General features: G+C 39.6%; 98 protein-coding genes, 6 tRNA genes, 1 other RNA gene and 4 pseudogenes (1 of these 109 only partly in view). 45 read left to right on the forward strand and 64 right to left on the reverse strand.

The features are described from left to right. Nucleotides 1-124: 124 nt before the first annotated feature. The 5 genes from FTU75_RS05325 to tsaA all read right to left on the reverse strand — a co-directional run bounded on the left by FTU75_RS05325 (nucleotide 125) and on the right by tsaA (nucleotide 5,438). Entirely contained in the window at nucleotides 125-1,444 is a 1,320-nt protein-coding gene (locus FTU75_RS05325) for a HAMP domain-containing sensor histidine kinase (RefSeq protein WP_180115333.1), read from the reverse strand. Nucleotides 1,445-1,448: 4 nt separating this feature from the next. Then, entirely contained in the window at nucleotides 1,449-2,117 is a 669-nt protein-coding gene (locus FTU75_RS05330; RefSeq protein ID WP_180115334.1) for a response regulator transcription factor, read from the reverse strand. Nucleotides 2,118-2,249: 132 nt separating this feature from the next. Further along, on the reverse strand, nucleotides 2,250-2,612 hold the full coding sequence (locus FTU75_RS05335; protein WP_180115335.1) for a NirD/YgiW/YdeI family stress tolerance protein: 363 nt from the start codon (nucleotides 2,610-2,612) through the stop codon (nucleotides 2,250-2,252). A gap of 105 nt (nucleotides 2,613-2,717) precedes the next feature. Then, nucleotides 2,718-4,475, reverse strand: coding sequence for a GspE/PulE family protein (locus tag FTU75_RS05340; protein WP_078194425.1), 1,758 nt, complete (start codon nucleotides 4,473-4,475; stop codon nucleotides 2,718-2,720). A gap of 252 nt (nucleotides 4,476-4,727) precedes the next feature. Beyond that, nucleotides 4,728-5,438 carry a tRNA (N6-threonylcarbamoyladenosine(37)-N6)-methyltransferase TrmO gene (gene tsaA / locus FTU75_RS05345; protein ID WP_180115336.1) on the reverse strand — a complete coding sequence of 237 codons (711 nt, stop codon included), beginning with the start codon at nucleotides 5,436-5,438 and terminating at the stop codon, nucleotides 4,728-4,730. A 106-nt stretch (nucleotides 5,439-5,544) separates the two neighbouring features. Here tsaA and FTU75_RS05350 point away from each other — a divergent pair, with 106 nt between their 5' ends. After that, complete coding sequence (locus tag FTU75_RS05350; RefSeq protein WP_111885341.1) at nucleotides 5,545-6,324, forward strand: ferredoxin--NADP reductase; 780 nt, start codon at nucleotides 5,545-5,547, stop codon at nucleotides 6,322-6,324. Between the two features lie 71 nt (nucleotides 6,325-6,395). Here FTU75_RS05350 and FTU75_RS05355 read toward each other — a convergent pair whose 3' ends face one another. The 8 genes and pseudogenes from FTU75_RS05355 to FTU75_RS05390 all read right to left on the reverse strand — a co-directional run. Then, complete coding sequence (locus tag FTU75_RS05355; RefSeq protein ID WP_111885342.1) at nucleotides 6,396-6,836, reverse strand: hypothetical protein; 441 nt, start codon at nucleotides 6,834-6,836, stop codon at nucleotides 6,396-6,398. Nucleotides 6,837-6,999: 163 nt separating this feature from the next. Further along, a complete protein-coding gene (locus FTU75_RS05360) occupies nucleotides 7,000-7,269 on the reverse strand; it encodes a hypothetical protein (protein ID WP_257223714.1) in 270 nt (89 codons plus the stop codon). A gap of 6 nt (nucleotides 7,270-7,275) precedes the next feature. Further along, nucleotides 7,276-8,000 (reverse strand): annotated as a pseudogene (locus FTU75_RS05365) (PoNe immunity protein domain-containing protein); the annotation flags it as partial. A 7-nt stretch (nucleotides 8,001-8,007) separates the two neighbouring features. After that, on the reverse strand, nucleotides 8,008-8,994 hold the full coding sequence (locus FTU75_RS05370) for a PoNe immunity protein domain-containing protein (protein WP_180115338.1): 987 nt from the start codon (nucleotides 8,992-8,994) through the stop codon (nucleotides 8,008-8,010). 39 nt (nucleotides 8,995-9,033) lie between these two features. Further along, entirely contained in the window at nucleotides 9,034-10,017 is a 984-nt protein-coding gene (locus FTU75_RS05375; RefSeq protein ID WP_180115339.1) for a PoNe immunity protein domain-containing protein, read from the reverse strand. Between the two features lie 129 nt (nucleotides 10,018-10,146). Next, nucleotides 10,147-10,752, reverse strand: a complete 606-nt coding sequence (locus FTU75_RS05380; protein ID WP_257223715.1) for a DUF1911 domain-containing protein — start codon at nucleotides 10,750-10,752, stop codon at nucleotides 10,147-10,149. A 376-nt stretch (nucleotides 10,753-11,128) separates the two neighbouring features. After that, on the reverse strand, nucleotides 11,129-12,100 hold the full coding sequence (locus FTU75_RS05385; protein ID WP_180115340.1) for a PoNe immunity protein domain-containing protein: 972 nt from the start codon (nucleotides 12,098-12,100) through the stop codon (nucleotides 11,129-11,131). A 36-nt stretch (nucleotides 12,101-12,136) separates the two neighbouring features. Beyond that, nucleotides 12,137-12,901: pseudogene (locus tag FTU75_RS05390) on the reverse strand (type VI immunity family protein); the annotation flags it as partial. On the opposite strand from FTU75_RS05390, the pseudogene FTU75_RS05395 reads away from it, so the two are divergent. After that, nucleotides 12,892-13,002: pseudogene (locus tag FTU75_RS05395) on the forward strand (ferredoxin--NADP reductase); the annotation flags it as partial. The pseudogenes FTU75_RS05390 and FTU75_RS05395 overlap by 10 nt on opposite strands. Nucleotides 13,003-13,073: 71 nt before the next feature. Here the strand turns inward: FTU75_RS05395 and FTU75_RS05400 are convergent. From FTU75_RS05400 to FTU75_RS05425, 6 genes are all read right to left on the reverse strand, one after another. Beyond that, entirely contained in the window at nucleotides 13,074-14,792 is a 1,719-nt protein-coding gene (locus FTU75_RS05400; protein ID WP_180115341.1) for a DUF2235 domain-containing protein, read from the reverse strand. Nucleotides 14,793-14,801: 9 nt separating this feature from the next. Continuing rightward, nucleotides 14,802-15,242, reverse strand: coding sequence for a hypothetical protein (locus FTU75_RS05405; RefSeq protein ID WP_078194429.1), 441 nt, complete (start codon nucleotides 15,240-15,242; stop codon nucleotides 14,802-14,804). Between the two features lie 82 nt (nucleotides 15,243-15,324). Next, a complete protein-coding gene (locus FTU75_RS05410) occupies nucleotides 15,325-16,230 on the reverse strand; it encodes a DUF4123 domain-containing protein (protein WP_078194430.1) in 906 nt (301 codons plus the stop codon). Continuing rightward, on the reverse strand, nucleotides 16,231-18,867 hold the full coding sequence (locus FTU75_RS05415; RefSeq protein WP_180115342.1) for a type VI secretion system Vgr family protein: 2,637 nt from the start codon (nucleotides 18,865-18,867) through the stop codon (nucleotides 16,231-16,233). A 689-nt stretch (nucleotides 18,868-19,556) separates the two neighbouring features. Then, a complete protein-coding gene (locus FTU75_RS05420) occupies nucleotides 19,557-20,120 on the reverse strand; it encodes a TetR/AcrR family transcriptional regulator (RefSeq protein ID WP_180077519.1) in 564 nt (187 codons plus the stop codon). A 302-nt stretch (nucleotides 20,121-20,422) separates the two neighbouring features. Then, the gene (locus tag FTU75_RS05425) at nucleotides 20,423-21,058 is read right to left on the reverse strand and encodes a cation transporter (protein WP_180077517.1); all 636 of its coding nucleotides are present in this window, start codon (nucleotides 21,056-21,058) and stop codon (nucleotides 20,423-20,425) included. A gap of 76 nt (nucleotides 21,059-21,134) precedes the next feature. Here FTU75_RS05425 and FTU75_RS05430 point away from each other — a divergent pair, with 76 nt between their 5' ends. From FTU75_RS05430 to FTU75_RS05440, 3 genes are all read left to right on the forward strand, one after another. Then, nucleotides 21,135-21,551: a Cd(II)/Pb(II)-responsive transcriptional regulator gene (locus FTU75_RS05430; protein WP_180077515.1), complete on the forward strand. Its 417-nt coding sequence runs from the start codon at nucleotides 21,135-21,137 to the stop codon at nucleotides 21,549-21,551. 80 nt (nucleotides 21,552-21,631) lie between these two features. Beyond that, a complete protein-coding gene (gene yegQ / locus FTU75_RS05435; protein ID WP_078194532.1) occupies nucleotides 21,632-23,026 on the forward strand; it encodes a tRNA 5-hydroxyuridine modification protein YegQ in 1,395 nt (464 codons plus the stop codon). Nucleotides 23,027-23,035: 9 nt separating this feature from the next. Further along, nucleotides 23,036-23,290 carry a YfhL family 4Fe-4S dicluster ferredoxin gene (locus tag FTU75_RS05440; protein ID WP_078194533.1) on the forward strand — a complete coding sequence of 85 codons (255 nt, stop codon included), beginning with the start codon at nucleotides 23,036-23,038 and terminating at the stop codon, nucleotides 23,288-23,290. A gap of 283 nt (nucleotides 23,291-23,573) precedes the next feature. On the opposite strand, the gene ahpF is transcribed toward FTU75_RS05440, so the two are convergent. Beyond that, entirely contained in the window at nucleotides 23,574-25,139 is a 1,566-nt protein-coding gene (gene ahpF, locus FTU75_RS05445; RefSeq protein WP_180115343.1) for an alkyl hydroperoxide reductase subunit F, read from the reverse strand. Between the two features lie 433 nt (nucleotides 25,140-25,572). Here ahpF and FTU75_RS05450 point away from each other — a divergent pair, with 433 nt between their 5' ends. Further along, nucleotides 25,573-26,181: a DsbA family protein gene (locus FTU75_RS05450; RefSeq protein WP_180035993.1), complete on the forward strand. Its 609-nt coding sequence runs from the start codon at nucleotides 25,573-25,575 to the stop codon at nucleotides 26,179-26,181. Between the two features lie 85 nt (nucleotides 26,182-26,266). Here FTU75_RS05450 and FTU75_RS05455 read toward each other — a convergent pair whose 3' ends face one another. Genes FTU75_RS05455 through FTU75_RS05465 form a run of 3 tightly spaced genes read right to left on the reverse strand, consistent with a single transcriptional unit; the run spans nucleotide 26,267 to nucleotide 29,167 of the window. Continuing rightward, a complete protein-coding gene (locus FTU75_RS05455) occupies nucleotides 26,267-27,187 on the reverse strand; it encodes a hypothetical protein (RefSeq protein ID WP_180115450.1) in 921 nt (306 codons plus the stop codon). 41 nt (nucleotides 27,188-27,228) lie between these two features. Further along, entirely contained in the window at nucleotides 27,229-28,359 is a 1,131-nt protein-coding gene (locus tag FTU75_RS05460; RefSeq protein WP_111885756.1) for a toxic anion resistance protein, read from the reverse strand. Nucleotides 28,360-28,375: 16 nt separating this feature from the next. Further along, nucleotides 28,376-29,167 carry a tellurium resistance protein gene (locus FTU75_RS05465; protein WP_180085848.1) on the reverse strand — a complete coding sequence of 264 codons (792 nt, stop codon included), beginning with the start codon at nucleotides 29,165-29,167 and terminating at the stop codon, nucleotides 28,376-28,378. A gap of 327 nt (nucleotides 29,168-29,494) precedes the next feature. Here FTU75_RS05465 and FTU75_RS05470 point away from each other — a divergent pair, with 327 nt between their 5' ends. Next, entirely contained in the window at nucleotides 29,495-29,983 is a 489-nt protein-coding gene (locus FTU75_RS05470) for a TIGR00645 family protein (RefSeq protein ID WP_078189122.1), read from the forward strand. Nucleotides 29,984-30,043: 60 nt separating this feature from the next. On the opposite strand, the gene FTU75_RS05475 is transcribed toward FTU75_RS05470, so the two are convergent. From FTU75_RS05475 to FTU75_RS05495, 5 genes and pseudogenes are all read right to left on the reverse strand, one after another. Then, a complete protein-coding gene (locus FTU75_RS05475) occupies nucleotides 30,044-30,748 on the reverse strand; it encodes a Crp/Fnr family transcriptional regulator (protein WP_180115344.1) in 705 nt (234 codons plus the stop codon). A gap of 117 nt (nucleotides 30,749-30,865) precedes the next feature. Next, a complete protein-coding gene (locus FTU75_RS05480; RefSeq protein WP_180094805.1) occupies nucleotides 30,866-31,828 on the reverse strand; it encodes a TauD/TfdA family dioxygenase in 963 nt (320 codons plus the stop codon). Between the two features lie 247 nt (nucleotides 31,829-32,075). After that, the gene (gene rnk / locus FTU75_RS05485) at nucleotides 32,076-32,480 is read right to left on the reverse strand and encodes a nucleoside diphosphate kinase regulator (RefSeq protein ID WP_078192900.1); all 405 of its coding nucleotides are present in this window, start codon (nucleotides 32,478-32,480) and stop codon (nucleotides 32,076-32,078) included. 161 nt (nucleotides 32,481-32,641) lie between these two features. Continuing rightward, nucleotides 32,642-33,895 (reverse strand): serine hydroxymethyltransferase, encoded by a 1,254-nt coding sequence (gene glyA / locus FTU75_RS05490; protein WP_111885761.1) that lies wholly within the window; start codon nucleotides 33,893-33,895, stop codon nucleotides 32,642-32,644. A gap of 156 nt (nucleotides 33,896-34,051) precedes the next feature. Further along, nucleotides 34,052-35,273, reverse strand: a pseudogene (locus tag FTU75_RS05495) (alpha/beta fold hydrolase). Between the two features lie 624 nt (nucleotides 35,274-35,897). Between FTU75_RS05495 and FTU75_RS05500 the strand changes: the two are divergent. From FTU75_RS05500 to FTU75_RS05515, 4 genes are all read left to right on the forward strand, one after another. Then, on the forward strand, nucleotides 35,898-36,596 hold the full coding sequence (locus tag FTU75_RS05500; RefSeq protein WP_180004204.1) for a 3'-5' exonuclease: 699 nt from the start codon (nucleotides 35,898-35,900) through the stop codon (nucleotides 36,594-36,596). Nucleotides 36,597-36,684: 88 nt separating this feature from the next. Continuing rightward, nucleotides 36,685-37,431 (forward strand): hypothetical protein, encoded by a 747-nt coding sequence (locus FTU75_RS05505; protein WP_180115345.1) that lies wholly within the window; start codon nucleotides 36,685-36,687, stop codon nucleotides 37,429-37,431. Nucleotides 37,432-37,648: 217 nt separating this feature from the next. Further along, entirely contained in the window at nucleotides 37,649-38,005 is a 357-nt protein-coding gene (locus FTU75_RS05510) for a hypothetical protein (protein WP_180115346.1), read from the forward strand. 166 nt (nucleotides 38,006-38,171) lie between these two features. Beyond that, nucleotides 38,172-38,465: a hypothetical protein gene (locus tag FTU75_RS05515; RefSeq protein WP_111885765.1), complete on the forward strand. Its 294-nt coding sequence runs from the start codon at nucleotides 38,172-38,174 to the stop codon at nucleotides 38,463-38,465. A 59-nt stretch (nucleotides 38,466-38,524) separates the two neighbouring features. Here the strand turns inward: FTU75_RS05515 and FTU75_RS05520 are convergent, their stop codons facing one another. The 7 genes from FTU75_RS05520 to lldP all read right to left on the reverse strand — a co-directional run bounded on the left by FTU75_RS05520 (nucleotide 38,525) and on the right by lldP (nucleotide 47,447). Beyond that, the gene (locus tag FTU75_RS05520) at nucleotides 38,525-38,737 is read right to left on the reverse strand and encodes a hypothetical protein (protein WP_111885766.1); all 213 of its coding nucleotides are present in this window, start codon (nucleotides 38,735-38,737) and stop codon (nucleotides 38,525-38,527) included. Between the two features lie 701 nt (nucleotides 38,738-39,438). Beyond that, nucleotides 39,439-39,528, reverse strand: a tRNA-Ser gene (locus FTU75_RS05525). An 87-nt stretch (nucleotides 39,529-39,615) separates the two neighbouring features. Next, a complete protein-coding gene (locus FTU75_RS05530; RefSeq protein WP_180115347.1) occupies nucleotides 39,616-41,652 on the reverse strand; it encodes an NADPH-dependent 2,4-dienoyl-CoA reductase in 2,037 nt (678 codons plus the stop codon). Between the two features lie 182 nt (nucleotides 41,653-41,834). Then, on the reverse strand, nucleotides 41,835-43,526 hold the full coding sequence (dld, locus tag FTU75_RS05535; protein WP_180115451.1) for a D-lactate dehydrogenase: 1,692 nt from the start codon (nucleotides 43,524-43,526) through the stop codon (nucleotides 41,835-41,837). A 320-nt stretch (nucleotides 43,527-43,846) separates the two neighbouring features. Beyond that, nucleotides 43,847-45,001 (reverse strand): FMN-dependent L-lactate dehydrogenase LldD, encoded by a 1,155-nt coding sequence (lldD, locus tag FTU75_RS05540; RefSeq protein WP_078192909.1) that lies wholly within the window; start codon nucleotides 44,999-45,001, stop codon nucleotides 43,847-43,849. A 2-nt stretch (nucleotides 45,002-45,003) separates the two neighbouring features. Further along, nucleotides 45,004-45,747, reverse strand: a complete 744-nt coding sequence (gene lldR / locus FTU75_RS05545) for a transcriptional regulator LldR (RefSeq protein ID WP_078189144.1) — start codon at nucleotides 45,745-45,747, stop codon at nucleotides 45,004-45,006. Between the two features lie 32 nt (nucleotides 45,748-45,779). Continuing rightward, nucleotides 45,780-47,447: an L-lactate permease gene (gene lldP, locus FTU75_RS05550; protein WP_171319310.1), complete on the reverse strand. Its 1,668-nt coding sequence runs from the start codon at nucleotides 47,445-47,447 to the stop codon at nucleotides 45,780-45,782. Nucleotides 47,448-48,065: 618 nt separating this feature from the next. Between lldP and argG the strand changes: the two genes are divergently transcribed. After that, nucleotides 48,066-49,409 carry an argininosuccinate synthase gene (gene argG, locus FTU75_RS05555; protein WP_078192912.1) on the forward strand — a complete coding sequence of 448 codons (1,344 nt, stop codon included), beginning with the start codon at nucleotides 48,066-48,068 and terminating at the stop codon, nucleotides 49,407-49,409. 82 nt (nucleotides 49,410-49,491) lie between these two features. Here the strand turns inward: argG and FTU75_RS05560 are convergent, their stop codons facing one another. After that, nucleotides 49,492-50,748, reverse strand: a complete 1,257-nt coding sequence (locus FTU75_RS05560) for a diguanylate cyclase (RefSeq protein WP_180085828.1) — start codon at nucleotides 50,746-50,748, stop codon at nucleotides 49,492-49,494. A 151-nt stretch (nucleotides 50,749-50,899) separates the two neighbouring features. Here FTU75_RS05560 and pyrC point away from each other — a divergent pair, with 151 nt between their 5' ends. From pyrC to FTU75_RS05600, 8 genes are all read left to right on the forward strand, one after another. Continuing rightward, nucleotides 50,900-51,934 carry a dihydroorotase gene (pyrC, locus tag FTU75_RS05565; protein WP_078192914.1) on the forward strand — a complete coding sequence of 345 codons (1,035 nt, stop codon included), beginning with the start codon at nucleotides 50,900-50,902 and terminating at the stop codon, nucleotides 51,932-51,934. Beyond that, nucleotides 51,919-52,578, forward strand: a complete 660-nt coding sequence (gene rnt / locus FTU75_RS05570; protein ID WP_078192915.1) for a ribonuclease T — start codon at nucleotides 51,919-51,921, stop codon at nucleotides 52,576-52,578. Before pyrC ends, rnt begins: the two co-directional genes overlap by 16 nt. 20 nt (nucleotides 52,579-52,598) lie before the next feature. Continuing rightward, nucleotides 52,599-52,674 (forward strand) — tRNA-Glu (locus tag FTU75_RS05575). A 201-nt stretch (nucleotides 52,675-52,875) separates the two neighbouring features. Continuing rightward, nucleotides 52,876-55,413 carry a TonB-dependent receptor plug domain-containing protein gene (locus FTU75_RS05580; RefSeq protein WP_180115348.1) on the forward strand — a complete coding sequence of 846 codons (2,538 nt, stop codon included), beginning with the start codon at nucleotides 52,876-52,878 and terminating at the stop codon, nucleotides 55,411-55,413. 59 nt (nucleotides 55,414-55,472) lie between these two features. Next, nucleotides 55,473-56,309 (forward strand): hypothetical protein, encoded by an 837-nt coding sequence (locus tag FTU75_RS05585; protein ID WP_180115349.1) that lies wholly within the window; start codon nucleotides 55,473-55,475, stop codon nucleotides 56,307-56,309. After that, nucleotides 56,306-57,073, forward strand: a complete 768-nt coding sequence (locus FTU75_RS05590; RefSeq protein WP_180115350.1) for a hypothetical protein — start codon at nucleotides 56,306-56,308, stop codon at nucleotides 57,071-57,073. Before FTU75_RS05585 ends, FTU75_RS05590 begins: the two co-directional genes overlap by 4 nt. 65 nt (nucleotides 57,074-57,138) lie before the next feature. After that, nucleotides 57,139-57,291, forward strand: a complete 153-nt coding sequence (locus tag FTU75_RS05595) for a hypothetical protein (RefSeq protein WP_180115351.1) — start codon at nucleotides 57,139-57,141, stop codon at nucleotides 57,289-57,291. A gap of 128 nt (nucleotides 57,292-57,419) precedes the next feature. Continuing rightward, nucleotides 57,420-58,847 carry an amino acid permease gene (locus FTU75_RS05600; RefSeq protein ID WP_078192919.1) on the forward strand — a complete coding sequence of 476 codons (1,428 nt, stop codon included), beginning with the start codon at nucleotides 57,420-57,422 and terminating at the stop codon, nucleotides 58,845-58,847. Between the two features lie 156 nt (nucleotides 58,848-59,003). Here FTU75_RS05600 and FTU75_RS05605 read toward each other — a convergent pair whose 3' ends face one another. Continuing rightward, nucleotides 59,004-59,696 (reverse strand): hypothetical protein, encoded by a 693-nt coding sequence (locus tag FTU75_RS05605; protein ID WP_111885774.1) that lies wholly within the window; start codon nucleotides 59,694-59,696, stop codon nucleotides 59,004-59,006. Nucleotides 59,697-59,802: 106 nt separating this feature from the next. On the opposite strand from FTU75_RS05605, the gene FTU75_RS05610 reads away from it, so the two are divergent. The 6 genes from FTU75_RS05610 (at nucleotide 59,803) to FTU75_RS05635 (ending at nucleotide 62,877) form a co-directional block, all read left to right on the forward strand. Then, nucleotides 59,803-59,878: transfer RNA gene (locus FTU75_RS05610), tRNA-Glu, on the forward strand. 123 nt (nucleotides 59,879-60,001) lie between these two features. Further along, entirely contained in the window at nucleotides 60,002-61,420 is a 1,419-nt protein-coding gene (locus tag FTU75_RS05615) for an amino acid permease (RefSeq protein WP_180094773.1), read from the forward strand. A 109-nt stretch (nucleotides 61,421-61,529) separates the two neighbouring features. After that, nucleotides 61,530-62,435 (forward strand): alpha/beta fold hydrolase, encoded by a 906-nt coding sequence (locus FTU75_RS05620; RefSeq protein WP_180115352.1) that lies wholly within the window; start codon nucleotides 61,530-61,532, stop codon nucleotides 62,433-62,435. 132 nt (nucleotides 62,436-62,567) lie between these two features. Continuing rightward, a tRNA-Glu gene (locus FTU75_RS05625) sits at nucleotides 62,568-62,643 on the forward strand. A 24-nt stretch (nucleotides 62,644-62,667) separates the two neighbouring features. Beyond that, nucleotides 62,668-62,743 (forward strand) — tRNA-Glu (locus FTU75_RS05630). A gap of 58 nt (nucleotides 62,744-62,801) precedes the next feature. After that, a tRNA-Glu gene (locus FTU75_RS05635) sits at nucleotides 62,802-62,877 on the forward strand. A gap of 66 nt (nucleotides 62,878-62,943) precedes the next feature. Here FTU75_RS05635 and FTU75_RS05640 read toward each other — a convergent pair. The 7 genes from FTU75_RS05640 to FTU75_RS05670 all read right to left on the reverse strand — a co-directional run bounded on the left by FTU75_RS05640 (nucleotide 62,944) and on the right by FTU75_RS05670 (nucleotide 73,876). Then, nucleotides 62,944-63,588 (reverse strand): YiiX family permuted papain-like enzyme, encoded by a 645-nt coding sequence (locus tag FTU75_RS05640; protein WP_306669981.1) that lies wholly within the window; start codon nucleotides 63,586-63,588, stop codon nucleotides 62,944-62,946. Nucleotides 63,589-63,631: 43 nt separating this feature from the next. Continuing rightward, nucleotides 63,632-64,876: an NADH:flavin oxidoreductase/NADH oxidase family protein gene (locus tag FTU75_RS05645; RefSeq protein WP_111885862.1), complete on the reverse strand. Its 1,245-nt coding sequence runs from the start codon at nucleotides 64,874-64,876 to the stop codon at nucleotides 63,632-63,634. Between the two features lie 112 nt (nucleotides 64,877-64,988). Further along, nucleotides 64,989-66,590, reverse strand: a complete 1,602-nt coding sequence (locus tag FTU75_RS05650) for an ABC transporter ATP-binding protein (protein WP_180115452.1) — start codon at nucleotides 66,588-66,590, stop codon at nucleotides 64,989-64,991. Continuing rightward, nucleotides 66,565-67,578 (reverse strand): ABC transporter permease, encoded by a 1,014-nt coding sequence (locus tag FTU75_RS05655; RefSeq protein ID WP_180115354.1) that lies wholly within the window; start codon nucleotides 67,576-67,578, stop codon nucleotides 66,565-66,567. Before FTU75_RS05655 ends, FTU75_RS05650 begins: the two co-directional genes overlap by 26 nt. Next, nucleotides 67,578-68,645, reverse strand: coding sequence for a microcin C ABC transporter permease YejB (locus tag FTU75_RS05660; RefSeq protein WP_078192926.1), 1,068 nt, complete (start codon nucleotides 68,643-68,645; stop codon nucleotides 67,578-67,580). Before FTU75_RS05660 ends, FTU75_RS05655 begins: the two co-directional genes overlap by 1 nt. A 33-nt stretch (nucleotides 68,646-68,678) precedes the next feature. Continuing rightward, on the reverse strand, nucleotides 68,679-70,523 hold the full coding sequence (locus tag FTU75_RS05665) for an extracellular solute-binding protein (RefSeq protein ID WP_180115355.1): 1,845 nt from the start codon (nucleotides 70,521-70,523) through the stop codon (nucleotides 68,679-68,681). A gap of 26 nt (nucleotides 70,524-70,549) precedes the next feature. Continuing rightward, nucleotides 70,550-73,876: a LysM peptidoglycan-binding domain-containing protein gene (locus FTU75_RS05670; protein ID WP_180115356.1), complete on the reverse strand. Its 3,327-nt coding sequence runs from the start codon at nucleotides 73,874-73,876 to the stop codon at nucleotides 70,550-70,552. A 206-nt stretch (nucleotides 73,877-74,082) separates the two neighbouring features. On the opposite strand from FTU75_RS05670, the gene dnaQ reads away from it, so the two are divergent. The 3 genes from dnaQ to nudC all read left to right on the forward strand — a co-directional run bounded on the left by dnaQ (nucleotide 74,083) and on the right by nudC (nucleotide 78,130). Next, a complete protein-coding gene (dnaQ, locus tag FTU75_RS05675) occupies nucleotides 74,083-75,582 on the forward strand; it encodes a DNA polymerase III subunit epsilon (RefSeq protein ID WP_180115357.1) in 1,500 nt (499 codons plus the stop codon). A gap of 128 nt (nucleotides 75,583-75,710) precedes the next feature. Further along, nucleotides 75,711-77,357: a chemotaxis protein gene (locus FTU75_RS05680; protein ID WP_180115358.1), complete on the forward strand. Its 1,647-nt coding sequence runs from the start codon at nucleotides 75,711-75,713 to the stop codon at nucleotides 77,355-77,357. Beyond that, complete coding sequence (gene nudC, locus FTU75_RS05685) at nucleotides 77,357-78,130, forward strand: NAD(+) diphosphatase (protein WP_180115359.1); 774 nt, start codon at nucleotides 77,357-77,359, stop codon at nucleotides 78,128-78,130. Before FTU75_RS05680 ends, nudC begins: the two co-directional genes overlap by 1 nt. An 83-nt stretch (nucleotides 78,131-78,213) precedes the next feature. Here nudC and FTU75_RS05690 read toward each other — a convergent pair whose 3' ends face one another. From FTU75_RS05690 to FTU75_RS05705, 4 genes are read right to left on the reverse strand one after another with little or no spacing between them, the layout of a single operon-like run. Then, a complete protein-coding gene (locus tag FTU75_RS05690) occupies nucleotides 78,214-79,086 on the reverse strand; it encodes an alpha/beta hydrolase (RefSeq protein ID WP_180024161.1) in 873 nt (290 codons plus the stop codon). A 25-nt stretch (nucleotides 79,087-79,111) separates the two neighbouring features. After that, entirely contained in the window at nucleotides 79,112-79,810 is a 699-nt protein-coding gene (locus FTU75_RS05695) for a BON domain-containing protein (protein WP_180115360.1), read from the reverse strand. A 60-nt stretch (nucleotides 79,811-79,870) separates the two neighbouring features. Beyond that, entirely contained in the window at nucleotides 79,871-80,278 is a 408-nt protein-coding gene (locus FTU75_RS05700; protein WP_180115453.1) for a YraN family protein, read from the reverse strand. 46 nt (nucleotides 80,279-80,324) lie between these two features. Next, nucleotides 80,325-81,269 carry a penicillin-binding protein activator gene (locus tag FTU75_RS05705; protein WP_180115361.1) on the reverse strand — a complete coding sequence of 315 codons (945 nt, stop codon included), beginning with the start codon at nucleotides 81,267-81,269 and terminating at the stop codon, nucleotides 80,325-80,327. A 10-nt stretch (nucleotides 81,270-81,279) separates the two neighbouring features. Here FTU75_RS05705 and rsmI point away from each other — a divergent pair, with 10 nt between their 5' ends. Both rsmI and FTU75_RS05715 read left to right on the forward strand, forming a co-directional pair. Beyond that, complete coding sequence (gene rsmI / locus FTU75_RS05710) at nucleotides 81,280-82,122, forward strand: 16S rRNA (cytidine(1402)-2'-O)-methyltransferase (protein ID WP_078189168.1); 843 nt, start codon at nucleotides 81,280-81,282, stop codon at nucleotides 82,120-82,122. A gap of 103 nt (nucleotides 82,123-82,225) precedes the next feature. Next, entirely contained in the window at nucleotides 82,226-82,648 is a 423-nt protein-coding gene (locus FTU75_RS05715) for a hypothetical protein (protein WP_180115362.1), read from the forward strand. 115 nt (nucleotides 82,649-82,763) lie between these two features. Here the strand turns inward: FTU75_RS05715 and FTU75_RS05720 are convergent, their stop codons facing one another. From FTU75_RS05720 to FTU75_RS05730, 3 genes are all read right to left on the reverse strand, one after another. After that, on the reverse strand, nucleotides 82,764-83,012 hold the full coding sequence (locus tag FTU75_RS05720; RefSeq protein WP_078189169.1) for a hypothetical protein: 249 nt from the start codon (nucleotides 83,010-83,012) through the stop codon (nucleotides 82,764-82,766). Between the two features lie 174 nt (nucleotides 83,013-83,186). Continuing rightward, on the reverse strand, nucleotides 83,187-84,431 hold the full coding sequence (locus FTU75_RS05725; protein WP_180115363.1) for an FAD-dependent monooxygenase: 1,245 nt from the start codon (nucleotides 84,429-84,431) through the stop codon (nucleotides 83,187-83,189). Beyond that, nucleotides 84,428-85,636 (reverse strand): FAD-dependent monooxygenase, encoded by a 1,209-nt coding sequence (locus tag FTU75_RS05730; protein WP_180115364.1) that lies wholly within the window; start codon nucleotides 85,634-85,636, stop codon nucleotides 84,428-84,430. Before FTU75_RS05730 ends, FTU75_RS05725 begins: the two co-directional genes overlap by 4 nt. Before the next feature lie 773 nt (nucleotides 85,637-86,409). Here FTU75_RS05730 and FTU75_RS18385 point away from each other — a divergent pair. Continuing rightward, nucleotides 86,410-86,538, forward strand: coding sequence for a hypothetical protein (locus FTU75_RS18385; protein WP_257223716.1), 129 nt, complete (start codon nucleotides 86,410-86,412; stop codon nucleotides 86,536-86,538). Nucleotides 86,539-86,722: 184 nt separating this feature from the next. On the opposite strand, the gene FTU75_RS05735 is transcribed toward FTU75_RS18385, so the two are convergent. The 3 genes from FTU75_RS05735 to FTU75_RS05745 all read right to left on the reverse strand — a co-directional run bounded on the left by FTU75_RS05735 (nucleotide 86,723) and on the right by FTU75_RS05745 (nucleotide 90,170). Continuing rightward, nucleotides 86,723-87,898 carry a tetratricopeptide repeat protein gene (locus FTU75_RS05735; protein WP_180115365.1) on the reverse strand — a complete coding sequence of 392 codons (1,176 nt, stop codon included), beginning with the start codon at nucleotides 87,896-87,898 and terminating at the stop codon, nucleotides 86,723-86,725. A 188-nt stretch (nucleotides 87,899-88,086) separates the two neighbouring features. Continuing rightward, entirely contained in the window at nucleotides 88,087-89,421 is a 1,335-nt protein-coding gene (gene pepP / locus FTU75_RS05740; protein ID WP_180115366.1) for a Xaa-Pro aminopeptidase, read from the reverse strand. A gap of 131 nt (nucleotides 89,422-89,552) precedes the next feature. Then, nucleotides 89,553-90,170: a UPF0149 family protein gene (locus tag FTU75_RS05745; RefSeq protein ID WP_111885849.1), complete on the reverse strand. Its 618-nt coding sequence runs from the start codon at nucleotides 90,168-90,170 to the stop codon at nucleotides 89,553-89,555. Between the two features lie 64 nt (nucleotides 90,171-90,234). On the opposite strand from FTU75_RS05745, the gene FTU75_RS05750 reads away from it, so the two are divergent. From FTU75_RS05750 to ssrS, 3 genes are all read left to right on the forward strand, one after another. Then, a complete protein-coding gene (locus tag FTU75_RS05750; protein ID WP_180107603.1) occupies nucleotides 90,235-90,786 on the forward strand; it encodes a hypothetical protein in 552 nt (183 codons plus the stop codon). Between the two features lie 2 nt (nucleotides 90,787-90,788). Beyond that, nucleotides 90,789-91,076 (forward strand): cell division protein ZapA, encoded by a 288-nt coding sequence (locus tag FTU75_RS05755; RefSeq protein ID WP_168378082.1) that lies wholly within the window; start codon nucleotides 90,789-90,791, stop codon nucleotides 91,074-91,076. A gap of 99 nt (nucleotides 91,077-91,175) precedes the next feature. Next, nucleotides 91,176-91,358, forward strand: a non-coding RNA gene (ssrS, locus tag FTU75_RS05760) — 6S RNA. A 152-nt stretch (nucleotides 91,359-91,510) separates the two neighbouring features. Here ssrS and FTU75_RS05765 read toward each other — a convergent pair. The 3 genes from FTU75_RS05765 to FTU75_RS05775 all read right to left on the reverse strand — a co-directional run bounded on the left by FTU75_RS05765 (nucleotide 91,511) and on the right by FTU75_RS05775 (nucleotide 97,154). Next, nucleotides 91,511-91,975, reverse strand: a complete 465-nt coding sequence (locus tag FTU75_RS05765) for a hypothetical protein (protein ID WP_180115367.1) — start codon at nucleotides 91,973-91,975, stop codon at nucleotides 91,511-91,513. A gap of 85 nt (nucleotides 91,976-92,060) precedes the next feature. Then, nucleotides 92,061-93,260 carry a YncE family protein gene (locus FTU75_RS05770; RefSeq protein ID WP_257223726.1) on the reverse strand — a complete coding sequence of 400 codons (1,200 nt, stop codon included), beginning with the start codon at nucleotides 93,258-93,260 and terminating at the stop codon, nucleotides 92,061-92,063. Between the two features lie 261 nt (nucleotides 93,261-93,521). Then, complete coding sequence (locus tag FTU75_RS05775; RefSeq protein ID WP_180115369.1) at nucleotides 93,522-97,154, reverse strand: cadherin-like domain-containing protein; 3,633 nt, start codon at nucleotides 97,152-97,154, stop codon at nucleotides 93,522-93,524. On the opposite strand from FTU75_RS05775, the gene FTU75_RS05780 reads away from it, so the two are divergent. The 3 genes from FTU75_RS05780 to lon all read left to right on the forward strand — a co-directional run bounded on the left by FTU75_RS05780 (nucleotide 97,135) and on the right by lon (nucleotide 101,316). Next, the gene (locus tag FTU75_RS05780) at nucleotides 97,135-98,019 is read left to right on the forward strand and encodes an OmpA family protein (protein ID WP_257223717.1); all 885 of its coding nucleotides are present in this window, start codon (nucleotides 97,135-97,137) and stop codon (nucleotides 98,017-98,019) included. The genes FTU75_RS05775 and FTU75_RS05780 overlap by 20 nt on opposite strands. Nucleotides 98,020-98,154: 135 nt before the next feature. Next, nucleotides 98,155-98,742 carry a 5-formyltetrahydrofolate cyclo-ligase gene (locus FTU75_RS05785; RefSeq protein WP_180079045.1) on the forward strand — a complete coding sequence of 196 codons (588 nt, stop codon included), beginning with the start codon at nucleotides 98,155-98,157 and terminating at the stop codon, nucleotides 98,740-98,742. Nucleotides 98,743-98,889: 147 nt separating this feature from the next. Next, nucleotides 98,890-101,316, forward strand: a complete 2,427-nt coding sequence (gene lon, locus FTU75_RS05790; RefSeq protein ID WP_180115370.1) for an endopeptidase La — start codon at nucleotides 98,890-98,892, stop codon at nucleotides 101,314-101,316. 417 nt (nucleotides 101,317-101,733) lie between these two features. Here the strand turns inward: lon and FTU75_RS05795 are convergent, their stop codons facing one another. Continuing rightward, nucleotides 101,734-102,696, reverse strand: a complete 963-nt coding sequence (locus tag FTU75_RS05795; RefSeq protein ID WP_373685846.1) for a M20/M25/M40 family metallo-hydrolase — start codon at nucleotides 102,694-102,696, stop codon at nucleotides 101,734-101,736. A 152-nt stretch (nucleotides 102,697-102,848) separates the two neighbouring features. Here FTU75_RS05795 and rlmH point away from each other — a divergent pair, with 152 nt between their 5' ends. The 3 genes from rlmH (at nucleotide 102,849) to FTU75_RS05810 (ending at nucleotide 105,189) form a co-directional block, all read left to right on the forward strand. After that, nucleotides 102,849-103,331 carry a 23S rRNA (pseudouridine(1915)-N(3))-methyltransferase RlmH gene (rlmH, locus tag FTU75_RS05800; RefSeq protein WP_078189858.1) on the forward strand — a complete coding sequence of 161 codons (483 nt, stop codon included), beginning with the start codon at nucleotides 102,849-102,851 and terminating at the stop codon, nucleotides 103,329-103,331. A 137-nt stretch (nucleotides 103,332-103,468) separates the two neighbouring features. Then, complete coding sequence (locus tag FTU75_RS05805) at nucleotides 103,469-104,245, forward strand: dioxygenase (RefSeq protein ID WP_180115371.1); 777 nt, start codon at nucleotides 103,469-103,471, stop codon at nucleotides 104,243-104,245. 167 nt (nucleotides 104,246-104,412) lie between these two features. Continuing rightward, the gene (locus tag FTU75_RS05810) at nucleotides 104,413-105,189 is read left to right on the forward strand and encodes an META and DUF4377 domain-containing protein (protein WP_180035383.1); all 777 of its coding nucleotides are present in this window, start codon (nucleotides 104,413-104,415) and stop codon (nucleotides 105,187-105,189) included. Between the two features lie 617 nt (nucleotides 105,190-105,806). Here FTU75_RS05810 and gdhA read toward each other — a convergent pair. Continuing rightward, nucleotides 105,807-107,153, reverse strand: coding sequence for an NADP-specific glutamate dehydrogenase (gene gdhA / locus FTU75_RS05820; protein ID WP_227591817.1), 1,347 nt, complete (start codon nucleotides 107,151-107,153; stop codon nucleotides 105,807-105,809). 330 nt (nucleotides 107,154-107,483) lie between these two features. Here gdhA and FTU75_RS05825 point away from each other — a divergent pair, with 330 nt between their 5' ends. Together FTU75_RS05825 and nth are read left to right on the forward strand one after the other, a co-directional pair. Next, on the forward strand, nucleotides 107,484-108,278 hold the full coding sequence (locus FTU75_RS05825; RefSeq protein WP_180107594.1) for an RnfABCDGE type electron transport complex subunit B: 795 nt from the start codon (nucleotides 107,484-107,486) through the stop codon (nucleotides 108,276-108,278). A 2-nt stretch (nucleotides 108,279-108,280) separates the two neighbouring features. Next, the gene (gene nth, locus FTU75_RS05830) at nucleotides 108,281-108,964 is read left to right on the forward strand and encodes an endonuclease III (protein WP_180011839.1); all 684 of its coding nucleotides are present in this window, start codon (nucleotides 108,281-108,283) and stop codon (nucleotides 108,962-108,964) included. A gap of 142 nt (nucleotides 108,965-109,106) precedes the next feature. On the opposite strand, the gene FTU75_RS05835 is transcribed toward nth, so the two are convergent. The 5 genes from FTU75_RS05835 to FTU75_RS05855 all read right to left on the reverse strand — a co-directional run bounded on the left by FTU75_RS05835 (nucleotide 109,107) and on the right by FTU75_RS05855 (nucleotide 112,855). After that, entirely contained in the window at nucleotides 109,107-109,844 is a 738-nt protein-coding gene (locus FTU75_RS05835; RefSeq protein WP_180011841.1) for a tetratricopeptide repeat protein, read from the reverse strand. A gap of 46 nt (nucleotides 109,845-109,890) precedes the next feature. After that, nucleotides 109,891-110,124 carry a hypothetical protein gene (locus tag FTU75_RS05840; protein WP_180115372.1) on the reverse strand — a complete coding sequence of 78 codons (234 nt, stop codon included), beginning with the start codon at nucleotides 110,122-110,124 and terminating at the stop codon, nucleotides 109,891-109,893. Between the two features lie 87 nt (nucleotides 110,125-110,211). After that, a complete protein-coding gene (gene adk / locus FTU75_RS05845; protein WP_078189866.1) occupies nucleotides 110,212-110,871 on the reverse strand; it encodes an adenylate kinase in 660 nt (219 codons plus the stop codon). A gap of 84 nt (nucleotides 110,872-110,955) precedes the next feature. After that, complete coding sequence (locus FTU75_RS05850) at nucleotides 110,956-112,272, reverse strand: hypothetical protein (protein ID WP_218948322.1); 1,317 nt, start codon at nucleotides 112,270-112,272, stop codon at nucleotides 110,956-110,958. A gap of 64 nt (nucleotides 112,273-112,336) precedes the next feature. Beyond that, nucleotides 112,337-112,855 (reverse strand): hypothetical protein, encoded by a 519-nt coding sequence (locus FTU75_RS05855; RefSeq protein ID WP_078192958.1) that lies wholly within the window; start codon nucleotides 112,853-112,855, stop codon nucleotides 112,337-112,339. A 234-nt stretch (nucleotides 112,856-113,089) separates the two neighbouring features. Between FTU75_RS05855 and mrdA the strand changes: the two genes are divergently transcribed. Both mrdA and rsmD read left to right on the forward strand, forming a co-directional pair. Beyond that, a complete protein-coding gene (gene mrdA, locus FTU75_RS05860) occupies nucleotides 113,090-115,132 on the forward strand; it encodes a penicillin-binding protein 2 (protein WP_180115373.1) in 2,043 nt (680 codons plus the stop codon). Nucleotides 115,133-115,135: 3 nt separating this feature from the next. Next, on the forward strand, nucleotides 115,136-115,343 hold the beginning of the coding sequence (rsmD, locus tag FTU75_RS05865; RefSeq protein ID WP_168378319.1) for a 16S rRNA (guanine(966)-N(2))-methyltransferase RsmD. Its footprint extends 344 nt past the window's final position; only the first 208 of its 552 coding nucleotides appear in the window; the start codon lies at nucleotides 115,136-115,138; its stop codon lies beyond the right edge, outside the window.

Raw genomic sequence — 115,343 nt, forward strand, 5'->3', positions numbered from 1 at the left:
AGCAGTAAGCCATCCGCTTACTGCTTTTTAAGTTTTATAGCTACTCAAACTTAATTTAAATCGCAACACTCATCTTCCTCTCACAACACTCTTTCGCTCAAATTCAATAGAGCAAATCGTGTTTTTAGCGGATTGGAAAAGTGAGTTGTACCTTTAAGCCGCCCAGTTCAGAGGCATCCACACTTAAATGACCTTGATGTAACTGTACAATTTTTTGTGCAATTGAAATGCCTAAACCTGAACCTTGTGTCTTTGTTCCTAATACGCGGTAAAACCGTTCGCCAATGCGTTGCAATTCTGCGGCTGTCAGTCCTGCACCTTGATTTTCGATCGTCCAAGTCGCTTGCTGCGCTGAAGCCGTTAAATCAATCTTGACCTGTCCTTGCTCAGGACTGTAGCGAATAGCGTTATCAACTAAATTGCGCAGACAGCTAAACATTAACTCTGCGTTCATCGCAAACTGTACAGACTGGGTCTGTAGATTCAATTCGATCTGCTTTTCTTCAATAAAAGGCTGTAAAGCATCAAGGACTTGTAAACTCAGCTGTTCTAAGTCGTTCTGTTTTTTATCTAATTGCTCCGATTGCGTCGGGTCGAGCCGTGCCAAAATCAGTAGATTTTCCAACACGCGCGTTCCTCGATTAACATCGTGCTGTATGCTCAATAAATCCTGCTGAATGTCGGGATATTTTCGTTTTAATACCTGAAGTCGCATTTGAATCGCAGACAGCGGTGAGCGCAATTCATGTGAGGCATCGGAGGTAAAGCGCTGTTCCGCCACTAAGGCTTGATCTAATCGGTTTAATAAAAAATTCAGCTGTGTTTGGATCGGCTCTAATTCCTGTAATACAGGTTCAGGTAAAACAATGGCTTGTAAGTCGTCTACATTTTTTTCAGCAATTTGTTTTGAAAAGAGCTTTAGAACTTTCAATTGACGTTTAATCAAAATATGCAGTAATAGCCATTGGATTAACCAGACAATCAACAGAATCCCTGCATAACCCAATACGCTTTGCAGCGTTTCTCTGAGCCGTGTTTTCATCGGTTGAATGATTTGTACGGTTAATCCATCGTCCTGAAGTGCATAACTACGCCAAAGCGCGCCGTCTCTCCATTGATAATGTAATCCTTGTTTTAAATTGGGCAGATGTTCAAATGCTGTGTGTTGTTCCGATGTGGTTAAGACTTGCGACCCTTGCATGAGTTGATATTGCATTTCAAACTCTTCACTCAGCTCATCTATTTGTTCATCTTGCTTCAGCGTTAGATCAGTAGCAGTAAGCATATCTGCCACTTCGTCCATCAGGGCATCGTGTACACTCATGATGTGATACAGACCAAATCCCAACATCAGACACAGAGAGATTGCTCCCGCCCAAATTGCACTGAGCAGTGAAGTTTTAATCAGTTGCGACTGCAAGGAAATGCTTTTTTTATCACTCATAGACTTAACTTTGTTGAGGAAGATTCATGCGATAACCCAAGCCCCTTAAGGTTTTAATGTAATCACTGCCAATCTTCTTACGCAATTGGTAAATAAAAACTTCGATCGCATTACTTTCCACTTCATCGCCCCATGCATAGAGCGATTCTTCGAGTTGGCTACGCGTCATAATATGCTCAGGATTCAACATCATCTTATGCAAGATTTGATATTCACGCGATGTCAGCGTAATCAATTCCGCATTTTTACGCAGCGTTTTGGCTAGTACATCTAAACTTAATTCCCCGAAAGTCAGAGAATTATCACGCTGCTGATGATGCAAACGTAATTGGGCACGTACCCTTGCTGACAACTCTTCCAAGTTAAAGGGTTTCACCAAATAATCATGGGCTCCCAGATCTAAACCTTCAACACGATCTGCAATACTGTCACGAGCAGTAATGAATAAAACTGGTGTAAGCGGATGCAACTGTACGATACGTTTTAAAATTTCATCACCAGTTACTTTTGGTAAGCCACGATCTAAAAGTATGCAATCATATTGATGTTGTTCTAAAGCCAAAATAGCGTGATCGCCTCGCTCAACCCAATCGACACTGTAGCCATCCATTTCAAGCCATGTTTTTATACTGTCTGCTTGGGATGCATCATCTTCTGCCAATAAAATTCGCATCTTACCTACCCTATTTCTATGGTTCCGACTTCAGTGTATCGAACTTTTGCTCATATCTACTCATATCATAAAAAAACCACAGCAAGCCGTGGTTTTTTTATGGAGCAGCACTGAAATGAATAACAGGCTAAATTAAAATTTTACTTGATCGACATCAACTTCAACGCGTTTCGTCGGTGTGTAATCAATGTCGATTTCTCCAATGAGCGTTACCGGTGTTTTAGCTGAAATCGCTTTGCCTTGCCAAAGTTCATCATCAATATCCACTGTAATGCTGCCTGTGCTATCGCGGAACTGATATTTTTCATCGCCCATCGATTTCACAACATAACCTTTCAATTGAACTTTACTATCATCTTTTAAGCCTAAGGCATGTTTCACAGATGTGGTTTTCATCGGTGCAACTGCTGTTTGATTAACGGCTGTATTCGCGACTGCAACCGATGCCACACCTGCAAATGCTAAACCACATACCAATTGAGTGAATGTTTTCATCTTCGGTCTCTCTTACTGTGTCTATTTCGATAGCGCTATTTAAACAAAGCAAGATGAGTCGAATCTTAAGCTGCAAAGACGTTTTTATTTACTTTGATCGAACCATTAGTTGAGCGGCACGACACGCAGGACTTCTTCTAAAGTGGTTACCCCTGCAAGTACTTTACGCGCACCGGCAATTCGTAATGGCTCGACATGCTCTTTACGTGCCTGTGTACGTAATTGGGTTAAATCTGCATTAGCACCAATCAATTGCTTGGTTTCAATACTGAGTGGCATAAATTCATAAATTCCCACACGGCCTTTATAACCCGTTTGACGGCATTCATCACAGCCCACCGCCTCGTAGACAAAATCAGGCATTTGAATCGCATATTCAAAGGTCAGATGTTTCCACTCTTGTTCATTGATAAAAGTCTCACGCTTACAATGTGGACAGAGTTGACGAACCAAACGTTGTGCCAAAACCCCTAAAATGGTCGCTGCGGTTAAAAAAGGCTGGATACCTAGGTCATGTAATCGCGTCAAACTCGATGGTGCATCATTGGTATGTAAAGTTGAAAGCACCAAATGACCTGTTAATGCAGCTTGGATCGCCATATTTGCCGTATCATGATCTCGTATCTCCCCGACCATGATAATGTCAGGGTCTTGACGCATTAAAGCCCGTACACCATCAGCAAAGCCCAGATCAATCCCTGTATTCACCTGCATTTGGTTAAAGCTTGGCTCTAACATCTCAATCGGGTCTTCAATGGTGCAGACATTCACTTCTTCAGTTGCTAATTGTTTGAGTGATGAATAAAGCGTGGTGGTCTTACCTGAACCTGTCGGACCGGTCACTAAAATAATACCGTGACTATGACTGGTTAAGGCCTTCCAATCATCCAGCAGACGCCCTTCAAAACCGAGCTGTTGGAAACTACGTACCAAGACTTCAGGGTCAAAAATACGCATGACTAACTTTTCACCAAAGGCTGTTGGCAGCGTCGATAAACGTAGCTCTGTTTCTTGGCCTTTGGGTGTACGGGTTTTTAAACGTCCATCTTGCGGTTTACGTTTTTCAGCCACATTCATCCGACCTAAGATCTTAATTCGCGAGACCACGGCTGTCAGGGTATTTGCGGGCATGTTGTAGATGGTATGCAATACGCCATCGATACGAAAACGCACCTTTCCTGTATCTTTACGCGGCTCGAGGTGAATATCACTTGCACCTTGTTCGAAGGCAAACTGTAAGACCCAATCCACAAGCTTCACAATATGCTGATCATTGGCATCTGGATTTTGTGTATCACCTAATTGTAATAGCGCTTCAACGCCTTTATTTTCACGGTCATAACTCGATGATTTTTGCGAATTACTGACCGCACGACTCACTTGGTAATATTCAACCAAATATCGCTGTAGTTGATCTGGACTGAGTAATACACGCTGAATCTTGCGTGGTAATACCGTTCTTTCTAAATTGGCAATCCATTCATTTTTATAAGGTTGATCCGTTGCAATCAACACATGCTCATTTTGTAATTCCACCGCTAAAATGCGATTTCGTACTGCAAATTCCTGCGACATAATGGCTGTCAGTGCAGGCACATCAGCTTTTAAAGGATCGATAATATAAAACGGTACACCTGACTTTTCTGCCAACCATTGACAGAGTCTATTAAGTGTTAAGGTAGACTGCGGATGACTCTGATCGACTAAATTAAAATTGGCAATCCATTGTAAAGGATGCCATTTCAACTGCTCACGCTGACGGTGCGTGGTTTGAATCAGCATTTTGTCGCGTTCAGTAATACGTCCATCTTTTTGTAATTGGTCTAAACACCAAGAAGTGTCAATTTCAAAATTAAAAGTCATTGTTCTATGTTCCCCAAACATAAAACTACTATAGCAAGTTTTTGACATCACATTAGATAAATTGGGCGCAGCAGGTGTGTAATTACCTAGAACGTAAATAAGATGTAACGCTCGGCTATGCTGAATTAAAAGGACAATATTACGAAGTTGAACGCCATCTGAAAGACCTAGAATACAGCATGGCTGATGAAATCCAAGATGAAGCCCTAAAAAATGCAAAAGGCAATTGAAAGGAGCTAAAAGCTCCTTTTTTTATTGAGATATATCAATAATCAGAATTTGTAGATCACAGACCTGAAATTTTACATTCAATCCACCAAATAACATGCCATACACACGTTCATCATCATGCTGATAAGCAGGACGTGGATCTAAACTCAATACTTGTTCCAGTTCTGCTGTTAATTGTTCGGTTAAATTGCCATTATTCAAAAATACCTGTTTTTGTTGCTCAGCGTGCTCTGACCAAATCACAGATTTTCTTTCTGGCTCATCCTGCGCATAACCGCTTTGCGCATCCATCACTGCATCTGAATATTGAATATACGGTTTGATATCTAAAATTGGTGTTCCATCCAACAAATCACTACCGACAACATAGACACGTACCGATTTACCGACTTTTTTCACCCCTTTGAGCTGCACAACCGACAAGCCCATAGGTGACGGCCGGTACATACTTCGTGTCGCAAATACCCCGATTTTTTGATTACCACCTAAACGCGGAGGACGAACTTGCGGACGAAATTTTGTCGAATCTGCATTTTTATTTTCATGAAACTGCCAAATCAGCCAAAGATGACTAAAATCTTCAATCCCTTCAAAAGCCAATAAATCGTTATAAGGTTCCACCATTTCAATATAAGATTCGACTTGCACCAAATTCGGCTGACGTGGAATACCAAATTTTTCTCGGTAGGGAGATTTCATATACCCGATAATTGGCATTTTAAGCTCAGACATAATCACTTTTTCTGATAAGTTCAATTAAATATATTCAGTTTATCGAGAATGATTTTAGATTAGAATAGTAAGCTGTTCTAATTTGATAATTTTATTGAGACCTTTAATGGCTGCTTTTAACGTCGAAAAGATTACTCACGTCCACCATTGGAATGACACTTTATTCTCTTTTAAAACCACTCGCGATACTGCACTGCGTTTTAAAAACGGTCAATTTGTGATGATCGGCCTTGAAGTAAATGGTAAGCCTTTAATGCGCGCTTATTCTATTGCAAGCGCAAACTATGAAGAAGAATTAGAGTTTTTCTCTATTAAGGTTCCAGATGGTCCTTTAACGTCTATTTTACAAAAAGTAAAAGTTGGCGATGAAATTTTAGTGTCTAAAAAACCTACAGGTACTTTGGTTCTAGATGACTTAAACCCTGGTAAAAACTTATACCTACTTTCTTCAGGTACAGGTCTTGCACCGTTCCTTTCTGTAATTCGTGACCCTGAAACTTACGAACGTTTTGAAAAAATCATCGTTGTACATGGTACTCGTTTCATTTCGGAATTGGCTTATCAAGATTTAATCTTAGATGAAATTCCTAACCACGAATTCTTTGGTGAATTAGGCGCGAAAGAAAAATTGGTTTACTACCCTACTGTAACTCGTGAAGAATTCCATACTCAAGGCCGTGTAACTACTGCCATTGAAACTGGTCAACTTTTCGAAAAAATTGGTCTTCCACGTTTCAACCCTGAAACTGACCGCGCAATGCTTTGCGGTTCACCTGCATTCCTAGACGACGTTGCTGCGCTACTTGACCAGCACGGTCTGAAAGAATCTCCTAAGATGGGCGTTCTAGGCGACTACGTGATTGAACGTGCATTCGTTGAAAAATAATTAGATGTAAATTAAAAAGCGCATGTCATCATGCGCTTTTTTTATCTATACACCACTAATGACTGATACAGTTATTTTTCTTCTTTTACCTTCAATTCATCAATAATTTTTGCTCTCCACTCTAAACCTTTCTCAGTAGCATCAGGTAATTCATTCGATAAATTAATTTCCACACTGTCATCTGGATATATATGTACAGCTAAATATTTTTTATCTTTTAAATTTTCATTCGTCAATGTGGGGACATTGGTTGCAATATGCTTTTTAGAGCTATTACCTTCTCCCCATTTAATATATTGAGCTCCTGTTATCACTGCTGATCTTTTCGTTCCACTACCTAGCCCTCCACCTAACTCCTCTCCATTTAATTCAACAATATATGGAATATAACTTGCATCATAACCATAAGATGTTGTCGTCAACACATAAGTTTTTGTTGAATGTGTATTACACCCTATTAAACTCATTGCTGAAAGCATAATAAGCATTAAATTCGTTTTTAAAACTTTCATCATTATCCTTTTAAAAATATTGGGTTTTAATTTATTTAATTAAAAATTAATAATATTATCCATTAGAAACGAATATCAAAAGGAAAATTTATCCTATTTATCACCAGCAAACTGCCAATATATATTCGCATCCATTTCAAAATGCCCCCCGGATGGCATCTACTTATTCAGTCAGATACCAAATCGTTAGACCCCAAGGATTATCTTTAATCTCAGGCATACCTTCTCCTTGATTAAAATGACGTTTTTCCATGTTATTCGCAGGACTATACCATTCACCTGTTTTAGGGCAAATTTGTCCTGCTTCGCATCTTAGTGTTTTTGTACTAGGATTACTTATATCCTTCTCGCAAGGTACAAATTCTCGGGCAAATTTAACCAAATCTTTTGGATAAATCATATGTGTTATTTCGCTATCATCTAAATCTAGCAAATAAACGTAAGCAGCAGCTTCTATAGCCCAATAGCCAAAATAACCTCCATTTTATGTAAGTCATACCATGGAGCACTTTCAAATGCGGGATACCATAATTTCAAATATTCCTGTATATCTTGAATACTCTCTTTTTTAGTATCTCTATATTTACTAAAAATTAATGAGCGATATGGATTATCAAAAAACCATTGATCTACATCATATCTATCCATCAACTCAAATGATAAAAAGTCCTCATACAGCGTATCTAATTGTTCTGTTTGCTCATGGTAAATTTTGTCTTGCATCGCTGCAATACGTGGTAATAGGTCTCTTCTATGTAATAGATAACACAGTCCTATCAACTGCATACATCTTTCGTACTCATCTATTGCGGTGAAATAAAATGGTGCCCAATCATTATCTTTTTCTGCAGCTCTAAATGCGATTGTATATTTTTCATAAGCAATTATTACATCTTCAAAAATTAATCTTAAATCTAAAATCTTATATCCTGACGTCAATAATAGCGAAAATAAATTATATGAGTACTCAGCATGAGTGCTCATTGCTAACTTCTTTTTTTGTTCATGGTTATCGCCACTTCCCCCTACATTATTAAACCAATAATCAATATATTCTCTATAATGATCAGCAAACGTGATAAAATTATCCTCAGTTAAATAAAACTGTCTTTTCTTTTTATCAAAACCCATTCTGATTCCCAAAAATAATGCCCCGAAGGGCATGTTTTATTTATTCCTCACCATTAAAATACCAGTACACTTCACCCCAATCTGTTTCAGAAAGTGTTGGTAACATTTCACCTCTTAACACATGAACACGTGAATCCTCTTGTGCAGGGGTTGTCCAATAGCCCGTTTTTGGGGATTTTTCGCCAGCTTTGACTTTTATTACAGTTAGATTCTCTTGGGTTACTTCAGATTGAGTATTATTTTTACGAGCCCATGCAACTATATCTTTAGGATAAAACAAATGTTTATGTAAAGAACTTTCATCCAAATCTAGTAAATAAACAAGAGCTGCTGCTTCAAAAGCCCAGTAACCAACATATGAATAATTATCTAAATTTAAATGACTATTGTACCAAAGTGTATTTTTATGCATTTGATACCAATCAGCCAAATATTCATCCAACAGATCAATCGCATGATTTTTGTTATTTTTAATTATTACATTATCAATCACATCGCATAATATTGAAAAATTATAACTATATATCCCATCTCTTTCAGTATCTGGATGATTAGAATCCGTTAGTTTTAAAAACTTATTAATCACTTCATCTTCACTAAAAGTTCCTCCATCCTCGCCATTGATTAATTGTTTAATTGTAGATAATAAATTATTTTTATTTAGCAATACTGCTAAGCTAATTGTACTTAATGCAATAAAACCACCTTCACCACCAATAACAACTGGCTTTTTACTTGCTTTAAAAACTCCTAATGCTTCTGCTTGTTTTTCATAACCTTCTATTACTTTTTCAAATAATGGAGATATTTCTTCTATTGGCTTTCCTGCAGTATAATGAAGATATAATAAAGAATGATAGATCCATGTAATAGATTGCCATCTTGAAGCTTCTCCACAATTATATTGATCACCTTCAAATGCATCACTTTCTAAATATAAGGGTATTCCTTCTTCATTGTATTCTTTAGTCTTTAAATAATAATCTTCAGTTAAAAAAATCTGTCTTTTATATTTATTGAAATTCATATTAATCCTAAAATTAATGCCCCGAAGGGCATGTTTTATTTATTCCTCACCATTAAAATACCAGTACACTTCACCCCAATCTGTTTCAGAAAGTGTTGGTAACATTTCACCTCTTAACACATGAACGCGTGAATCCACTTGTACTGGGGTTGTCCAATAGCCCGTTTTTGGGGATTTTTCGCCAGCTTTGACTTTTATTACAGTTAGATTCTCTTGGGTTACTTCAGATTGAGTATTATTTTTACGAGCCCATGCAACTATATCTTTAGGATAGAATAAATGCTTGTGTAGAGGAGTGTCATCCAAATCTAGTAAATAAACAAGAGCTGCTGCTTCAAAAGACCAATAACCACAATATTTTAGTTCTTCTGCAGGCTCTAGATGACTATTAAACCAAAGTGCATTTTTATTCATTTGATACCAATCAGCTAAGTATTCATCTAAATATTTAACAGCAGTTTCTTTATTATTTTTAACTAGCACATTATCAATCACATCACATAATTTTGAATAACCTAATGCAAATAAATTTCCTTCGTTAAATGTTGGATGTGAAGGATCATTAAGTTTAAAAAATTTATTAATAACCTCATCTTCACACGTATGACTTTCACCCTCACCATTGACTAATGAATGTATACCATCAAACAAATCATTTCGATTAAATAAAAAAGCCAGACCAAGTATATTTAACGTTTCATTTTGAGTTGGAATGACAGAAGGTTTTTTTGACTTATGGAAGATAGCTAAGGCTTCAGATTGTTTTTCAAAGCCTTCTATAACTTTTTCAAATAAGGGGATAACTTCCCCTATAGATTTTCCTGCTGTGTATACAAGGTAAAGTAGAAAAGAATAATCATGTGTTATTAAATTCCATCTTCTTTTTTCGCCGCAATTATACTCATCATCCTCAAATGCATCACTTTCTTTCCAAAAATCAACGTCTTCTATATAAAAATCATAGGCACTTTTATAATAGTCTTCAGTTAAAAAAATCTGTCTTTTATATTTATAGAAACTCATATTAATCCTAAAATTAATGCCACGAAGGGCATGTTTTATTTATTCTTCACCATCAAACTGCCAGTACATATCCCCACCCATTCCAAAATGCCCGAATGGCATCTACTTATTCAGTCAGATACCAAATCGTTAATCCCCAAGGGTTATCTTTAATCTCAGGCATAACATCACCCTGTCTAAAATGACGTTTTCCATGTTATTCGCAGGACTATACCATTCACCTGTTTTAGGGCAAATTTGGCCTGCTTCGCTTCTTAGCGTTTTTGCACATGGGTTACTTATATCATTTTCGAAAGGTACAAATTCTCGGGCAAATTTAACCAAATCTTTTGGATAAATCATATGTGTTATTTCGCTATCATCTAAATCTAACAGATAAACGTAAGCAGCAGCTTCTATAGCCCAATAGCCAAAATAAAAACTTTCATCCAATTTATGAATATCATGCCATGGAGCACTTTCAAATGCGGGATACCATAATTTCAAATATTCCTGTATATCTTGAATACTCTCTTTTTTAGTATCTCTATATTTACTAAAAATTAATGGGCGATATGGATTATCAAAAAACCATTGATCTACATCATATCTATCCATCAACTCAAATGATAAAAAGTCCTCATACAGCGTATCTAATTGTTCTGTTTGCTCATGGTAAATTTTGTCCTGCATCGCTGCAATACGTGGTAATAAGTCTCTTCTATGTAATAGATAACACAGTCCTATCAACTGCATACATCTTTCGTACTCATCTATAGCTGTAAAGTAAAATGGTGCCCAATCTTCATCCTTCTCGTCTTTGCGTAAAGCTATTGTATATTCTTCATATTTCGTAATTATATTTTCTAATTCTATTCTGAGAGGTTGAATCGACTTACCAATTGTATAATGTAAACTAAATAATTGATAAGCTTCTTCAGCGATATAATAATTTAACCGTCTTAAATCATTTATGGATCCATTATACTCAATTTTTTTTGAACCAATCTATGATAAGAGTTTAATAAGTACTTCGTGATTTCAATATAAGTATTTTCAGTTAGAAAAATTTGTCGAATTTGTTTTTTATAGATATCCATATCTATTCCAAAATGCCCCGAATGGCATCTACTTATTCGGTCAGATACCAAATCGTTAAACCCCAAGGGTTATCTTTAATCTCAGGCATAACATCACCCTGTTTAAAATGACGTTTTTCCATGTTATTCGCAGGACTATACCATTCACCTGTTTGAGGGCAAATTTGGCCTGCTTCGCATCTTAGAGTTTTTGTACTAGGATTACTTATATCCTTCTCGCAAGGTACAAATTCTCGGGCAAATTTAACCAAATCTTTTGGATAAATCATATGTGTTATTTCGCTATCATCTAAATCTAACAGATAAACGTAAGCAGCAGCTTCTATAGCCCAATAGCCAAAATAAAAACTTTCATCCAATTTATGAATATCATGCCATGGAGCACTTTCAAATGCGGGATACCATAATTTCAAATATTCCTGTATATCTTGAATACTCTCTTTTTTAGTATCTCTATATTTACTAAAAATTAATGGGCGATATGGATTATCAAAAAACCATTGATCTACATCATATCTATCCATCAACTCAAATGATAAAAAGTCCTCATACAGCGTATCTAATTGTTCTGTTTGCTCATGGTAAATTTTGTCCTGCATCGCTGCAATACGTGGTAATAAGTCTCTTCTATGTAATAGATAACACAGTCCTATCAACTGCATACATCTTTCGTACTCATCTATAGCTGTAAAGTAAAATGGTGCCCAATCATTATCATTTTCATACTCTCTTAAAGCAAAAGTATATGCTTCATATCTCTCAATTATTATTTCTAGAAAATACCTCATTTTAGAAATATCATGACCTGCTGTATATTCTAATGAAAAAAATTGATATGTTTCGCTTGCCAAGAATAGTGAAAGACGACTTTGATCTTCTAAAATACCACTATATTCTTGTTTTTTATTTTCAATTTTTTTAGAAATTTCAAAAAAATACCCATACAAACGATCATAAATATTTTCTGTTAAGAAAACTTGCCTAATCTTCTTATTAAATTCCATATTTATTCCAAAAAATAATGCCCCGAAGGGCATAAATCATTCCTCACCATCAAACTGCCAGTACACATCACCCCAATCACTTTCAAAATCAGGGAATATATCACCTTGTTTAAAATATTGACGTGAGTTTTCTTTAGCAAAAGTATACCAATATCCTGCGTGAGGACATGGGCTACCGGCAATAACAATATCTATTCTTTCTGGTTCTTGAACTTCAACTTTCACTCGTTTTAATTCAGGCCAAGTGCTGTCTTCATCAAATCGTGCAATCCATTGCTTTGAACTTACGGCATCAAAACGTGGATTTGGATCATCTGACCACGCATCCAAAGTGGTCAGTTTTAAGTTATCACAACGTATCGGTTTAATTAGTTCATTTGCAATCACCAATAAATCTGGTACACCTTCTTCAACAGGATAAAGTGAAAGCTCTCCCAAACATATCCATAAGCTGTATTTTGTTGAATCTTCTAGGTCTATAATTTTAGTAATTTCAATTTGTGGATCATCCAGTTTTTCACGAATTTGTTCTTCACTCAAGCCTAGTTTCTCTAGCCAGTAGGGAGAAAGTAAAAAGCACCATGTTGGGGTACGAATACCACCACCTAAACCATCCCGATCTTCTGCAATAAACATATTTTCATCAGAAAACTCCATACCAGGATGATCAATATCGAGCCCGTAAAAATACTCCGTGAAAGTCCGTTCAACTGTTTCAAACTCTGGAGATACAAATGCAAATTGACTTGTGTTTCCAATTTCATATCCACTATATGCTTGAATTGGGTTAAGCATTTCTAGACGACGTTGCTGCACTACTTGACCAGCACGGCCTGAAAGAATCTCCTAAGATGGGAGTTCTAGGCGACTACGTGATCGAGCGTGCATTCGTTGAAAAATAATTAGTTTGAATCAGATAAAACGAGGCTTTTGCCTCGTTTTTTATTACTGCTAATTCATCCCACTTGGTATTTTAAATTTGGCATATAGAATCGCTTTCTAAGGGTTTCTCTTCAGGTTCATTTTGTATCTGTTCATATATAGGTCCAAGTTTTTTATCAGTTCTACGTCCTTTCCAACTACGATTAGACTCATATACAGTTCTCTGTCTAAAATAACTAAACGGCTCTACATTTGCCACAAACCCATATTTAGAGTCATGTATATAATTTGAATAAAAATCTACAGCTTCTTGAGAGACGTCTTTTTCCCAACTTTCCAACTCCCACTCATCAATATGCACAAGCATTTCATACAGTTTAAATGCAGGATAAAAAATTCTAAAAAGGTGTTTTACACCCGTAATATTTGACTGATTAAATGTAGTATAGTTCTTTGTCCACTTAATACGTTCAACTTCAGTTGCCATATCAGCAGGTCCGGTTGGAAACTCAAAACCATCCTCCTCCCTAGAAATTTGGCTAACTGAACGCGAAGCATTTGCTTGCTCAATATCACCATTAATTAAATGTTTTTGTCTTCTTCGGTGTAACGTTCCATAAGAACCATAATATAATTTCATGTAATTTTGGATATCATGTTCTGTAACACCAGTAGAAGCACCTACTTCTTTTTTAACTGAATTAAATAATTGTTGTGTTTCTTCATTAATCTTGAATTCTTTTTCAAATAGTTCTTTATGTTCGCTTTCTAATTTTAAATAGTCAAAAATTTTTACATTCGCTGATACTGCAGCATCCATCATATGTTTTAAAGGTATTCTTGCGAAATTATTATCTACATTTTGTGAATTTGGCTGATAACCTCCTCCAACATCTGAGTGCATACCAGGATAAACTATTTCTTTCCACGTTTTTGGATTGGCTAATTTGCCATCTTTACGTATTAAATCAACAGGAAAAGAAAATCTTAATTCATTACCAGCAACCAAATGCAAGCAATTTTTAACCCTAGGATCAACTACCATATCCCGCCCTCTAAAGCTCAACTTATTCGGCATATTCGTAGCTGGTAAACCAAATGAAGCTACAGTATCAAACAATCCAAGAAATTGAATATCCAAAGGTATTTTTTCAGATTGTCTTGCTAGACTGTAGTTTAAACTTAAATCTTTACTTTCGTTATTCCAAATCATTTCATTAGAGAACACTCGTGCCAATGCAGCACCGCGGGAAAAACCAAAAATTGATAGATTGATTTTTTTAATTAATCGATGCTGGTTTAAATTAGCTTCGATTTTTGCTTCAGCTTCAATTTTACGTTCCTCAACTTGTGGCTTAAGAATCGCTTCAGCTTGTTCAATTTTAAGTTTTAAAACGTTGGTTAACGTTTCACTAATCTGGTCTTCACCATATTCTAAGCGCCTAGATCCGCCAACTCCAGTAGCGCCACCAGTAGGAAATGTATCTTGAGAATTTGCTATTTGTTTGTCAATCCAATTATTAATCTCTCCATTAAATGGAGTTCCAACACCTGAAATGTAAATTGGATGACTTAACTGTATAGGCGTTTTTAGAGAACGCATTTCAAAGTTACTATAAGAAATAGCATTACGCCATAGTTTTGCAGGATTAGCTAACTTGGCAATTTTTTCATCATTCTCTAAATTATTTCCAGTTCCATCAAAAAAAACTGAAATATTAACTACATCAGAACAATCCTGTTTAGCATTAGGACCCTGATTAGAAACATCTTGATTACTATTCTTTATTTTCTGTAATTCATTAAACATAGTCTTCTCTTATTTTTTTTCTTTTGCATTCAATTCATCAATTATTTTTGCTCTCCACTCTAAACCTTTTTTAGTAGCACGAGGCAATTCATTTGATAAGGTAATTTCTACACTATCATCTGGATATAAATGTACTGCTAAGTATTTTTTACCTTTTATTTCTTCAGAAGTTAATATAGGAACATTGATTGCTGTATGTTTGCGGGAACTATTTGTTTCACCCCATTTAACAAATTGTGACCCAGTTAAAACTGCTGACCTTTTCGTTCCACTACCAAACCCACCGCCTAATTCTTCTTGATTTAATTCAACGATATAGGGGATATAATTAGCATCATAACCATAAGATGTTGTAGTCAAAACATATGTTTTTGTGGATCCTGTACTACACCCAACTAGACCCATCATTATAGTAATCGGCAGCATTACAATTTTTTTTAAAACATTCATTAACTTACCCTTAATTTTAAATATACAATTTTTAAATTAGTAATTTATTACTATTCATAGTATTTAAATCACTATAAATGCACTAGCTCAGTTGCATCAAATCTTCAGCTTCTTCCATTGCCTGATCCATATTGATGATTTTATTTTTTACTTTTAAAAGAACACTTTGCAAAAACATATCACTTTCAAACTTATCTTTATAAATCAATGTCAAACATATAAAATTTAAAATATCTCTAGTGCCATTTAGCGAATATTCTCTAGCCTTTTTAAGCATTTCAATAACATATAAATACAAGTCCCAATTATTGAATGACTTTATCAAAAAAGGATTATTTAATTTTAAATAATAAATTAGATGATCAGGAAAAGTAGCTTCGACCATTAGTTCTTCTTGTTCAATTGTAAATTCAAAGGGCTGGCGCCAGTCATAAAATATTTGTAATTCACAATTATTATAACCAATAATTGTATGTAGTTGACCTATACGATCCCAATACCACCAACTATAAATTGGCTTTAAAAGAATCTTCTTTTGTTCTTCCAATAATACTTGTTGTTGTACATATAAAGTTTTATCAGTTTTTTGCCCTACTAATGTACCAAGTATCGCAGGATCCCAAAATGCCAAATACATTTCAAGTCCCCCCTCAAACTTAACATCTATAAATTGTCTTAAGTGCGCATATAAGTCATCGAAAGTTAGCCTTGTGACAATTAAAGTCATTCGTGATGTACCAACAATCCGATGATTAATATATTCCCACTCAGAACTATTTATATTATGACTCAATTGAATTAAATGTGGTGATAACTCCGATGCTTTATCACCGGCTGCCTCAACCAATATATTACGTGATTGCAAAATGTCCTTACGTTTTAAAAAGCTACTATCTTGTGCAGCATCAATCACCCCATATATAAAATAGTTTTCTCTAGGGAATTGCTCAAAGAAACGACTTAAATCATTTTTTATTATTTTCGACATCTATTGACCATCCCCTTTATTCACAAATGCACCTCGTTGACTCGCTCTTCTTGCCAAGCATTCCCAACATACACTTTGAGGAAAAAAAGGAAGACTTATATTGACTTTCGAGCCATTTAAAAATAAATGTTGCCCGGCCTTCACCTCAAATTTTCCAGCAGTAGTTGGCAATACCCCTGCACTGCTAATCTCAATTTGACTACCACCAGCTGTCAGTACTATTTTCTTACTGGCTTTAATTTCGACTGTATCTTCCGTGGAAATAATTTGAATACCCTTTCGTGCAATCAAATCCGCCCCATCTCCTTGGGCTTGGATTTCAACTTTGCCTTTGCCTGCATACGCACGTAATCCTTCTTGTGCTGCAAATAGACTGATCTTGCTTTGTGCATGGGCAATTAAGGATTTTTGACTGCTGAGATTGATGCTATCGCCTGCACTTTGGCTGATCTGTCCATCTGCTGAAAGATGAATATCTTCCTGACTACTCACAGCAATTGAGTTTGGTGCAGATAAAATCATCAAGGCTTGTTTAAAGGCATCAGCTTTTTCTTTACTGCCTTTTTCGATTTGTCCAAGGACGTTTTTTAGGTTATCTAAGACTTCAAGTGGGTCAGTTTGTTGATTTTTCGCCACTTCACTTAAGGCTTTGCTGCTGTTTAAGTTGGCTTCGATTTGTTCTTTTGCAGCTTGTGCGTCGAGGTGCATTGCTGCTGCTTGTTGTTGTGGGTGTGTGCTGACAAGGAGCCCTTGACCTGCACGCACTGCGCCCCATTGATCGGTTCTCAGTTCAAAGCCTTCGCCTCTTCCCTCACTTTCTGCGGTTTCTTTGGGATGACTGAGGTTACCGAGGTTGAGCTGGGTGGCACCATGGGTACTTTGTAATTGTGTTGAGATTTGTCCAGTCGTGTCATCAAAGCGCAGTTGTCCAAAACCTTCACCTTGGACTTCCTTACTTTTTATTCCAGCCAATTTTTTGGTGTCAGGTAGTTTGCCTTTACCATCAAATTGGGTCGGACTGCGCTGTGCCTCATGTATACGCCCCACCACAAATGGTCGGTCGATGTTACCGTCAAAGAAATCGATGACCACGATTTCATTAATGCGTGGCAAGAAGCGTGCGCCATAACCTTCACCTGCCCATGGTGTAAGCACATCGACCCATGCAGAATCTGTGTCATTGTCATTGCTGCCTGCACCACCATCATGGCTGTGGTCATCTCCACGGGTAAATAAGAAGCGGACTTTGATACGCCCCCATTCATCGACATGTATTTCTTCACCACTTGGCCCGACAACTTTAGCCCGTTGCGGATGAGTACTTGGACGGTGTTCGAGTGGGTTATATTCAGGAACCGTCGCAATATTGCGGCGTTGTAATGTGAGCTGATTGGCCTGACGCTCGGCCTGTTCATGGATGGGTTTAATGTTCCACTGACTTTGTTCAATCAGTTGATTGACTTGTTCAGAGAGGTCTTTAGGTAAGTTATTTTGGTTATAGAATTTTTTTTCTGTGATTAAAAATTGTTTGTCTGCACCACTGTGTTGATCGATTTCTGGGTGTTCATTCAATTCAAACCAATAACCCACTTGGGTATCACGCACAGTCGATTGTGCACTGAATTTTTTCGATTGTAGCTCGTGATAGCGCGTTAGGTTTTGATTCAGTTTTTCAATCTGGCTGTTAGATGAAGCCGTAGCTTGGTCTTCGCCTTTTAAGTCTTGCATCCATGCAGGGCTGATATGCCATGCTTGTTCCAAACTTAAACTGGCATTGTCTTGGCTTTGGCTATGCTGATGTTTGCTTTGAACTGAGCCTGCGCCTTCTTCTTGGCTGAGTCCATCGGCTTGCCAGCGCTGTACATGGACCGCAGTCGGCTGAATGCTACGTTCACCGATCAAGCTGGTGATGCTGTCTTGTTTTTCAGTGGCGCTAGAACGATGAAAACGGATGCTGCGACGGCTGAGTGCTTGATATTGGCTATTGTCATCAATCAGACGAAGTTTTTGTTTTTCAATTGGCGCTGAAGAATGCGGCACTTTCAGCTGCGCTTCATCGATGAGCCAGTTGATGCCCTCACTGCGCCAAAGTCGGGTTAAAAAGTCATAATCGCTTTCATTCGACTGCATGATGAAAGGTCGTACATCATAGTTTTGGCTTAAACCGCTTAGATCTAGCGTTAGACTGGCAGCAAAGAGCGGACTTTTGCTTTGCCATTCTTTAAAGAGAGTTTCACTGACATCGCGAACAGATTTGTTCATAAACACACGGCTGTTGCGGCGCTTATGCCACAGCGATGTTGCATCTTCTAAAGTGAGTTTATACAGCGTGAGTGAACCGTCACTCTGCCCTTGGGTGGCTTCGGTAATAATACCCGTGGTGCGGAAGAGTTCGCCCTGATCAGTCACTTGATCAACGGCAACCTGTGCACCAATAAATTGTTTTAGTGGAATAAGTGCATTGGTGGATAGGCAAATCAAAGTCGCTTGCACGCCTTGGTTTAAGACATGCTCCCCATCAATACGTTGAATAAAAAGCTCGTCATTCAACGCAGGGTTGGAAAATTGCACATGAATGGCACGTTTTTGGGCGGATAGACCCAATTGTTCTAATACAGCAAATATTTTGCCTAACATAATAAAAATTCTAAATTGTAATCATGGAAATAATTTTGCTGCTAGTTTAGTCAAATTCATCAATAAACTTAATGCTTAAAACCATAGAAGATGTTTCGTTATGTAAAATCCACGATTCAAAAATTCACTTAAAAATAAAAAGCTGAGAACCCACGCACTAAATACTTATTGCATATAAAATATTCAAAAAATGGTCTTAGACCATGCACTTGCATCCAACAAGCAACGTCATTCACACAAGTGTAAAAATAGTTTTATCATCTAATTCACATCGAGCTTAATGATCAAATTTTTAATATTATCTTTAAAAATAGTAGATTAATTTAAACTAAAGCTAGATTAAAAAACACACAAACCTTTCTTTCCTGTCTTGTAATTCACCTAAGATCCCCTATAATTCAAAAAAACAGACAAGTCTGTCTATTTTGCTGCAAAAACCGAATGAATTTAGCATTCAGAGGGTAAAAGTATAAATGAGAGAAAACGTATAAAACGTTCGAAAACCAAATCATTGACTTAAGCTAACAAAGTGAATGATTTGAACGCACAATTGTCAGCAAAGCGCGATTACCCTAAATAATCGCGCTTTTTATTTTCTTAGAATCTTAAGTCATGTGAAAAAAATTGATGGTTAATCAATACAAATAAGTCGTCGCTAGATTTAAAACTTAGATGCCTACAAGCAAATTTTAAGCGGTCAATTCCAAACGAATTAAGTTTTCAACTCGCTTCCAATAATCTGCTAAATGCACTTGGTTGGGGTCAATTTGGGCTTGGATGGTCATGCCATCCAAAATACTACTCAGAAATGCAGCGAGTTGTTCAGTTTGCTGAATGCCCAGATTTTGTAAGGCAGTACTTAATTTTGATTTGAGCCACTCTTTATAGTCAATCGCAGGTTGTAATGACGAAGGATAAACTTTAGATATTTCTTCTACTGCTTTTTGAAACATACAACCATTGAAATCTGCAGTATGAAACCAAGCATCGTACCAAGCAAAAATGGTTTTAATATGCGAAAGATGGTCTTCTGGATCACATTCTGCAATAGCAGCTTCAAGTGATTCCTGTAAATTAAGATTTCGAATCACGAGACATTCTTCAATTAATTTGGCTTTAGAGGGGAAATATTTATAAAACGTCATTTTAGCAACGCCCGATTCCCCAATAATTCGATCTATACCAATCGAGTTATAGCTATAAGAATTGAAGAGTTGGAGCGCAACGTTAATGATGTCTTGCTTTTTCGACATTTAATTTACCTGATGCACCAATGGGGCCTAAACATAAAGCTTTCAAGGTAGAAAACCTAATTTTTAAACATGATTTTCGCGCGCTATTGTAAAGCATAACTTAATTGGAGTCTGTAGATAAAACCTCAGCACCCTATTAAATACAGTCTGATTTCAGATGATTTATCGAATTAGCAGTCAGGAAAATTTCGTATAAAACTGACTGCTATTTTAATTTCAACTAGCGATTTAACGACTATTCATCTGCGTTAAAAACATGGATAAAATGAATGCCATTAACGGTGGATTTAAGAGTAAGTATTTTAAGAGCAAGGGGTACTCAGAATATCTTTTTGCTTACGCTCTTGCAGTGCTTTTCGAATCACCTGATAACCACCCGTTAAACCTAAGATCGCCATGATTGCGGCCACGATCAAATCTGGCCATAGACTGCCTGTACCAAACACCCCGACTGCAGCCAAGATCACTGCGACATTACCAATCGCATCATTACGGCTACATAGCCAAACGGATTGCATATTGGAGTCACCTTCACGGAAGGCATATAAGACGTATGCACAGATGACATTAGCGGCTAAAGCCAAGATACCAATCACCCCCATGGTGATCGGTTCAGGTGCGATCCCATTTGCATAGGCATAGAGCACTTTGGCAATGACTACGATCCCAAACGCTGCCATGACAAAACCTTTAACCAAGGCAACTGTTGCACGCCAATATAAACTGGCGCCTAGCACGGCTAATGAAACCCCATAATTAACAGCATCACCAAAGAAATCTAACGAGTCCGCCCAAAGCGCAGAAGAATGTGCATAAGCCCCGCCAATCAGTTCCACCAAAAACATCATGGCGTTAATGATTAAGGCGATCCAAAGCGCGATACGAAATTTACTGTTGGGTTTGCTTGGTGCTGGCTCATGACTACATGTACATGCCATAAATGTGCTCCAATTTAAAAATCAATGGATTTGTATTATTCTTATTCAAAACTATGGACTCACTCCAAGGTCAAGCATGAGCGTACAAAAACATTATTTGATTAAAGAATTGTCCACCAAATCTGGGGTAAGCGTTGACAGTATTCGCTTTTATGAAAAGAAAAAACTGCTGAAACCTAGCTTCCGCGCAGACAACAATTATCGCTATTATGATGAAGAAATGTACAAACGTTTGGTTTTTATTAAGCGCTGTCGAAACCTCGATATTTCTCTCACCGAGATTCAAACCCTGCTTGAACTTGAGCAATCACCTACACAAAGCTGTCATGCCGTGAATGAATTAATTGATAATCACATTCGTCAAGTTTCTGAAAAAATTAAAGAATTAGAAAATTTTAAAATACAGTTAAGTAAGCTCCGTGCCAGTTGTAATGAAACCAGCCAAATCAATGATTGCCAAATTTTAAAACATTTGGAAAACGGAATATCTTGAAAACCCAACTAAAATACTTGGTTGAATCCTTTTTTTAGATCACTACAATAAAGCCATAAATTTTTTATGCCTTTATTGACATGACGATTCAACACGTAACCGAACTCCTCTCACCTGCTGGCTCATTGAAAAACATGCGCTACGCTTTTGCTTATGGCGCAGATGCCGTGTATGCAGGTCAGCCGCGATATAGCTTACGTGTACGCAATAATGCTTTCGACCATGACAATTTAAAAATTGGCATTGAAGAAGCCCATGCTTTAGGTAAAAAGTTTTATGTGGTGGTAAACATCCAACCGCATAACTCAAAACTGAAAAATTTCATCCGTGACCTTGAACCTGTGGTTGCCATGAATCCTGATGCACTGATCATGTCTGACCCCGGTCTAATCATGATGGTGCGTGAACATTTTCCAGAAGTGTCCATTCATTTGTCTGTACAAGCCAATGCGGTGAACTGGGCAACGGTTAAATTTTGGAAAAATATGGGACTGACACGTGTCATTCTGTCACGTGAATTATCAATCGAAGAAATTGAAGAAATTAAACACAATGTACCTGATATGGAAATTGAAGTTTTCGTACACGGTGCATTATGTATGGCTTACTCCGGTCGTTGCTTACTTTCTGGCTATATGAATAAACGTGATGCAAACCAAGGTGCATGTACCAATGCATGCCGTTGGGATTATAAAATTCACGATGCAGTTGAAGATGAAACTGGTGATGTTATTCCAGTCACACAAATTGAAGAATCATCATGCTGCAATAATAAAAATGCCGATGAGCAACACGCCCTAGAACAACACCAATTCGGCGAGCCGGTTTTATTACAACGCAATGAAGAAGACATGTTTGCTGCCGAAGAAGATGAACATGGCACTTATTTCATGAACTCGAAAGATTTGCGTGCTGTACAGCATGTTGACCGTTTAACCAAAATGGGCATTCATTCTTTAAAAATTGAAGGCCGTACCAAGTCTTATTTCTACTGTGCGCGTACCGCTCAAATTTATCGTAAAGCCATCGATGATGCCCTTTCTGGTAAACCGTTTGACCCTGCTCTCATGTCTCAGCTTGAAGGCCTTGCGAACCGTGGTTATACCGAAGGTTTTCTACGCCGCCATGTTCATAGTGAATATCAGAACTATGAAACCGGCTCTTCACGTTTTGATCATCAACAGTTTGTAGGTGAAGTTTTAGAACGCAATGGCGATTCTCTTAAAATCGAAGTGAAAAACCGTTTTGTTGTAGGTGATTCTTTAGAACTGATGACCACTTCAGGCAACATCACCTTCGTTTTAACTGAAATGAAAGATAAAAAAGGTAATCTAATTGACGATGCCAAAGGTTCAGGTCATATCGTGGATATTCCTGTACCTGCCGATGTGGATATGCGCTATGCCTTACTGATTCGTAACTTACCCAACTCGACCGTAGATATTTCGGCTTCATCTTTAGCGTATCAGGCTTGAGTTCGATTTATGGCTTTGTTGATTACAGATAAATGCATCAATTGTGACATGTGTCTACCTGAATGTCCCAATGATGCCATTTATGAAGGCTCAAAGATTTATGAAATCGATGTCGCACGTTGTACTGAATGTGTCGGTTTCTATGAGCACCAAACTTGTGTTTCAGTTTGTCCGATTGAGTGCATTATTCCGCATCCGGAGCATATCGAAAGCCAAACTGATTTATTGGAGAAGTTTAAGGGTTTGAATTTATTTAAATCTTAAATGCATGGTGTGATTGGCGTAAGACTTGCTTAATCCACTTTATATAGAGAAACAACCTTGGGGAAAGTATAAAAATAAGGTTGTAAAACAAAAATAGCTGGGCAACGAATAGGGTTCAAAATGTGTGGGGACATTTTTGAATCCTAATTTTGCAGACAAAAAAAAAGGAACTCCGGTGTTAGCATCCAAAGTTCCTGTAAAACGAGAATATTAAGAAAAATAATATTCTAATGACAACATTCAGCGCGGCCAGCGTGTTTCTCGAAACACACTGGCCTTTCTTTTATTGACCTGAACGGATGATGTAATCAAAAGCAGACAATGATGCTTTCGCGCCTTCACCTGTTGCGATGATGATTTGTTTGTACGGTACTGTTGTACAGTCACCTGCAGCAAATACACCTTTCACATTGGTTTCGTTGCGCTCGTTAATTACGATCTCACCACGGTTTGAAAGTTCAACTGCTGTTTCTTTTAAGAAATCAGTGTTTGGTAACAAACCGATTTGTACAAAGATACCAGCCAATTCAATCGTTTTGATTTCATCAGTTGCACGGTCTTTGTAGTTCAATGCAGTCACTTGTGAACCATCACCGACCACTTCTGTAGACAATGCATTCATGATCACAGTGGTGTTCGGTAAGCTATTTAACTTGTCTTGAAGGACTTGGTCAGCACGAAGCTTAGTATCAAACTCAACAAGTGTTACATGTTCTACAATACCAGCAAGGTCAATCGCCGCTTCGACACCTGAGTTACCACCACCGATCACTGCAACACGTTTACCTTTAAACAATGGACCGTCACAGTGTGGACAGTATGCAACACCACGAGTACGGTATTCTTGTTCACCCGGAACGTTCATTTCTCTCCAGCGTGCACCTGTTGAAAGAATCACTGTTTTAGATTCAAGTTTTGCACCATTCTCTAAAGTCACTTCAACCAAGCCATTGGCTGTTTCATCTGCACCTTTGATGTCAGATACACGTTGCAAGTTCATGATGTCCACACCGTATTCACGTACATGTGCTTCCATTTCAGCAGCAAACTTAGGACCTTGAGTCTTTTGAATCGACGTGAAGTTTTCGATGTCCATGGTATCCATGACCTGACCGCCCATGCGTTCAGCTACGATACCGGTTTTGATACCTTTACGTGCAGCATAGATTGCAGAAGTATTACCTGCAGGGCCACCACCAATCACAAGGACATCAAAGGCTTCTTTGGCATTTAGCTTTTCAGCATCTTTTGCAGCAGAGTTGGTGTCTAATTTAGCAATGATTTCTTCCAAAGTCATACGACCTTGACCGATGTGGTTGCCGTCTTGGAATACCATTGGTACAGCCATGATTTTGCGTTCTTCCACTTCGTCTTGGAAGAATGCACCATCAATCATGGTTGCAGTTGTGCCAGGGTTGTAAATTGCGATCAAGTTTAGTGCTTGAACTACGTCAGGACAGTTATGGCAGCTTAGTGATACAAATACATCAAAATCAGCTTTAAGACCTAAACCTTTAATGGTATTCAGTACTTCGTCAGAAACTTTCGGTGCATAACCAGAGGTTTGTAACAATGCCAAAATCAAAGAAGTGAACTCGTGGCCCATTGGTAGACCTGCGAAGAATACACGTGGTGTTTCACCTGCTTTTGCAATACCAAAGCTTGGCGCACGGCTGTTGTTACCGTCAAAACGTGCAGTCACTAAATCAGATAAAGCAGCAACTTCAGTTACCAATTCTTTAATTTTGTCTGATTTGTCCGTGCCGTTTAAAGTCGCGACGATTTCAATCGGGCCCTCAAGGCGTTCAAGTAAGGTTTTTAATTGAGCAGAAGTATTTTGATCTAACATTGCTAACGTCTCCAGAGGAGTAAATTTATTTGATGAGAGAATGATAGAACAAACCATTAAATAGGTGAAACGGTTTGTTTTTATAAAATTAATCGGTTTTACAAATCAAGTGATTAAATTTCTTTCTAAATCATAAACATATGGACGTATATTAACATAAAAATGATTTATTTCGCACACATATATCGTGACAAATTCCTTATTTTTTTCTTTTTTATTGAAATTACACCAAGCCTATGCAAGACATACGCACGACCTGATCAATTACAAAACCTTTATAAAGCTTTAAGTTTCATTTCAGTAAGTCGGCTTTAAATCAAATGAAATATCAGATGATTTGACTGCTTTTGAGTTCCATCAATAAAGCCATAATCAATCCCTTGCATCAATCAGCCATCGATCTACAAGTATAAAATCAACAGTGAGCAGAATAATGAAAATTGAATTTGTCTTTGATATTGTTTATCCCATGAGTTATGTCGCATTTCAAAAGTTAAAACAAAACTGGAATGAACATACAGCAACCCGTGTAGAGCTATTGCCGATTCAACGCGTTCCTGAAATTCCTGAACAAGGCTTAGATGTGCTGCAGTATTTAACCAATAAGTATGGCGCAAGTGCAGCAAATCGAAAACTCGAAATGACAAAGTTTGCTGCTTATAGCGAAGATGTGATTGTCAATATTGAGCACATGAAACGTATGCCAAACAGTCAACTAGCTCATCAAGCTATTTTGGCCTTGGACAATATTCTGGATCAATATGCCCTGACTCAAGCCTTATTCCATGCATTATTTGCACACGGTCAAAATATTGCTGATATTCACGTTTTAAAAAGCATTATTGAAGGCATTGGTTTAGATGGCTCAAAAGTACTGCGCTCAATTCAACATAAAGATATTGCAGACCGTCAGCATGAAATTACACAGTATGTAAAATCAAAGGGACAACACCCCATTCCTTTTTACCTTGTGGATGGCGAAGTAAATGATCAGACTTTTTCTACACAGGAACTTCGACAACTTTTTCATCGCGCAAGTTAATCTACCCAATATCAAAAATCCCCATACTATGTGATGGGGATTTTTATTCTGAGCAATGCAATGATGTAAAAAGAAAATAGGCCTATTAATGAAGTCCCTGCTCAATTCGAATAATCCGTGATTTGAACTGCTGAGAAAGCAGATACAAAATTAAGCTCAAAATCAGCGTGAGTACTATCACGACGATCAACACCCAACGTACAACAACTTCTACTACATTGGCTTGCTGAACTTGTTTTTCCACGCTTTGCGCCATCGGTGTCATGGTTTTATCAAATAGCTGATTTTGCATCGCCCAGAGCTGTTCAGGCTGAAAACCGTATTCACGGAATTTTGCTGGATTTTGTTGCTCGGTATTGATTAAGGATTGCACCAAAGGAATTGCTGTCGCACGATCTACAGGCTTATGCATCAAAGCAGCTTGTGCAAGTAAATAGGCTTGCACGGGTTTTGCCAATTGTGCATCTTCCATTTCGAAAGCCAGCTGGCTTTCCTGAATATTTTTTTCATAATGTACCAATCTTTGATCTGCTGCACGATCATCATGATTAAGGTCATATTGCACATAGGTTAAGCCTGACCAAAGCACAATAAACGATAAAATCCAGCCGACGAATTTCAATACAAAAGATTGGAATCGAATTCTAAAAAATTGAAATTTTTTTAGAAAACCAACCAAGAAAAATGCGCCAATAAATGAAACGATGAGTTTGAGAAATAACCAACCAATAAAGGATAAAAAGTTTAAAAAATAGTCGGAAGACTGACCGAGTTGATATGTCAAATCACCTGCACTAACGGGAATATGCAGTTGCTGTACGCTAGAACTTAGGCCAAAAAAGCTATAAACCATATCATGCTGAATAAACAACATCACAACTGAAACGATCAGCACAGAAACACTGGTTAAGGTCAATAACGTCAAATTGCGCTGACGCTTCTTAATGGTTTGAAGCCCTGTTTCCAGTTGCTGCGGATTTAGCGCATATTCATCAATGGGAGGCAAAGACATACTCCTTTAGATTATATTTTCACCTCCCTCACCGTTTATGAAGAAGGGTTTGAACCACTCGATTCAATTACTAAATGATTCAAATTGTTTTGTAAGGCACGAATACGTGTCGTCGCTTCTTCACGCTTTTGTACACCTTCTTTCTGAATTTGAATCACATCATTAACGGTTTTAATGAGGGTATTTTGCACATGTTCAAGTGTTTCGATATCAATCACTGAACGCTGATTGGCTTTTGCTGTATCGACAGAGTTTTGATGCAACAAATCTGCATTGCGTTTTAACAGGTCATTGGTCGCATCATCAATGCTATTTGCCAATTGCACGCTGTTCTTTTGTTCTTGCAATGAAATCGCCAAGCTAATTTGGTTTTTCCAAGCCGGTAATGTGATGTTTTTAATTGCATAAAACTTATCGACCAACATCAAATTGTTGGATTGAATAATGCGAATCATCGGCAAGGTCTGCATGGCAGACTGTTGCAAGATCTGTAAATCACTCACACGTTTTTCAAGATTATTTGCCAAATGATTGAGGTCATAGATTTTTTGCGTAGTGGTTTGATCTTGAACTTGAGTGGTTAAGCTTGCAATTTCCTGTTGAATTTCTTGCTCTTTCAACTTACCTGCGGCGATATACACCCCTAATTGTTTATATTCGTCTTGCACGCCTTCAAACATTTTATCTAATGTATTTACACGCGCTTTTAAGCCATTTTGCGAAGTCTCAATTTCTTTGACCAACGCATCAATTTGCTCTTTGGTGGTATTAAAGTGCTGATCAAAACTTTGCTTGGCACCTTTAAATTTACTCAGTAAACCACCAAAAAATCCTGAGCTTTTCGATTTATTTAAAATGCTCGTGGTATTTAGTTGCTGTGCGACTTGTACCACCTGATTGAGCTTTTGACCTGTCGCATCTAGATCTTTATTTTGCACCAAATTTAATAATTCATCGGTATAGGTCGACGTCTTGGTGGCAATGTTTTTACCATATTCGGCAACACTATTATGACTTAAATCTGCCAATTCCTTACGTGCAGCTTCGACTTCGTGAAAATCGGAAGTTTGTAAGCCAATTTCCTGCAAATTGAGTTGCTGAAATTTTTCTTCAGTCAATTCTTTGCTTACTTCAACGGGTAAATTTTTGGCATCTAAATCGGTCATAACTCACCTTATATTTCTAAGACTTAGAGGAATTCTCTAATGATTTTTTTAAAGTTTTAATCAAATTTTCACGGCTATTATCAAGCTTTTCCAATGAACTTGTCGAGTTACTTTGAAGACTTTGTTTCACATGATATTGCCATGCTGGAATCAACACCTGCTGAGCTTCCTTATATCGATCTAATAATCCAAAAGAAAGCTGCTGAGAAAGCTGCATTTGCGTAATTGCAATATCATTACTGGCTTGTAAGGTTTGCAACGTATTCACCTTTTTCGATAAACGTTCTGCAAAGTTGTCAAGCGGATGCTGATTTTTCACAAACTGTGGGTATTCCACCAAGAACTCTTCAGCCGCGACGATATAGCGCGCCATTTGCTCACGTAAGCCTTGCAATTGATTAAAACGTGCTTGGGACTTTTGAATTTCTAACTGTAACTTTTGGCTCAGATGATTTGCCCGATCAAGTAATTGATCTAGATTTTTGTAATATTCAACTTGTCCGGACCCATATTCCAAATCGATGCCTAACCATTTTTGCAGGGCATTAAATTTGCGTGTTTTTAAATATTTTTTTGAATTGGCTAAAGCTTGAATCAACTGCTCAATGGTTTGACTAAGTTGTTTCGTCAACTGAGGGTCAACACCATCTAGCAGCACCGACTGTGCTTGAATTAATTGATCAGCATAATGATTAAGACGATATTGATCGGTCAGTAATGGCACAAGGTCATTCCGCTTAATCGAAAGCACTTCCGCCCGATCTACCGTAATATCCTTTAACGGCACCAATACATCAATTTGTGACATAGCCAATTAAACTCAATAAAATCATTTTTATACTATAAGTTTTGCCATAAAAGTCTTGTAGTATTTTGCAAAAAATACATCTATTTCATCAGTCAAATTTCGCCATCAAATTCAACCGTTGCCTATAGATCCGCCAAAGCAGCCATACAGCATCATTTGAATGGATATGATGACCTACACAGATGAATTCAAGCTTAAGATACCCAAAGATTCAATCTAGATTTAAATTAAACAACTGACTCTACATGAATTATTATCAAAATTATCGTAAAATTTAATCCATATACTTTAGAACCAAATATTAGATCAATAAATTTAGAGGCTTAAATGGAACGTTTTTTCCATAACACAATGTATGCAGCACGTTGGATTCTGGCTCCCGTGTACTTTGGTTTATCCTTTGCACTGCTACTGCTCGCGATTAAATTTTTCCAAGAAGTCATTCATGTCCTTCCGCATATTTTAGAATATTCAGAAGCTGACCTGATTTTAGTCATTCTCTCTTTGGTCGATATGACTATGGTGGGCGGACTGATTGTGATGGTGATGTTTTCAGGCTATGAAAACTTTGTTTCGCAATTAAAAATTAATGAATCGACCAATCGCTTGAACTGGCTCGGCACCATGGATGCCAATTCATTAAAACTCAAAGTTGCAGCATCAATCGTGGCAATTTCTTCGATTCATTTATTACGCATTTTTATGGATGCGAAAAACATCCCCAATGACAAAATCATGTGGTACATCATCATGCATTTAACCTTTGTTTTTTCTGCTTTTATGATGGGTTATTTGGATAAAATCAGTAAGCACTAATCTATGTAAGATCAATGAAGCCATTTGCGATTATGGCTTCTCGTCAAATTTTAAATCCAGTTATTCATCAAGTTCACTCATTCGCCTTAAACGATCAAGATCCAAGATCACGATTTGTCCATAATTCCACGCGATCACTTGTGTTTGGACAAATTGCTGCAGATGTTTATTCAACGTTTGGCGTGAAATATTAAAAGACTCTGCAAATTCCTGCTGACTGAGTTTCAGGGGAATTTCCTGCCGACATCCATATTGCTCATAGAGTCGAATCAAATGTCTAGCAATACGCTGCTCTAGCGTTGCCGTTCGCAAATAACGATTATGCTCAAACATCAAATACATGCGTCGACTGAGAGATTGCACGACATTCCAAAGCGCCTTCGGATCACGCTGTAAAACTGCTAAAAACCTTGTTCCAGAAATGATTGCCACCTCGACGTGTGTCGCAGCAAAATAATCATAATTCAAAGGCTTTTGTTGTAAGAGTGCGACAAAATTAAATACCGACTGGCGACGGATATAGTCATTTACAATCAATTCACCATTATTTTGCAACCAACCAATTTGTAGCATACCTGAAAGCAAAATATAAATATCTTGCACGATTTGTTGTTGTTTTAAGATGTGCTGCTGTGAATGAAATCGTGAATATTTCACCTGTTGCACAAGCTGTTCTAAAGTCTGATCGCTAAAGCCCTGAAAGATGTCTTCATTACGCAAAATTTGCAACAAATGCTGTTGGGCTGTGTTCTTTTGATCGCTCACGTCTATAAAAAAATGCCTAAGATCTCATTGATCTTAGGCAAGTGCTGAAAAATGTAAAACCATTGTTTTTCGCATTATTTATCTGTTTTTATGCTGTTTTAAATGACGCTCTCATACTTAAGATGCTTTCTCATAAATACGGCCTGCTTCAGAACGGAAGTTTGAAATGTCGGTGTTTTGAATATTTTTCAGTACAGTACTCGGCTGACCATTTACATCGACAGGCACATCGCCCTCGATAGTGACACGTGAGGCGATACGTAGCTCATCGCCATAGTCATTGATGGCACGGTGCTGCGTCGCACGATTATCCCAAATTGCAACATCACCAACCGCCCAGCGCCAACGCACAATATTTTCCCATTGCACGATTTGCTCTTGAAAGAGTTCAAATAATCGTCGTGACTGTGCCGGACTGTATCCACTGAAGCGTTTAAAGAAGTGACCCAACACCAAACTTTTTTCACCTGTTTCAGGATGTACACGCACCAAAGGATGCTCAGTTTCCACTTCTACTGCAGTACGGAATAAATGGCGACCTTCTTCATTGTACTGACCTTTCGGCGCCGCATAGTCATAACTGTTGCTATGCACCGCGCGTAATTGTTCCGCCAACTTTTGCAGCTCAGGACTTAAATCTTCATAAGCGGTCACGGTATTGGCCCAAACCGTATCGCCACCATGTTCAGGTGCAACTACATTTCTTAAAATTGTGGCTTTAGGATAATTGGGCAAAAACGTAATATCGGTATGCCACGAGTCTGCACGCCCACCACGTGAGTCAATTGACAAAGTATGTGCTGTACCATCTTTGAGTGGCACACTTGGGTGATTCAACGGATTACCTAAAAGTCGTGCAAAGGCTTCTTGTTCTAAATCGGTGAGATCTTGCTGCCCACGCACAAATACAACTTTATATTTTAATAATGCATGATTAAATTCATCGACCACGCTTTTGTCTAAATTTCCAGACAACTGAATGCCAGAAATTTCGGCACCAATACGACCGGTCACAGGTTTTACTTCAATATGCTGATATTGATAGTCTGGATTGTAATGATTCGATTCTAATTGTGTCATAGGGCTCTACCTTATTCTTCAAATTATTAAGCAACGATGGTGTTGTTGAAATAAAGTGTGCCGACTTCGTGCCCATGACTCTGTCAATTATTTGACAGTTTTCCCAAGTTAAACTGCTATGGTTGTAATGAAATCTGCTTAACAACATTTACACATTTCATATCTAAAAATGCAATAAAGAAAAAATAAAAAAGCCATCGGTATCGATGGCTTTGTGTGCGGATTTTATCTGTATATCACAGCGGAATTATAGATAATTCCCTTCACGCTCAGGTTGATAGAGCACTTTAATGATTTTGACTTTCATGGTATGACCATCAGGCTGCGGCCATTCTATTTCCTGCCCTTCAGCCAAACCTAAAATGGCAGCGCCCACTGGAGCCAAAACATTGACTTGACCTTTATCGCCACGAAAATCATGTGGATAGACCAGTGTAATTTCGGTTGCTTCTGTCGCAGGTGCAATGTTAATGAGAACTTTGGCATTCATACTCACCACATTGGCAGGGACATCTTGTGGAGCAACCACTTCAGCGCGCGCCATCTCATCTTCCAAATGCTCCATCGTCGGCGTCAACTTAGACTGATGCTCCAACATGGTTTCTAAGCGATGTAAATCTTGTTCTGAAAGAATAATATTGGGTTTTTTCATATAAAGTTCCTTTGCGACCTTGCCAACAGATCTATAGCGATGGGCAAATTTTTTGTTATCTCTTATTCCGTTATATCAGAAATATAAATGTTTAGATAACTTTTGAATTTTTCTGATGACATAAAAAAAGCCCCCTTGAGGGGGCTTTTCTCAAGTCTGTTTTATTTTGCGTAAACTGGGAATTTAGCGCAAACAGCAGCAACTTTTTCTTTCACTGCAGCAATCACAGCTTCGTCACCTTTGCTGTCTAGAACGTCAGCGATCCAGCCTGCAAGGTCACGTACTTCAGCTTCGCCAAAACCACGTGTTGTTACAGCAGGAGTACCGATCCGGATACCAGAAGTCACGAATGGAGAACGTGGATCGTTTGGTACTGAGTTTTTGTTCACAGTAATGTGAGCAGCACCTAACCAAGCATCGGCATCTTTACCAGTAATGTCTTGTTTAATTAAAGATAATAAGAACAAATGGTTCTTAGTACCGCCAGAAACAACATCATAACCACGTTCGATTAGAACTTCAGCCATTGCTTGCGCATTCTTAACAACTTGTTGTTGGTAAGCTTTATATTCAGGCGCCATTGCTTCTTTGAAGCAGATCGCTTTAGCCGCTACAGCGTGAACTAAAGGACCACCTTGGTTACCTGGGAATACAGCTGATTGTAATTTTTTCTCGATTTCTTCGTTTGCTTTCGCAAGGATTAAACCAGAACGTGGACCACGAAGTGTTTTATGAGTAGTCGTTGTTGTTACGTCAGCAATTTGTACTGGGCTTGGGTAAACACCAGCAGCAACAAGACCAGCTACGTGAGCCATATCTACGAATAAGTAAGCACCAACTTTGTCCGCGATATCTCGGAAACGTTGCCAATCAACAACTTGGCTATACGCAGAGAAACCAGCCACGATCATTTTTGGCTTGTGTTCTTCAGCTAAACGTTCAACTTCTTCATAGTCGATTTCGCCAGTTTCTGGGTTCAAACCGTATTGAATTGCGTTGTAAGTTTTACCAGAGAAGCTAACTTTAGCACCGTGAGTCAAGTGACCACCGTGAGCCAAGCTCATACCTAAAACTGTATCGCCTGGGTTAAGTAGCGCAAGGTAAACTGCAGAGTTTGCTTGTGAACCAGCGTGTGGTTGAACGTTTGCATAATCAGCACCAAACAATTCTTTAGCACGGTCAATGGCCAATTGTTCGATCACGTCTACATACTCGCAACCGCCGTAGTAGCGTTTACCAGGGTAGCCTTCTGCATATTTGTTAGTAAGTTTTGAACCTTGAGCTTCCATTACTGCAGGTGAACAGTAGTTTTCTGAAGCGATTAACTCAATGTGCGCTTCTTGGCGAGCATCTTCATTCGAGATCGCTTGAGCTAATTCAGGGTCAAATTGAGCAATAGAGGTGTTGGCAAACATTAGCGAGGTCCTATTAAATTAGGGCTTTTAAGCCGTGCTAAGATTGGCGCGTATTGTAGCATGAAGTTTTAGAAATGAGAGAGGGAAGTTTGTGCTGTTTTTAAATAAATAATGCCCATGTTGAATCTGCACGAGCACTATTTAAGTCAAATCAACTTATTGATTTGGCATGAGAGTCTCTACATCTTGCACAAAATTTGCCAGATTATCGGTATAAATACTAATATGATCTGCTGTCGCTTGCTCACGATAGTCAATCGATGTTCCCGGCTTAGCAAGGCTAATCATAAATTTAGTCGCATCTGCTGGAATGGTCTGATCGGCTTTACCTTGATAAATGATGATCGGCGTTTTCACCGCTGTCGTTAAAGGCTGTGAACCTTCACTCATAAAGTTTTGGATTGGCTTTAAAGTTAAGAAATCAGACTGCGTGCGGCCATAGTTATCCAAAGTCGTGTTCTGACTCGCATAACTGAGCATGTCATCTTGAATTAGCGTAGTTAACTCGCCTGAACACACTGTTTCAGCCTGAGGTGCAATCGCAGCCAGATGTCCACTAAATACTTTTGAATAATCCACACTGTTTTTATGCCCTTGCATACCCGCAATAATCTGCGCAGTAAAACTGTCTAAAGGTGCATAAATCATACTTTGCACGGTTGCAGGTTTACCTACAGCTAACTTCTCGCCTGCGTCAAGAATGAGCGCAAGATTATTTGCAGGTGCTATGGCAATCGTTCCCTTATAGTTTAAGTTAGCACGCGATGCGAATTCAGCTGCACCTAATACGGCTTGACCACCTTGAGAATGTCCGATCGAAAGCCAATCCTTCGACACCGTTTTACCTTGGCTGGTTAAGTAACTTCGAGCTGCGACAACGGCATCGGTAATCGAAAAGGCTTCACTTTTTAGATTCAGATAAGGATGGTTTTCACGCCCACTAGGTTCCCCTAATCCCTCATAATCGGGTGCCACAACGACATAACCCTTTGCCAATAACATTTGCAATAAGTATTCATACCTTGCAAACCTTTTCGGCTCGGAGCGCATTTATCAGCCACACCTGTCGTTCCATGTGCCCAAGCCACAATTTTCCAACCACCTGCCGGAGCAACTGTTTTTGGGGTAAAGACTAAGGCTGTGGCTTGAACAACTTTGCCATCTACTCCTAGCATTTTATAGGTCATCAATCGGCTGTCTGCACTCACAGCAGGCATATTGTCTTGACTATAGGCTGTTGTAGTTACCACTGGATTTTTGATCTGATTGAGATCAGCGTTTGTTTCAGGATTACTAAATTGTTGGTCATTACTATCATTACCGCAGGCTGCTAAAATAGCGCACTGCTGACAAAAACCGTTAAACGCAGCATTTTCATTCCATGATCCTTTTGTTTGTTGTTTTAAAGTCAATTTTTCATTGAAGATGAATCATTAAATACATGGAACAAACTTTTGTTCAAGCCTAATTTTTAAGCAATTACTCTTATTTTAATTGATCAAATTAATATAGAACTAAAACTTTGTTTTAGCTCGATATGTATTAATAGCATTCAAATACATCAGCCACCCCGATCTCAGAAAAATGGCTGAACTTATATTTCTGATCATTGGATACAGATTGGGCTATTTTTCGGAGGTTAAAGCAAAATGTAAAATCAACAAAAATGCTGTACCCCCTGCCAACTACACAAACATATGCACAAAAGTAAAGCCGAAAAACCACCATGCCATTGATCGTGAACATACTCTAGTGCTTAATCCACTTAGCGACATTTTTGGATATCACGATGGACAAAAGCCTTTAAAATAAGTCGATTTAGAAGATGGTTTAGCTTTATCCCACTCTAAAGTTTTATTTCGGCAGATGCGATAAAAGCAGATTATTTAAACACTGCGCAGCCATCTTCATAATATTCCTACAAATAATCACAGCATGGGTTTGTCAGTGTGGATGTGATCATGTACATTCATAAACATTATTCAACATGCTGGAACTGGACATGCAAGCCATCATTCTCGACACAGAAACCCATACACTAAATGGACAACCCATCGAGATTGCCTATGCTCCAATTCAGGTGGCAGATGCCAAAATTACCCTAGATAAATCTAAAATTTTTGATCAACTTTATCGTTGTGATGAAGCAATTTCTTTTGCAGCAATGGCTGTACATCATATTTTAGAATCAGATCTTGAAGGTCAGCCCCACTACAGCAGTTTTGAACTCCCATCAGAGACGACATATATCATTGGGCATAATATCGACTACGATATTCGAGCGCTCGAAAAATGCGGTGTAGATAGTTCAAAAATCAAAGCCATTTGTACCCTTGCGCTAGCTCGTCGAGTATGGCCTGATGCAGAAGCGCATAATATTTCTGCCTTGATATATATGATCACCAAAGGCAGTGAAAAAGCCCGTGAAATGATCCGTAAAGCTCACCGCGCAGATATGGATATTATTTTAACTGCCAATATTTTGATGCATATTGTGCATCACTTAAAAATCAACAGCATCGAAGAATTATACGAAGCTTCGGAAGATGCTCGCATTCCACGCAGTATTAATTTTGGTAAACACCGTGGTACCGCAATTGCAGAATTACCTGCGGACTATGTGCAATGGCTATTACGTCAAGATGACTTAGACCCATATTTACGCAAAGCTTTAGAAAACTCTGCTGTCATTACTCTATAAATCATTGATTGTTTAATATTTTCTTAATATTACTGTCATTATCACTGCATAGGATTGCCTTAATTCTTTTGAGCTATGGAATTAAGGCATGTTCAACTATCAAAAAACTGAGCTGGGTTTTCAAACTTTAAAAGACCGACAGCTCGCATTAAATGCTAGACAACGTCGTCTGCTACTCTTAATCGGTAGTGATGACTTTAACCAAATGCCAGTGCATTATCAGCAGCGGATTGCTGAAGTGTCCTTGCTCGAGCAACTTATGGAACTTGGGCTGATTCAGCCAATTACAACACATGATCATCAACGCCTTCAAAAATCCGATTTTTCTGCTTTTAATACACCTAAAATAGCGCCTAGCAATACGTCCGATCTCAATAACCTTAGCCCTGCATCTGATCTCACAGCGCAAGAACATGTGACTTTTAATGAAGTTTCAATGCCTACGATGGAAGTTCCTCAGATTCATTCACAGTACGAACTGACGAACACCCTCCCAATGGATGCGATGGGCTCTACACCCCATCAACTCAAACAAGCCACACCTGAAACCACGACTACAAACACCTCTGTATTAGCAGAACAAATCATTGATTTCATCGAGCACGATTTTGATGAGTTACAGAATTTTATGTGCAGTTACTTACAGCGTTATTGTGGGCTGATGGCAAAAAAATTAATGCTTAATATTCAACAGGCCACGGACATTGCAGAATTAAAAGCCTGTCAGATGCAATGGATCACCTGTCTAAATGAATCCAATATTCAACCTAAACTCTTACAACATGCATTACAGCAAATTAATTACAGTCTAAAAAATCTGCAACAACTGGTTTAACTTAGAGACTTTTCCTCACTTCTCATTCAAAAAACAACTTAATGAGGTGAGTAATTCTTCACACATATCAATATAAGAAATTGAATTTTATTAACTTTATCGATTCACTTATTTCTTTTATGGTTTTAACTGCTGTTTTATACGACCTTCCCCTAATGTCAATCAACAGTAAAAAATCGCAAGAATTAAACCGACCTCCCAGCGTTTGAGCATGTCAATGTCACAACAATTTTGTTTAGAATTTGATTCTTTCGATAATCCAATGCAACTCAGCAAAATTGGCAATTGGGTATTTACCTTCTTAACCTCACAAGACGAATTGCCTAATGTTCAATTGGCCATTACCTATGTCATGCCACGAAAAATTAGTGATGAATTACAGCCTAGACGTGTGGTCATTCAAAATACAGCCATTGAAACGATTTGGCGTATAGAACAAGTCGAGTGCTTCAACAGCCAAACGAACCAAGAACTCACCTTTACAGCAGCTGAGCCACAAGCTCAATTGGTTTTAAGCAGTATCATTGAAGAATTTGCCCGTTATGATGTCCCGCTTGTATTCAAGCCTCTTTAATTTAAAGCGAATTCCAACTTATTTTTCATAAAGATTTATGCTGTCTCAATGATTTAACCAAAGTCACCTAGATAAACATTAAATGAAAAATAATCCATACAGATTATTATTGCTCAATTCATATACACTATTCCTGCTCAATAATTTTTGACCATGGATAATAAAAATGAATTTAGCCAATTATTCTAATGATCAGGCACTCATCCTTTTCAACCTATATAGCAGCCTTGAACAATGTCTAGATGCGATTGGACATCTGCACCTTGGACCAAAACTAGTGCTGACCGACCATGATGTATCAAAAGATCATATGATCGTGCAACGTTTTCAAGCTGGGGTTTTAACTCAAGAAATCCAAGTGCGTAAACAAGACGTTGAATTGTCTTCTAGCAATCCGATGACGCGCTATCAGTTACTCTCTTATATTTTGAATCAATTTAAAGCAGATCAAACAGCTTAAATTTCAATCTCTAAAAATAAAAAACTCACCATAAGGTGAGTTTTTTTTATTCATTCAATTTAAGCTTCTAAAAGCTTGTAAATACTGTCCGATTTTTGACTTTCAAAAAGTAGTTCGATACTGGGTAGGATGATTTCACCTGCAATAATGATATGTTCAATGCGATGAAACAGCCCTCTTGAATCTTCTTCTGAAGGATTACGCACCAAAGCTTGTGCTTCATAAACCTGACTAAATTGGTCCTTTACCTTTATGTCAATCATCTGTGTCATGGTAATGTCTCTACTTGTTTTAATAATTGCATTTTTTATATCACATCTTTACACAACAACTTGCTTTGTAAATGTTAGATTTCATGGCAATGTAAACTTATTTTACTTTAGTAACTATATATCAATAACATTGGTTGACTATTTAATTATTGTTTGACAAAAGCACTATATTTTCAAATGTAAAAAGGCATTAAAAAGCCCGCATCGCTGCGGGCTCTATGTTGGAAGGCTAGTGCTGATTTATTGTCTGCAATATCTTAAGACTAAAATATTACGAAACTCAACGAGCTGTCATTGATCCGTCCAACTTATTGGTAGCGTCGTTTTATGACCTACCGTGATTTAAATATAGCACTTTCAATTCTCTTGCCAAGCCTTGCTAACACTTCAAAACAATTGATCAAATAAAATACAATTGATATTTTTTCAAAATAAGCGATCATAGCTCTGCCCAATGCTTGTGAAAGATTTAAATAAATAGGCCATTAAAAATAAATTCTACACTATCAATCTATAAACATTCTTTTCTCTTACTTTTAATTCTACCTTTGACAACCGTTGCATTAATATCTGACCTGAATTTTAAGTCTTATATTCATTTTTAACAGTCCTTAAAAATACTAGTAAGTAAGGTTGCCGTCTCAAATTAAAATCTAAAACAAAAAAAAGCCCCTGTATCACTACAGGGGCTTTTTTGAATTTGGCGGAAGCGGTGAGATTCGAACTCACGGAGGACTCGCGCCCTCGTCGGTTTTCAAGACCGGTGCATTAAACCGCTCTGCCACGCTTCCATGTGCGCCATAATACGGAGGTTTTACTCATCTGACAAGTAAAAATTACAACTAAACCTTTCAAATGAATATTGTTTCGCCAAATCCTTAAAGTTTAGCCGCAAGCTCCGCACCTTCACGTATTGCGCGTTTTGCATCTAACTCTGCTGCTAGTTTTGCGCCACCAATAATATGGTAATTGGCAAGGGTTTTCTCACCCTGTTCTGGCATCAAATGCTTTACCGATTCCTGACCTGCACAAACGACAATCGTATCTACACGTAATAATTGATCATGCCCTTCATATTCAACCCAAAGACCTTCATCAGTAATGGCTTTGTATTGAACACCACGCAGCATACGAACCGCATTTTTCTTTAATTGTGCACGATGTACCCAGCCTGATGTTTTACCTAACCCAGCACCAATTGCAGTTGTTTTACGTTGTAATAAGTAGATTTCACGAACAGGAGGTTCGAGCTCAGCAGCCTGCATACCACCTTCTGTTATGTAGTTTGGATTTGGATCAACACCCCACTCCCGCTGCCAATCCGCTAAAGGCATTGGTTGTGGCTGATGTGGTGGTTTGAGTAAAAATTCAGATACATCAAAGCCAATGCCGCCTGCACCAATCACAGCAACTTTATTGCCCACAGCTGCGCCTTTCAGCACTTCTGCATAAGACAAGACATTCGGTGCATCACTACCTTCAATTTTTAAGCTGCGAGGAACCACACCTGTTGCAATAACAACTTCCTCAAACCCTTCACGTTCAAGCTGTTCACGGTTTACACGCGTATTTAAACGCAAATCCACACCCGTTTTTTCGATTTGAACTTTAAAGTAGCGAATCGTTTCATGAAATTCTTCTTTGCCGGGAATGACTTTTGCCAAATTAAATTGACCACCCACCTCTGCACCAGCTTCAAATAATGTCACCGCATGGCCTCGGCTTGCCGCAACCGTAGCTGCAGACATGCCTGCCACGCCACCACCGACGACTGCAATACGCTTCGGTTTTTTGGTCTTTAAATAAACCAATTCAGTTTCATATGCCGCTCGTGGGTTGACCAAACACGTCGCACGCTGATTTTTAAAAGTATGATCTAAACAGGCTTGGTTACAGGCAATACAGGTATTGATTTCATCGACACGGTTGGTCGCCGTTTTATTTACCCAAAATGGGTCTGCCAAGAATGGACGCGCCATTTGCACCATATCTGCCTTGCCTGAAGCCAAAATTTCTTCAGCTGTATCTGGCATATTGATACGGTTGGACGCAATGACAGGGATCGCAACATGTTTTTTGACTTCAGCGGTATAGTCCACAAACGCTGCTCGAGGCACTGAGGTCACAATTGTCGGAATACGTGCTTCATGCCAGCCAATCCCCGTGTTCAGCAACGTCACACCTGCTGCTTCCAATGCTTTAGCAACAGTAATGACTTCTGCCATGGTGTTCCCATCATGAACCAAATCAAGCAATGACAAACGGAAGCAGATAATAAATTTCTCACCCACTTCAGCACGTATTGATTTCACAATATCAACCGCAAGGCGCATACGATTTTCAATTTCACCGCCCCAACGGTCTGTCCGTTGGTTGACATGACGGCTTAAAAACTGATTCAGCAAGTAGCCTTCTGAACCCATGATTTCAACACCATCATAGCCGGCCTTATGTGCAAGGCTTGCCGTTTTGACATAATCATCAATGGTTGAAAGAATTTGTTTGTCCGTTAATTGACGTGGTTTAAAAGGTGAAATCGGAGATTTAATCGGACTTGCTGACACTGCAAAAGGCTGATAGCCATAACGCCCAGCATGCAAGATTTGCATTAAAATTTTGGCACCATGTTTATGTACTGCATGGGTCACCAAGCGATGCGGAGCAATATCACCTAAAGTATTCATGGTACCGCCAGCAGGTAACAGCCAACCTTGACGGTTTGGCGAAATACCGCCTGTAATAATCAGGCCGACACCACCTTTCGCACGCTCACCAAAATAAGCCGCAAACTTAGGATAATTATAAAAACGATCTTCCAGCCCACTATGCATGGACCCCATCACGACACGGTTTTTAATCGTGGTAAAACCCAAATGTAAAGGCTTTAAAATATTTGCATAGCTAGTCGTTGTCATGCTGAATCCTTATTTTGGCTTTGCAACTTGTTGCATAACACTTTAGCGGTTTTTTTATATTTTGGGATGACAATTTAGAAAATATTCTTCGCATTTATGGTCAATACCTCCTGATATATAAATCCTCGAGCCATAAAAAAAGCCGTGAAGTTTCACATCACGGCATGTTGTTTTTAAAAGCATTATTTCCAATGTTTTAGCTTGCTGGTTTGTCCAATTCCGACATTAAAGCTATTGGTCGGATCTAGCTTTTGATAATGATTTTTTAATGCAGGCTTCGCCACATACAAATGCCCAACATTGTGTTCCGCAGGATATTCAGCGCCACGATCATCGAGTAAATGCCACATTGCATGTTCCATTGCCAAAGGATCTACACCTTTTTTCACAATATAATCTTGATGAAACACATGGCAGAGGAAATGACCATAATAGAGTTTATGGATAATTTGCTCATCCATGGCTTTCGGCAAAGTTTCCACCCATTCACGATCATTGCGACGTAATGCAATATCCAGTGCAACAATGTCTTCCACTTCTGAACGATGCGTATCACGATAACGAATGGCGGCACCCGCCACCGCAAAGCGATGTAAAAATGCCTTACGACCTTCTTCATCCGTACATTTAAAATAATTGCCTGAGGTTTTATCTAAAAAATACGTTTTTAAATACGCATCAACTTGATCAACATCCTGATTTTCAATACGAATCATCAAATGATGTTCATATAAATCACGAAATTCATTCATACGTTTTGGCAGATGATTCGGCATAAATTTAGTGACGAGTTGTAAAACTTTATCCGACAAACCTCGCAAGCCCAGTTTTTCTAAATAGCCATCGACTTTATCTTTCATAGCATATGCAGCAGGAACTTTTGCAGTGCCAAATTTTTCAATAAATACAAAAGAATCTTTTCCATATTCAGCCCCAATATCGTATGCCACGCGATGAATGTACTCACCCGCAATCGGGAGGCGTGCAAGATCTTTTAATAGAAAACGACGAATTTCTGTTAAGTCATCTTGCGAATTGGTTCCCACATAAAACACCTGACTAGGAATTTTTTCAAAGGTATCTAAGCGTACTGCAAAGACGCAGACCTTACCTGCTGAACCTGATGCTTCAAATAGTCGACTCGGATCTGCATTAAAACGTGCAGGTGTATTTTCATCGACTTGTTTAACATCATGTGAGTAGCGTTGATCTGATGCACAGCAACTTGAATTATTCACAATGTCATTGATTTGATAATTTTTATTTTCCAGCGCTGTGAGGATTTCTTCAGGCGTATTGCCAAGATGGACACCTAGATGATTGACCAACTCTAACTCACCTGACTCATTCACTTGTGCATACAGTGCAAGCTCTGTATAGGCAGGACCGCGGCGTACCAAAGCACCCCCTGAGTTATTGCATACGCCGCCCAAAACCGATGCCCCAATACACGAAGAACCAATCACCGAATGAGGTTCACGATTATATGGCAGCAAATCTTTTTCAAGTTTGTCTAATGTCGCACCCGGTAGACAAATCACTTGCTTGCCTTCATTAATCACTTGGATGCCAACCAAACGACGTGTACTTATCAGCACCACAGGACGGTCATAGTCATCACCAAACGGCGTTGAACCACCTGTCAGACCTGTATTGGCGGCTTGCATAATCACAATACAATTTGCATCCACAGCCGCTTGCAGCACTTGCCATTGCTCAAGCAAAGAGCCCGGTGTAACTACAGCCAATACTTTTCCTGCACCGTAACGGCGACCTTGGCGGTATAAACGTGTGTCTTTATCTTCAGTTAAAACGTGTTGCTTACCGACGATGTTGATGAGGTTTTGAATGGTTTGTAATGATTGAGTTTGCATGCTCGTAGAATTTTCCATTTTCATTATTTTCTCTCCTCGCTAAAGAGGAATTGCATTGTTATGCAATAAAAAAATATTGATTTAAATAATTTAAACAACGTAGGTTTATTTGCACATATCAAAAGTTTTTAGTCATTGTTATTAAAATCTATAATGAATATCCCTTCTCCCTTTGGGATGAGTAGCAATACTACACAAGAGGGTTAGGAGAATTAATCAATAAATACCTCTCCCTAACCCTCTCCTACAAGGAGAGGGAACTTTCATTTTTTAATTTTTTTTGATAACGAATAACTTTCCCAAGAGACCTATTCAACAAATCACCCAGCCAACTCTTTCTCTAACTTCACCAAACAATCAGATGTAATATCCGCAATGGTTTTTGCACCTGTTAACGTCATCGCAACACGCATTTCTTTATCAATCAGTTCTAAAAGATTGGAAACACCTTCACCACCTGCTGCACCGAGCGCATAAACAAAGGCACGACCGAGCATACAGGTATCTGCACCCAAAGCCAGCATACGCACCACATCTAAACCATTTCGAATACCAGAGTCCGCAAGGATTTTAATATCGCCTTTTACTGCATCTGCAATTGGCGGTAATGCACGCGCTGATGATAAAACCCCATCGAGCTGACGGCCACCATGGTTTGACACCACAATGCCATCTGCACCAAAACGCACTGCATCTTTGGCATCTTCAGGGTCAAGTATGCCTTTAATGACCATCGGGCCATCCCAAAATTCACGAATCCACTCAAGGTCTTTCCATGAAATTGATGGGTCAAAGTTATTGCCCAACCAGCCGATATAATCTTCCAAACCTGTTGGTTTACCCAAGTATTTAGAAATATTCCCCAAGTCATGCGGACGACCTAACAACCCCACATTCCACGCCCAGTGTGGGTGGAAACACGACTGCATATAACGACGCATGGCTGCATTTGGACCACTCATCCCCGAGTGCGCATCACGGTAACGCGCGCCCGGAACAGGCATATCCACGGTAAACACCAGAGTTGAACAGCCAGCTGCTTTGGCACGTTCTAAAGCATTTTTCATAAAGCCACGGTCACGTAGCACATATAACTGAAACCACATGGGACGCTGAATCGCTGGCGCCACCTCTTCAATTGGACATACAGAAACTGTAGACAGCGTAAACGGAATGCCCTTTTTATCTGCAGCCACGGCTGCTTGAACTTCGCCGCGGCGTGCATACATCCCTGTTAAACCCACAGGTGATAGAGCCACAGGCATCGATAAGGTTTCATTAAACAGTTGGGTTTCTAGACTCAGCTGTGACATGTCATTCAGCACACGTTGACGCAACGCTATTTTTGATAAATCTTCTACATTACGCTTTAAGGTATATTCGGCATACGCCCCGCCATCGATGTAATGAAATAAAAATGGCGGTAAACGACGACGTGCCGCTTCACGGTAGTCATTGGCAGAAGAAATAATCATGCTTATATCCTGTTTAATCGACTGGCACGCTGACGTCGAGCTTCTTCTTCATCAATCATACGCACCTGTTGTACTACAAACTCAATGTGTCCACAGACTGCTTTACGTGCAGCTTCAGGATCACGACGTTCAATTGCATTCATGACTTGAAAATGCTGATCATGCAATTGATCAAATCGGTGTGCTTCGCTATAAACTTTTCGACGACCTAAAACGACATTAAATTGCAACAGATCAAATAGACCACGCATCATCTGAATCAACACTAAATTGTGTGAAGCTTCAGCAATTGCTAAATGAAATTTGGCATCTGCACGCGCTGCTTCATCGTCATTGCCTAAGGCCTGAAAATGATTGATCTGATCATAATAATGTCGGATATGTGCCAAGTCCTCTGCTGTAGCACGTTGTGCCGCATACCATGCAGTACCACCTTCCAAAATAATGCGCGCCTCTTGCACATCAAAACGGTAGGCAGGGTCTTCACTAATCAAACTACTGATAGGCTGCACAATTTGATAACTCGACCAAGTCGCTGGTAATTGCTTTAAAAAAGTCCCCGCACCGACTTTACTGACCAACACGCCCATGCTGGTCAATTGAGAAATCGCTTCGCGTAAAGAAGTGCGTGAGACGCCAAGTTGTTCACACAGTTTCCGTTCAGCAGGCAGACGATCTCCAACTTGCATATTGCTTTCTTCAATCAATACACGAAGACTTTGAACAGTTTTATCAGAGACTTTCATCTGCTTTCCTTAACGTTGTTACACAATGCGTGTTATGGAATCATCCAAGGGAACACATAAGCTTGTAGGGTGATTAAAATCCCCATCATGATTGTGAACGTTATACTGTGTTTTACGGTAAAACGGAATAAATCCGACTCTTTACCTACCAATCCAACTGCCGCACATGCAATTGCAATTGACTGCGGAGAAATCATTTTTCCAGTCACACCACCACTGGTATTGGCAGCAACGAGTAATACTTCTGGCACACCAATTTGCTGTGCAGTAGTTGCCTGTAATGCAGCAAATAGTGCATTGGCTGACGTATCTGAACCCGTAAGGAAGACACCAAGCCATCCTAAAAATGGCGAGAAAAAGGTAAAGGCTTGGCCTGTATGCGCAAGTGCCAATGCCAATGTTGCCGACATCCCTGAATAGTTGGCGATAAATGCAAAAGCCAAGACCATTCCAATCGAATAAATTGGAATTTTTAATTCATTAATAGTTTCACCAAAGGTCACAATTGCTTCTTTAGGCTTCATTTTTAAGAAAATAATGGTAATGATCGCAGCAATGACAATTGCCGTACCTGTTGCCGAAAACCAATCAAATTTATAGATGGCATCGTAGTCCTTCATTTCAGGTACGACTGGCGGCATCTTTTGAACCAATTGATGTAAAAATGGCACTTTGATCGAAATAACCAAATCATGTAAGGCACCGTCTTTAGTAAATAAATCCTTAAACGGTTTAATACTCCAGATCGTAACCATCACCGTTAAGATCGCAAATGGCGACCACGCTTTTGCAATTTGACCCAAGCTATATTTTTGCTGTTTTTGCGCAGCAACATCTTCACTCATCGTCGCATCTTGATCTGCAAAGCGGAAAATATGTTTAGGCTGCCAATATTTAAATAAAATCGTTAATGACACTAAAGAGGCAATCGCCGCGGTAATATCTGGTAATTCAGGACCGACAAAGTTCGAGGTTAGGTACTGCGCAATCGCAAAGCTACTCGCGCCAACCACAACTGCAGGCCAAGTTTCCTTCACACCGCGCCAGCCATCCATAATCGCCATAATCCAAAACAGTACAATCGGCACCATAAATGGCAGCTGTCGACCAACCATCTGACTGATTTCCATCGTATCAACACCAGACACTTGCCCAGCAACGATAATTGGAATACCCATCGCACCGAAAGCCACTGGCGCAGTATTGACGATCAGACAAAGACCTGCCGCATATAAAGGCTTAAAGCCTAAACCTACCAATAGTGCTGCGGTAATCGCCACAGGGGCACCAAATCCCGCCGCACCTTCTAGGAAAGTACCGAAAGCAAAGCCGACTAACAGCATCTGTAAACGTTGATCTTCAGTAATCGAAAGAATCGAAGAACGGATGATGTCAAACTGCCCTGTTTTGACAGAGATTTTATACAGGAACACCGCACCAATAATGATCCATGCAATCGGCCATAAACCATAGAAGAAACCGTAGACCATCGAAGCCAATGCCATAAGCGCAGGCATGTCATAGGCAAATAAAGACACCAAAAGTGCCAGTACAACGGTGATCGTACCTGCCACACTGCCTTTTAAACGAAATACAGCAAGCGCCAAGAAAAAAAAGATAATCGGAATGAGCGCAATTAAACTTGATATCCATATATTCCCCATTGGGTCATATATTTGCTGCCATTGAAGCATTGTCATCTCCTTGAAATGCTTACTAAGATTTAATTATTGAGCAATATCAGCATGTGGTCTTTTCTCATTGGTATGACCAATAAAAGAATCAAAGACATAAAAACTCATACAATTGCTGAAATACTCCGCAATTTTTAATTATTTCAACTCAATCATTCAAGCTTTTCTTGTTTTTGGTATGACCAATATAAAATACAAAAACATTATTTGTCCGTTTAAAAACATCCATATCAACTTTTAAATAATTGTTTTGTAGTTATTATTTATGAATAGATTTTATAAAATATACTTTAGTCTAATAACCAAGCTTTGTTTGACTTCAGTCTCATTTCAGCGAAAAGAATAAAAACCAAATCAACCCAATATTGGTATGACCATTTATTTAAATCAAATAGATTTCTTTATATGTGCATCCTATTTCTTTCAGAAAATGCATTTTCCGCCTGCAAAAACTAGATGAAGTATTCAACAATAGATTTCAACGATCATTTTTTTCCACCTCATCGCTTGTATCTCATGATTTTTTAGAAAAACCGTGCAGAAAAGTGCTACAATCGCGCACATATATGTATTCTTTCAGGCCACCCATTCTCGGTGCCTATATTTATATCGTTAGGATTAACAATGACTGATAATGCAACTATCTTGCAGAATGTCCCAGTTGGCAAAAAAGTTGGTATTGCCTTCTCTGGTGGTCTAGATACTTCAGCTGCGCTTTTGTGGATGAAACAAAAAGGTGCGGAACCTTATGCTTACACAGCAAACTTAGGTCAACCTGATGAAGACGACTACGATGCGATTCCAAAAAAAGCGGAAGCGTATGGCGCAGTTAAAGCTCGCTTAGTTGATTGTCGTTTACAACTTGCTTTAGAAGGTATTGCGGCTATTCAATGTGGCGCTTTCCACATTTCAACTGGTGGTATGCCTTATTTCAACACGACTCCTCTTGGTCGTGCAGTTACAGGTACGATGCTTGTAACCGCAATGAAAGAAGATGACGTAAACATCTGGGGTGACGGTTCGACTTATAAAGGTAACGACATTGAACGTTTCTACCGTTATGGTCTATTGACTAACCCAGCACTTAAAATTTACAAACCGTGGTTAGACCAAACCTTTATTGACGAATTAGGTGGCCGTGCAGAAATGTCACAGTTCCTGATCGACAATGGTTTTGACTACAAAATGTCAAAAGAGAAAGCGTACTCAACTGACTCAAACATGTTAGGTGCGACTCACGAAGCAAAAGATCTTGAATACCTTAATGCGGGTATCAAAATCGTAGACCCAATCATGGGCGTTGCGTTCTGGAAAGATGACGTAGAAGTAAAAGCTGAAGAAGTTTCTGTAACTTTCGAAGAAGGCTTCCCTGTTGCATTAAATGGCAAACGCATCGAAAACCCAGTTGAGTTCATTCTTGAGGCTAACCGTATCGGTGGTCGTCATGGTCTAGGTATGTCTGACCAAATCGAAAACCGTATCATTGAAGCAAAATCTCGTGGTATCTACGAAGCTCCGGGTATGGCACTTCTTCATATCGCTTATGAACGTTTAGTGACTGGTATTCATAACGAAGACACCATCGAACAATACCGTATTAACGGTCTGCGTTTAGGTCGTCTTCTTTACCAAGGTCGTTGGTTCGATTCTCAATCATTAATGCTTCGTGAAACTGCGCAGCGTTGGGTTGCTAAAGCAATCACTGGTACTGTGACTTTAGAACTTCGTCGTGGTAATGACTACACTATTCTAAACACTGAATCTCCTAACCTCACTTATGAAGCTGAGCGTTTAACTATGGAGAAAGGTGACTCTATGTTTAGTCCTGCTGACCGTATCGGTCAATTGACTATGCGTAACTTGGATATCACAGATACTCGCGCTAAATTAGGTATCTACACAAACTCTGGCTTACTTGCAGTAGGTACAGGTTCTGCAGTGCCTCAATTAAAAGACAAAAACAAATAAGATTTGTTGAGTCATAAAAAACCGCGCATTTTGCGCGGTTTTTTATTGCCGATTTCAGAGAAGTTCTCAATTTTATTAAACATTAAGCCACATGTGCTGAACGAATCGATTGATAGTAAATTTGATTCCGTCCGAGCTGTTTTGCACGATATAAAGCCTGATCAGCGATCGTTAATAGCTCTTCCTTGGTCAGCATCTCCGCACGATATACGGTTATTCCCAAACTGATGGTGACATGATTGGATACCAAAGATTTTGCGTGTGGAATCTCTAAACGATCAATTGCTTTATAAATATTCGAGGCAACCGCATAAGCGCCATGTGCATCGGTTTCAGGTAGTAAAACCACAAACTCTTCTCCGCCATATCGTGCCACAAAATCCATATGTCGAATGGCATTTTTAATGGTTTTGGCAATGGTTGAAATTACATCATCACCTTTTTGATGACCGTAGAAATCGTTATAGTTTTTAAAATGATCAACATCGATAAATAGCACAGCAAGCGAGGTGTTATTACGTCGAGATTGCTCATAAAAGGTATCAAGCATTTCATCAAAAGTACGTCGGTTTGAAATCTTGGTTAATTCATCATGCTGACTTAAATGTAAAAGCTCTGTGGTATGAATACGATGGATTTTTTCACTAATATCCGCGCGCAGCATATTCAAAAATATCATCCGTTCACGCGCACAGAGCATCTTACTGATTGCAAAACCCAATACACAGCTTCCAATCAGTACACGCCCCAACACCATCACATCAAATTTCACTTCTAATGAAAAAAGCATCAACATGGTGACCACAGCAGCCAACAATCCAGACATCAACATTTGGACCGGTTTTACCCCCGTCAAAATATAGCTCAAGATGTAAATCATACAAAGGATCATCATGGCCTGATGTTTAAGTGCTTCGGTATACACGGTCATGGTGAGCCAAGACATTGAAATAACAGCCCAAAACACTACAAACATACTGGCATGTGAAAAATAAGGCTTCAGACGGTCATAACGGGCAAAGGTATATAAAGCCAAAAGACACAGCGCACCATTGAGCTGACCGACCAAACAACGAATAAAATCATGCACAAAATGCTGTTGATTAATTATCCAGTAATCTCCGGGAATGATCAGCATCGTGAGCACAAAGTAGATCAACACTCCCATCCAAAAAAAATGACGTATGTTGGTTTGCGCACGATCGAGGCTTAAAGTCCAAAATTGAGTTTCCAGTTTTTTAGGAAACATTTCCCCTACACGACGGGTTTGCCGTGTAATCAGTTCCTCTATTTTTTCTTTATCGTATTGCAACTTTGCAAGGTTATACTTGTATTCCATTTCCAAGCATTTATCTAATTCTTTTAGTCATTTAAAAATACCACAGTTTTATTCTATATTTATATCTGTTCAGTCATTTGTACAGAAATCTCGTTACCATTTTCACATTATTTGCATTATCATTTGTTTTATTTCCAAGCTTGGAATCGCTGTGAACACGATTACTCTTCTTCAGCCAGATGATTGGCATGCACATTTACGTGACGGTCTAGCCCTAAAGCGTACAGTTCCTGATTTAGCACAACAATTCTCTCGCGCGATTTGTATGCCAAATACCGTACCACCGGTAAAAACCGTTGAAGAAGCAAATGCATACCGTGAACGTATCATGGCAAATGTTCCTGAAGGCGTTCACTTTGACCCGCGCATGGTGCTCTATTTCACAGACAACACCCCAGCGAGTGAAGTTAAAAAAATTAAAGAATCTGAGCATGTTAATGCCATCAAGCTCTATCCAGCAGGTGCAACCACGAACTCAGACAGTGGTGTCAGCGACATTAGTAAAGTCTATGGTGTGATTGAGCAACTCGAAGAGCACCAAGTGCCATTACTCTTACATGGTGAAGTGACCCACAACCATGTCGATATTTTTGACCGTGAAAAACGTTTCCTTGATGAAGTACTTTCTCCACTGTTAAAACAGTTCCCTAAATTAAAATTGGTGCTAGAACACATCACCACCAGTGAAGCTGCGCATTTTGTATTAGAACAAGACCGTAATGTGGCTGCGACAATCACACCGCAACATTTATTGTTTAACCGTAATGACATGTTGGTGGGTGGCATTAAACCGCATTTCTATTGCCTACCGATATTAAAACGTCAAACCCATCAGCAAACTTTGCTCGAAGTTGCGACCAGTGCGAACCCTAAATTTTTCTTAGGTACAGACAGTGCGCCGCACTCAAAAAATGCTAAAGAAAATGCATGTGGCTGTGCAGGATGTTATAGTGCACCAACAGCAATTGAGCTATACGCTCAAGCATTTGATCAAGTCGGTAAAATCGACCGTTTAGAAGGTTTTGCAAGCCACTTTGGTGCAGACTTCTACGGACTCCCTCGAAATACCAATACCATTACTTTGGTAAAAGAAGATCAAGTGATCCCTGAAAGTTTAGACTACTTGGATGGCGAAAAAATTATTCCGTTGTATGCGGGTAAGACCATCCAATGGAGAAAAGTGTGACAGATGAAACTCGACCAGTCATTGGTCAACGTTTCCGTGGATTCCTACCTGTTGTTGTCGATGTCGAAACAGCAGGTTTTAATTCACAGACCGATGCCTTACTGGAAATTGCAGCGATTCCTATTGTGTATGATGCAGAAGGTAATTTTGTACCGGGTGAAGCCCACCATGCACATATCAATCCATTTGAAGGTGCCAACCTTGACCGTCGTTCACTGGATTTTATTGGTGTAGATCCATTTAATCCGATGCGTATGGCCATGGCTGAAGATGAGAAATCAGCATTAAAACGTATTTTTAAGTCAGTGAATGAAGTACGTCGTCAACAAAACTGCACTCATGCTGTTTTAGTTGGTCACAATGCACATTTTGATTTAGGGTTTGTACAGGCAGCTATTGCACGTACAGGAACAAAAAATCAAAATCCTTTCCATAGTTTTTCCGTATTCGATACAGTGACATTGAGCGCTGTAATGTTTGGACAAACTGTGCTGGCAAAATCATGTATTCAAGCTGGTATTGAGTTTGATGGTAAAGAAGCACACTCTGCACTTTACGATACTCAGAAGACCGCTGAACTGTTCTGTTATATTTTGAACAAACTCGGCCCTCACCTACTTGACACTATGATGGCGGATCAATAAGATACCGCCATCTTCTAAACGTCCCTATCGTCTAGAGGCCTAGGACATCGCCCTTTCACGGCGGTAACCGGGGTTCGAATCCCCGTAGGGACGCCAATTCTTATTCAGACTTTCTCCAAGCTGAATATTCAAGTCTATTGAATACACATCACCATCTCTTCTGATTATTCAAAATTTTCATTGAATTCGCTGTGTATTAAAAAATCACTTATTGCAAATAATTCTCATTTCTATTGATTATTCTTGTAAAGTTAATGATAATCGCTATCGTTTTTATCTGCATAATTGTTGACAGCCATGCGCTTTGCCTATTCTCCCCTTAATATCGCAATTTTGACTGCTTTAGCATCTCAAACGTATGCAAATGAAAGCCAGATCTCCGAAGAAATCAAAACCAATACGGTGTCGATGACACCTATTGAGGTTGAAGTCAAAGCCAAGCCAGAAGTAGGTAAAACCGTCTACACCAAAGAAGATTTAGAAAAAACGCCGAATAGCTCAAAAAATATCACAGACTTTTTAAAAGTTAATCCAAATGTGCAGTTTAGCCGTGAACAACGTTCTGCAGATTCACAGGCTGAGCTACGACCATCCGAGATTTCTATTAATGGCGCGCAAACTTACCGAAATAAATTCGTAATTAACGGCGTCAATACCACCAATAACCTTGACCCTCTGGCAAGCGGCAACTCCTATTCAGGCAAGCTTGATGGTGGCTCACAAGGGATTGCCCTAAATACCGATTTAATTTGTAAATTAGAATTGATCGATAGTAATGTTTCTGCAGCATACGGCGAATTTACAGGTGGTGTAGTTAATGCTGAAACTTGTGCACCAAATACTGAAATTGGCAAAATCCACGGCTCCGTTACTTACGACTACACGGAAAGTGATTGGTCACGTTATCATTTTACCGATGAAGAAGAAGCTGCAGAGTTTGAAGATCCAACATCATCAAATAATAAAGAATATAAAAAACACGGCCTAAGCCTGAATCTATACAGCAAACTCTCTGAACAATGGGGCATCAATAGTTATGCCTCTAAACGTGAATCCATCGTTCCAGTAATGAGTGGTTTAGAAGATCGCAGTAAAGTCAAAAGCGAGCGTAATAATATCAACTTAGGGACTACCCTTTTTTACACACCTTCGGACACAACCAAAGCGAAGTTTGGCTTTGATTTAGGGGATTTGGACAGTCTAAATTTCGTTGATAAGCGAATAAATTCAAAAAGTATTAGCAATACAGAAACGCTGACATTTTTTGGTGAATTAGAAAGTAAACTCAATAATTCAACATTAAAACAAAATATTAGCTATCAAACGCTAAGCCAAGCACGTGAAAATGATTCAACTACCGGCATTCTTTGGAAGCAAACACCAACTAAAAACTGGAGTTCCAATCCTGGTGAAGGTGCCACAAGTAGTGATATTGAATTACACCAAGATACATTTTCGTATAGTCTAAAAAATGCGTTTGATACCATTCAGATTGGCAACAGCATGCAACAATTAAGCTTTGGTATGGGCTATGACTATTCTAAAGTTGCATGGGAACGGCCTAACGATGCCTATATGTATAATCAGCCTAAGACTTTTACATCTAGTTCAGGCATTAGCTGTACGACAGGTGATATTCTTTGTGATGAAGCAACGGATGAAAATAACTATCAAGGCCAATATCAAACAAATGGCAAGTATTATCAAAAAGGTAAAGTTAATATTGACCAACAACGTGTGCATACCTTCATTGAAAACACATCGACTTGGGATAATTTTTCAGCACGTTTAGGTTTACGTGCAGATTATGAAAGCTTGTCGAAAAATTTAAATATTGCACCTCGTACTGCCTTTAACTATAAACCGCTAAAAAATGATCTTTTGTCCTTCACTACGGGATGGAATCGATATTATGCAAACTATACCTTAGCCACTGAACTGCAAGATCAACTTGCATTTTTGGAATACAATTTAAAACGCACAAAAAATCAAACTGAAGACTATTGGACTCAAACTGGGTTATCAGATTTAATATTAGCTAATTCCAATATTCAACGTGCCAATTTAAAGACCCCTTATGCTGACGAAATTGTGTTTGCCATTAATAGCCAAGTTAAAAACTGGAACCTTGGTCTGAAATGGGTGAATCGCGATAACAAAGATGAAATTACAAAAAATCGTTTTATTGATCCAACCACCAGCAACACCATCGATCATTTTGAATATAGTAATAGTGGTAAAGCAAAAGCTGACATTTACACACTCACACTCAGAAATACGCTGCCAGTCGTATATAAAAACTCTCTGCACGGGTTTAACTTTGGCTTTGATTACACTGAATCAGAAAAAAATTATTTAGACTATTCTGAGTCATATAACGTTAACAGTAATACGACTGCTGAAGATCGCGATATTATCTTTAACGGCAGCCTCATCCAATTTAATGAACGTCCCGTTGAAAATTTCAATCAGCCTTGGACTGCTCGTTTTGGTTGGGACATTGAGTTTTCAAATTTACCATTAAAAATTAATAACTTTTTAAGCTACAAATCTGAATATAAAGATACGTATAAACTAAAAAACAAAGTTGAACATGATGGTGTCCTGTTGGAAGCCTATGCTACAGATACGATTAGACCTCGATTTAGTTGGGATATGCGTACCACTTATGATTTCAATTTCGCTAAAGACTACAAAGCAATATTCGGTTTAACCATTAACAATATTACCAATCGACATAATATCTATACCACCCCAGGTATTAGTGAGTCGACCAACAGACTTAGATCTGAAATTGGGCGACAGTTCATTGCTGATGTCACATTTAAATTTTAAACTTCCCCTATCAAGAGCGCCTAAAAACGCTCTTGATTCATTTTCAAATAGAATAAAACATGAAAAAAATAATCTTACTCTTTGGCCTGTGCATAGTATGTCTCGGTATCTTTATCTACATTTTTAGACCCGAAGCCAGCCTACCGACAAATCCTTCTAATACTGTTGAGCACGATGCCAATCAGACAAATCAAACAGCATTGAATGATGACCAAGAATCTTTTATTCCCAAAACCAACGATCGTGACACTCAAATACAAGCGAAAAAACCCAAAAAATTGAGCGAAGAAGCAATACAGTATTACCGAACAGCAACCAAATACGGTTGGGAGTCAATCGTTCGTGATTTCGAAAATGGAACCATTCTAAAAAGTAAAATGCCTAAAGGGGAAAAAGAAAAACTTTGCGAAATTGCACTGAGTCTAAGCACTGCCGATCAAACCAAACGCTTATTTAAAGCAAATTGCAAACCACTCAATGGCCGTTCATCCTCTATGATTATTAATGGCGCATTAACCAATGCAGAAGGCAAAATAGATCAAAATGAAATCATTGAAAAATTAAAACTCTACAAGTCGGAAAATGTTTTACAAACACACGTTACGTATAAATTTGGCCCGTATGAAGAAAAAAGCTCTTTACAATCCAAAACAATTGGTTGGGGACTAGAAGACGTTTCTGATTATTTGCTGAGTATTGGTGTCGATTACACGGGCGTGGATGGTAATTTAATTTTAGACAATATCATAGGCCGTAACCCTTCTGTGAGTTTGGTTCAAAAACTACTGAATGCAGGAATCGAGCCCAATAGTAACGTTTATAAACAAATAGAACAGAATGACTTTTCAACCAAATATCCTAACGTTTACAATTTATTAAAAGCACACAAACCATGAAAAACATCGTTATTACCAGCTGCCTGCTAATGAGTATGCATTGCTTTGCAAATGCTCCAGTGCCACAAAATCACGCTACCAATGCACCATCAGTGAAAAACATTCACGACTTTAAAAAGATCAAAGGGATGACAAATGATGCATCTCGTTATTATAAATTTATAAACATATATGGTTGGTCAGCCATAGTGCAGGAATTTGAAAATAAAAATATTCAAAGCAGTAAAATGAAAAATAAAGAAATTAAAAAAATGTGTGACACAGCACATCTTATACTTCCACTTCAAGATATCAAGCGACTGATTGCTGCTGATTGCAAACCCAGCTCAAACGATGTGACTTTTAACACCATCAATAGGATTTTAAAAAATGGCGATGGTTCTATTAATGAACAAGAAATTATTGCTAAATTAGAATTTTATAATGCATTAGGATTATTAAAAACACATCAAACATACGGCCGTGGCTATCGTGCAGAAACATATAATTTACTCTACAAAGCTGCCGGTTTTGGTTTGCCTGATGTTTTTGATTATCTCCTGAATATCGGACTCACAGTAAAATATACCGATGGTAACTTACTAAATACACATTTTGATGGTCGCTCCCCTCAACTCGCTTTAACCCAAAAAATTTTAAAACTGGGTGTCGAGCCAAATGCTTCAACCATCACAATCATGCAACAACGGAACTTTAAACAACACTACCCTGACACCTACCAAGTCATCCTGTCCAATCTAGAACAGAAAAACCGTAAACTTTAATTAATTACAGCCTGACTGGTTTTGTTTATACTTCAGCTTGATCTATTTTGATGTAAGAATACCCTATGTTTAAAAAGTTGCTCTTGGTTTTAGCCATCTTATTTCCATCTGCACTCTATCTGTATATTGTGAGCCGCGATGACAACAAAGCCCCTGTAACCGAAGAAACTCAAGTACCTGCAACCTCCGAAGCCGAATATCAAACTCCTGACCATTAATCTAATGGTCAGTGCTAAAGATTTAAATTTTAGATCAGTATTATCACATTATAAGAAAAATTCGATTTATCAATCATTTCACTGCATTCAATCATAAAATATACCTTTCATTCAATTTTCATTTCACTATGCAATCTCCCTCTGAACCTTCGCAACACTCGTCTGCTGAAGGTAAAAGTCCATCGCTTAAACGTGCGATGACGACTCGACACCTTGTGATGCTCTCACTTGGTGGTGCAATTGGTACTGGTTTGTTTATGGGTTCAGGTGAAGTTATTTCACAAGCTGGGCCTTTAGGCGCTGTTCTTGCCTATATTATTGGCGGTTTGATTGCCTACATGGTCATGCTCTGTTTGGGTGAACTTGCCGTACATTTACCTGTTTCTGGCTCTTTTGGTGCTTTTGCGACAAATTATATTGGCCCTGGTACCGGTTATATGGTGTCTTGGATGTACTGGTTGGGCTGGTCTGCCACCTTAGGTACAGAATTTACTGCGGCGGCTATTTTGATGCAGGAATGGTTTCCACAAACCTCTATTTGGCTATGGACACTGATCTTTGCAGCTGGCGTACTGATCTCTAATCTAAGTTCTACACGTGCGTTTGCAGAGTCAGAATTTTGGTTATCCATGGTGAAAGTTGCAACAGTGTTGATTTTCATCATCCTTGGTTTTGCCTGCATCTTTGGTTTCGTGCCTTTCCAAGGCTATGAATCAGCTCCAATGTTCCACAATTTGACAGAACATGGTTGGCTGCCAAATGGTTTGTTCCCTCTGTTTGCCACGCTATTGATCGTGAATTTTGCCTTTAATGGTACGGAGATGATTGGTATCGCTGCAGGTGAAACTGAAAACCCTGAAAAGAATGTGCCTAAAGCCATTCATGCTGCGGTATGGCGCTTAATCATTTTCTTTGTCGGCACTATTATCGTTATCAGTTCCCTGTTGACCTATACCGATGCAGGTTTAAATGTTGGTGGACATGGCGGCTTAAGTAGCAGTCCATTCGTTTCCGTATTTAACCTGATGGGCATTCCCTATGCAGAAGACTTGATTCGTTTCGTCATTATTACGGCCTTACTGTCTACAGCTAACTCTGGTTTATATGCTGCATCGCGTATGATGTGGGCGCTGTCTGCACAAAAGCAATTGCCACGCGCTTTCGGCAAATTAAGCAAAACTGGTGTGCCTTATATTGCTGTATTGGTCACTATGATCGGTGGTTTACCAGGTCTATTGTCAGAACAATTTGGCGCAGATGTGATCTTCAAGAACTTGATGGGGGTTGCCGCTTTCACCATGGTGATCGTGTGGATGAGTATTTGTTGGAGTCAATTTAACTTCCGTCGCCAATGGCTGAAACAAGGTCATAGCGTGTCAGAACTTAAATTCCGTACACCATGGTTCCCGCTGGTTCCAATTCTTGGCTTTGTCTGCTGTACCGCAACAGGTTTAAGTATGGCTGCAGATCCTGAAATGCTTTCAGGCTTTATTGGCTGCCTGATCTTTATGGCAGCATGTTATGCAGGTTATTATTGGTTATATCACGATAAATAAAATAGTTAAGGTGGCTCATTAGCCACCTTTTTTTATGAAACTATTTCTCTTCCCTATGAGAGAAAAATTAGGGTTTCCATATAAATTCAAAAATGATTTGTGGGAGCAGTTTAATCCACAAAAACCACTGTACAAATTATAATTTAAAGAAATAGTTCAACTGCTTTTCGTCAATGAGTTTTTATCCTCGCTCAACACCAAGATATAATCCCATACTTTCAACTCCAATGCGTCCTTTTCGGATTTTGCCCCCTTAGAAACATTAGCTAAAAGACACGCAGCTACTATTGCTAGAAATATTTGGATAGATACTCTCAAACTTGTATTAGATATTAATTCAACAAAAGTAAAGTTAAAAACTATTAATGAAAGTGGCAAAAGCACCCGACTTGAATTCATCTGTTTTTTAAATTCAGGAAAATCACGATTAATAACCAATAAATCTTGTTTGTCTTTACTCCACAACATTGGCTCAAAACATACATCCAATTTTTTTTCTAATCTTTCAAGTTCTACATCATCACTAGACAACTGATATCTTCGAACCTTTAAGATTAAATATAATTTAAAAAAGCTCTGGATATCTAAAAAATAATGAGAATCATCTAAAGATTTGAGGTGATTATACGTAATTCTACTTTCCCCATCTAAATCCCTAAATAAAAGTTCATCAATAATTCTTTCAAACTCTGATTTACTGATATACGAAGAAAAATTATTTGGATAAACGTCAAACCAATGCAAATAATTCAATAAAACTATATAGAATCTTTGATGGACTTTGCCCACATTAAATTGATTGATTTCAAATAAAATTCCAGAAATAAACTCATTAAAATTATTTTTCATTAAAAAAATTCTGTTTTTGTTTCATTTATATACATTTAGAATATAACAATGAAACTCTATTTTGACAAATATAGATGGGCTATGTACTATACACCCACCTCAAAACGTCCCTATCGTCTAGAGGCCTAGGACATCGCCCTTTCACGGCGGTAACCGGGGTTCGAATCCCCGTAGGGACGCCAATTTTTCTGTCAGCTCTGACAAACTTAAAGTTTATTTATCTATAATTTATATTAATTGATTGCATCATCATTGCATTCTTCTCTACAATTACTCGCTTCATTATTTGATTCTCCTTTTTCTCTATGCAGTCATCACATTCTCCGAATGATGCTTCGCATCAGGGCAATTCTGCGCCGTTAAAACGCGCTATGAGTACTCGACATCTGGTGATGATTTCGCTTGGCGGCGCAATCGGTACTGGTTTATTTCTTGGTTCGGGTGAAGTCATTGCACAAACGGGGCCTGTAGGTGCCATTATTTCGTATTTTTTAGGCGGTATTATCGCCTATATGGTGATGCTTTGCTTAGGCGAGCTCGCTGTACATATGCCTGAATCTGGTTCATTTGGCGCTTATGCTAAACGCTATATCGGACCGGGTACGGGTTATACCATCACTTGGCTGTATTGGCTGACTTGGTCCGTAACGCTAGGAACTGAATTTACTGCTGCTGCACTTTTAATGCAGGAATGGTTCCCAGACAGTTCTATGTGGATGTGGACCTTAATCTTTGGTGCTTTTGTATTCTGCTTGAATATGATTTCAACTAAATGGTTTGCTGAATCTGAATTTTGGCTAGCCTTAGTCAAGGTGATTACCGTTGTAGCCTTTATTATTTTAGGTCTATTGGCCATTTTTGGTATTTTAGGCTATCGAGGCTATGAAGCTGCACCGCTGTTTAGCAACCTCACTGCACAAGGCTGGTTCCCTGAAGGCTTGTTCCCAATCTTCGCTACAATGTTGATTGTGAACTTTGCATTCTCTGGTACTGAGCTGATTGGTGTTGCTGCGGGTGAAACCAAAGATCCAGCGAAAAATGTACCTAAAGCCATTAACACGGCGATTTTCCGCTTATTGATTTTCTTTGTAGGTACCATTGTTGTTATTACTGCATTATTACCACACCAAGAAGCCGGCTTATCTGCCGAAGGTGTAAGTAGTTCACCTTTCGTAACGGTATTCCAGCACATTGGTATTCCTTATGCAGAAGACATTATCCGCTTTGTGATTATCACAGCCCTACTTTCTGCTGCAAACTCAGGTTTATTTGCTGCATCTCGAATGATGTGGTCATTATCCTATAGTAAGCAATTACCTGCGGTGTTCTCTAAAGTGAACTCGCGCGGTATTCCTTATGTTGCAGTAATTGTGACCATGATCGGTGGTATGCCAGGCTTACTTTCTGAGCAATTTGCACCAGAAACCATTTTCAAAAACTTGTTAGGTGTTGCTGCATTTACCATGGTGGTAGTGTGGATGAGTATTTGTTTAAGCCAATTCAACTTCCGTCGTCAGTGGTATAAAGAAGGCAAAACTGCAAAAGATTTAGCTTTTGCTGCACCATTCTTTCCAATCGTGCCGATACTCGGTTTTGTATTCTGTCTGATTACCTGTATTAGTATGGTATTTGACCCAGAAATGTTAACTGGCTTTATCTGCTGTATGATCTTCATTGTGGCGTGTTATATCAGCTACTACACCTTGTATCACAACAAAGATTGATCTGCGTTGTCATACCAAACACCATAAAAGAGTAACTTCGGTTGCTCTTTTTTTATGGCTATATTTTAATAAAAGTAGAATAAAAACTGGTCCGTCGATGAGGTGCAATATGCAGATCATCTTTATCCATGGCATGAATCAACAGCAACAAACTGCACGTTCGCTCGAACAGCATTGGCTTGCACTGTTGTCTCAAGGCTTAAAGCAAAGCCATCAAGAGACTTTTTTATCGTATATACAGCACCATATGCGCATGCCTTTTTATGGGGACTTACTCACGCGTTATCATTTGCAGAATATGCTTCAAGCCAGCACCTTGACGCCTCAAACGTGGCCACATTTTCCGTTTATCCATCGTACTGAACTCCCAGAAAAATCACCAAAAGTACTTGAGCATCACGCTGTACAAAATAATCTATCTGACATCACCCTCAATGATGCTATTGGATTGAGCCAGTCATTCAAATCGATCACCGCACTCGGCAAAGATCTTGCCCTACGCGATTTTGCAGTTTTAATGAATTATTTCCCAAAATTACATGCCACACTTTTGCATAAATTTTTGGTCGAAACTTATCTCTATTTATCCAATCCACACTTTATTCAGGCAGTTCACACTCGTCTGCATGAGCAATTACATCAAACGAAACCCACCCTGTTGATTGCACATTCATTAGGTAGCGTGATTGCGTATCATTTTTTACTGTTACATCCTGAACTCAACATACAGCGCTTTATCACCTTGGGCTCACCTTTGGCTTTTCGTGTCATCCAAGCCCACTTACCTCAGCCTTTACAGCGACCTGATGCAATTTCAGGCGATTGGTTAAACTTTTATTCACATGATGATTTTCTCAGCGCTTTTCCGCTGAGTCAGGCACCTTTTGATTTTCAACCCGCCATTTTCAATCAGCAAATTCAGACATCGATTGAACACCCACACGACATTGCTGGATATTTAACGCATCCAGAAGTTATTGCTGCAATCTTACAAGTGTTGAAAAAACCGACATAAATAATGTATTTTTCAAACATTTTTAGCAAATTGTTTTAATTTTATGCACTCAACAACAAAAACTGAATTTATTTATAGAAAAGCGTTTGACACCCCCCGATTTTCACCCTAATATACGCCCACCTCTGAAACGTCCCTATCGTCTAGAGGCCTAGGACATCGCCCTTTCACGGCGGTAACCGGGGTTCGAATCCCCGTAGGGACGCCAATTTTCAGAAGTACATTTTATTAAGTCCCTATCGTCTAGAGGCCTAGGACATCGCCCTTTCACGGCGGTAACCGGGGTTCGAATCCCCGTAGGGACGCCATTATTTAGTCTAAAAACTTAGACTGAAATAAACGGTTTTAAAATTTGCTTTCTGTACTGTCCCTATCGTCTAGAGGCCTAGGACATCGCCCTTTCACGGCGGTAACCGGGGTTCGAATCCCCGTAGGGACGCCATATTCGAGTTGGTTTTAACCACTCATTAAAAAGCTCAAGCATTGCGACTTGGGCTTTTTTATTGCCTTAATTTCTAAATATTTCTTTTAAAAGTTTTGAATCATAAATGGCCTTAGGGGCAATCACCTGCTCATTTAGCGGAATATTTTGACCATAGCGCTGCCGCATTAGGCGCTGCACTTCATATTGTTTTAAATCAAATTGTTTCAGTTGTTGTAATGGAGAAAGTTCGATTCCTAAAGCATGCTGATAAGCTTTCCAAACAATTTCAGAACAGTAAATTGCACGATCATCCCATTCAAAATAAATATCATAGGGTTTGCCCAAGTACTTTTCTGCATTTTGTACCAGCGTCGTTTTCTGCTGCACATTTAAGGGTTGTTTGAGCCTTTTTACCACATAATGAGCATTTTCCCCACGCGCGATCCATTGATTTAAAGTGGTGTATTGCACAGGTTGAATGGCTTCAAGCACCCACGTTTGGTTATTTTTATTTACGATCATGCCCATGTGACTATAGGGCGAATGTGTGGCCTTTTGAATGCTTAAACTTTGTTGTGACTTTGAGATATGAAAAATGATATCCCCCGTCTGAAATACAGACTGGGCATAGAGGGCTGAACTGAGCCCAGAAAGAATAACTATTAATATTAAAATTTTAGACATTTTTATTGTAAGCAATATTGATATGAATGAAGGCAACCATAACATGAATATATGTCGGTTGCCCTGATTCTAAAAATTCAATGATTGATTAAGCTGACTTACGTGAATTGACTTGCCCTTTAATGACCGCGGTTAAATTTCCTTTAAGATATTTAAAAAACACTTTTAAGGGTGAAAGTTTAGGATTTGGCTGTTTGCCTTCACCAATCGATTTAAACTGAGCGGCATACCAAATAATTTCCATAATCGCCATTTTATCAATCATCGGTATGCCAGTTTTAATTTTGTCCACACCGTAACGAACATCCTGCCCCGCCAATAAACGATCAGCCAAATCGACTTCTACAGCGAAAGGACGTGCAATACCAATAAAATCACAAGCTCCACTGTCTAGTGCAGCATTCATGCCTTGCACGGTTCTAAACCCACCGGTAACCATTAACGCGCATTTCACTTCTTTACGGATATTGTCCGCAAAATCGAGGAAATACGCTTCACGAGCAATGGTACTGGCTTTACGTTTTTCTTCTTTAGCACCCGCCATCGCTGGCGCTTCATAGGAACCGCCCGAGATTTCAATCATATCAATCCCTGCGGCATCTATTGCTTTAAAGACCTCAATCACATCTGCTTCGCTAATTCCGCCGCGTTGGAAATCAGCAGAATTCAGTTTGACCGAAATAATAAAATCATCTGTCGTCGCTGCACGAACTGCCTTATAGATTTCAAGCAAAAAGCGCATGCGATTTTCATTTGAACCGCCCCACTGATCTTGACGTTTATTGGTCAGTGGCGACAAAAACTGACTAATTAAATAACCATGCGCACCATGCAATTGCACGCCTTCGAAGCCTGCCTTTTCACAAATGTGTGCGGCACGTGCAAAACGCTGAATGATATCTAAAATTTCATCTTCACGAAGTTCGCGCGGTGTTCCAAACGTTGTGGCTAACATCGGACTAAATGGCACAGCAGACGGTGCAACCGTTTCTTTATTTAAACCTTTAGGACATTGGCGGCCCGGATGTGAAAGTTGAACCAATTGCACCATGCCGTGCTTCTTGCCTAGCTCAGCCCACTGTGTTAATTGTGCTAAATCTCGCTCAGTTTCAGCGACAACAACCCCCGGCTCATTTTTAGCACGAAAATCCACCATGACATTACCCGTAATGGCACAGCCTAAACCACCCTTCGCCCAAGCTTCATATAATCCAAAATGTAAGTGATTGGGTTGGCCTGCGGTATTGGCCAATGCTTCACTCATTGCACCTTTAATGATGCGATTTTTAAATGTGGTATTACGAATTTTAAAGCTTTCAGCTAAATGGCTCATGACAATGTCCAAAATGAAATAATAAGTCCTGAGTATTTACTCTAATTATTATTTTCTAAAGGTCAAGGATATTTTGACAATGACACTTGTCAAAATATCCATAAGTTTGATTTTAGTATTGGCTGGCTTCAATTAATTTACGGGTATAGTCCGTTTGTGGTCGCGCAAATAAATCTGCGGTGTCTTGAAATTCCATGACTTTGGCATGTCGTAGTACCAAAACTTTTTGACAGAGGGCTTTGACCACGTGTAAATCGTGACTGATAAATATATAACTCATATTAAATTCTTGCTGCAAACGCCGTAGTAGCTTCACGATAGCTTTTTGTGTCGTCCGATCAAGTGCCGATGTAGGTTCATCGAGTATCAATAATTTAGGACGTAATACCAACGCACGTGCTAAGGCGACTCTCTGCCGTTGCCCACCCGATAATTCATGTGGATAACGCTGCTTAAACGAGCTGGCTAATTCAACTTTCTGCAAAGCTTCATCTATACGCTGTGCAATTTCATTTGCAGATAAATGCTGTAAGACCAGACCTTCGCCGATGGTTTGCTCTACATTGAGCCGTGGATTTAAACTACTGAATGGATCTTGAAAGACGATTTGAAATTCACGACGTAAAGGTCTGAGCTGTTTTTCTGAAAGTTGATTGATGGCGTGTTGATTTAACATAATTTCGCCATCACTTTCTATGAGCCGAGCAATAGCCAGTGCTAGGGAGCTTTTCCCAGAACCACTCTCTCCAACAATACCGATCGACTCACCTTCAGCCACTGTTAAATCCAAAGCTTCTACCGCAATGACATAATCTTTGATGCGGTTCAATAAGCCTTGTTTGACTGGGAACTTTACTCCTAACTGGCGTAATTCTAAAAGTGTCTGCGTTTGCGAAACCTGTATTGCTTTACCAAAATCATGGTCTAATAAATTTTGGGTATACGCCTGCTTCGGTTGCTCAAAAATTTCCTGAACATTACCTTGCTCCACCACTTGACCACGATTCATCACAATCACATGTTCGGCATAGCGCTTGACCAAATTCAGGTCATGGCTAATTAATATCATCGCCATATTACGCTGCTGTTGTAGCGACTTTAATAAATTTAAGATTTGCGCTTGCAAAGTGACATCTAAAGCCGTGGTTGGCTCATCAGCGATTAAAATATCAGGATCTAAGGCCAATGCCATGGCAATCATGACACGTTGTCGCTGCCCCCCTGACAACTCATGTGGATAGCGTCTTAATTTATCTTCAGCATCCGGAATACCCACATCATTTAATAAGTCTACAACCCGCTGCCGAGTTTTTGCCTTCGACCAACCCTGTAACAACAGTGACTCACCAACAATCTTTTCAACCCTGTGTAAGGGATTTAAAGCTGTCATCGGCTCTTGAAAAATCATGGCAATTTTCTGTCCACGAATGTTTCGATGCTGCTCAGGACTCAGTCCAAGAATATTCTGTCCATTCAGGCTGACACTGCCTGTGACCTGCAGATCACTCGACAACAAACCGAGTATAGCTAGGCTGCTAATCGATTTACCTGAACCGCTTTCTCCAACAATGGCTATCGTTTCACCTGCATGTAAATTAAAATTCAGGTCTTCAACCAAGACCTGTGCTGCATGTGAAATATGTAAATGTTCAACCGCTAATACGATGGGAGGTACATTAACTTGATGATTATTGACGTCTTGGATCGAATGCATCACGTGTCGCCTCCCCAATGTAAATCAATAAAGACAGCACGATCGCTAAGGTAAAAAACCCCGATAAGGCAAGCCATGGTGCATTCAGATTGTTTTTTCCTTGAAGCAATAACTCACCTAAGGACGCTGCATCAGGCGGTAAGCCATATCCCAAGAAATCTAAGGCTGTTAGTGCCGTAATATTTGCCGTAAGCATAAAAGGTAGCTGTGACAAACTGGAACTCATCGCATTTGGTAAGATATGCCGAAACATAATGGTGCCATCTGTGACGCCAAGGCTTCGTGCTGCACGTACATAATCAAAATTACGAGCACGTAAAAACTCTGCACGAACCAAGCCGACTAAAGTGGGCCAACCAAACAACAGCATAATGACAAAGAGCCAATACACACTCGGCGTAAACATGCTGACCAAAATCATCACCATGAATAGCATCGGTAGTCCACCCCAGACTTCCAAAATTCGTTGACCAATGAGGTCCAGCCAGCCACCATAATAGCCCTGTATCGCCCCAACGATGATGCCCAATATGGCTGAAGCGAAGGTTAATGCAAAGCCAAACAGGAGCGACACACGTAATCCATATAAAATACGTGCGAGCACATCACGTCCTTGGTCATCGGTACCGAGCCAATTTTGTGCAGTCGGTGCAGATGGCACAGGCACAGCCAACTCTAAATTCGGTGTTTGATAGGAAAATTTAATCAGTGGCCATACAGCCCATCCTTTATCATCAATCAGTTGCTGTACCACAGGATCTTTATAATCTGCCTCAGTTTCAAATACGCCACCGAAAGCAGTTTCTGGATAACTTTTTAATACGGGAACGTATAAAGAATCATCGTATTTGACCAAGAGCGGTTTATCATTGGCAATAAACTCGACAGCTAGGGACAACATAAAAATCAAGGCAAAGCTAATAAAGCATGTAAAGCCTAATTTATTTTCTTTAAAACGTTGAAATCGCGCTTGCATGATCGGAGACATTATTTTGCCCCCTGTGAGTCAAAATTAATTCGTGGATCAATCATTTGATACATGACATCACTGATTAATCTTAAGATCAGCCCCATCAAGGTAAAAATAAACAAGGTGCCAAAAATCACTGGATAATCGCGCTGTACGATGGCTTCAAACCCCAACAATCCCAGACCATCTAGATTGAAAATAATTTCAATAAATAGATTTCCCACAAAGAAGATGCCAATTAATGCTTCTGGTAGACCAGCAATAACAATGAGCATTGCATTACGAAATACATGCCCATACAGCACACGTGATTCGGTCAAACCTTTAGAACGAGCAGCAAGAACATATTGCTTATTTAGTTCTTCCATAAAAGAGTATTTGGTCAGATAAGTTAAGCCAGCGAAACCACCAATTACCATAGCAAACAAAGGCAACGCCATATGCCAAAAATAATCTGCAATTTTGCCAAACACACTTAACTCAGCAAAATTCTCTGAAACTAAACCTTGTAAAGGGAACCACTGAAAATATGAACCACCTGCAAAAAAGACAATGAGTAAAATGGCGAAGGCGAAAGCAGGAATGGCGTAACCTATAGCCAATAAAATAGACGTGCTTTTATCAAATAGCAGACCATGTTGACGGGCTTTTTTAATGCCTAATGGAATAGACACCATATAGATCAGCAAGGTACTCCATAAGCCAAGGGATAAGGATACAGGCAGCTTTTCCCAAAGTAGCTGGGTCACAGGCTTATCTTTAAAGAAACTGGTACCAAAATCTAGCGTCACATACCCCTTTAACATGAGCCAAAAACGTTCGAATAATGGTTTATCGAAACCATATTGCGCTTCGATTTTTGCCACCATTTCTTCACTGAGGCCTTTAGCACCTTGGTATTTACTGCCTGTCGTCGCAGTTTCACCACCACCTGTGTTTCCCATACCTTGAAAGGACTCAGCTTGCTGTATGGCTTGTTCAACAGGTCCTCCCGGTGCAATCTGAATCACGACAAAGTTAATCAGTAAAATGAAAAACAATGTTGGAATAATCAGGAGCAATCTTTTTAAAATATATGTGCCCATGTTGCTTTAACATTCCCTGTCATTCATTAGTATTTATTGTTGGCGCAAATAGTTTGCAACTTTTTTCGATTGCGCTTCATTACTCCACCAATAATCAATACCTGTTGATAATTTTGGTTTTACTTTTGGCTGTTGATACATATTCCAATACGCAAACCATTTTTCACCTTTACCATAGGTTGGAATTTGATAATACCCAGCTCTTAATAATCGATCCAATACTTTGGTACGCACCACCAATTGTTCACGATTTGGTGCACGAATCACCTGTTGTATGACCTCATCAATGATCGGACTTTTAATTCCAGCATAGTTATAATTGCCAGGCTGATCCGCCGATGCACTTCCCCAAAATTGCGCTTGCTCATTACCCGGATTGAGCGACTGTGGCATAACATTTGTTGTCATATCAAAGTCTTTCGAACGCATCCGCTCTATATATTGAGGCACGTCCACTTGACGAATATTTACAGTCACACCTAAGCGTTTCATATTGCGCACAAAAGGCATTAATGTTCGCTGTAAGCCATCTTGGTGAATGAGAAACTCAATACGAATGGCTTGACCATGTCGGTCTAATAATTGACCATTTCTAAATCGATAACCAGCATTTATTAATAGCTGACGAGCAGTCAATAAATTATTTCGATTAAATCCACTAGCATCTGAAACTGGATATTTCCAGTTGGATAACACCCCTTTACGCTCTAAAGGGGTTAATTTCGTTAACAATGGTTTTAAAATTTGCATTTCAGCATCTGAGGGTACCCCTTTAGCTTCTAACTCACTATTTGAAAAATAGCTTTGTAGGCGCTGGTATTGACCATAAAACAGAGCTTTATTTTGCCATTCAAAATCATAAGCATAGGTTAAAGCTTGTCGAAAACGAATATCATTAAAAGGCGATCGACGCGTATTAAATACAAAACTTTGAGTTGCAATTGGATTTTCATGCTTATCACGATACTTCACCACCATTCCTGCAGTGATGGACGGAAACTTATATTCCGTCACCCATTTTCGTGCTGTAAATTCCTCATGCAAAGTATATTGTCCTGATTTAAAGCCCTCAAATGCGACATCTAAATTTCGGTAATAGACATATTTCAAATGATCAAAATTATATCGTCCGCGATTAATCACTAAATCACGTCCCCAATAATTAGGATTGCGCTTAAAACTAATACTACGGCCAGAATCAATTCGATCAAGTAAATAGGGTCCAGAACCTAAAATCGGCTGCATAGTAATTTTAGTAAAGTCTTTTTTTGCCCAATCTTTTTGGGAATAAATCGGCATTTGCGCCAATATTAATGGCATTTCAGCGTTATTACCCGACTTAAAGGTCATTTTGACTTCATATTTAGATAACACTTGGGTTTTATCTAAATCTGCCAAATACATTTGTAAACCTGGATTTGACTTGGTCTGAAAAGTATCAAAACTAAATTTAACATCTTCAGCAGTGAGTTCTGAACCATCACTAAATCGTGCTTTTGGATTTAAGTGATAAATGACAAAACTCGTATGATCGGGATCGAACGTTACCTTCTCAGCTAATAATGGATACATCACGCCGGGTTCATCTAAAGAGCTATCCATAAGGGAGTCAAATAAATAATTTACCCCCTCAGCCGCACTGCCCTTACCATTCATACTGTTTAAATTGTCAAATGTCCCATTTGATGAAGTACTTAAATATCCACCTTTAGGTGCAGAAGCATTGGCATAAGGCATGACTTTGACAGAGTCATATTTGGGTGTGCTATGAATCGCAATATAAGGCGTGGTCTGTATCGCAGACCACACACTTTGACCGAACAGAGTAAGTACACAAATCCCAATAGCTTGATGTGCTGATTTGAACGACACCAACATCACTGACAACTCCCTGTAGTCGTTGCTTAATTCGGTACTTTAATCACTTCACCAATACGTAACTGAGCAGACGGTTGCATATCATTCATTTCAGCGAGTTTTGATGTGTCTAGTCCATAGCGACTTGCCAAACCAATCAACGTATCGCCGCGTTTAATACGGTATTCACTAATAGTTTTAGGGACTTGTAAATTTTGACCGACACGCAGTCCTGCACGCGGGTTCAAGTTATTTAATTCAGCCAATGCTGCCACAGTTAAACCTGTCCGACTAGCAATCGAATTTAAAGACTCGCCTGATTTCACAGTATAGCTTTCAGTATTTGCTGGTTTCACATTGCTCGTAGAGGATTTAGCTTCCGTTTTTTTGGTTTCAGTTGCTTTACTAGCTACATCAGCAGGTAGTTCACCATCTACTTTTAAACGCTGCCCTACACGAATCGCACTATTGGTATTTAGGCCATTTAATTCAGCTAAATAACGTAATTGAAGATGATATTTCTTCGCAATCACACCCAATGTTTCACCTGATTTCACCACATGAATATCGTTCGCATCAACAGAATTCGTTCGTGTATTGGTTTTGCTTTCAATTTTGGTTGCCTCAGCTTTGGTTTCTACTTTAACCGGTGCGACATCACCTGTTAATTTTAATTTCTGCCCAACGCGTAGACCAGAACTACGCTCTATACCATTTAAATTTGCGACATAGTCCATGCCTAAATCATAGCGACTAGCAATGCCTGTCAGTGTATCGTCAGACTGCACCACATAAGTATCTGGAACAGTTGAACTTGCAGGAACTTTAATGCTTTGCCCAGCCATCAGCCCACTATTTACCGACATATCATTTAGACTCGCCAATTCTGACAAACTGATTTTTGACCGCGTCGCAATACTGTAAAGGGTATCACCACGCTGCACTTTATAGCTTTCAACTTTATACGCAGGATCAACTTTGACATTTTCAATGCGATTCACGACTTTGCTTTCGAGCTTCTCAACTTCTGCTACAGCTTGTAATGGCACATTAATTTTTTGCCCCACCATCAAGCTACTGCCAGCCGTTAAGCCAGTTGTTAAATCTGCCAACTCTTGATTTGACAGCGCATAACGATCTGCAATGAGTTTTAGATATTCACCACGTTTTACCGTGTAGGATTTGGTTTGAACTTTTGCAGGTTTTTCGACAACTTGAGCGGCTTTCTTGTCAGCTTCCAATTTTGCTTTCGATGCAGGCGTTTCTTTTAGGGATAATTTCTGTCCAACATATAAACCACTCGTGGTGGTTAAACCATTGTAGTCGGCGAGTTGCTTCGTACTTAAACCAAATTGGCTCGCAACAGCTGTAAGACTGTCATTTGCTTTCACCACATAGCTATCTGCGATAGGCTTAGCTTTCGATTCTTCATTATTTTGCACAATCGGTTTCGCATCATATAAATAGATGGTCGTACCGACATACAAGGTCGAATCTGGCGAAATTTGGTTCCAAGCTGCAATATCGCGCCAATTCACGCCATTTTTCATCGCGATCAATGCTAATGTGTCGCCCGCCAAAACTGTATAAGTACTGCGTTTACCTTTAGGTGGTACAACTACAATTTCAGAATCTGTACGAATGACATTTTTACCTTGGTTGCGTTTGGCTTCTTCGGAATCTGCACCTGTATTTTCAGCCACGCTTTTCGGGTAAGAGAACCCTTTCGTCAGTTCTTTTCCTTGTTGATCCGCAATCGACTGACTGGTCTGAATCGCAGTTAACTTAATTTTGCCATCGTAAGGATCGACAATTTCAGTGCCCTTCGGCGCAATAGCTTTAATTTCCTGAACGACTTCTTCTTGTTCTGCTTTAGTCGCTACTGGTTTTAATACCTCATCGACTGTTTTGGTCTCACCTTCAGCTTTAATAGCCGCCATGATTTGCTCACGCTCATTTGCGCTGAGTGGTGGCTCGACAGACACGGCTTTCACAGGCGTCGAAGGTGTTACAGCGACTGGTATACGCGGCGCACTTGGAATATCACTATTCGATGCAAATGCAGCTAAAGCAGATGATCCCATTGGTGTTTTGCCTTTCGTACCTGATGGAATACTTGGCGTTACCGTTGCAGCAACTACAGGTGGTTTGGCAGAAGCGGTCACTGTCGGCTGTGAGGTTAGCGTAGGCGGCGTCACTTTTGCAGGCTGAATAGTTTTACTATTTAATTCCGGCGGAGTAACACGTGACGGTGTTATTGCAACATTATCTTTTGGTAAGTTATAAGTTGAATTACTTGCCCAATAACCTGATGAACCACCTGATTGTAATTTTTTCAAACGCGCATCGACTGATGGACTCACATCCGCAGGAATTAAAATCCGCATTGGGCTACTGCTGTCAATCACATCGCCACGATGCCCGGGATTTAGTGCATAGAGTTCTGCACGGCTTAAACCAGTAATAGATGCAATTTCATTTAAATTTGCAGGCCCTACAGCCACTTCACGAAAGTGTGGACGGTTGGCAATTGGCGGTAAACTTACGCCATAAGCACTTGGATTTTTAATAATTTGAGCAACAGCCAAGAAACGTGGGACATAGTTCATGGTTTCTTGGGGCAGTTTTAGTGACCAATAATCCGTTGGCAAACCTGCCGCACGGTTACGGTTAATCGCCTGTTGAATGCGGCCCGGCCCTGCATTATATGCAGCCAAAGCCAATTCCCACGAACCGAACTGGTTATGTAGCGCACCTAAAAACTCATAAGCTGCACGCGTTGATTCCACTACGTCACGACGACCATCATACATTGAGGTTTGTTTTAAGCCGTAAATACGTCCAGTACTTGGAATAAATTGCCATAAGCCTGCTGCGGCTGCACTTGAGGTTGCTGCTGGGTCATAAGAACTTTCAATCACTGGTAATAACGCCAACTCAGTCGGCAAACCACGACGTTCTGCTTCTTTAACCGTGTGATATAAATAACGGGACGCACGCGCACTTAAACGATCAATATATGGTTGACGTGAGATAAACCAACCACGCTGCGCTTCAATTCGCGTATCCCAGTGGTTCAAATCCATTTTGAAACCCACAGTCATACGCTTCCAGACATCACCATGCTTCAGCACTAAAAGGCGATCGCCTTCTACGGCACGCATGTCTGTTGCAGAAAGTAAATCTTCGAGTGAATCTAAACTATTGGCATCGAGAAAGTTTGAGCCAACTTGTTTACTTGCTGAGTTCTGCTTAGTCGTTTGCGATGAAGAACAGCCCGTCAGACCAAGAGCTGCGAGCGCAGAACCCAAGACTGTAAATTTAAAAATTTGTGGTAACGTAGGCTGCCAGACAGTCGCAGTTGATTTATACATAAAAAAATCCAGACAACTCATATAAAATTTATTTTTTAGATATGCCATTGTAGTGAAGCAGAATACAGACACAAGGCGTTAATTTAACGCTATTTCAGTATAAATGTTACAAGAAATTAAAAAAATCGCTAGAAATGGATTTCTCCCCGTCATTTGCGTTATACAATATACGGTTCTGAATGCTCGTTTTTCTCCGGATTTGATTTATGTCTCAAACAATCACGCTTTATGTTGATGGTGCATGTAAAGGCAACCCTGGCTTAGGGGGGTGGGGGGCCTATATCATCCGTGAAACTGGAGAAGAAAAACTCTGCGGCGGCGAAGCTGAAACCACCAATAACCGTATGGAATTGACTGCTGCAATTGAAGGCATTCAACACTGTCCGTCCGATGCAAAACTGATTATTTGGACAGACTCTAACTATGTCAAACAAGGCATTACCGAGTGGATTCATGGTTGGAAAAAGAAAAACTGGAAAGATGTTAAAAATCCAGATCTGTGGAAATTACTGGATGCAACTTGTCAGGGTCGGGAAATTGAATGGAACTGGATTAAAGGGCATGCAGGCCATCCGGGAAATGAAATGGCCGATCAATTGGCCAATCTAGGCGCAGAAAAAACCCTCGAACACATCAAACAAGCGACATCAACTACAGCTGAAGCACCTAAAAAAAAAGCTGAACCCGACTGGCTATTAAATGATCCGTTTGGACTCGAATTTGCTGATAGCGAGGATGACGAAGAAATCTCTGAAGAAGCAATGATTGCAAATGAAAGCATTATTGATGCTTCAATTCAGGAGTCTTCAATTGCTCAGCCGCTAGAAATTGCTCCGTCACGTGAAATGACTACTGACACAGCGATCAATGCAGAGCAGATTGATGACATTGCGATAGAACAACAAGCAACAGACACTGCTTCAACGTTGAATGAAGCTGCCCCTATACAGTCTAAGCAAGCTGCTGAAATCCATCCAATGATTGTCATTACACCAGCAACCGTCGATGTATCTGGCCCACGACAATTAATTTTGGATACGGAAACCACAGGTTTCTATTTCCAAGATGGCGACCGTATTATTGAAGTCGGTGCGGTGGAAATGATTAACCGCAAACTGACCGGTAGCTCAATTCATATTTATATCAACCCGCAAAAACCTGTCGGTGAATCTGAAAATATTCACGGAATCAGTGATGACTTTCTAAAAGACAAACCACTGTATGCTGAAATTGCTGATGTCTTATTTGACTATCTAAAAGGCGCAGAAATCATTGCGCATAACGCAACCTTCGATATGAACTTCCTTGATATGGAGTTCAAACGTGCCGGTTTTGTGGCCTTATCTGAAGTTTGCGAAGTCACCGATACCTTGGCTATGGCCAAAGCCAAGCATCCAGGCCAGAAAAACTCACTCGATGCATTAGTGCGTCGTTACGAAATTCCACAACGTGACCGTACCTTCCATGGTGCCTTACTCGATGCGGAAATTCTGTCTGACGTATACTTAGCAATGACGGGTGGTCAGGTATCCTTTGATATCGATGCCCTGACCCACTCGCAAAATGAAGATGGTTCGCAAACCCGCGCCGCTGTTGAAATAGAATTACCTGTGATTTTACCTTCAGCAGATGAACTTGAAGCCCATGAGACATGGGTCAAACAATTTGAAGAAAAACATGGTACACCTTGCCTTTTTGCGAAATAAAATCTAAATTTCGTGTTACTTTTTGTATATAAACAATTCTTACATACGCTATAGTAAAACCATAAACATGGACCGCCTTAAGGGGCGGTTAATAAACAAGATAAAACATCTAGGAAAGGTGCAGATACATGTCTTACCAAACCTCTATCCATTTTGATCCAACGGCTTTGCTGATAATAAAAAATGAGGTTGATAACTCAATCAAGTTAGTCGAATCAGCAGTCAGCACCTTAGTTGAAGATCAAACTTTACCTTTCGGGATTGATGATGCACTGATTCAATTTGAACAATGTGCTCAAGTACTAGCTTTAGTTGATATGCCAAGTTTGGCAAAAATCGCTCAATATTCAGCAGAGTTAATGCGCAAGATCATGGGGAATCCTGCGCAAATTAACACTCAAGAGGTCATCGCACTGAGCGAAGGCACGACTATGCTGAAACGCTACATCGAATTTATCTGCCTACGTGAAGTTAAAATTCCACAATTCCTGCTGGACAGTCTTAATCGTCTAGAACTATCTTTAGGTAAAACTCTAACGTCGGAAGGCCAACACATTGAGTCCCTACTCGATTGTATTACCCCTGACTTTGACTTACCTCAAGCTCCTACACTTGAAAAATCAAAATACGTTCACCGTCTGTATAAGTTGGCGTTGAATAAATTGATTAAACAAGAAGAAACTGAGCTGGATTTGCAAGCGATTAAATTGGTCGGTACGTATTTAGCAGGTCTTTCAGACAAACATCCAAGCAAACAATACTGGAACTTGGTTTTTGTTGCGTTTAATCAAATTGATCAAATCTTAATTACCGATGCTCGCTTACGTACCTTGGTAAGCATTGAACGCAATATGGCTCAATATTTTGCAGGAACTGAGCGCTTTAAAGCATCCATTTCTGATTTAGCCAATGTCTTAAGTCTAAACATTAGCCAAGAAGATGACATTTCTCATCATATTCGTGGCAAATTAAATATCGGTGAAGACCTTCTTACCGACACCCAATTGCAAGTTTTCAGTCGTCATTTATATGGTCCTGACTTCGACACCATGCATACCATTGGTGAATTGGTTACGACTGAAATGACGCAAATTCGTAATGATATTGAATTTAACTATCAAAATATGACGCCTGAAAAAACCCAAGAACTTCAAGCGAAATTAAACGAATTGGCAAATATTTTCAAAGTCTTGAACTTAAATGAAGCGTATAACGACTTGTCGCGTCAAGCTGCGTCATTAGGTAATGCTGAGATTTTACAAGATGAAAGCTTTGCCCAGCAGTTGATGAACAATATCTTGTCTGCCATGAACTCGATTGGTGTGCTTGAGCGTCATCACACTTCTAGCCGCTTACAACTTCGTGTGAATAATATGAATATTTCACTCGACCGTTTAGATGAAGCACACGCTGCTCTGTTAAATGAGACCAAGGTTTTAATTGATGCTGCTAGCCAATCTTTGGTTCAGTATTTACAAAACCAAGATTTGACACAACTTGAAGCGACTGCAACTCAATTCCGTGAAATTGGTGGTGCAATGTTGTTCCTCAATGCAGATGCAGCTCAAAATGCGCTGAATTCAACAGCTCAATTCATTTTGAAACGAGTTGAATCTTCAACAGCGATTGAAGCAAACGAAGTGAATCAAGCATTAGATTCATTGGCAAGCGCAGATATGTTGATTGACAATTTAAAGAACAAACAACCTGTTTTACAGGGCATGTTTAAGGTAGCATTGGACAGTAGCGAAAAACTGAAATCAGCAGCAGCCTAATGTCTAAATTATCACTTGCGTATATCTTCAAACAACAGCAATTGCTGGTCGATGAAAACTTTCAACTTCCCGAAGTTGAACAACTCGCAAGTGATTTAAATATTGGCACGGGTGATCAAGTGATTGCCCGTGATCTACTTGAAAATGAGCCAATTCCTGAAGGCTTACAACTCATCCCTATTCGTCAGCTTTTACAACTTTGGAATGTTCAGCAATTTGAACAAGCCAGCCGTGCTATTCAACTCTTAGAATGGCGCCGTAATCATAAATTTTGTAGCCACTGCGGTACTGCAACTCAAGTCCACGCCACAGAATATGCTATGGTTTGTCCCGCTTGCGGATATCACCAATACCCTCGTGTCAATCCTTGTGTCATTACCGTCATTACCCGTGGTGAAGATGAAATTTTATTGGCAAAAAATGCAAAAAATGTCCGTGCCATGTATGGATTGATCGCAGGTTTTGTTGAAGTGGGTGAAACTCTAGAAGAAGCAGTTCGTCGTGAAACTGAAGAAGAAGTTGGGCTGAAGGTCAAAAATATTCAATATTTGGCAAGCCAACCTTGGCCCTTCCCAAGTAATTTAATGATCGCCTTTAAAGCAGAATATGCTTCAGGTGAGCTTCAATTACAAGAAGAAGAAATAAGTGATGCGGCTTTCTTTAAATTTGATGCATTACCTGAAATTCCGTTCAAAGGAAGTATCGCCCATTCGATGATTATGCATGTCATCCATGGTTCTGCGGTTGCAGATGATACCCAAGCATGGTTGTAAACAGCTATTTTTAATAAAAAAGCAGTAAATAAAAAACCGCCATACTTGGCGGTTTTTTATTCTCAATCATTTAACCACAGACATTAAGGTGGACTAATTTCATCGAGTACACGCATGATTTCAGCTTTGGTTTTAAAGAAGCGACTAAATAAACTCGAAACTGAACCAATCATCGTGATGTGCCCAACGCGTGGAATTTGAATCAACTGACTGTGGTTGCCTGAGGCTTTTAATCGACGATCAAAATCTTCACTATTGCTATGGCCAACGATATTGTCTTTATCCGCAGTGAATAGATAATGCTTCACTTGATTGTGCTCAACAAAATAATATGGCATCACTTGTTGATACGGTACATTTTGATCAAAGGCATCTGCACAAATCGGATCACCTTTATAATCAAAATGATATGGCCCTGCCAATCCCACGATTGCACGAATATTCTCTTTCACTTGTAGCTGATAAGGCGTCGGATGATACAGTGCAGACATGACATTAAATGCCCCTGCCGAATGTCCCATTAACACCACATTTTCCACTTCAATCTGCAACTTATGCTGAGACTGCGTCAAATAGTTTAATGCAAGGCTAAGATCATCAATTGAAGCCGGAAAAATATATTCAGGTGCGAGATGGTAATTGATGACAGCAACATCGAAGCCTTCTTTTGCAAAAGCCTCACCAATGAATCCATAGTCCTTTTTGTCACCATGCATCCACGCTCCACCATGTACAAAAACGATGAGTGGACGTTGCTGACGAGGTGCTGACGTGCGATACAAATCTAGGCGATGGCGCGCTTTTAGACCATAAGGGATATTGTTTTGAACATGATATCCTTGTTTGGGTGTCAGTCGATTTAATGCATAACTGCCAAAATCATATAACCGAAAATTTCGGTATAAAGATTTAGCCAAATCCATTTTTTGCTGAAGCCGCAGAGACCATTGATTCATATTTTACAGCATCATTTCCGACATTTTATTGAGCATTTGGATCGACAACATCCGGATCTATCGCTACAGGCGTTTGTACTTCAGGTTGCACATTGCCTACAGCAGGTGTGGTGTAACTTGAGTTAATTGAACGTGCCTGTGGATTTGGGTTCTGATCAATATTATCGATTAAAGTGACAATTCGCGTTACATTACCCACTTGTTGCAAGATTTGATTTAAGTCTGTGATTTCCGCACTGTTTAAACGGCCCATCACATAAAGAACAGCATCTTCAGTATGAATGTGTACTTTGCTGTCAGATACCACAGGCGCTTTCATAATCAAACCACGGGTATTCGCAGTGACCGCAGTATCTTGCATGATGGTGCTATAGCTGATCTGATTACCCACTGTAATATAGTTATGTACAGTTTTGACATCACTCATTGAACGGACATTTTCTTCTGCCAATTCTTTCAAATGATTATCTGGCACTTGCCCAGTCAATAAGACATTGCCATGAAAACTTTCAATATTGACACGTGACTGTTTAAAACGAGTATCTAATTTATATAAGTTAATTTTTGCTGTTCGAACAATGGAAGAGTCAATAAAAACTTGTCCCAATGAGCGTGCGCCGCTTTCAGTTCCTACAGGTGCTGATCCTGTTCCATTCGAAATAAAACTCGCACAGCCAGATAAACTTGCGACACAAAGCATCGTTATTGCAATACGCTTAACCACTCAGCACGACTCCTCAAATTTCCACACGTATTTTTCTATGCGTTTACACAGTTTGTTTTATCAGAGATTAATCAACTCTTGATCAAAAGTAAAAGCATTTTCAATCCATTGCTGATGATACGGGTATTTAGAAAAGTCTTGCTGTAGTGTTTTTGCAAAGTGTTGATAAAAATCAAAACAAATTGCATCAAAGCGACAATAATAATTTTGAAAATGTGACTGTTCATTTAAAAAAAGCAACGCAGTCTTCATCATCTTACGTTGTTTGTGAATAGAGATACTTTCGATGGCTTGGGCATAGCGGGTATTTGAACGGGCTTTAACTTCGATAAACACCAATTCTTGTCCACGCGCAACGATCAAATCAATTTCACCATAACGACTATGATAATTCAGTTGCACTTGTACATAGCCTTGCTGCTCAACCAAACGAAGCGCTTGCCGTTCTGCCCACTGCCCAAGATTCATCTGTCCCAAATTCAACTGCTCTAAATTCAGCTGCATCGTTTCATCCCTAAAGTGAGATCGCCACGATGCCTTTTTTACTTCGCTCATAGCAGTGAGGAACACGCTGAATATTGTTTTGACTAATTTTGATTAGCCCTGTGCGTCCCTGAAACTCAATGCTTTTTAATTTCGGTTCTTGCAAATATTGTTTTGCGATATGCCATGTATCTCCGCCAAACGCTAAAAGACGTTGATATGGCATATCTACTGGATTTTCCTCATAAGCTCGGATCAGGTCAGGCCAACGTGCGTCATGTAAGGCAGGTGCATCACAAAATTTCAGCCCTACAGGTATGGGCTTAGTGGCTTCAATCGCATTGGCAACGCTATATAGTTTTGCTTTAGGTAGTTTTTTTTGACTGTTTAACCATTCATTATTGCCTAGCAACAGCACCCCTTGATTTTTGTCTAGCTTCGTTGGGAGCTGTTCAATCACTTGTATAGGCACTGAACTTTGACTGAGCAAGGACATGAGCAGTAATTCATGTTCTGCCTCGGTTGCAGGCTGACGTAACACTAACACTTGCGCTAATTTATCTTTTTCGAAGACTTTTTGGAGAGCTAAGGCATCATCACGTTTTGATAAACTGTACTGCCAGACATTGGGAATCTGGCTAGTCGTTTCATTTAAAGCCAACACACGGACTTTAGGCTTTGCTTTTACAAGTGCTTCAACATCTTGACGTGCTAAAGGGCCAATCACCAATTGAGTTTTTTTATTCACGTGTTGCTTCAATAGCGCTGCAATTTGCTTTTGATTTGAATCCACAAACTTAATGGGCACTTTGTAGTCTGACGATTGATATGCGCTATTGAAACCTTGCTTAATACTGGATGCAGCTCGCGCCATAGGGCCAGATTCAGGTAGAATGACCAAGACGTCTGCCTGTGCAGCAGTAAACAGACTGCTTAAAAGGCAAAGACCCAAAATTTTGTTCTTATTATCCAACATGGAGAAACCTATGAGTGCTCAGTTATTTGTTGTTGCAACTCCAATCGGGCACTTAGATGATATTAGTTATCGTGCAATTGAGGTATTGAAGTCGGTTAAAATTATTGCCGCCGAGGATACACGAACTTCCGCACAATTACTTAAACATTTTAGTATCAATACACCTTTAACCGCCTGCCACGACCATAACGAAAGCAACAAAATAGACCAGCTCATTGAACGCCTCGAAAAGGGTGAAAATATGGCGCTGATCAGTGATGCAGGCACGCCATTGATCAGTGACCCCGGCTTTAAATTGGTTCGAGCTGCACAAGAAAAAAATATTCGTGTCATTCCTGTGCCGGGTGCCTGTGCTGCCATTGCAGCTCTCAGTGCTGTTGGCCTACCCAGTGACCGTTTTAGTTTCGAAGGCTTTTTACCTTCTAAACAGTCACAACGTCTTTTAGCACTCGAAAAACTGAAAGACGAAACTCAAACCATGATTATTTATGAAGCGCCGCACCGTATTGTGGATTGCCTAAAAGATATGTCGAATGTCTTTGGTGCCGATCGTCCTGTGGGCTTTGCACGTGAAATTACCAAAACATTTGAAACCATTAAAAAAATGTCTTTAGGTGAATTGGTACATTTTGTCGAATCTGATCATAATCAGCAAAAAGGCGAAATCGTTTTGGTGATTGGTGGTGCGACCGAAGAAAAAGACCTAGAGCAAGAAAAGTTAGACAAATTGCTGACGCGTTTACTTCAAGATTTGTCCGTGAAAGCTGCCTCTCAGTTGGCTGCTGATTTAACTGGGATTAAAAAGAAAGTGGCCTATCAACGTGCTTTAGAGTTAACCCAAGCGAACGATTAAGCTTAATTTTTTTATTTTTAATTTGAACCACTTATGGGACCTACGGGTTCCATAAGCTATCCCATACAATAATTTAAATAGAATGAAAAAAGTTGCTTATAACATGTCCATAAATCTGTCTGTCAAAAAACCGCTGGTGTTCATTCTCTTTAATCTGGTTTGGCTCACGGCCCTTGCATATATTATTTATACTGGCATTCAACCCTATCCGCACTATATTAGTGGCGAGCAAATGACGGCCGATCATAGCGCGATTGCGATGGTCTGTGGATATTATTCCCTCTATTTTGTAGTCGGTAATTTACTGAAACTGAGCCAATTTTGGGATAGGCATCGTTATTGGGCTTATGTCGTTTTGAGTGCGGTATTACTTTTTCAATCTTTTGTCGCTGCTGTGGCGGCCATGCATGCACCGCCGTATATTGCTGCATTTATTATTAATTGTATGTTTTTGCTTTTACTGCATTTTGTGTTCTATCCTATTTACGCGATCAGTCGTAAATATATGAAGCCAAAGACGGCTTAAAATAACTTCACAACGTCATAACTAAACATGCTTAGTTTAAAAATGAATGACCTTCAGCCTCGCACAAGCGAATGAAGCAAAAAAAAACACCACATGACGTGGTGTTTTTTCATTTTTAATCTTTTGCCGATTCGTCTGGAGGGACTTCGGTAATACGACCACCACGCGCTAAGAACGCAGCAACTTCATCTTCAAGCGCCTGACGTTGTTTTAGTTTTGCAGTCACTGTTAATGTTTCAGCTTCAGAGGTGTCACCATCAGAGGCAGAATCAGCTGCGTCACCTGCACCTTTTTCAGCTGCTTGTGCTTCATCTTCATCAACTACTGAATCTTCTGGATCATCATAATCGTTCATATCAGTCATTGTGTTCTCCCCGCGAATGACTTCTGTTTGCCAGCGAATGGCTGGTTTTAAATTAACAGAAATTTAGCAATCTCTGAGCATTTCGACTAGTACCCACAATCAAAAAATCGTATCTTTTTTAATCAAAATCGTAACCTTGTTTATACGACTGTCTAAAAAATATCTGACTTTGACCTAAGCTGCGTAGATTGTATCTTTTAGAATACTCAAACCATTGGCTTGAGCCATAAACGCATCTTTTAGAACAGTCTGATTTTCCACTTGTTTTAAACCAAAGTTTCGCGCCCACACCACAGGAGAAAAAGTGGTAGTTTCTAACCAACCAATTGCGGACATACTATGCATCATGGCATCGTTTTGCCCTTTACGGCGGTGCTCATAGCGCTTCAAACTTTGTTCATGTGCCCACACACCCCGTTTTTTATCGGTCAAAAGCACATCGCAAAGTACTGCTGCGTCTAAACAGCCAATATTCACGCCTTGTCCTGCAAGTGGATGAATCACATGAGCCGCATCACCAATCAACGCCAGACCATCATGAACGTATAGCTGCGCAGCTCGTGCCTTCAATGGAAATTTGGCACGTGGTGTTGCTTCTAAGACTTCACCGAGCATGTGATGACTTTCTCGAGTGAGCAACGCAGTAAATTCAATATCGGATAAAGCCACATATTCATCGGCATAATCATCTGGTAAGGTCCACACAATCGATTGCCAATAACCGCTTTCTTCTTTTTTCAGACTCGCCATCGGCAAAAATGCCAAAGGTCCTGTTTCTAAGAAAATTTGACGCGCTACATGCTGATGCGGTTGGGCGGTTTTAATTGCACAGCTCACACCGGCTTGTTTATAGTCCAGCACATCTAGATCGATGAAAGCTTGCTCACGGACAAATGAGTTTGCACCATCTGCACCTATCACCAGTTTTGTTTTGAGCTGGGTACCATCTGCGAGGTGAATGATCCACACACCAACGCCGCGCTCAACACGACTGACCTTGACTTGGGTTCGGTAGTCTTCGAGTTGTTCTAGCATTTTTTCTTGAATGGCTAAATTCAATATGCTTGGTTCAACCATTGAACCTAAAGCTTGCTCAACTGATGGTGTTTGGTCTGCAACATGACCAAAATTGATTTCTCCATAGCCATTTTTATTCCACACTTGCATGCCTGTATACGGCTGCTGACGGGCAAGCTTTTCCCAAACACCCACAGTCTTGAGTAGATGAATGGTGGCTTGACTAAGTGCCAAAACCCGAGGATTCGCAATACTTTTGGTTTTTTCTACATCCAAAATAGGTGCCGCATCCAATACCGTAGCCTGCACACCGCCCTGCGCCAATAACAATGCCGTTAAGCCACCGACCAAGCCGCCGCCGACAATCACGGCATCCAGTACATTTGTTTGATTTAAACTCATGCTTTTAGCCCCATTGCATAATTCGCGACCAAAGGCTTAATCCCCGGAATGGTGTCAAAGGCAACTAATCCAGTATTGCGAATCAATTTTAAAAATGGGTTCTTGTTGCTGAAACCACGAACGACTGAATCACAGAATTTAATCACACGCTGCTGATCGGTCAGGCGCGATTTCTCATAATCAAGCAACATAGCTGCATCACCCAAATCTGCATTTTTTTCAACTTGTTCTGTTAAATAACGGCGCAGTACATAGGCATCGCGCATACACAAGTTAAAGCCCTGACCTGCGACAGGATGAATGGTATGTGCAGCATTGCCCATCAGCACTACACGACCGACAGCTTGTTTCTCTGCAAGTACTTGCGACAATGGGAAGCTGAAACGTTTACCAGTTTTTTGGAATTTACCTGCACGGTCGCCATAGGTTTCTTGTAAAGCATCTAAGAAGTGCTGATCATTTTCATCACCCATCCACTCGCCTTCAGTTCCTTTAGGAACAGGCCAAACCACTGAGCGACGGTATTCACCTGGAAGTGGCAGCAGCGCTAGCGGACCAAGCGGACTAAAACGCTCGAAACCGACATGACCATGCGGTTTAGAGGTTTGTACTGTAGTGACAATCGCCACTTGGTCATAATCATGCACCGATGCGCCAATACCTAAGGCTTTACGGCAGAATGAATCACGGCCATCGGCGGCAATCACAATTTTAGATTGTAGTTTGAGCTGTTCTTCAGCACGCTTTGCTTCAATATAGGCATGGTCTGCATCCTGCGTCAGCGAAGTCACTTGTACGCCGTCAATTAATTCAATGAATTGTTGTTTTTTGACTTCTGTGAGCAGCACACGGCCTAACCATGCATTTTCAATAACTTGTCCAAAGCTTTCGACTTTTTCTTGTTCTGCTTTGAGTCTTGCCTTACCAAAACTGCCTTGCTCTGTAATATTCACTTCTAAAATAGGTGTGGCGTGTTCCTGCAAAGCATCCCAGAGGCCTAGTTCTTGATAAATTTGCACCGTACGGCGTGACAAGGCGCTGTTTCGTGCATCAAAACTCGAGTGATAAGGCTCAAGGTTTGCATCATCATAATTGGGGTATTTAATGGCTTCTAAAAGTTTTACGCCAATTTTGTCTTTGGCCAACATGAGTGCCAGACTTAAACCGACCATACCACCACCAACTATGATGACTTCTTGCTGCATGCTTGTTTCCTTTTTTATCAAGTATTCGAATTTAGGACATTCACTCGAAATACATATAATCTGTAATGAATTTTATCTTACATCAAGGGCATGATTTTTTATAATGAAATACAAATTAGTTGCAGGTATTTGCACTGATTAAATACAAAATTAATCATCTCTTACCGTAAACATTGATCTTTAAAAAAGAGAAAATCACAATAAAAATGGCTGAGTCCATCAGTATGAGCCATCATTTGCGTAAATCAGCGTCATTTGAACATGTCATGTTTTGATGCATTCAAAAGGACGATATCAAGCTAACTAACTGATGATCAGCCTTTAGCCATTGTTCAATTAGTTGAATAAGTGATTGCAGCGGCAAAACCCAATTATGTTACACCATTCGGTTTAATGAGCTTTTAATTACACAACATTTTCTGGATATATTCCGCAGCAGAATATCCAGAATATGTAATTTTTGTTGTGTTATTGGCGCCTTATCCTAAAGTTGATGCATGTACCAAGCTTTAATTTGAGTTAGGTACAGAGCAACTCTAAAGCGATGTCGAGCACTATTATTCAAACAGGTTTTAGCGCCAATTTTACCTTGGCATGGTGTGAAAATACTATGGCGCAAACCTTAGAAAATACGCTGCAAACCAATAATTGAGAAAGATTTACCCACCAAGCTGAGTTGTAGATTCATACCGATGTGATTGAGACAGCGAAAAAAAAATCAACAAACAAACATTAGTGAATGGCTGTAATTATGATTATATGCACCCGAGTGTATGGTCAAATATGCTATAGATCTGATTTCACATGCTGAATATGCTGAACCGGCAACCGGACATTTGGCCGTATATGAAAAACCGGAAGAGTTTTTAAAATTAGCGACAGAATTTTTACAAAAGTCTTAATCGCAAAGTGAAGCTAAAAAGCCGATCAATAGATCGGCTTTTTTTATATTTATTTAATATTTTCCATGATTTGGTCAAAATATTGCGCTCATGTATTCAATTTATTTTCATTGCTATAGATAAAGATATAGAACACAAAAGACAGAAACGATCTCCTTAATACGGAATAATTTAAATGAATGGCTTAAGCATTAAAATGCTGGATTAATTTCTGCAATCGAATTTCTGCATCTTGATTAAAAGCATTCGCCGCTTGGTGATACCAGCGTTTCGCCATCTTTAAATCTTGAGCTGCGCCATTGCCTAGCTCATACATTAAGCCAATTTTATAGGGAGCAATTGCACAGCCTTGTTTTGCCGATTGCTTGTACAAGCTCATTGCTACATTATAATCTTGATCAAGAATTTCGCCCTTTTCATATATTTCAGCAAGAGTCGTTCTTGCGTTTATATTTCCCTTTTCCACTGACTGATTCAGTAGATCTAAAGCGATATGAATATCTGTTTTAAATGGCTTTTTGAACAACAGCACGGCTAACTTCAGCATCGCTGCATCATCACCCTGATCAGCCGCTTTTTGATACCATCCTTGTGCTGTAACATCATTTTTTTCGACGCCGCATCCCGTTTCATACATTTCACCCAATTTAATTTGGGCTGCAATATCCCCTCTTGAGGCTAAACTCAAATAATCATCATAAGTACGCTGATTGTTATACTTAAACTTTATTTTCTTTACTGGATTATAATCACTATCAAAGATTTCAAAACCGACATAGTTTTTAAAGAGTTCAATCAATAACTGCCGAACCAATTGAGTATGATAAATTAAATGATCCTTTTCGCTAAAATAATAATACTGATAATAGCTTTCCAAATCTTGATTGATTTCTTCTTTTAAACTGTTTAAATCAGTCGTCCATTTTTTTTGAACTTTGCCATTTTCAACATATTCGTATAAATACCTTGTTGAAAAGTTTAACCATTCCTTTTCAAAATCTTGTCTTTCTCCATCCATGTAAAGTTCCTCTTCTTCCGCTTGAATGACACATCTGATTTCTACACCCTCTTTATAAAGCGCATAGCTATAGCTTGAATTTGTGTCTGCAAAATCAAAGAAGATCATCCATTTCATCGGCAACTGACTGCTTAGCAAACTGCTCCATTTTTCAGGTTCAGTAAAAGCAAAATGTGCTAACCCGGCACTATTGATACAAACAATATGATCCGTCAGCCACTCTATATCTAATGCAGATTTTGAGTTTTCTTCAAAATAAACCAGCCAATCATTTACCAGTCTTTCAATATCCTGTTGATTGCCATTAAAGGGAATAACCACCCCAGCTTTTCTAACGCCCATAATTATGATTAAAATAAAAAATTTATACGATTAATTTAAAAAGACTTATATCTAATTTTTGTAAAAACTTAACATAATAAAATCAACTACATTGCTAATTAACCTTATCTATATGACTAGTATTTATAAGACTGCTTGTAGATAAAAAAGCCGATCATCTGACCGGCTTTTTTAATTACTATATTAACTTAAGCGGCTTTCGCTTTCGCCATCAGCGCTTCAATGTCTTCTACAGATTTCACCACTGCAGCTGTTAAAACACGTGGACCATTTTTAGTCGCTACAACATCATCTTCAATACGAATACCGATACCACGCCATTTCGCATCAACGCTTTCATCATCTGGCGCAATATAAAGACCTGGCTCAACAGTCACAACCATACCTTCCTCATAGGCACGCCATTCACCCTCTTGTTTGTATGAACCGACGTCATGCACATCCATACCAAGCCAATGACCCGTACCATGCATATAAAACTGACGGTAAGCTTCTTTTTCAATGATTTCGTCAATATCTCCTTGCATAATGCCAAGATCCAATAAACCTTGAACTAAAATACGCACTGCAACGTTATGTGGTTCTTTATAAGAGTTGCCGATACGCACCGCATCAATCGCCGCAATTTGCGCATCGAGTACGATATTATAAAGTGCTTTTTGTTCAGGGCTGAATTTACCGTTGACTGGGAAAGTACGGGTAATGTCTGAAGCATACAGCTGATATTCACATGCTGCATCAATCAGTACCAAATCACCATCTTTGAGTTCTTTGTCATTTTCCACATAGTGCAAAATACAGCCATTTTCACCGCCGCCGACAATGCTGTTATAGGAAGGCACACAGCCATTTTTACCAAAGACATAATTCAGTTCTGCTTCTAGTGCATATTCCATCATGCCCGGTTTAACCGTTTGCATGGCACGAGTATGCGCTTCTGCTGAAATATCCGAAGCAATTTGCATCAATTCAAGTTCATCATCAGATTTGTGCAGACGCATTTCATCAATGATGCGATCTAGTTGAATGACTTGAGCAGGCGCACTTGCACCCTTACGTGATTCACCACTTGCAGCCGAAATCCACTGCGCCACACGAGCATCAAAATCTGGTTGCTGCCCAATACGGTAGAATAATTTATCTTTATTTTGTAATTTTTCTAAAATTTCTTCGTCTAATAAATCAATGGCATAAGCCTCATCAGCTTCATAATCTTCTACAGCCCCATCTACACCCGCACGGTAGCCATTCCAAATTTCCATTTCACGGTCACGTTCACGGCAGAACAAACTATAGCTATAACCTTCTTCTTCGCTATCAAAGGTTTCAATCACTGCAACCGCTTCAGGTTCAGCAAAACCTGTTAAATAAAAGAAACTACTATCAGCTCGAAATTTATAATCTGCGTCGCGATTACGCATGGCTTCTTTGCTCGTGGCAATAATTGCAATACTACGTAGTCCCATTTCACCCGCAAGGATGTCTCGACGTTCTTGAAAATCCGCTTGAGTTAATTTCTTCATTTAAATACTTCTTATACCTGCTGGCTGATATTGTTTAAATTTTGATTCAATTGAATATGAATCTCTCAATCTATGTGAGGCATGTATAAAAACACGTAATACCTCACATAGATATAAGCAAAATTAATGCCTTAGCTTGGACGATGTGGGGTGAACATTTCAACCACATTCCCCACTTGAGCCGATGAATTTTTAGCGCTCAGTTGTAGCAACGGTGTTTCTGAAACATCAACTTTGGTACGTCCCATAGACAGGCTCACTGGGATTAAACGAACAAATTCGTATAATTCCTGATAGCTTTCTTCACCTTCTTCATCATCATCTGAATCTTCAAATTCTACTGAAGCGACATCCTGTAAATGCTCAATCAATTCTTGTTCATTGGTGCGCAGATGACCTGCCGCCAAACCAAAACCAAGAACCACACCTGCACACCAATCTGCCAAGGCTTGCACACGCTCACCTAGCAAGTGATCATCATCTGGTAATAAAGGAAGATAGTCGAGTTCATCATCTGAAAGTGAATGAGCTACATCTTCTGCTTCTTCAGTCAACAATGCCACCGCATCTTCGTCTAATTCAGCTACATCAAGCGTTGCTAAAATTTGTTGCCACTCTTCACGACTCGGGGGTTGTGACACACAAACTATACCAGTGAGTAGACCGTGTAACTCACTTGGGCTTGAAATTTCTTCAATTTTAGAAAAATTCTGGGACCAATCTGACCAACCTGAAATATCGTCTTGCATTCGCTTATCCAATCTCTATACTTCGTATATATTACCTTTGTTTGCAAGACTGTGCGACTACGTTATGTTAGAAGAATTACAGCGTCTCCAAGCGCATATTAGCGTTTTAAAAAAGCGACTGGCGCAATTTGAAAGCGAAAATAATGCCCTACAAGATGAGAAAAACTCGTCTGATGAGCACCATCATGCTCAAATTGTACATAAGAACGGTATTATCACCTCCAAACAAGAAGAAATTGATACGCTGAATGAGCAATTAACTGATTCACGTGCTCAACTTCACCAGCTGAATACTGATGCAACTGCTTTGGCTGACCGATATAGCCGTCTTGAAAAAAGCTGTACTGATCTAAAAAATCGTTTTCAAGAAATTTTGGCAGAACGTAATGAGCTACGTATCGTTAAAGAAAAGATGCAAAATGAACAGCGTCATGCTCAACAAGAAATTCAAGGTTTGCAGCAAGAACGTGAACGTTTATTGCAAAAAAATGAACATGCCAAAGCAAAAGTTGAAGCGATTATTCAACGTTTAGCTATTTTAGGTACAGCTCAAGATCAACATGCGCAAGAAATTCAACAATTGGCACATCCGACTGAAAGTAATGAGGAAGTTTGATCATGAGTGAACAAATTGCAGTTGATTTAAAAGTTCTAGGTCATAGTTTCCGTTTAGCAACTACTTCTGACCAACAAGCCGATTTAGAACGCGCAGCACAATTACTGAATGACAAATACGATGAATTTCGTCGTAAAGCACCACGTATGGAACCGAGTAAGCTGATCATTATGGTCGCACTTGAATTAATGCAAGAAGTCCTGTCAATGAATAAGAGTTTGCAAGAATATGCAAACTGCGAACTTTTGTTGCAAAATATTTTGGAACAAGTTGAAGAATTGACTGATTAATCGGTGGTTTAGTGATTATACTTTGCCCGATTGCTTCATTTTAAACACTTTGTCAGTGTTTGGTGATTTGCCAATAACGCTGAATTCGTTATACTGAGCACATCTCTGAGGTGTTCGCCAGCTAGGTCTAATCCCCTGCCGATACTTAAACTTATGGATGTGTTCTGTATATTCTGAGCGTATGCCCTCCTCGAGTGGGAAACCCAGCGAGTGTACGTCGCGTCCACCTTGAACTCATCGGGTTCAGGGTCACGACATTTGCAGCGGCATCTTCGGAGTGTTTATTTTCCAAATCCTTATTTAAATTACAAGCATTTGATTTAAAAAATTTTTTTAATTTACTATTCTATTTCCGTGCCCCTCTACTTTTGTTCTTCACCATAATTATTTCATTTAAGTTTGGTTAGTTTAAAAGTTTATTTATTCAAGTTAATTCATTTTTTGAGTTGTTCCAGTTTAGCTAACTGTCTATCCAAAGCTCTGTCCATTTCAGGAAGAATTTGTCGTAAATATTGAATTGATGAAATGGCTTCATCCAATTTCACGACGCCTTTTTTAACCAAGTTATATTGTTGCTCGAGTAGAGCGAGTACTTGATTTTGATTCGGCTGCTGTCCCTGACTCATCAGCGTATTTATTTGCTGAAATTGTTGATATACCTGTTCACGTTGCTGTAATAGCTCAGAGTGCGTTTCACTGTCGAGTATTGATTGTTTGGAATTAAAACTTGAATGCTGCAATACATTTTCTATAGTTCGCTCTGAACGTGTTTGAGACACTTTTTGTTGATCTAACGGTAGCTGTTCATGAACCTCCTGCTGCTTTGGTTTTAATAACTGAATCATCAACAATAAAATCAAGCCAACCACTAACCCGATAACAATCCATTTCTTATACATGATTCAATCTCTAAATATTCTTCAATTAAAAAATTCAGAGCCTATTTGACTCTGATTTTTCCATTTTCTTTTGATTTAAACTGTTTTACTGACTGCCCCATCCTGCTGGTGCATAACCTAAACGAACACGCTGTGGGTGATTGCCAACTGGAACTGTGATGACTTTTTCACCTGTTGCAAAATCAATCACGGTTACTGCATCTGTGGCACTTTCAGAAATGACACAACGCTTACCATCTGGACTTTGCGTTGCCCAATACGGTTTGCCTGCAGCAATCAATTTCGCCGCGGTCAAAGTTTTACGATCGACGATGGTGGCATAATCATCCATCGTTCCTGCAACACATAGTTTTTCACCATCTCCACTGATCGAAAGCCCATGATGGCGTGAGTCATTTACCCATTTCGTGCGATCAGAGGGAATAGTTGTACTTCCCGGAAGCTGTGCAATGCGTGTGACTTTGCCTTGATTGAGATCATATTCGACCAAGCCATTAAAAAATGAGACCTGAGCATAGATTTTGGATTCATCTTTACTAAATACAATCGGTCGAACTGAGTTAGACAGGTCTTTACGTCCTACGGCATCTAAAGCAGGTCTAAAATCGATTTTTTTGAGGACTTTATAGCTTTGAGCATCTGCGATCGTGATGTAGCGTTTGCCTTTGGTAAAGTCTTGCCAAGATGCATCCATGGCTGTTTCGACATTACCAATGGCTGAATTTAAGATTTTAGTACCGTTGGCAAAATAGATATTTTCATGTGGCTTATCTCCTGTGGCAAAGCGCCCGAGTTCCTTGCCTGTGTTGATATCGAGTACTTGTACGACATTCCCTGAAGATGCTGAAATAGCAACTTGTTGCCCATCGGGTGAAACCGCCATATGGTCTGCTCGGAAACCTTCAACGGGTGTGCGCCAATTGATTTTTCCTGTTGCTATGTTAATCGAGACTACATCTGCATAACTTGGGCGTGATGCAACCACTGATTTGCCATCTGGTGTGGAATACATGTCATCGACCAATTGATCATTTCCCTCTCCTGCCGTATTACGAATATAGCTATAGGCAATCAATTTTACTGGGTTGAGGTAAATTTCAGTGAGCCGTTCCTTTTTGTCGGGCACCATATTGATGACACCAACTTTCTGATAGTTTTTTGCAGGATTGATGACTGTAACCGTACCATCCCAGTTATTGCCGACAAAAAAGACTTGCTGGCTATTGGGTGGAACGGGTGCAGTGCTGGTCGCTGCGAAAGTAAGTGGTGACACCGCAACCGTCATACAAAGAAGTGTCCTGATCCAGAGATTCTTTTTCATTTTTATTGTCCATCAATTTGTTTTTATGCATAGCTTTTGAGCTACGTCATCAGATAAGTGTCGCTTTTTAAGCGCAAAGAAAGCTTATTCAATATACAAGTGTAGATATAGCGTATTTGTTTTAATTCCGATGAGTTGTTGATTAAAACCAAGTCTTCAATCTGCATTCACTTTTTGGGAAGCAAAAAAAAGCACCCGAAGGTGCTTTTTTAGTTCATCAAATTATTAGTAAATAATTTGATTATTGTTGATTAGGTCATATAGTTCGACTTTGTTGGTTTGATTGAGCAAGACTACAAGATCTTGTGATTCATATTCCGTACCTGATGTGCCATCACGGTCAATTGAAATCACAGCTGAATCAGTTTCTTCGTCATATTCTACTGTTACAAACTCTGCGAGATTCGCTTCAGTTGCATCGTCAGAAAGTAAAGATGAGATGTCGATTTGGTCAGTTGTAGAAAAATCATTTACGGTTGTTAATGCATTTCCACCCAAATTATCGTCTGCAAGAAGGTCGAAAACAATATCATCACCAATAAGTAAACTTTCACTTTCTAATGAGAACATCGCAAACGATGCTGTCGCAGTCACTGTTTCCTGAATAGGATGCACATTGTTACTGTTTCCTAACTCTGTTTCGAGCTGGGTTGTAAGTACATTTACATCTTGAATTGAGGTTTCAGGGACTGTAACTTTCACTACAAAATCTTCAACTTGACTACTTGAAGTGCCTTGATAAGTATAATACCCATCTGAATCTTTGCTTACTGATATACCATTTACCGAAACTTTGGCATCAACTAAAGCATCAAGAGCAGCAGATTTAAATTTCACACCATTTACATTCACATTTTCCTCTGCATCATTTAGAACTTCTGCATGTAAAGTAAATTGTAAAACTTTCTCTGGAACGCCTGCTTCCGGAGCTATTACACCAAGTTGATCCTGTCCATTTTGATTTTTCTCACCTGTCTTAGCAATTTGAGTTCCATCCGCAAATAGCACACCTTCCAACATATTAATTTGGAAACTACTTACATTTTGGACACCCGTAATACTCAAGTTAAAACCATCAATATAGTTGGTTGTATCAGAGTTGTTTAAAATCATTGAATTGACAGGATATTTTTCACCTGAATACGCTTCATCAAATACAATCCAGTCACTAGGTGAACCTTTAGAACTTGTAAATCCACGAGGCATTTTCTGCAAGAAATCTTGACTACCAACTTTTATAGAAAGTACATCATAAATATTCACCCAATTAATGATAACGATTTCAGAATTGCTATCATCACCTCTATAATTAGCAAATTTATCTAAAGCACTAGCAATTTTATTAAAGTCACCATCATTTGCTGGATCTTGAATAATTACTTGCATCTCTGCAGCAATATCTACAATTTTCGCTCCCGCAACAAGATCATCAGAAACATAATTACCTTCAGCATCTTTATAAATCGTACCTAGGTTTGGAACGTTAATCACTGCACTTGATGCACCACCACCAGTTCCACCTGATGTTGACCCTGATACCGAAATTTCACTTGTTAATGTTGCTTTTAACTCAATGAGTTCAGCATTGCCAGTTACAGGAGTTGTAACTTTACCATCAGTAACTTGAAGACTTATCGAAGGCAATACAGCACCTGAATTTAGCTGATCCGCACCTTTCTGAGTTAAGGTTACAGATTGATCAGCCACTGATAATTGATAGAAACCGTCGGCACTAACTGTCGAGCCATTAGCAAATGTCACATTCAGACTATCATTATCTGCATCCGATGCAGCATAAGCAGCAATTTTTTGACCGGCAACAGCTGCACCAACAGTGACTACTTCTGGTTCAATTTCAATTTCAGGTGCAGCGTTTGTTACAGAAGCAGGATACAAAATTACACCGAACTCTAATTCTGAACTTGCAGTTGAACCATTCGATTTTTCAGTTGCAAGAGATTCAAGCTTCACGTTCAACTGTAAAGAATTACCCGTAACAACCAAACTTGGTGGTGCAATCGCCACTAAGTTTGAACCTTCGATACTCATTCCATCAGCTACAAAACTTAAATTGCCATTTGTATCCGCAGTTCCAAGCAATACTCGAGTTCCGTCCTCTGTAATAGCATAAATTTTCATACCTTCAACTAAACCAGAGAAATTCAGTGTTAAGCTTTCAGAACTATCGAGATCATTCAAACTAGTATTAAGTAGACCAAGAGAAATATCCTGTCCAACTTCACCACTTAGGTTGAAATATGGTCTATGGAAACCATTTTGATCTTTATCGGTACTACTTCCTTGAATCAAGTCAGATACTTGCCATTCCACAGAAGGATTAGTCTGTTGATAAAAATTATTCAGATCTGATACAGCAGCATCAAGACTAGGATAATAACTTATCTTATCACCATGTGACTGATCGATTAATTGGAAATCATAGTTACCCTGACCTGCTTGGTTATGCATGTAGAAATCAAAGGTATAGAACCCTGACTCTTTAGCGGTAAAGCTAAGGTCTACCGATTGGCTCAAGCCTCCCCAACTCACAAATACAGGATCTTGGTTTCCAATAATCAACATACCACTATCATCTGCTTTACCTTTATAGCTATAAGTATGCCCAGCTTCCAAATACACATAACCTGTAATTGCAACGCCTTCATAGGTTGCTACACTTGAATCAACCAAACTTGTAGTTTCACTAGTGCTTGCAGGTGGAAGAGTTGTATTTTTCGAACTGGTTAAGTATTCAAAAACCGTTCTCAAGGTATCTGCTGGCATGCCATTACCATTACCTTGCAATAAATTATAAGATTTTCCATCAACAGTAACAGTTTTAAGATTATTCCAAGTTTGAATATTTAAATTAACAGCCGTTGGGCTCCAATCTAATAAATCTAATGTTAAAGAAGGCTTATCTGCAACTGCATCAACAACAATTTCCAATTCACCTGAAGTCACATGTTTACCATCAGAAACATTAAATTCTAGGCCTGCATATACTCCGCCGTCAGTTGCTGAAGCTTCGTTAGCATCTGGTGCAAATACAACTTTTCCGGCATTAATATCAGCATAAGATAGTGTTTGACCCGCGATGATTGGTGTTTTATTCCCAGCAGCATCTACGATTGTCAATACACCGTCTTTTGGCAGATTTGTTACCGTAATAACAAGCTGATCATTTGCTGTATTTGCATCTGAAATACCAAAATGCGCCCATGTTAATGTCACACTTTGATCTTCTGTCGTAACCACTTGGGTTGTTTCAACTTCAGGAGCGATATTGTCCACTGGGACAGTTTTATCGACTTCCTCACCCGGATTACCTGATTTATCTTCATAGCTTTCTGTTGGGACAGTTACTGTAATGTCACCATCAACACCCAGAGGAACTTCACCAGTCACCACATATGAGCCATCTGGTTGTTTCACAGCAGGTGTAAATAGTACTTCGATTGGACCATTTGGACCTTCAACAACAATTTTGTCTTTTTCAATCGTGTCAGGGTCCACATCATCCGGATAAATCACAGTGATCTTACCGTCTGGTGTAATCGTCACTTCTGCTACAAGCGGAACCATATTGATGTTTTCGTTGCCTGTACCTGGTAGACCCAGGTTACCCGAAGTGTCTTCATATGAACCTTCTGGTACATTAACCGTAACTTTGCCTTCAACGTCCTCTGGCACTTTACCCGTTACCGTAATTGAACCGTCTGGTTGAGTCTCAGGTGTACCAAACTCAACCACAATGTCTTTGCCATTTGGATCTTTAACCGTAATTTGGTCAGGCGTAATTGTGGATGGATCGGTGTCATCAGGGTAAGTCTGTACGATGTCACCATTCGGTGTCACAGTCACTTCAACTTGTGGACGCTCAGTTGTCGCATGTTCAACTTTTCCTGGCGTAAATAAATATGCAAAACCAGATAATTTATTGTTTCAAAACAATATGATTGATGCATACAAAATACATGTTCAACGTGATGAAAAATTATGCGCAGATGATCAAGCTAAGAACCAAAAATGTGCAAATAAGCTCTATATAGATGACTTTAAAGCCGGTGATTTTTATATTAATAATTCTGCTGATTTTTATTTAAAAGAAGGTGAATACCAATTTAAGGTGAAAAATTGTACAAATCTTTGTGAAAATTATTCAGTTAGCTATTGTGTAAACGAAAATTCACTTTTGAATAACTTATTACTTACAGTTGATAATAATGGCAAACCTATTATATTAAATAATGATGGCACTATAATTAATAACTGCCCCATTAGAGATAATGCTCTAAAAAATGTGATAAAACCAATTGAACCGAGTTTAGATAATATAAATTTAGCTGCCGATTCTTTATTTAAATTTAATGGTGGCAAATTAACCGATTTACTTCCTGCTGGTAAATCAAGCTTGAATGAACTAGCAACTAAACTTAATTACCAATATGCACGTATTGATATGATTAAGCTTACCGGCCATACCGACCGTTTAGGCAGTGAAAAATATAATCAGCAACTTGCATTGCAACGTGCACTAACTGTCAAAAATTACTTAATGAACCAAGGGATTGCTGCTGATAAATTAAGTTTCGCTTCAGCAGGTGAAACTCAGCCTGTAACCAATGGTTGTTTTGATGTGCAAGATCGAAATGCCTTAAAAGCTTGCTTACAAGCAGACCGCCGTGTTGATGTGCAAATTCTTGGTATAAAAAAACCTTAAATAAGTATGCGTTCCTTAAGCAAACTAGTGTTTAAGGAACGCTTTATATAAAAAAGATAAAACCTATTTTTTCGGACTTTTAAGCTTGAACGAGTTAAAATGCCTTGAGAATTTTGTGCTACTTTGAAATGAATCATGACTTTCAGCACCACCAGCCTTCGTAAACAACTCCGCAAGCAGCGTCGTAGCCTAAACCTATGGACCCAACGACAAGCTGAACAACAAGTCCTACAGCGTTTAGTCAGACTCAGTCATTTTCAGAGCAGTCAGCATATAGGCGTGTATTTACATGCATTCGGTGAAATTCACACTCAAAAGATCATCCACTACTGTTTTGCACATCAAAAACACGTGTATTTACCCATGATTTGCAACATGAATCAGCAACTGGTTTGGGTTGAAATCTCACGTCATCAATATATTAGTAAACGTTTTTCTCATCACCCGCTCGGTATGAAAGAACCGATGGCAAGCCGCGGGAAGCATGTTTCTCACCTTGACCTTTTAATAATGCCCTTGCTGGCTTGCGATAAGTACGGCACACGTATTGGTATGGGGGGTGGCTTCTACGATAAAACATTAGCGACTGCCCACTCTACCCCATACCGTTTAGGACTTGGCCATGATTTTCAACTCATTCAAGATCCCTTGGTCCGAGAAGCATGGGATCAACCGCTAGATGGCTTTATTAGCCCATCTCAAACTTTAAGTTTCAAACGTTAATTTGATATTTTTGACACTGAGTTACACTTAAAAATCACATATTTAGTCATTTTTTATACATTTTAATTGGCATGACCCTTGTAATTTAAAAAATACACATCACTATAAAAAACATGGCAACACCGTTGTCACTCATTAGGAGTGCCCATGTCTGAGATTATTATGAATGAAGAAAGCTTGGAAACTACAATTCCGAGCGTATTACCGCTCTTAGCGCTACGAGATGTGGTTGTATATCCTCACATGCAAATTGCACTGTTTGTGGGTCGTGAAAAGTCGATCAATGCAGTCAATGTCGCACGTGACAGTGACAATCTTGTATTCGTAGTTGCACAAAAAGATTCGCTTACAGAAGAAATTGATCACGACAATTTATATCAATACGGTACTGTCGCGAAGATTGTGCAAGTTGTGAATCATGAGAATGATGAAAACTGTATAAAAGTACTGATTGAAGGCTTATATCGTGCCAAGTTAGAAAAAATTATCGATACCGATGATTACCTGACTGCCGAGCATTCATTAAGCCCAATGACGGTTTCTGTTGACTCAGAAACTCAGAATAATCGTGTGGAAGAATTACGCACCTTATTTGCTCAATATGCAGAAGCAAAATTGCGTAACGCACGTGAATTGATTGCAGCAGCCAATAAAATTGATGATTTGCTACAATTATTATTCTTCGTAGCAACACGCGTGCCTTTGAATATTGATGTAAAACAAAAATTCTTAGAGCATGATGAATTTGAAGCACATTTAGCTGAGCTCATGACGTATTTATTACAACAGTCAGAAGAACAGCAAATTGAGCAAACCTTACATGATTCTGTAAAACGCCAAATGGAAAAGAATCAGCGTGAATACTTCTTAAATGAAAAAATGAAGGTCATTCAACGCGAACTTTCTGACATGAATGGCGGTGCTGAAGATGACGTTGCAGAAATTGAAAAACGTCTAGCTGAAGCCGATTTACCTGAACATGTACGCAAGAAAGCTGAAAATGAGTTCCGTAAGCTAAAAGCAATGCAACCTGCTTCGAGCGAAGCTGCTGTAGTGCGTAACTATCTAGAAGTTATTTTAGATACGCCTTGGAACAAAGCCAGCAAAGTCAGCATTAACCTTGCGAAAGCTCAAGATATTCTTGATGCCGATCACTATGGTTTAGACGACGTGAAAGACCGCATTGTGGAATACCTTGCTGTTCAATCACGTGTGAAAAAACTTCGTGGGCCAATCCTGTGCTTAGTTGGTCCCCCAGGTGTAGGTAAAACTTCACTCGGTGAATCTGTTGCCAAAGCAACTGGCCGTGAATTTGTCCGTATGGCGCTTGGCGGCGTGCGTGATGAAGCTGAAATCCGTGGTCACCGTCGTACTTATATTGGTGCGATGCCAGGTAAAATTGTGCAATCTTTGTCTAAGGTTGGCGTAAAGAACCCACTGTTCTTACTCGATGAAATTGACAAAATGGCGCAAGACTACCGTGGCGACCCTGCTTCAGCATTGCTTGAAGTCCTAGATCCATCACAAAACAGCAAGTTCAATGATCACTACTTAGATCTTGATCTAGACCTTTCTGAAGTGATGTTCATCTGTACTGCAAACAGCATGAATATTCCAGAAGCTTTGCTTGACCGTATGGAAGTGATTCGTCTACCGGGTTACACCGAAGATGAAAAAGTGAATATTGCTGAACGTTACCTTGTTCCAAAAGCCATCAAGAATAATGGCCTACGTGCAAAAGAATTAACCGTTCACGAAGAAGCTATTCGCGATATCGTACAACGTTATACACGTGAAGCCGGTGTTCGTAGCTTAGAACGCGAAGTGTCAAAAATTGCACGTAAAGTGGTAAAAGAAGCAGTGAGCAAGAAAGCGAAAAATCTTCAAATTGAAGTGGATTCGAAAAATCTTCCTGACTACTTAGGTCCACACAAATTCGACTTCGGTATGGCCGAAGAAGAAGCTGAAGTGGGTCGTGTAAACGGCTTGGCATGGACATCTGTTGGTGGTGAACTGCTAACGATTGAAGTTGCGGCAGTAAAAGGTAAAGGCAAGTTCATTACCACCGGTTCTCTTGGCGATGTCATGAAAGAATCGATCACAGCAGCGATGACCGTTGTACGTACCCGTGCAGATGAACTGGGTATTGAAGCGATTCGCTTTGAAGAAACTGATGTACACGTGCATTTACCAGAAGGCGCAACACCGAAAGATGGTCCATCTGCTGGTTTGGCCCTGACCACTGCTCTGGTTTCAGCGTTTACAGGCATTGCGATTCGTCCAGATATTGCGATGACAGGTGAAACCAGTCTTGGTGGCCGTGCAATGCGCATTGGTGGTTTAAAAGAGAAACTTCTCGCTGCTCACCGTGGTGGCATCAAGCTTGTCTTTATCCCACAAGATAATGTTCGTGACTTAACTGAGATTCCAGACAATGTCAAAGAAGGTCTAGAAATTAAACCAGTGAAATCGATTGATGAGATTTTACCTCTAGCCTTGGTTGATATGCCGAAACCTCTTGCAAAGACACCGATTGTCAAAGCAACTGAAGGTGGCAAAGCTGCTCGTCACTAAGCGCTAACAACTAGCAATAAAAGAAAAAAAAGCCCTGTTTGGACAGGGCTTTTTTTATCCATTATTCATACTGAATATTCTAAACTTGTCGTTCAAATCCATCGCTATGACAAGACTCAAGACAATAGCTACAACCTTTAATTGGATAACTATTTCAAATTTGACGTCAAGATCAAGAATAGCCAATTAGAAAGTCTTACAAAATTTGAATACTATTACTTGAAATATCGCCCTCTATCCCACATATATAGTAGAGAGATATACGCGCTGTATGTTTCTTTATTGGTTCCAATCACGTCTAAAAGCGTGATGATCATTGGAACAAGATGGTCATCTACATCTCCAGGTAGATGACCTTTTATCGCAGTCCACAGGCTTTCGGGGCTGCGTTTTTTATGTCATGTTTTTAAAGACATGCTATTTCAAATTTAAGATGGTTTTCACTAAACCATCGATCACTTGAGCCATTTTGTCTAAGTTTAATTTATCCAGGGTATCTTGCTCGGTGTGATAGTGCTTATTACGATAAAATGCCGTATCAGTGATCATCATCGCTGGCATATCAAATTGCCAATAATTCATATGGTCTGAAAAATCCACACCCTGAATAAATGAAGGTGAAATCAAGCGCTCACATTGCAACTGCTTCAATGACTCCATCGCCGCACAATACGATGAGGTTAAGTCACGAGACTGAATGTTCCCCACCGATGCAATAAAATTCGTATGCGATGGATAAATCCATTTCAGTCCAACAGGATATTCTTGGGTAACTTTCGGATCAAAATAACCAATCATTTCAAGAATATACACACCTGAAATTTTATCCTTTTCCTTTGCTACCGATTTTGCATGGATAAAACTGCCCATCGACTCTGTTCTAAAATACGGCGGTTCTTCAAGGGTATAAAATACAAATTCAATATTTTGTTTTAAACGCGCTTTTTCAGCCGAAAGAATCCGTGCAGCTTCGAGTACACCTGCAACGCCAGAAGCATTATCATCAGCGCCATGCTGCTCCTCAAATACATCGTAGTGCGCACCAATGATCACTCGGTTGCTATGCCCTGCATTTAAGGGACAGACCACATTACGGTATGGTTGGCTGTTTACGGTATAGGTTTGAAAACGACAATTCACACCAAATAAACGCATCTGCTCACGAATCCAAGCAGACACCCGGTTTAACTCTTGAATGTTCTTATAGTTACGATATTCAGCTTCATTACCAATAATTTGCTCTAAATAGACTTTTAAATTATCTGGTTCAGCGGTTCTAATATTGTTGGCATACGCCGCAAATGAACACCATGCAAAAATTGAAAGCATTGCTGCTTGCTTGAGCAAAAATAATTTACCGTCCTGCCATGTTTTTTTCATTGTTATTATTCCAATTTTCATCTTCGATCTAATCTGCTTATGCTGCGTATTTAAACAGCAAGCAGAACACGATTTCAATTGCAAATTGTGTCTGAACATACAAAGTGCAAGCGAACCGTTATAATGCTCTTTTGTATACTTTCAGGCGCTGTATGAAAATTCGTATTCTGACAATCGGTCAAAAAATGCCAGCATGGGTACTGACGGGTTTTGAAGATTATTTCAAACGTATTCAGCCATTTGTTCAAACGCAAATCATTGAACTGCCTATGGCCAAACGTGGCAAGAACGACTCAGAAGCCGACATTTTAAAATACCGTCAAATTGAAGGTGACAGCATTTTAAATGCCATGAAATCGAATGAAGTACTGATCGCCTTAGAAGTCGGTGGTCGTGAGTTCAGTACCGAAAAACTGGCTGAAACGATGAAAGGTTGGATGCTTGAAGGCAATGATGTGGTTTTAGCTATTGGTGGACCAGATGGACATTCTGAGGCGGTACGTAAAGCAGCAGCATGGCATTGGTCTTTATCTAAACTAACTTTGCCGCATCCAATGGTTCGTGTCATGCTCATCGAACAGCTATACCGTGCAATGAGTATTAACCATAATCACCCTTACCATCGTGCGGGTTAATCCGAACTGACATCCAGCGTATACAGCAGTTACAGCGTTGCAACAATGAAACAAACCGTTGAAATTATCCGAATTGTTACGCTGAATAATTTAGTGCATGATCTTCATATTCCTTTAAACAACCAACGGCGACCGCGATGAATTTACAAACACTTCCAGGTTTATTTATTTCCCATGGCTCACCTATGCTTGCCATCAATCCTGAGCAAGTCGGTCCTGCGTTGGAACGTTTAAGCCTGAATCTTCCAAAACCGGAAGCCATTATTATCATGTCCGCACATTGGGAAAGTAACGCACTAGAAGTAAGTACAAGTGCCCGTCCTGAAACTTGGCATGACTTCCGTGGCTTCCCTGCGGAACTTTATGATATTCGCTATCCAGCGCCGGGTAACCCAGAGCTTGCAGAAGAAATCCTTCATTTGCTTGCCAATGCAGGATTACCTGCACATGCCAACAGCACCCGTCCACGCGATCATGGCGTTTGGATGCCGTTATTGCATATGTATCCTGATGCCGACATTCCTGTAATTGAAATATCACTGCCGATGACCATGTCTGCGCAAGAGATCTATAAAATTGGACAAACGCTTGCACCTTTACGTGACAAGCAAATCCTGTTGATTGGATCGGGCAGTATTACTCATAACTTACGTGAATTGGCTTGGGATGCACGTGCCGCAGCCGTGCCTGAATGGGCGTCTACATTCCGTAATTTTGTGGTCAATAAGCTCACCCATCAAGATTTTGATGCAGTTCTCGATTGGCAAAATATCCCGTTTGTACAACGCAACCATCCGACCATTGAACATTTTGCACCCATCTTCTTTGCGATGGGTGCAGGCCCCCGCTTCTCTATTGTTCACAGTAGCTTTAGTATGGGTTCACTGGGTATGGATATTTATCGTTTTGATTAAGCGTGAATAAACTTGATAGCTCGACTTATTCATAATTTATATTAATAAGTTAACAAATTATTATTTATGGATACATTTTGCTACTTATTTGAGCTGAATGTATTCATATTTTTTTTAAATGAATGGGTTATGCTACAGGCTGAAATTCACTTAGAACAGTTAGCGTAATGAAATTAAAATATTTAGCGATCGCCCTCTTCCCTTTAGCCCTTGCAGCATGTCAATCAAGCGATATCCAAAAAGCTGGAGATTTAGCCGTGAGCGTATTACAACAACAAAATGCTGATAAAACTTTAGCTTCATATCAATGGAGCACCACCACTGAAAATGCACCAAAACCTTTAGTTTTAAATTTTCTAGAAAATGGCACTTTAGGTATTTCAACCAGCTGTAATAGCATGTCAACCCAATGGAAAGTTGAACACAATACCCTCGTGACAGGTAATATTGCATCTACCATGATGGCGTGTCCTGATAATGCGATGAAACAAGAAGGACTTGCATCTTCACTCTTTAGTGACCGTAAAGCACCTTTTGTTTTAAATACTACAGATCCACAAAATCCAACGTTAACCATTATCTCTGCAACAGGTGAAAAACTGGTTTTCACTGGAAAATTAACACCTGAAACCCAATATAACTCACAAGGCGAAACGATTTTCCTTGAAGTCAGCCCTGAAACTAAACAATGTACAGGCGTTGCTCCACAAACTTGTTTGCAAGTACGTGAAGTGAAATACGATGAAAAAGGCCTAAAAACACAAGTTGATAAAGACTGGACTTTATTTTACGATCAAATTGAAGGCTTTAAGCACACTCCTGCAGAACGCCAAATTATTCGCGTAAAACGTTTTGAACGTAAAAACCCTGCTGCTGACCAATCAAAATATGCCTATATTTTTGATATGTCAGTCGAACGTGAAGCCGTAAAAGGTACCTTGTAAGTTACAGCCGATAAAAAACCGAGGTCATCGCCTCGGTTTTTTTATATCTACACAACCGCAAACGCTGATTGGATATGCATAGTATTCAAATCACGATGTACTGTTCAGCCAACGCTTTAGCGATATTAATCTAAAGCTACTTCTTGCAAATTACTGAATTCATCCTGACGAATCACAATCAACAGACCCATATCTTTAAAGGCATACAGCGAATTGCTGATTTACATGATTTTGAAGCAAAACAATTAGCTCAAAAGACGTGGGTTCTCGTAGAAAATAAGGCTTTACCCGCCCAAATAACTATCAAATTAACGATGGCAGTTTGACATTCTTAGTGGCTGTAATTACATTGGCCACAATTATGATGTAGAAAAGCATACTTTGCGTTTTATAGGAGATGTAGGGAGTACTCTGAAGTTCTGCACACAGTTACATCAGCTAGGGCTTCATATTAAACATTTGCTCGACCAACCCTTAAATTTTCACTTCAGTGTTATGGATAGCGAAATCCAACTTACCCTGATGAGCACTAATTAACAATCCAATATATTCCACACCATTCAGCCATAAAAAAACCGAGGCTTGAGCCTCGGTTTTCAGTTCAACTTACGGAGAACTTAGTAAACGCCTTGAGCAAGCATTGCGTCAGCAACTTTTACGAAGCCTGCAATGTTCGCACCGTTTACATAGTTCACAGTACCATCTTCTTCAGTACCGTATTTCACGCAGTTGCGGTGAATTTCTTTCATGATCGCGTGTAGACGCTCGTCAACTTCTTCGAAAGTCCAACCCAAACGAATTGCGTTTTGAGACATTTCAAGACCAGAAGTTGCAACACCACCTGCATTTGAAGCTTTACCTGGTGCATAAAGAATTTTCGCTTCAACGAATTTCTCAACTGCAGCCAAAGTAGATGGCATGTTTGCGCCTTCAGCAACACAGATTACGCCATTAGCAAGAAGAGCTTCAGCATCAGCTTCATCTAATTCATTTTGAGTTGCACATGGCAGTGCGATATCACATTTGATTGACCAAGGGCGTTGACCTTCTAAATATTCAAAACCGTGCTTAGATGCAAATTCAGAAATACGGCCACGCTTAACGTTTTTCAATTCCATTACTTCAGCAAGAAGTTCAGTTGTGAAACCGTCTTTCACGTATACAGTACCAGCTGAGTCAGAAAGTGAAACCACTTTCGCACCTAAGTACATTGCTTTTTCAGCAGCGTATTGTGCAACGTTACCAGAACCCGAAATCGTTACAACTTTATCTTTAAAGCTATCGCCACGAGTTTTTAGCATTTCCTCAGCGAAATACACAGTACCGTAACCAGTTGCTTCAGGACGCGCAAGTGAACCACCGAAAGTTAAACCTTTACCAGTGAACACACATGCTGTGTCATTGCTTAATTTTTTCATCATACCAGCCATGTAGCCAACTTCACGGCCACCTACACCAATGTCACCCGCAGGGATGTCAGTGTTAGAACCAAGATGACGGTATAATTCGATCATTAATGCTTGGCAGAAACGCATGATTTCGCCTTCAGATTTACCTTTAGGGTCAAAATCTGAACCACCTTTACCACCACCCATAGGAAGTGTAGTTAAAGCATTTTTGAAAGTTTGTTCAAAACCTAAGAATTTAAGAATTGAAAGGTTCACTGATGGGTGGAAACGCATACCACCTTTGAATGGACCAATTGCTGAGTTGTATTGAACACGGAAAGCACGGTTAACTTGAGTTTGACCTTTGTCATCTACCCATGAAACACGGAACTGAATTGCACGCTCAGGCTCAACAAGACGTTCTAGCAAACCGTAGTCAGCATATTGTGGGTTCTTTTCGATGAATGGCCAAAGGCTCGTCATCACTTCTTCAACAGCTTGAAGAAATTCAGGTTGATGTTCATCACGTGTTTTAACGTAGTCTAGGAAGTCGTTAAGGCTGTTATATTTCAACACTTAATCCTCAGCAGATGTATGGATCAAAATTGATCACAATTTTGATCAAAGATATATTTTGGCGCAAAATATTAAATATCTTTTGTAACTAATCAGCAATAGTTTTTTTAAAAAATCTTTAAATTCTTTAAAGAACAGCGATTTAAATTGATTAATCAGATATTTTGGTTATAAATATTATTACTTTTAGGAATATTTTAATGAATTATTTTGCTCATTTATGATGCATCTATAGACCCATTTTTGCGCACAGCAATTCATACTGAAACATGCTAGAATTCAACGTCCTCTTTGGTTTTTCTCTGCCTTCATTTGTACTCGCGACTACCCATGACTTCTGAAATTTCCCTCATCCAACAAATTGATGCCCTATTGCCACAAACTCAATGTGGACTTTGTGGACACCGAGACGGCTGCTTACCCTATGCCAAAGCCATCAGTGAAGGAGAAGAAGCCAATAAATGTATACCCGGTGGTCAACCTGTGGCAGATTCACTAGCAGCGTTATTAAATCGTCCACACTTAACAGCAGAAGCCAGCGTTTGGCCAATCCAAAGTGATGGACGCCCGCAACGGGTTAAAGCTGTGATTCGTGAGGATGAATGTATTGGTTGTACCAAATGTATTAGTGCCTGCCCTGTTGATGCCATTATTGGCTCAGGCAAATTGATGCATACCGTCTTGACGGATTTATGTACGGGCTGCGAACTCTGCATTCCACCTTGTCCAGTGGATTGTATCGACCTTGTTGAAGAGCTTGATCAAGTGCCATCTGAAGCCGTTCGAATCGCAGAACAGAATGATTTACGTCGCCGCTACTATGCACATATTCAGCGTGAGGAAAAGCGCCGAATTCATCGTAAAGGCCCTATTGTACGCGCAGAAATTGATACGGAACTTTTTGCCCAATTTTCGACCCAGACAGACTCAGTACCGGTCATTGAAGTCGTGGAAAAACCTGCTACGCCAGTCGTTCAACTCGATGCAAAAACCACCATTGAACTTGCAAAAATTCGAACACAAATCAAAAAGTTAGAAAAACAACTGAGTGTTCGAGACGATGCAAAAAAACGTGAATTACTCCATACGCTAACGCTACAACTAACACAACTGCAAGGGGCTTAATCATGGCTGTTAAAAACATGACTAAGAAGCAAATTCAAACTTTTTTTGAACGCTTACGTGAGCAACGCCCCAACCCGAAAACTGAACTCAATTATAGTAGTCCATTTGAACTTTTAGTGGCTGTTACCCTATCTGCTCAGGCCACAGATGTCAGTGTCAACAAAGCTACAGATAAACTTTTTCCAGTAGCAAATACTCCTGAAGCTATTTATGCGTTAGGTGTTGACGGACTGAAGGAATATATCAAGACCATTGGCCTGTATAACTCAAAAGCGGAAAATGTCATTAAAGCCTGCAAGATTCTCATTGAGAAGCATAACAGTATCGTTCCGAATAATCGTGCAGATTTGGAAGCCTTACCCGGTGTCGGTCGTAAAACTGCAAATGTGGTGCTGAATACTGCTTTTGGTCAACCAACCATGGCCGTTGATACGCATATTTTTCGTTTAGGTAATCGTACAGGATTGGCTGTCGGCAAAAATGTTTTGGAAGTCGAACACCGACTCGTCAAAGTCATCCCCAAAGAGTTTATTGTTGATTCACATCATTGGTTGATTCTGCATGGGCGTTATACCTGTATTGCCCGCAAACCCAAATGCAATGAATGTATCGTGTCTGATGTATGTAATTGGAATGATAAGTATGAGTTTGGTGCAGTGAAAGAGTTAAATCTTAAGAAGCAATGATGAAAAAATATGTTGAGCTTTTTACTAATAGCAATATTTCGAAGTGCGTTCCTAGTAGCGATTAAAAGCATCTTTAAATCAATTTAGCTAGATTAAATGAAGAATTTCTGCCTACTAAATCAGAGTAGCCTTTCAAATAGAACTATATTGCTCCCTTGTCTGACAAAATGCGCATATTATGGGCAGCATCCTGATGCCCTTGACTTGCTGCTCGTTGGTACCAATATATAGCCTGCGCATTGCTCTGTTCTACATGAATCCCCTGCTCATAAAAAACACCAAGATTATACTCAGCTTCCGCATTCCGATATTCAGATGCTTTGATAGAATATTCGTATGCCTGTTCATATTTCCCTTGTTCAACATATAATTTTGATAATCCTTCGTAAGCCTTGCTTGGATCATCAGCTACTCCCTGAAGATACCACTTTTCAGCTTCCGCATTTCTTTTCTGTTTTCGGTACAAAGTACCTAAGTTATTTTTAGCATTTTGCTCATTTAACAGGCTTGCCTGCATGAAGTATTTTTCTGCTTTTATAAAGTCTTGATCTCGTCCTGCTCCATTCATATAAATCATACCCAATATATTGATTGCTTCAGCATCTCCTTGTTGTGCAGCAAAATTTAATAAATTAAAAGCCTGCACATAATCTTTTTGAATATTTTTCTGGCCTGTAAAATACAAAAAACCCATACCCGCTATTTTCTCTGTCGATGTTAAATTCTTATCATATACAATTTTACATAACGGATTGCTTTCAACTAATACAGGACATTGCTGTTTTAGAATCTCTGCTTCTGTTTGTACGTCACTCTTACAGGCAATAAGGCATACATTTATAAGAAATAACAAGCAGGTATGTCTATTCAAATACTCCATTATCTAATTCTCATAATCTGAAAAAATCCTATTTATTTAGACATTTTTATTTGGTGTCTTTGTTTTCTAACTCTTTTTTTAACTTTTCCAAGCGTTTTTTTTCTTCTTCAACTTGCGGATGTACCTCATACTTTTCAGATACATGTAAAAATTTACGCATTTCACGGCGTTCAGCCAACTCTTCCACTTGCACTTTACGCAACATTTTAAAGCTGACAAATAATAAGCCCAATAACACCGCCACAGCGATGATGACCATTATAACCAAAGCAAATTTCATAACAGATTCGCCCTAAAAGCCACATAAAAAAAGAGCCCCACTATGCAGTAGGACTCTTTGATTGTCAAAAATTCAAAAAAAACTGAATTATTTAGACTGATCTAAAATCGCGAACAAATCAGTTTGAACTTGATCGATTGGACGAAGACCATTTAATTTGTCATAAGTCGGTGCGTTTTCGCCAGAAGCTGCACGACCTTGGTAGAAACCAACCAATTGCTCAGTTTCAGCGTGGTAAGAACCTAAACGCTTACGAATTGTTGCTTCTTGGTCATCCGGACGTTGAACAAGATCTTCACCAGTTTCGTCATCTTTACCTTCCACTTTTGGTGGGTTGTAAACGGTGTGATATACACGACCAGATGCTGGGTGTTGACGACGACCAGATAAACGTTGAACGATTTCTTCGTCAGGTACATCGATTTCAATTACGTGATCGATGCTGATACCTTCGTTTTCAAGCGCTTCAGCTTGTGGAATCGTACGCGGGAAACCGTCGAAAATGCAGCCGTTGACACAGTCAGGTTGAGCAATGCGTTCTTTTACAAGACCAATAATAAGCTCATCAGATACAAGGCCGCCATTATCCATGACGCTTTTAGCTTGTAGACCTAATTCAGTACCTTCACGAATCGCAGCACGGAGCATATCACCGGTTGAAATTTGTGGGATATCGTAGCGCTTACAGATCAACTGAGCTTGTGTCCCTTTACCTGCTCCAGGTGGTCCGAGTAATATAATGCGCATAAAAAAACATCCTCATTTTAAACATTGTATATGACGCTATGTAGTGATCTAAACCCAAGATTCAGATCATCTTCCAGCATCTAATTATAAGAAAGCCACAAACAAATGTATTGTACCCGCGATAAAACCGGTTACACCACCCAAGACAATTAAAATCCATTCGTCTTCCTGAAATGCAGGACGTAATAGATTTTGAAATTCTTTCGGTGTTAGCTCACGAATACGGTCTCTAAACATTTGAAAGATTTTCTGTGCACGGCTCGCATTAAACGCAGGGTCGCATACAGGCACCATCGTAATTTCAATTGAGCGATCGATCAAGTCTGTCTTGAGTTTTGCGTACTCTTTTGGACCTAAAGACAACTGTAATGAGGTACGAACCAGTGGAGATTCCATAATTTCATTAATATGACGTTTCACAATGCGACGGGTCTTATCTTTCTTCCCGCCATACATCATTTCGGTCATGATGGATTTTAACGTAATTAGGTCTTCTGTGACTACACTTGCGAATACATCCGAAACTTCTTCTTGGCGTTTCATAAACGCCCCTTGAACATTGTACGTTCCAATACGTGGAATCACAGGTTTAATCCAAGGAAATTTACGATCTTTAGTTAATTCAAATAATTGTAAATACTTTACGGGGTGCGGCTCAATAGGATTAAATACCATCCAGATGGCAATCCAGTTGGTCAAAAAGCCCCAGATTGCTGCCCAAAATGGAACCGTCCAATGCCAAGGCACCACAAACCAAACGATCATCTGGAAGATACCAAAGAACATCCCAATCAAGGCACTGATATGCCAAATAAAGTTGATTTCTTTTTGGCCAACTTTAAGGAACATACGCACCATCAAGAGACGATCCGCTTCCATTTGGCTCACCACCATTTCACGCATATCAACAAGTGACTCTACGTTCATGGTCAGTTCGGTCACGAGTTCTTTTAAGGTATTTGGCAGCTGTTTGTGTGCTTGGGCATAAATACGACGTTTAATCGAATACGGTAGGTTTTCCCAAAGCACCGCATTTCGGTCTAGCATGACTTCATCAATCAAATGTTCAAGCTCAAAGCCAACTTGTTCACCAATGATGCGCGCCATGTCCTCAGGATCCATTGCATCCAAAAACTCACGCAAGGAACCCAATTTAGACAATGTATTATCCGTAATAATGCCAGAAATACGTCCAGCTTTTCTTGGCACAATCCCCTGCCATCCCACGGGTAATGGACCTAAATGGAATCCCCAGAAATTAATTGGGTAAAATACCATTTTCAGTGCCATCCAAACGTGTGCCCAGGTAACGAATGCGGTAACGGGGATAATACTCAGCACAGCCCAAAAATCGGGACGTTGCAAAAAGGTTTGCCACAATTCGTTAACGTACTCAAGCATGCATAACTTCCATATTTAATTTTATTCAGTGAGTGCGGTTATAAAATAAAGTTGATTATTTTCACTACAAACCAAAACTTAAAGTATATGAGATTTGTAGTCTCGGTTCGGTTTCCACAATCACATTACCTGATTTGTCTTCTAATTTTTCACCCGCACCCAAGCCTACACTAAACGTACTAATACGCTCGGCACTCAACATCACATAAGCAAGATCGATACCACCACCTAAACGCGCTTCATCCTCACCATCTACTTTCTTGGAGTCGATGTGGCCCGCATAAGCTCCGATATAATAACCATTTTTATCTTTGCCAGTGAAATGAACGGGGTAACGAAAGCCGACTTGCCCACCAGGTGTTTTATCATCGTTCAAGAAAACACCAGCTTTTGCATAGGCAATGCCATATGGGTTTACCCACTCACCATTCACGTGAATAATTTTTTGAGTAAAACCTGCTCCAACATTCCATGGTTGATAACCCTTACCTGTTAACTTTGCCTCAGGTAAAAATGAATTGTCATTGGCATGTGCGATGCTTCCGAGCATCATAAATGCAAGCAATGGATATAATTTATTCATTGTTTTCACAAACTTCCTTAGTATTATTTTTTGGAATATTCCTTTTTTATACGTTTCGACTTTAGCAGAATAATATGAACTGTTATACACAAAGCCCCATATTTTTCATGTCTGCAAAGTCAAAATATAGACTGCAATCACAGCAGAGTCGTTTTTATTTATCAAAAAAATGTCAGTTGCGCTAGAATATGCCTCTTCCGTTATTTTAGCTCTCAGTCTTTAAGTCGATCGCGTATGAAGCAGCATTATCCTTTAAAAAATGTCCAGCAAGAAAAGCGGATTTATCGTAATCGCGTAGTGATTTCGATAGGGATTGTCTCCTTCTTTATGCTGTTGCTTGTGGCACGTTATGCATATTTGCAAATCAAGAGTTATGAGACCTTTTCGACTGCGGCAGATCAAAACCGAATTCGATTGCAACCGCTTGCACCTTCTCGTGGTTATATCTATGACCGTAATGGCGTGTTATTAGCCGATAATTATCCGGTTTTCTCGGCAACCATGAGCCGTGCGGATGTTGAAAACATTGATGATACGGTAGAGCGCCTAACGCCTCTGTTAGAACTGACTGATGAAGACATCGAACGTTTCAAAAGTCGGATTAAAACCTCTAAAAAGACTGAACGTGTTTCGATTAAACTGAATTTAAATGAAAATGATATCGCCCGTTTTAGTGAGGTGAAATATCAATTCCCGGGTGTCAATATAGAGACCCAAATGACTCGCTACTATCCACATGGTGAACTGTTTGCCCATGTGATTGGCTATGTAGGTCGTATTAATGACAAAGAACTAAAATCGATTGATAAAGATTTATATGCTGGCTCAAACCTGATCGGGAAAATTGGCGTTGAAAAATCATATGAAGAACTTTTACATGGTATGCCGGGGAATGAGTCGGTTGAAGCCGATGCCTTTGGTAATGTGTTACGTCATCTAGGTCGTAAAGATCCGATTCGTGGTAATGACTTATATTTATCCCTAGATTATGGACTGCAAATGGTCGCTTCAGAGCAGCTTGCAGGTCGACGTGGTGCAATTGTGGCGATTGACCCACGTACTGGGGAAATTCTTGCTCTCGTGTCTAGTCCAAGTTTTAACCCTAACTTATTTGTTACCGGGATTAGCAGCAAAGATTATTCTGAACTACGTGATAGCCTCGATCAGCCATTATATAACCGTGCTGTGCAAGGGGCTTATCCACCGGGTTCAACGATTAAGCCAATGTTTGGTCTAGGTGGTATTCATTATGGTCTAGTGGATTGGAGTACAGCCATTTCCGATCCGGGCTATTTCACGCTTCCGGGTGACAGCCATCGTTTCCGTGACCACAAAAAAACTGGTCATGGCTCAGTTAATTTACACAAAGCTCAAGTCATTTCCTGCGATACCTACTTCTATGTCTTGTCTTATCGCATGGGCATTGAAAAAATGAATACTTGGATGCGTCAGTTTGGCTTCGGTGAAAAAACCGGTGTAGATTTACCAAGTGAAAGTACGGGGCTATATCCAAATCCTGAATGGAAGCTCCGCACACGGAAGTCCAACTGGCTTAAAGGTGAAACGATTTCCGTCAGTATTGGTCAGGGTGCATTTACTGCAACACCATTACAACTGGCGATGGCGACTGCTATTACCGCCAATCAAGGCTCTCATGTTACACCTCACGTTTTGCGTGAAAGTAAAGGCGCTAAAGTCCACAAAGTACATAACGCCCCGAATGGTCGCATTCAATTTAATGGTAAGCCAGATGATTGGATCAAAATGCGTGATGCCATGATTGATGTGGTTCAAACAGGGACCGGTCGTGGTATTCGTACCCCAATGTATCAAATCGCAGGTAAAACAGGCACCGCACAGGTTAAAAGTATTGCCCAAGGTAAACGCTATAACGAGTCCTTATTGACAGAGCGTCAGCTTGACCATGGTTTATTTGTTGGTTTTGCCCCTGCGGAAAAACCTGAAATTGCGATTGCCGTCGTTTGGGAAAATGGTCGTCACGGTGGTTCTGCTGCTCAAATTGCTAAACCAATGTTTGACTACTGGTTATTAACACGTAAAAAGAATCCAATTCGTCCTGCAGGCCATCAAATTAGCGGTGGTCTCATGACTGCGGGTCTAAAACCGAGTGAATTACCAAGCGGCTCGAATATTTTATCTGCCGATCCAAATGCAACCCCAACAGCTCAGCAGAACAACAGTGCAACTCAACAATCGAATACTGCAAATACAACACCTCGTGCTGCCAGTGCCGCACATGCAACCGATGAGGAATAATTCATGAAAAATCAATTAAGAATCATTGGGGGTGAATGGAAACGCCGTCAACTGCCTTTTGCCAGTATTGACGGTTTACGCCCTACACCTGACCGTGTACGCGAGACATTATTTAACTGGCTCATGTGGGATGTTCAAAATGCCAAAGTTCTCGACCTTTGTACAGGTTCAGGTGCTTTGTCATTTGAAGCACTCTCACGTGGTGCAGCAG

It is taken from the genome of Acinetobacter sp. YH12140 (genome assembly GCF_013418475.1).
Classification (GTDB): domain Bacteria; phylum Pseudomonadota; class Gammaproteobacteria; order Pseudomonadales; family Moraxellaceae; genus Acinetobacter; species Acinetobacter amyesii.

What these genes read in the sequence shown, in the direction of transcription:
- dld (WP_180115451.1), bottom strand. Translation starts at nt 43,526, where the DNA reads ATGCAAACTCAATCATTACAAACCATTCAAAACCTCATCAACATCGTC.
- FTU75_RS05690 (WP_180024161.1), bottom strand. Translation starts at nt 79,086, where the DNA reads ATGAATCAATGGTCTCTGCGGCTTCAGCAAAAAATGGATTTGGCTAAA.
- nudC (WP_180115359.1), top strand. Translation starts at nt 77,357, where the DNA reads ATGTCTAAATTATCACTTGCGTATATCTTCAAACAACAGCAATTGCTG.
- FTU75_RS05325 (WP_180115333.1), bottom strand. Translation starts at nt 1,444, where the DNA reads ATGAGTGATAAAAAAAGCATTTCCTTGCAGTCGCAACTGATTAAAACT.
- FTU75_RS05855 (WP_078192958.1), bottom strand. Translation starts at nt 112,855, where the DNA reads ATGAATAAATTATATCCATTGCTTGCATTTATGATGCTCGGAAGCATC.
- FTU75_RS05810 (WP_180035383.1), top strand. Translation starts at nt 104,413, where the DNA reads ATGAAATTAAAATATTTAGCGATCGCCCTCTTCCCTTTAGCCCTTGCA.
- FTU75_RS18385 (WP_257223716.1), top strand. Translation starts at nt 86,410, where the DNA reads ATGGTCAAATATGCTATAGATCTGATTTCACATGCTGAATATGCTGAA.
- FTU75_RS05745 (WP_111885849.1), bottom strand. Translation starts at nt 90,170, where the DNA reads ATGCAAGACGATATTTCAGGTTGGTCAGATTGGTCCCAGAATTTTTCT.
- lldR (WP_078189144.1), bottom strand. Translation starts at nt 45,747, where the DNA reads ATGAAAGTCTCTGATAAAACTGTTCAAAGTCTTCGTGTATTGATTGAA.
- FTU75_RS05400 (WP_180115341.1), bottom strand. Translation starts at nt 14,792, where the DNA reads ATGTTTAATGAATTACAGAAAATAAAGAATAGTAATCAAGATGTTTCT.
- FTU75_RS05785 (WP_180079045.1), top strand. Translation starts at nt 98,155, where the DNA reads ATGACTTTCAGCACCACCAGCCTTCGTAAACAACTCCGCAAGCAGCGT.
- FTU75_RS05370 (WP_180115338.1), bottom strand. Translation starts at nt 8,994, where the DNA reads ATGAATTTCAATAAATATAAAAGACAGATTTTTTTAACTGAAGATTAT.
- FTU75_RS05715 (WP_180115362.1), top strand. Translation starts at nt 82,226, where the DNA reads ATGTCCATAAATCTGTCTGTCAAAAAACCGCTGGTGTTCATTCTCTTT.
- FTU75_RS05590 (WP_180115350.1), top strand. Translation starts at nt 56,306, where the DNA reads ATGAAAAACATCGTTATTACCAGCTGCCTGCTAATGAGTATGCATTGC.
- FTU75_RS05720 (WP_078189169.1), bottom strand. Translation starts at nt 83,012, where the DNA reads ATGACTGATATGAACGATTATGATGATCCAGAAGATTCAGTAGTTGAT.
- FTU75_RS05700 (WP_180115453.1), bottom strand. Translation starts at nt 80,278, where the DNA reads ATGAATCTTGGGCAGTGGGCAGAACGGCAAGCGCTTCGTTTGGTTGAG.
- FTU75_RS05465 (WP_180085848.1), bottom strand. Translation starts at nt 29,167, where the DNA reads ATGTCACAAATTGATGTATTGGTGCCGTTAAAGGATATTACGGTAGAT.
- FTU75_RS05355 (WP_111885342.1), bottom strand. Translation starts at nt 6,836, where the DNA reads ATGAAAGTTTTAAAAACGAATTTAATGCTTATTATGCTTTCAGCAATG.
- FTU75_RS05440 (WP_078194533.1), top strand. Translation starts at nt 23,036, where the DNA reads ATGGCTTTGTTGATTACAGATAAATGCATCAATTGTGACATGTGTCTA.
- FTU75_RS05350 (WP_111885341.1), top strand. Translation starts at nt 5,545, where the DNA reads ATGGCTGCTTTTAACGTCGAAAAGATTACTCACGTCCACCATTGGAAT.
- rnk (WP_078192900.1), bottom strand. Translation starts at nt 32,480, where the DNA reads ATGAAAAAACCCAATATTATTCTTTCAGAACAAGATTTACATCGCTTA.
- FTU75_RS05430 (WP_180077515.1), top strand. Translation starts at nt 21,135, where the DNA reads ATGAGCGTACAAAAACATTATTTGATTAAAGAATTGTCCACCAAATCT.
- FTU75_RS05835 (WP_180011841.1), bottom strand. Translation starts at nt 109,844, where the DNA reads ATGGAGTATTTGAATAGACATACCTGCTTGTTATTTCTTATAAATGTA.
- FTU75_RS05520 (WP_111885766.1), bottom strand. Translation starts at nt 38,737, where the DNA reads ATGACACAGATGATTGACATAAAGGTAAAGGACCAATTTAGTCAGGTT.
- FTU75_RS05805 (WP_180115371.1), top strand. Translation starts at nt 103,469, where the DNA reads ATGAATTTACAAACACTTCCAGGTTTATTTATTTCCCATGGCTCACCT.
- FTU75_RS05510 (WP_180115346.1), top strand. Translation starts at nt 37,649, where the DNA reads ATGTCACAACAATTTTGTTTAGAATTTGATTCTTTCGATAATCCAATG.
- FTU75_RS05665 (WP_180115355.1), bottom strand. Translation starts at nt 70,523, where the DNA reads ATGTTGGTGTCGTTCAAATCAGCACATCAAGCTATTGGGATTTGTGTA.
- FTU75_RS05655 (WP_180115354.1), bottom strand. Translation starts at nt 67,578, where the DNA reads ATGTCTCCGATCATGCAAGCGCGATTTCAACGTTTTAAAGAAAATAAA.
- rnt (WP_078192915.1), top strand. Translation starts at nt 51,919, where the DNA reads ATGGAGAAAAGTGTGACAGATGAAACTCGACCAGTCATTGGTCAACGT.
- FTU75_RS05795 (WP_373685846.1), bottom strand. Translation starts at nt 102,696, where the DNA reads ATGAAAAAAACATGGCAGGACGGTAAATTATTTTTGCTCAAGCAAGCA.
- FTU75_RS05705 (WP_180115361.1), bottom strand. Translation starts at nt 81,269, where the DNA reads ATGTTGGATAATAAGAACAAAATTTTGGGTCTTTGCCTTTTAAGCAGT.
- FTU75_RS05850 (WP_218948322.1), bottom strand. Translation starts at nt 112,272, where the DNA reads ATGCTTGAGTACGTTAACGAATTGTGGCAAACCTTTTTGCAACGTCCC.
- FTU75_RS05645 (WP_111885862.1), bottom strand. Translation starts at nt 64,876, where the DNA reads ATGAGCCATTTAGCTGAAAGCTTTAAAATTCGTAATACCACATTTAAA.
- FTU75_RS05515 (WP_111885765.1), top strand. Translation starts at nt 38,172, where the DNA reads ATGAATTTAGCCAATTATTCTAATGATCAGGCACTCATCCTTTTCAAC.
- FTU75_RS05530 (WP_180115347.1), bottom strand. Translation starts at nt 41,652, where the DNA reads ATGACAACGACTAGCTATGCAAATATTTTAAAGCCTTTACATTTGGGT.
- FTU75_RS05335 (WP_180115335.1), bottom strand. Translation starts at nt 2,612, where the DNA reads ATGAAAACATTCACTCAATTGGTATGTGGTTTAGCATTTGCAGGTGTG.
- FTU75_RS05470 (WP_078189122.1), top strand. Translation starts at nt 29,495, where the DNA reads ATGGAACGTTTTTTCCATAACACAATGTATGCAGCACGTTGGATTCTG.
- argG (WP_078192912.1), top strand. Translation starts at nt 48,066, where the DNA reads ATGACTGATAATGCAACTATCTTGCAGAATGTCCCAGTTGGCAAAAAA.
- FTU75_RS05600 (WP_078192919.1), top strand. Translation starts at nt 57,420, where the DNA reads ATGCAATCTCCCTCTGAACCTTCGCAACACTCGTCTGCTGAAGGTAAA.
- FTU75_RS05650 (WP_180115452.1), bottom strand. Translation starts at nt 66,590, where the DNA reads ATGCATTCGATCCAAGACGTCAATAATCATCAAGTTAATGTACCTCCC.
- lon (WP_180115370.1), top strand. Translation starts at nt 98,890, where the DNA reads ATGTCTGAGATTATTATGAATGAAGAAAGCTTGGAAACTACAATTCCG.
- yegQ (WP_078194532.1), top strand. Translation starts at nt 21,632, where the DNA reads ATGACGATTCAACACGTAACCGAACTCCTCTCACCTGCTGGCTCATTG.
- FTU75_RS05410 (WP_078194430.1), bottom strand. Translation starts at nt 16,230, where the DNA reads ATGTCGAAAATAATAAAAAATGATTTAAGTCGTTTCTTTGAGCAATTC.
- FTU75_RS05595 (WP_180115351.1), top strand. Translation starts at nt 57,139, where the DNA reads ATGTTTAAAAAGTTGCTCTTGGTTTTAGCCATCTTATTTCCATCTGCA.
- FTU75_RS05480 (WP_180094805.1), bottom strand. Translation starts at nt 31,828, where the DNA reads ATGACACAATTAGAATCGAATCATTACAATCCAGACTATCAATATCAG.
- FTU75_RS05725 (WP_180115363.1), bottom strand. Translation starts at nt 84,431, where the DNA reads ATGAGTTTAAATCAAACAAATGTACTGGATGCCGTGATTGTCGGCGGC.
- FTU75_RS05385 (WP_180115340.1), bottom strand. Translation starts at nt 12,100, where the DNA reads ATGGAATTTAATAAGAAGATTAGGCAAGTTTTCTTAACAGAAAATATT.
- pepP (WP_180115366.1), bottom strand. Translation starts at nt 89,421, where the DNA reads ATGAAGAAATTAACTCAAGCGGATTTTCAAGAACGTCGAGACATCCTT.
- FTU75_RS05460 (WP_111885756.1), bottom strand. Translation starts at nt 28,359, where the DNA reads ATGACCGATTTAGATGCCAAAAATTTACCCGTTGAAGTAAGCAAAGAA.
- adk (WP_078189866.1), bottom strand. Translation starts at nt 110,871, where the DNA reads ATGCGCATTATATTACTCGGACCACCTGGAGCAGGTAAAGGGACACAA.
- FTU75_RS05420 (WP_180077519.1), bottom strand. Translation starts at nt 20,120, where the DNA reads ATGTCGAAAAAGCAAGACATCATTAACGTTGCGCTCCAACTCTTCAAT.
- FTU75_RS05605 (WP_111885774.1), bottom strand. Translation starts at nt 59,696, where the DNA reads ATGAAAAATAATTTTAATGAGTTTATTTCTGGAATTTTATTTGAAATC.
- rsmI (WP_078189168.1), top strand. Translation starts at nt 81,280, where the DNA reads ATGAGTGCTCAGTTATTTGTTGTTGCAACTCCAATCGGGCACTTAGAT.
- FTU75_RS05770 (WP_257223726.1), bottom strand. Translation starts at nt 93,260, where the DNA reads ATGACGGTTGCGGTGTCACCACTTACTTTCGCAGCGACCAGCACTGCA.
- nth (WP_180011839.1), top strand. Translation starts at nt 108,281, where the DNA reads ATGGCTGTTAAAAACATGACTAAGAAGCAAATTCAAACTTTTTTTGAA.
- FTU75_RS05750 (WP_180107603.1), top strand. Translation starts at nt 90,235, where the DNA reads ATGTTAGAAGAATTACAGCGTCTCCAAGCGCATATTAGCGTTTTAAAA.
- FTU75_RS05735 (WP_180115365.1), bottom strand. Translation starts at nt 87,898, where the DNA reads ATGGGCGTTAGAAAAGCTGGGGTGGTTATTCCCTTTAATGGCAATCAA.
- FTU75_RS05330 (WP_180115334.1), bottom strand. Translation starts at nt 2,117, where the DNA reads ATGCGAATTTTATTGGCAGAAGATGATGCATCCCAAGCAGACAGTATA.
- FTU75_RS05585 (WP_180115349.1), top strand. Translation starts at nt 55,473, where the DNA reads ATGAAAAAAATAATCTTACTCTTTGGCCTGTGCATAGTATGTCTCGGT.
- FTU75_RS05840 (WP_180115372.1), bottom strand. Translation starts at nt 110,124, where the DNA reads ATGAAATTTGCTTTGGTTATAATGGTCATCATCGCTGTGGCGGTGTTA.
- FTU75_RS05670 (WP_180115356.1), bottom strand. Translation starts at nt 73,876, where the DNA reads ATGTATAAATCAACTGCGACTGTCTGGCAGCCTACGTTACCACAAATT.
- FTU75_RS05730 (WP_180115364.1), bottom strand. Translation starts at nt 85,636, where the DNA reads ATGCAGCAAGAAGTCATCATAGTTGGTGGTGGTATGGTCGGTTTAAGT.
- mrdA (WP_180115373.1), top strand. Translation starts at nt 113,090, where the DNA reads ATGAAGCAGCATTATCCTTTAAAAAATGTCCAGCAAGAAAAGCGGATT.
- FTU75_RS05450 (WP_180035993.1), top strand. Translation starts at nt 25,573, where the DNA reads ATGAAAATTGAATTTGTCTTTGATATTGTTTATCCCATGAGTTATGTC.
- FTU75_RS05375 (WP_180115339.1), bottom strand. Translation starts at nt 10,017, where the DNA reads ATGAGTTTCTATAAATATAAAAGACAGATTTTTTTAACTGAAGACTAT.
- FTU75_RS05765 (WP_180115367.1), bottom strand. Translation starts at nt 91,975, where the DNA reads ATGTATAAGAAATGGATTGTTATCGGGTTAGTGGTTGGCTTGATTTTA.
- FTU75_RS05660 (WP_078192926.1), bottom strand. Translation starts at nt 68,645, where the DNA reads ATGGGCACATATATTTTAAAAAGATTGCTCCTGATTATTCCAACATTG.
- lldP (WP_171319310.1), bottom strand. Translation starts at nt 47,447, where the DNA reads ATGACAATGCTTCAATGGCAGCAAATATATGACCCAATGGGGAATATA.
- FTU75_RS05560 (WP_180085828.1), bottom strand. Translation starts at nt 50,748, where the DNA reads ATGGAATACAAGTATAACCTTGCAAAGTTGCAATACGATAAAGAAAAA.
- FTU75_RS05425 (WP_180077517.1), bottom strand. Translation starts at nt 21,058, where the DNA reads ATGGCATGTACATGTAGTCATGAGCCAGCACCAAGCAAACCCAACAGT.
- FTU75_RS05640 (WP_306669981.1), bottom strand. Translation starts at nt 63,588, where the DNA reads ATGTTATGGTTGCCTTCATTCATATCAATATTGCTTACAATAAAAATG.
- FTU75_RS05405 (WP_078194429.1), bottom strand. Translation starts at nt 15,242, where the DNA reads ATGAATGTTTTAAAAAAAATTGTAATGCTGCCGATTACTATAATGATG.
- FTU75_RS05505 (WP_180115345.1), top strand. Translation starts at nt 36,685, where the DNA reads ATGTTCAACTATCAAAAAACTGAGCTGGGTTTTCAAACTTTAAAAGAC.
- FTU75_RS05615 (WP_180094773.1), top strand. Translation starts at nt 60,002, where the DNA reads ATGCAGTCATCACATTCTCCGAATGATGCTTCGCATCAGGGCAATTCT.
- FTU75_RS05580 (WP_180115348.1), top strand. Translation starts at nt 52,876, where the DNA reads ATGCGCTTTGCCTATTCTCCCCTTAATATCGCAATTTTGACTGCTTTA.
- ahpF (WP_180115343.1), bottom strand. Translation starts at nt 25,139, where the DNA reads ATGTTAGATCAAAATACTTCTGCTCAATTAAAAACCTTACTTGAACGC.
- lldD (WP_078192909.1), bottom strand. Translation starts at nt 45,001, where the DNA reads ATGATTATTTCTTCTGCCAATGACTACCGTGAAGCGGCACGTCGTCGT.
- FTU75_RS05340 (WP_078194425.1), bottom strand. Translation starts at nt 4,475, where the DNA reads ATGACTTTTAATTTTGAAATTGACACTTCTTGGTGTTTAGACCAATTA.
- FTU75_RS05500 (WP_180004204.1), top strand. Translation starts at nt 35,898, where the DNA reads ATGCAAGCCATCATTCTCGACACAGAAACCCATACACTAAATGGACAA.
- rlmH (WP_078189858.1), top strand. Translation starts at nt 102,849, where the DNA reads ATGAAAATTCGTATTCTGACAATCGGTCAAAAAATGCCAGCATGGGTA.
- FTU75_RS05680 (WP_180115358.1), top strand. Translation starts at nt 75,711, where the DNA reads ATGTCTTACCAAACCTCTATCCATTTTGATCCAACGGCTTTGCTGATA.
- FTU75_RS05415 (WP_180115342.1), bottom strand. Translation starts at nt 18,867, where the DNA reads ATGTTAGGCAAAATATTTGCTGTATTAGAACAATTGGGTCTATCCGCC.
- FTU75_RS05380 (WP_257223715.1), bottom strand. Translation starts at nt 10,752, where the DNA reads ATGCAGTTGATAGGACTGTGTTATCTATTACATAGAAGAGACTTATTA.
- dnaQ (WP_180115357.1), top strand. Translation starts at nt 74,083, where the DNA reads ATGTCTCAAACAATCACGCTTTATGTTGATGGTGCATGTAAAGGCAAC.
- FTU75_RS05780 (WP_257223717.1), top strand. Translation starts at nt 97,135, where the DNA reads ATGTCACCATTCGGTGTCACAGTCACTTCAACTTGTGGACGCTCAGTT.
- glyA (WP_111885761.1), bottom strand. Translation starts at nt 33,895, where the DNA reads ATGTTTGCCAACACCTCTATTGCTCAATTTGACCCTGAATTAGCTCAA.
- FTU75_RS05620 (WP_180115352.1), top strand. Translation starts at nt 61,530, where the DNA reads ATGCAGATCATCTTTATCCATGGCATGAATCAACAGCAACAAACTGCA.
- FTU75_RS05825 (WP_180107594.1), top strand. Translation starts at nt 107,484, where the DNA reads ATGACTTCTGAAATTTCCCTCATCCAACAAATTGATGCCCTATTGCCA.
- FTU75_RS05755 (WP_168378082.1), top strand. Translation starts at nt 90,789, where the DNA reads ATGAGTGAACAAATTGCAGTTGATTTAAAAGTTCTAGGTCATAGTTTC.
- tsaA (WP_180115336.1), bottom strand. Translation starts at nt 5,438, where the DNA reads ATGTCTGAGCTTAAAATGCCAATTATCGGGTATATGAAATCTCCCTAC.